The sequence below is a fragment of the Pseudomonas sp. TMW22080 genome (assembly GCF_022496745.1).
GTDB classification, from domain to species: Bacteria; Pseudomonadota; Gammaproteobacteria; order Pseudomonadales; family Pseudomonadaceae; genus Aquipseudomonas; species Aquipseudomonas bubulae.
The window spans coordinates 515,190-630,532 of sequence record NZ_SCFF01000001.1 but is presented as its reverse complement, the minus strand read 5'-3'; the positions used below and the strand labels follow the sequence as shown (position 1 = coordinate 630,532).

The 115,343-nt window shown below is 59.0% G+C and carries 92 protein-coding genes, 1 pseudogene and 1 riboswitch (2 of these 94 cut by a window edge); of the genes and pseudogenes, 50 read left to right on the top strand and 43 right to left on the bottom strand.

The window, feature by feature from the left end; translation table 11 throughout:
- The 6 genes and pseudogenes from EQV96_RS02690 to EQV96_RS02665 form a co-directional block, all read left to right on the top strand.
- On the top strand, positions 1–92 hold the final stretch of the coding sequence (locus tag EQV96_RS02690; protein WP_240881227.1) for a siderophore biosynthesis protein PvsA. It extends 1,108 nt beyond the left edge of the window; only the last 92 of its 1,200 coding nucleotides appear in the window; its start codon lies off the left edge, out of view; it ends in the stop codon at positions 90–92.
- Entirely contained in the window at positions 89–1,870 is a 1,782-nt protein-coding gene (locus EQV96_RS02685; protein WP_095023599.1) for an IucA/IucC family protein, read from the top strand. The genes EQV96_RS02690 and EQV96_RS02685 overlap by 4 nt, the downstream gene beginning before the upstream one ends.
- Positions 1,855–2,997, top strand: a complete 1,143-nt coding sequence (locus tag EQV96_RS02680) for an MFS transporter (protein WP_095020058.1) — start codon at positions 1,855–1,857, stop codon at positions 2,995–2,997. The genes EQV96_RS02685 and EQV96_RS02680 overlap by 16 nt, the downstream gene beginning before the upstream one ends.
- Positions 2,994–4,754 carry an IucA/IucC family protein gene (locus EQV96_RS02675; RefSeq protein WP_240881226.1) on the top strand — a complete coding sequence of 587 codons (1,761 nt, stop codon included), beginning with the start codon at positions 2,994–2,996 and terminating at the stop codon, positions 4,752–4,754. The genes EQV96_RS02680 and EQV96_RS02675 overlap by 4 nt, the downstream gene beginning before the upstream one ends.
- A complete protein-coding gene (locus tag EQV96_RS02670; protein WP_240881225.1) occupies positions 4,751–5,935 on the top strand; it encodes a type III PLP-dependent enzyme in 1,185 nt (394 codons plus the stop codon). The genes EQV96_RS02675 and EQV96_RS02670 overlap by 4 nt, the downstream gene beginning before the upstream one ends.
- 76 nt (positions 5,936–6,011) lie before the next feature.
- A pseudogene (locus EQV96_RS02665) lies at positions 6,012–6,119 on the top strand (GNAT family N-acetyltransferase); the annotation flags it as partial.
- Between the two features lie 58 nt (positions 6,120–6,177).
- Here EQV96_RS02665 and EQV96_RS02660 read toward each other — a convergent pair.
- The 3 genes from EQV96_RS02660 to aroE form a co-directional block, all read right to left on the bottom strand.
- The gene (locus EQV96_RS02660) at positions 6,178–6,555 is read right to left on the bottom strand and encodes a DUF1640 domain-containing protein (protein ID WP_095000458.1); all 378 of its coding nucleotides are present in this window, start codon (positions 6,553–6,555) and stop codon (positions 6,178–6,180) included.
- Between the two features lie 257 nt (positions 6,556–6,812).
- Positions 6,813–8,255, bottom strand: a complete 1,443-nt coding sequence (locus EQV96_RS02655) for an MFS transporter (protein ID WP_095000457.1) — start codon at positions 8,253–8,255, stop codon at positions 6,813–6,815.
- 60 nt (positions 8,256–8,315) lie between these two features.
- Entirely contained in the window at positions 8,316–9,131 is an 816-nt protein-coding gene (gene aroE, locus EQV96_RS02650) for a shikimate dehydrogenase (RefSeq protein WP_095031643.1), read from the bottom strand.
- Between the two features lie 204 nt (positions 9,132–9,335).
- Between aroE and EQV96_RS02645 the strand changes: the two genes are divergently transcribed.
- Complete coding sequence (locus EQV96_RS02645; RefSeq protein WP_095000455.1) at positions 9,336–10,025, top strand: HAD-IA family hydrolase; 690 nt, start codon at positions 9,336–9,338, stop codon at positions 10,023–10,025.
- Between the two features lie 26 nt (positions 10,026–10,051).
- On the opposite strand, the gene EQV96_RS02640 is transcribed toward EQV96_RS02645, so the two are convergent.
- Positions 10,052–10,522 carry an FAD/FMN-containing dehydrogenase gene (locus tag EQV96_RS02640; protein ID WP_240881224.1) on the bottom strand — a complete coding sequence of 157 codons (471 nt, stop codon included), beginning with the start codon at positions 10,520–10,522 and terminating at the stop codon, positions 10,052–10,054.
- 150 nt (positions 10,523–10,672) lie between these two features.
- Here EQV96_RS02640 and yghX point away from each other — a divergent pair, with 150 nt between their 5' ends.
- A complete protein-coding gene (gene yghX / locus EQV96_RS02635) occupies positions 10,673–11,557 on the top strand; it encodes a YghX family hydrolase (RefSeq protein WP_218722919.1) in 885 nt (294 codons plus the stop codon).
- A gap of 5 nt (positions 11,558–11,562) precedes the next feature.
- Here yghX and EQV96_RS02630 read toward each other — a convergent pair whose 3' ends face one another.
- Complete coding sequence (locus EQV96_RS02630; protein WP_095018063.1) at positions 11,563–11,745, bottom strand: DUF1289 domain-containing protein; 183 nt, start codon at positions 11,743–11,745, stop codon at positions 11,563–11,565.
- Between the two features lie 3 nt (positions 11,746–11,748).
- Positions 11,749–12,120 carry a hypothetical protein gene (locus EQV96_RS02625; RefSeq protein ID WP_095000451.1) on the bottom strand — a complete coding sequence of 124 codons (372 nt, stop codon included), beginning with the start codon at positions 12,118–12,120 and terminating at the stop codon, positions 11,749–11,751.
- Positions 12,121–12,531: 411 nt separating this feature from the next.
- Between EQV96_RS02625 and mqo the strand changes: the two genes are divergently transcribed.
- On the top strand, positions 12,532–14,178 hold the full coding sequence (gene mqo, locus EQV96_RS02620) for a malate dehydrogenase (quinone) (protein ID WP_095000450.1): 1,647 nt from the start codon (positions 12,532–12,534) through the stop codon (positions 14,176–14,178).
- An 80-nt stretch (positions 14,179–14,258) separates the two neighbouring features.
- On the opposite strand, the gene EQV96_RS02615 is transcribed toward mqo, so the two are convergent.
- The 7 genes from EQV96_RS02615 to EQV96_RS02585 form a co-directional block, all read right to left on the bottom strand.
- Entirely contained in the window at positions 14,259–15,110 is an 852-nt protein-coding gene (locus tag EQV96_RS02615) for a CAP domain-containing protein (protein WP_095000449.1), read from the bottom strand.
- A 49-nt stretch (positions 15,111–15,159) separates the two neighbouring features.
- Positions 15,160–15,840: a GNAT family N-acetyltransferase gene (locus EQV96_RS02610; RefSeq protein WP_095023557.1), complete on the bottom strand. Its 681-nt coding sequence runs from the start codon at positions 15,838–15,840 to the stop codon at positions 15,160–15,162.
- A 191-nt stretch (positions 15,841–16,031) separates the two neighbouring features.
- Positions 16,032–16,586 carry a UPF0149 family protein gene (locus EQV96_RS02605; protein WP_095023558.1) on the bottom strand — a complete coding sequence of 185 codons (555 nt, stop codon included), beginning with the start codon at positions 16,584–16,586 and terminating at the stop codon, positions 16,032–16,034.
- 47 nt (positions 16,587–16,633) lie between these two features.
- Positions 16,634–16,978: a hypothetical protein gene (locus tag EQV96_RS02600; protein ID WP_095000446.1), complete on the bottom strand. Its 345-nt coding sequence runs from the start codon at positions 16,976–16,978 to the stop codon at positions 16,634–16,636.
- A gap of 126 nt (positions 16,979–17,104) precedes the next feature.
- On the bottom strand, positions 17,105–17,506 hold the full coding sequence (locus EQV96_RS02595) for a hypothetical protein (RefSeq protein WP_240881223.1): 402 nt from the start codon (positions 17,504–17,506) through the stop codon (positions 17,105–17,107).
- Between the two features lie 26 nt (positions 17,507–17,532).
- A complete protein-coding gene (locus EQV96_RS02590) occupies positions 17,533–17,988 on the bottom strand; it encodes a GNAT family N-acetyltransferase (RefSeq protein ID WP_095023559.1) in 456 nt (151 codons plus the stop codon).
- A gap of 15 nt (positions 17,989–18,003) precedes the next feature.
- Entirely contained in the window at positions 18,004–18,969 is a 966-nt protein-coding gene (locus EQV96_RS02585) for a threonine dehydratase (RefSeq protein ID WP_095000444.1), read from the bottom strand.
- Between the two features lie 85 nt (positions 18,970–19,054).
- Here EQV96_RS02585 and EQV96_RS02580 point away from each other — a divergent pair, with 85 nt between their 5' ends.
- Together EQV96_RS02580 and EQV96_RS02575 are read left to right on the top strand one after the other, a co-directional pair.
- A complete protein-coding gene (locus EQV96_RS02580) occupies positions 19,055–20,428 on the top strand; it encodes a PLP-dependent aminotransferase family protein (RefSeq protein WP_095023560.1) in 1,374 nt (457 codons plus the stop codon).
- 80 nt (positions 20,429–20,508) lie between these two features.
- Positions 20,509–20,733, top strand: coding sequence for a hypothetical protein (locus tag EQV96_RS02575; protein WP_095000442.1), 225 nt, complete (start codon positions 20,509–20,511; stop codon positions 20,731–20,733).
- A gap of 154 nt (positions 20,734–20,887) precedes the next feature.
- On the opposite strand, the gene EQV96_RS02570 is transcribed toward EQV96_RS02575, so the two are convergent.
- Together EQV96_RS02570 and EQV96_RS02565 are read right to left on the bottom strand one after the other, a co-directional pair.
- Complete coding sequence (locus EQV96_RS02570) at positions 20,888–21,565, bottom strand: RES family NAD+ phosphorylase (RefSeq protein WP_240881222.1); 678 nt, start codon at positions 21,563–21,565, stop codon at positions 20,888–20,890.
- On the bottom strand, positions 21,565–21,966 hold the full coding sequence (locus tag EQV96_RS02565; protein WP_095000440.1) for an MbcA/ParS/Xre antitoxin family protein: 402 nt from the start codon (positions 21,964–21,966) through the stop codon (positions 21,565–21,567). Before EQV96_RS02565 ends, EQV96_RS02570 begins: the two co-directional genes overlap by 1 nt.
- A 245-nt stretch (positions 21,967–22,211) precedes the next feature.
- On the opposite strand from EQV96_RS02565, the gene EQV96_RS02560 reads away from it, so the two are divergent.
- The 4 genes from EQV96_RS02560 (at position 22,212) to EQV96_RS02545 (ending at position 27,716) form a co-directional block, all read left to right on the top strand.
- Positions 22,212–23,990, top strand: a complete 1,779-nt coding sequence (locus tag EQV96_RS02560) for a type I secretion system permease/ATPase (protein WP_095024756.1) — start codon at positions 22,212–22,214, stop codon at positions 23,988–23,990.
- The gene (locus tag EQV96_RS02555; RefSeq protein ID WP_240881220.1) at positions 23,959–25,284 is read left to right on the top strand and encodes an HlyD family type I secretion periplasmic adaptor subunit; all 1,326 of its coding nucleotides are present in this window, start codon (positions 23,959–23,961) and stop codon (positions 25,282–25,284) included. Before EQV96_RS02560 ends, EQV96_RS02555 begins: the two co-directional genes overlap by 32 nt.
- A 2-nt stretch (positions 25,285–25,286) precedes the next feature.
- The gene (locus EQV96_RS02550) at positions 25,287–26,669 is read left to right on the top strand and encodes a TolC family outer membrane protein (RefSeq protein ID WP_095026496.1); all 1,383 of its coding nucleotides are present in this window, start codon (positions 25,287–25,289) and stop codon (positions 26,667–26,669) included.
- Between the two features lie 363 nt (positions 26,670–27,032).
- Positions 27,033–27,716, top strand: a complete 684-nt coding sequence (locus EQV96_RS02545; RefSeq protein ID WP_095000436.1) for a response regulator transcription factor — start codon at positions 27,033–27,035, stop codon at positions 27,714–27,716.
- A gap of 61 nt (positions 27,717–27,777) precedes the next feature.
- Here EQV96_RS02545 and EQV96_RS02540 read toward each other — a convergent pair whose 3' ends face one another.
- Positions 27,778–33,420 (bottom strand): DUF5801 repeats-in-toxin domain-containing protein, encoded by a 5,643-nt coding sequence (locus EQV96_RS02540; RefSeq protein WP_240881218.1) that lies wholly within the window; start codon positions 33,418–33,420, stop codon positions 27,778–27,780.
- Positions 33,421–33,646: 226 nt separating this feature from the next.
- Here EQV96_RS02540 and EQV96_RS02535 point away from each other — a divergent pair, with 226 nt between their 5' ends.
- Positions 33,647–34,660 carry a GlxA family transcriptional regulator gene (locus EQV96_RS02535; RefSeq protein WP_176464263.1) on the top strand — a complete coding sequence of 338 codons (1,014 nt, stop codon included), beginning with the start codon at positions 33,647–33,649 and terminating at the stop codon, positions 34,658–34,660.
- A gap of 81 nt (positions 34,661–34,741) precedes the next feature.
- A complete protein-coding gene (locus tag EQV96_RS02530; RefSeq protein ID WP_095000434.1) occupies positions 34,742–35,416 on the top strand; it encodes an MgtC/SapB family protein in 675 nt (224 codons plus the stop codon).
- Position 35,417: 1 nt separating this feature from the next.
- On the opposite strand, the gene EQV96_RS02525 is transcribed toward EQV96_RS02530, so the two are convergent.
- The 4 genes from EQV96_RS02525 to EQV96_RS02510 all read right to left on the bottom strand — a co-directional run bounded on the left by EQV96_RS02525 (position 35,418) and on the right by EQV96_RS02510 (position 37,991).
- Complete coding sequence (locus EQV96_RS02525; protein WP_095000433.1) at positions 35,418–35,714, bottom strand: addiction module antidote protein; 297 nt, start codon at positions 35,712–35,714, stop codon at positions 35,418–35,420.
- A 1-nt stretch (position 35,715) separates the two neighbouring features.
- Complete coding sequence (locus EQV96_RS02520; RefSeq protein ID WP_095000432.1) at positions 35,716–36,009, bottom strand: type II toxin-antitoxin system RelE/ParE family toxin; 294 nt, start codon at positions 36,007–36,009, stop codon at positions 35,716–35,718.
- 576 nt (positions 36,010–36,585) lie between these two features.
- Positions 36,586–37,242 carry a CoA transferase subunit B gene (locus EQV96_RS02515; protein ID WP_095000431.1) on the bottom strand — a complete coding sequence of 219 codons (657 nt, stop codon included), beginning with the start codon at positions 37,240–37,242 and terminating at the stop codon, positions 36,586–36,588.
- 50 nt (positions 37,243–37,292) lie between these two features.
- The gene (locus EQV96_RS02510; RefSeq protein WP_240881216.1) at positions 37,293–37,991 is read right to left on the bottom strand and encodes a CoA transferase subunit A; all 699 of its coding nucleotides are present in this window, start codon (positions 37,989–37,991) and stop codon (positions 37,293–37,295) included.
- A 133-nt stretch (positions 37,992–38,124) separates the two neighbouring features.
- Here EQV96_RS02510 and EQV96_RS02505 point away from each other — a divergent pair, with 133 nt between their 5' ends.
- Complete coding sequence (locus EQV96_RS02505) at positions 38,125–39,006, top strand: LysR family transcriptional regulator (protein ID WP_095000429.1); 882 nt, start codon at positions 38,125–38,127, stop codon at positions 39,004–39,006.
- A 103-nt stretch (positions 39,007–39,109) separates the two neighbouring features.
- Here the strand turns inward: EQV96_RS02505 and EQV96_RS02500 are convergent, their stop codons facing one another.
- The 3 genes from EQV96_RS02500 to EQV96_RS02490 form a co-directional block, all read right to left on the bottom strand.
- A complete protein-coding gene (locus tag EQV96_RS02500) occupies positions 39,110–41,239 on the bottom strand; it encodes an FAD-dependent oxidoreductase (protein WP_095031638.1) in 2,130 nt (709 codons plus the stop codon).
- A gap of 76 nt (positions 41,240–41,315) precedes the next feature.
- A complete protein-coding gene (locus EQV96_RS02495; RefSeq protein WP_095000427.1) occupies positions 41,316–42,143 on the bottom strand; it encodes an alpha/beta hydrolase in 828 nt (275 codons plus the stop codon).
- Positions 42,144–42,160: 17 nt separating this feature from the next.
- Complete coding sequence (locus tag EQV96_RS02490) at positions 42,161–43,492, bottom strand: MFS transporter (protein ID WP_095020041.1); 1,332 nt, start codon at positions 43,490–43,492, stop codon at positions 42,161–42,163.
- A gap of 379 nt (positions 43,493–43,871) precedes the next feature.
- Here EQV96_RS02490 and EQV96_RS02485 point away from each other — a divergent pair, with 379 nt between their 5' ends.
- The 15 genes from EQV96_RS02485 (at position 43,872) to EQV96_RS02415 (ending at position 62,003) form a co-directional block, all read left to right on the top strand.
- A complete protein-coding gene (locus EQV96_RS02485; protein WP_095000425.1) occupies positions 43,872–44,606 on the top strand; it encodes a 3-oxoacyl-ACP reductase family protein in 735 nt (244 codons plus the stop codon).
- A gap of 30 nt (positions 44,607–44,636) precedes the next feature.
- Positions 44,637–45,410: an SDR family NAD(P)-dependent oxidoreductase gene (locus EQV96_RS02480; RefSeq protein ID WP_095000424.1), complete on the top strand. Its 774-nt coding sequence runs from the start codon at positions 44,637–44,639 to the stop codon at positions 45,408–45,410.
- A gap of 10 nt (positions 45,411–45,420) precedes the next feature.
- Positions 45,421–46,050: a nuclear transport factor 2 family protein gene (locus EQV96_RS02475; protein ID WP_095000423.1), complete on the top strand. Its 630-nt coding sequence runs from the start codon at positions 45,421–45,423 to the stop codon at positions 46,048–46,050.
- A 9-nt stretch (positions 46,051–46,059) separates the two neighbouring features.
- On the top strand, positions 46,060–47,133 hold the full coding sequence (locus EQV96_RS02470) for an alkene reductase (RefSeq protein WP_095000422.1): 1,074 nt from the start codon (positions 46,060–46,062) through the stop codon (positions 47,131–47,133).
- Positions 47,130–48,992 carry a long-chain-acyl-CoA synthetase gene (locus EQV96_RS02465; protein ID WP_095018043.1) on the top strand — a complete coding sequence of 621 codons (1,863 nt, stop codon included), beginning with the start codon at positions 47,130–47,132 and terminating at the stop codon, positions 48,990–48,992. Before EQV96_RS02470 ends, EQV96_RS02465 begins: the two co-directional genes overlap by 4 nt.
- Entirely contained in the window at positions 48,985–50,070 is a 1,086-nt protein-coding gene (locus tag EQV96_RS02460) for an MBL fold metallo-hydrolase (RefSeq protein ID WP_240881214.1), read from the top strand. Before EQV96_RS02465 ends, EQV96_RS02460 begins: the two co-directional genes overlap by 8 nt.
- A gap of 64 nt (positions 50,071–50,134) precedes the next feature.
- Entirely contained in the window at positions 50,135–51,802 is a 1,668-nt protein-coding gene (locus EQV96_RS02455; protein ID WP_095000419.1) for a DUF1302 family protein, read from the top strand.
- 140 nt (positions 51,803–51,942) lie between these two features.
- Positions 51,943–53,154, top strand: a complete 1,212-nt coding sequence (locus EQV96_RS02450) for a thiolase family protein (RefSeq protein ID WP_240881213.1) — start codon at positions 51,943–51,945, stop codon at positions 53,152–53,154.
- Between the two features lie 5 nt (positions 53,155–53,159).
- Positions 53,160–54,098, top strand: coding sequence for an OB-fold domain-containing protein (locus EQV96_RS02445; protein WP_095024749.1), 939 nt, complete (start codon positions 53,160–53,162; stop codon positions 54,096–54,098).
- 202 nt (positions 54,099–54,300) lie between these two features.
- A complete protein-coding gene (locus tag EQV96_RS02440) occupies positions 54,301–55,191 on the top strand; it encodes a VOC family protein (protein WP_095000416.1) in 891 nt (296 codons plus the stop codon).
- A gap of 10 nt (positions 55,192–55,201) precedes the next feature.
- A complete protein-coding gene (locus EQV96_RS02435) occupies positions 55,202–56,077 on the top strand; it encodes a CoA-transferase (RefSeq protein WP_095000415.1) in 876 nt (291 codons plus the stop codon).
- Positions 56,078–56,088: 11 nt separating this feature from the next.
- Complete coding sequence (locus EQV96_RS02430) at positions 56,089–56,886, top strand: ketoacid CoA transferase (protein ID WP_138738049.1); 798 nt, start codon at positions 56,089–56,091, stop codon at positions 56,884–56,886.
- Positions 56,887–56,901: 15 nt separating this feature from the next.
- Positions 56,902–57,807: an enoyl-CoA hydratase gene (locus tag EQV96_RS02425; RefSeq protein WP_095000413.1), complete on the top strand. Its 906-nt coding sequence runs from the start codon at positions 56,902–56,904 to the stop codon at positions 57,805–57,807.
- The gene (locus tag EQV96_RS02420) at positions 57,804–58,910 is read left to right on the top strand and encodes a nitronate monooxygenase (protein WP_095000412.1); all 1,107 of its coding nucleotides are present in this window, start codon (positions 57,804–57,806) and stop codon (positions 58,908–58,910) included. The genes EQV96_RS02425 and EQV96_RS02420 overlap by 4 nt, the downstream gene beginning before the upstream one ends.
- Before the next feature lie 120 nt (positions 58,911–59,030).
- Positions 59,031–62,003 (top strand): RHS repeat-associated core domain-containing protein, encoded by a 2,973-nt coding sequence (locus EQV96_RS02415; protein ID WP_240881211.1) that lies wholly within the window; start codon positions 59,031–59,033, stop codon positions 62,001–62,003.
- A 108-nt stretch (positions 62,004–62,111) separates the two neighbouring features.
- Here the strand turns inward: EQV96_RS02415 and EQV96_RS02410 are convergent, their stop codons facing one another.
- The 4 genes from EQV96_RS02410 to EQV96_RS02395 all read right to left on the bottom strand — a co-directional run bounded on the left by EQV96_RS02410 (position 62,112) and on the right by EQV96_RS02395 (position 65,254).
- Entirely contained in the window at positions 62,112–62,879 is a 768-nt protein-coding gene (locus EQV96_RS02410) for an SDR family oxidoreductase (protein WP_095018034.1), read from the bottom strand.
- Between the two features lie 23 nt (positions 62,880–62,902).
- On the bottom strand, positions 62,903–63,970 hold the full coding sequence (locus EQV96_RS02405) for a phosphotransferase family protein (protein ID WP_240881210.1): 1,068 nt from the start codon (positions 63,968–63,970) through the stop codon (positions 62,903–62,905).
- Positions 63,971–64,171: 201 nt separating this feature from the next.
- Positions 64,172–64,486, bottom strand: a complete 315-nt coding sequence (locus EQV96_RS02400; protein ID WP_095000408.1) for an SCP2 sterol-binding domain-containing protein — start codon at positions 64,484–64,486, stop codon at positions 64,172–64,174.
- A gap of 57 nt (positions 64,487–64,543) precedes the next feature.
- Positions 64,544–65,254: a histidine phosphatase family protein gene (locus EQV96_RS02395; protein ID WP_133144533.1), complete on the bottom strand. Its 711-nt coding sequence runs from the start codon at positions 65,252–65,254 to the stop codon at positions 64,544–64,546.
- Between the two features lie 207 nt (positions 65,255–65,461).
- On the opposite strand from EQV96_RS02395, the gene sohB reads away from it, so the two are divergent.
- Both sohB and EQV96_RS02385 read left to right on the top strand, forming a co-directional pair.
- Positions 65,462–66,481, top strand: coding sequence for a protease SohB (sohB, locus tag EQV96_RS02390; protein ID WP_095000406.1), 1,020 nt, complete (start codon positions 65,462–65,464; stop codon positions 66,479–66,481).
- 179 nt (positions 66,482–66,660) lie between these two features.
- On the top strand, positions 66,661–71,757 hold the full coding sequence (locus EQV96_RS02385) for an NEL-type E3 ubiquitin ligase domain-containing protein (RefSeq protein WP_240881208.1): 5,097 nt from the start codon (positions 66,661–66,663) through the stop codon (positions 71,755–71,757).
- A gap of 55 nt (positions 71,758–71,812) precedes the next feature.
- Here EQV96_RS02385 and EQV96_RS02380 read toward each other — a convergent pair whose 3' ends face one another.
- The 3 genes from EQV96_RS02380 to EQV96_RS02370 all read right to left on the bottom strand — a co-directional run bounded on the left by EQV96_RS02380 (position 71,813) and on the right by EQV96_RS02370 (position 74,693).
- On the bottom strand, positions 71,813–72,307 hold the full coding sequence (locus EQV96_RS02380; protein ID WP_095000404.1) for a DUF934 domain-containing protein: 495 nt from the start codon (positions 72,305–72,307) through the stop codon (positions 71,813–71,815).
- A complete protein-coding gene (locus EQV96_RS02375) occupies positions 72,291–73,949 on the bottom strand; it encodes a nitrite/sulfite reductase (RefSeq protein ID WP_016781107.1) in 1,659 nt (552 codons plus the stop codon). Before EQV96_RS02375 ends, EQV96_RS02380 begins: the two co-directional genes overlap by 17 nt.
- 525 nt (positions 73,950–74,474) lie before the next feature.
- Entirely contained in the window at positions 74,475–74,693 is a 219-nt protein-coding gene (locus tag EQV96_RS02370; RefSeq protein ID WP_095000403.1) for a DUF2970 domain-containing protein, read from the bottom strand.
- Between the two features lie 145 nt (positions 74,694–74,838).
- On the opposite strand from EQV96_RS02370, the gene EQV96_RS02365 reads away from it, so the two are divergent.
- On the top strand, positions 74,839–81,360 hold the full coding sequence (locus EQV96_RS02365; RefSeq protein ID WP_240881206.1) for an NEL-type E3 ubiquitin ligase domain-containing protein: 6,522 nt from the start codon (positions 74,839–74,841) through the stop codon (positions 81,358–81,360).
- Between the two features lie 95 nt (positions 81,361–81,455).
- On the opposite strand, the gene metH is transcribed toward EQV96_RS02365, so the two are convergent.
- A complete protein-coding gene (metH, locus tag EQV96_RS02360; protein ID WP_095020030.1) occupies positions 81,456–85,166 on the bottom strand; it encodes a methionine synthase in 3,711 nt (1,236 codons plus the stop codon).
- A gap of 154 nt (positions 85,167–85,320) precedes the next feature.
- Between metH and EQV96_RS02355 the strand changes: the two genes are divergently transcribed.
- Entirely contained in the window at positions 85,321–87,618 is a 2,298-nt protein-coding gene (locus tag EQV96_RS02355; RefSeq protein WP_095000400.1) for a fatty acid cis/trans isomerase, read from the top strand.
- A 112-nt stretch (positions 87,619–87,730) separates the two neighbouring features.
- Positions 87,731–88,315, top strand: coding sequence for a Fe-S biogenesis protein NfuA (gene nfuA, locus EQV96_RS02350; RefSeq protein ID WP_016781101.1), 585 nt, complete (start codon positions 87,731–87,733; stop codon positions 88,313–88,315).
- Between the two features lie 86 nt (positions 88,316–88,401).
- Here the strand turns inward: nfuA and cobM are convergent, their stop codons facing one another.
- The 5 genes from cobM to EQV96_RS02325 form a co-directional block, all read right to left on the bottom strand.
- On the bottom strand, positions 88,402–89,148 hold the full coding sequence (cobM, locus tag EQV96_RS02345; RefSeq protein WP_240881204.1) for a precorrin-4 C(11)-methyltransferase: 747 nt from the start codon (positions 89,146–89,148) through the stop codon (positions 88,402–88,404).
- A gap of 76 nt (positions 89,149–89,224) precedes the next feature.
- Positions 89,225–89,638, bottom strand: coding sequence for a cobalamin biosynthesis protein (locus EQV96_RS02340; RefSeq protein ID WP_095039093.1), 414 nt, complete (start codon positions 89,636–89,638; stop codon positions 89,225–89,227).
- Positions 89,635–90,336, bottom strand: coding sequence for a CbtA family protein (locus EQV96_RS02335; protein ID WP_095023581.1), 702 nt, complete (start codon positions 90,334–90,336; stop codon positions 89,635–89,637). Before EQV96_RS02335 ends, EQV96_RS02340 begins: the two co-directional genes overlap by 4 nt.
- An 11-nt stretch (positions 90,337–90,347) precedes the next feature.
- On the bottom strand, positions 90,348–90,536 hold the full coding sequence (locus tag EQV96_RS02330) for a CbtB-domain containing protein (protein WP_095000396.1): 189 nt from the start codon (positions 90,534–90,536) through the stop codon (positions 90,348–90,350).
- 95 nt (positions 90,537–90,631) lie between these two features.
- Positions 90,632–90,843: riboswitch (cobalamin riboswitch) on the bottom strand.
- Between the two features lie 147 nt (positions 90,844–90,990).
- Positions 90,991–91,356 (bottom strand): response regulator, encoded by a 366-nt coding sequence (locus tag EQV96_RS02325; protein ID WP_095024740.1) that lies wholly within the window; start codon positions 91,354–91,356, stop codon positions 90,991–90,993.
- A 164-nt stretch (positions 91,357–91,520) separates the two neighbouring features.
- On the opposite strand from EQV96_RS02325, the gene EQV96_RS02320 reads away from it, so the two are divergent.
- From EQV96_RS02320 to EQV96_RS02300, 5 genes are all read left to right on the top strand, one after another.
- Positions 91,521–94,997 (top strand): response regulator, encoded by a 3,477-nt coding sequence (locus EQV96_RS02320; protein ID WP_095000640.1) that lies wholly within the window; start codon positions 91,521–91,523, stop codon positions 94,995–94,997.
- A complete protein-coding gene (locus EQV96_RS02315) occupies positions 94,998–95,813 on the top strand; it encodes a protein-glutamate O-methyltransferase CheR (protein ID WP_095000394.1) in 816 nt (271 codons plus the stop codon).
- A 17-nt stretch (positions 95,814–95,830) separates the two neighbouring features.
- Complete coding sequence (locus EQV96_RS02310) at positions 95,831–96,418, top strand: chemotaxis protein CheB (RefSeq protein WP_095000639.1); 588 nt, start codon at positions 95,831–95,833, stop codon at positions 96,416–96,418.
- Complete coding sequence (locus EQV96_RS02305; protein ID WP_095000638.1) at positions 96,412–97,605, top strand: hybrid sensor histidine kinase/response regulator; 1,194 nt, start codon at positions 96,412–96,414, stop codon at positions 97,603–97,605. The genes EQV96_RS02310 and EQV96_RS02305 overlap by 7 nt, the downstream gene beginning before the upstream one ends.
- A gap of 66 nt (positions 97,606–97,671) precedes the next feature.
- Complete coding sequence (locus tag EQV96_RS02300; protein WP_095000393.1) at positions 97,672–98,049, top strand: response regulator; 378 nt, start codon at positions 97,672–97,674, stop codon at positions 98,047–98,049.
- 120 nt (positions 98,050–98,169) lie between these two features.
- Here EQV96_RS02300 and EQV96_RS02295 read toward each other — a convergent pair whose 3' ends face one another.
- From EQV96_RS02295 to EQV96_RS02285, 3 genes are all read right to left on the bottom strand, one after another.
- Complete coding sequence (locus EQV96_RS02295; RefSeq protein ID WP_095023583.1) at positions 98,170–99,225, bottom strand: tetratricopeptide repeat protein; 1,056 nt, start codon at positions 99,223–99,225, stop codon at positions 98,170–98,172.
- Between the two features lie 106 nt (positions 99,226–99,331).
- Positions 99,332–101,227: a penicillin-binding protein 2 gene (gene mrdA / locus EQV96_RS02290; protein ID WP_095020025.1), complete on the bottom strand. Its 1,896-nt coding sequence runs from the start codon at positions 101,225–101,227 to the stop codon at positions 99,332–99,334.
- A 274-nt stretch (positions 101,228–101,501) separates the two neighbouring features.
- Positions 101,502–103,433, bottom strand: coding sequence for a M60 family metallopeptidase (locus EQV96_RS02285; RefSeq protein ID WP_179291891.1), 1,932 nt, complete (start codon positions 103,431–103,433; stop codon positions 101,502–101,504).
- A gap of 250 nt (positions 103,434–103,683) precedes the next feature.
- Here EQV96_RS02285 and EQV96_RS02280 point away from each other — a divergent pair, with 250 nt between their 5' ends.
- A complete protein-coding gene (locus tag EQV96_RS02280) occupies positions 103,684–104,607 on the top strand; it encodes a pyridoxal-phosphate dependent enzyme (protein WP_240881202.1) in 924 nt (307 codons plus the stop codon).
- Here EQV96_RS02280 and EQV96_RS02275 read toward each other — a convergent pair.
- A complete protein-coding gene (locus EQV96_RS02275; RefSeq protein ID WP_095000388.1) occupies positions 104,604–105,152 on the bottom strand; it encodes a cytochrome b in 549 nt (182 codons plus the stop codon). The genes EQV96_RS02280 and EQV96_RS02275 overlap by 4 nt on opposite strands.
- 94 nt (positions 105,153–105,246) lie before the next feature.
- Positions 105,247–106,203: a DUF1853 family protein gene (locus EQV96_RS02270; RefSeq protein WP_240881201.1), complete on the bottom strand. Its 957-nt coding sequence runs from the start codon at positions 106,201–106,203 to the stop codon at positions 105,247–105,249.
- A 101-nt stretch (positions 106,204–106,304) separates the two neighbouring features.
- Here EQV96_RS02270 and EQV96_RS02265 point away from each other — a divergent pair, with 101 nt between their 5' ends.
- From EQV96_RS02265 to pepN, 6 genes are all read left to right on the top strand, one after another.
- Positions 106,305–107,195 (top strand): NAD(+) kinase, encoded by an 891-nt coding sequence (locus EQV96_RS02265; protein WP_240881199.1) that lies wholly within the window; start codon positions 106,305–106,307, stop codon positions 107,193–107,195.
- Positions 107,195–108,166, top strand: coding sequence for a metallophosphoesterase (locus EQV96_RS02260; protein ID WP_095000385.1), 972 nt, complete (start codon positions 107,195–107,197; stop codon positions 108,164–108,166). The genes EQV96_RS02265 and EQV96_RS02260 overlap by 1 nt, the downstream gene beginning before the upstream one ends.
- Positions 108,163–109,035 carry a rhomboid family intramembrane serine protease gene (locus EQV96_RS02255; protein ID WP_095018023.1) on the top strand — a complete coding sequence of 291 codons (873 nt, stop codon included), beginning with the start codon at positions 108,163–108,165 and terminating at the stop codon, positions 109,033–109,035. The genes EQV96_RS02260 and EQV96_RS02255 overlap by 4 nt, the downstream gene beginning before the upstream one ends.
- A gap of 144 nt (positions 109,036–109,179) precedes the next feature.
- A complete protein-coding gene (locus EQV96_RS02250) occupies positions 109,180–109,440 on the top strand; it encodes a DUF1315 family protein (RefSeq protein ID WP_016780738.1) in 261 nt (86 codons plus the stop codon).
- Positions 109,437–110,267: a DUF2797 domain-containing protein gene (locus EQV96_RS02245; protein ID WP_095000383.1), complete on the top strand. Its 831-nt coding sequence runs from the start codon at positions 109,437–109,439 to the stop codon at positions 110,265–110,267. Before EQV96_RS02250 ends, EQV96_RS02245 begins: the two co-directional genes overlap by 4 nt.
- A 12-nt stretch (positions 110,268–110,279) precedes the next feature.
- Positions 110,280–112,937, top strand: coding sequence for an aminopeptidase N (gene pepN / locus EQV96_RS02240; RefSeq protein ID WP_095018021.1), 2,658 nt, complete (start codon positions 110,280–110,282; stop codon positions 112,935–112,937).
- Between the two features lie 50 nt (positions 112,938–112,987).
- Here the strand turns inward: pepN and EQV96_RS02235 are convergent, their stop codons facing one another.
- Complete coding sequence (locus EQV96_RS02235) at positions 112,988–114,223, bottom strand: alkaline phosphatase family protein (protein ID WP_095018020.1); 1,236 nt, start codon at positions 114,221–114,223, stop codon at positions 112,988–112,990.
- Positions 114,224–114,380: 157 nt separating this feature from the next.
- Positions 114,381–115,343: the 3' end of a TonB-dependent siderophore receptor gene (locus EQV96_RS02230; RefSeq protein ID WP_240881198.1), read on the bottom strand. The gene runs 1,152 nt beyond the window's last position; 963 of the gene's 2,115 nt are visible here — the last part of the coding sequence; its start codon lies beyond the right edge, outside the window; its stop codon occupies positions 114,381–114,383.

The window sequence follows — 115,343 nt, the reverse complement described above, 5'->3', positions numbered from 1 at the left end:
TCGGCGTATTGCGCCTGATTGCCCCGGATGACGTGAGCCTGGATGCGCAATTGCATTCGACCCTCAACGACCTGAAATGGGTGGTGGCATGAACCTGCAACCAGAAGCTGCCGATCAGGCCTACATCACCCGCCGCATCATCGATTGCTGCCTGCGTGAAGATATCCGCGGAGTTGTCAGTCAGGGCCGGATCTGTCCGCTGCCCGAGGCGTTGCATCAGCTGCTTGCGCATCAACCCAGTGGCATCTGGCTGCGGATCACCGATCTGGCGGCTGACGAGTTGTGGCTGCCAGTGGTCAAGGCGTATCCGTTGCAGGATTGGAGTGTTACCGGCGATGCCTGGATCCGGGTATCGCGACAGCACCCGCCTGAGGTCCAGCGTGGCTACTCGCTCTGGCTTGGCCACCTGAGCCAGGGGCTCGACACTGAAAGCCTGGGGTTGTTCGAGGCGTATCTGAAAGAGGCCGATTGCGCCACGCAACACCGGACCCTGTGCAAGCAGGCCGGTCAACGCAATGCCGCCGCGCTCGGCGATGTGATCGGGCTCCAGCACTGGTCGCAGCGCCTGTTGAAGATTGACCAGCTGGCCAGCTATCTGGACCACCCGTACTACCCGACTGCACGGGCCAAAAGCGGCTTCGATGGCGCAGCCCTTGAACGCTATGCGCCGGAGTTTGCACCGCGTTTCGAACTCAACTGGCTGGCGATCCCCAAGCAGGCCATGACCCTCACCAGTGTGCAGCCGCCGCACTGGCCGGGTTTCGAGGAGGTAGGCTTGCCAGGCACTTTGCACAACAGCCACTCACTGCTGCCGGTGCATCCGTTGACCTGGGCTGTGCTTGAACAGTATGGCTTGCCTGAGGGCGCACTCAAGGCGCCACACACGGCCATGCAGGTTGAGCCGACGCTGTCCGTGCGTACGGTGGTGTGCATTGATCAGCCCCATTGGCATATCAAATTACCGTTGCTGGTCACTACCCTGGGCGCGCGCAATCTGCGTCTGATCAAACCGACCACCCTGTACGACGGCCACTGGTTTGAAACCACCTTGCAGGCGCTCGCCAGGCGAGATCCGGAGTTGGGATCACGCTATTTGCACGTAGATGAACAACACGGCGGTCATGTCGCCCAAAGCCGTCATCTGGCCTATATCGTGCGCCGCTATCCGGCGGGGCTGGAGCACACCACACTGGTGCCGGTGGCTGCACTGGCCAGCCCTCTTGCGGGTGGGCGCCTGTTCCTCGAACAGCTGGTCGAGGGTTTTTATGCCGGCTCCCTGCAACACTGGCTCGACGACTACCTTGACCTGTTACTGCAGGTTCATCTACGGCTGTGGCTGCGATACGGCATCGCGCTTGAGGCCAACCAGCAGAACGCCGTGCTGATATTCGAACACGGCCGGCCAATGCGCCTGTTGATGAAGGACAACGACGCCGCGCGCCTTTGGCCGCAACGTTTCGCTGCAGCTTGTGCGGATCTGGCCGGGCTGCCAGCCGCCTTGCAGGATGAGCGCATTCGTGTCAACAGCAGTCAGCCTTTGGCCGAGATGTTCTGCACCATCACCCTGCAACTGAATATCGTCGCTATTTTGCAGGCCATTGCGGCAGCGGGGCTGGCGCCTCAAGCCAGCCTGTACGACACACTGCGCCGGGGCTTGAGCGGTTGTCTGCAGCAACTCGAAGCCGAAGGCATCAACTGTGACGACGCACGCCGCTGGTTGCTCGACAGCCCAAGGTTGCCGGTCAAGTACCTGCTCAGCGCCGGCAGCCTGTTCAGCAAGGCGCATTCCGGTGCCAGTGATATCAACAAGTTCTATGGCTACAGCGCGGCGAATTTCCTGCTGGAGGAGGTGCCATGCAGCGCCGTTTAATCGCCAGCGTCTTGTTGGGGCATTACCTGTCGGCCTTTACGGCGCTGGGGATTCCGCTCTATCTACCGCGCATCCTGGGCGACCTCGCGCCCGGCACGCCGGGATGGGCCATCGGCGTGCTGTTTGTCCTGCCAACCCTGTGCACCGCCCTGGCCGCGCCAGTATGGGGGCGCTGGGCCGATCGCAACGGTTGTCGTCTGTCGTTGCTGCGCGCCCATGCCGGGTTGTTCGCGGGTTTTCTGCTGGCAGGCTTGAGCCCCAATCTGACCGTGTTCGTGCTGGCATTGGTTATCCAGGGCACCTTCGGCGGAGCAATGGCGGCCTCCAACGCCTACCTGTCGACCCAGCTCAAGGGCTCCGGGCTGTCCCGCGCCCTGAACTGGACTCAGTATTCGGCACGGCTGGCAATGATCAGCGGCCCGATCCTGCTGGGGCTGCTGACCTCCCGGGGCTTGGGCATCAACCTTTACAGCTGGCTGGCGTGGTTGCCGCTGCTGGCTTTTGTTCTGGTGTTGGCACTGCCCAACGACAAGCCCGGGCATGCCCTGGACAGCAAACAAAAACCGCCGCCAGGCCAACTGCCAGCCGACATGGCGCGCCTGCTGGCGGTGCAGTTTCTGTTCAGCTTCGCCATGGTGGTCACCTTTCCCTACTTCATGCCATACGGTGAACAATTGGGGATAGGTAACGACACCTTGATCGGTGTGCTCTACAGCCTGCCGCATTTGGTTTATCTGCTGGCCTTGCCCTGGGTCCACAAGTATCAGGGCAACGTCCTGTTGCCGGGGCTGGCGCTGCTGGCGATCAGCAATGCGCTGCAATTCTGGAGCGTGCAGGCAGAGCCGTTGTTCGCCCTGCGTCTGCTCAGTGGCGCGGGCATGCTGCTCAGCTTTGTCGGGCTGCACCGCTGCCTTAGTCAGCGCAGCCGGCAAGGCAGTGCAGGGCGCCTGTTCGGCTGGTTTGACTCCAGCGGCAAATGGGCCGGTACCGCTGCCGGTGTTACGGCTGCTCTGGTCACTCAGACCTGCGGCATTGCATCCCCCTTTCTGGTTGCCTGCCTGGCTGCCATGGCCGCCATGGTCATGGCGCGCCCTCTAATGATCACTTCCCGGGAGATTCCGGCATGACGTTCGTTCCCAATACCTTGTCCCTGAATGACCATGCCCTTGATGGTGAAGCCCAGCGCCATGCCATCGAGTGCCTGCTCAATTGCTATTTGCGCGAATATGCATTGCCGCGCAACGAAGCCGATCTGAACTACCAGGCACAGGATGTGCCGATGAGTCTGCGTCAGGCCGGCGCTCGTTGCATCAGCATCAACCTGCCGGGCGGCCGTTTGGTGGTGCGCATCGACAGCGCCAGCCTGTTGGGCCGCTGTCATTACATCGGCGCGCCTTATTTCAAGGGCAACCAGCAGGGCTGGCGGCCACTGGAGGCCCGGGAACTGGCCAGCCTTCTGTGTACGCCACTGAGCGGTGCCGGGCGTGTCGGCGAGATGCTGCAACAGTTCGCCAACAGCCTGCAGATCACCCGGGCCTTCCTGCGTCATTCCCGTCCGGCCAACGAAGCTGCCGACAGCCTGCTGGCATCCGAGCAGCATCAGCTCTGGGGGCATGCCCTGCACCCGACACCGAAAAGCCGCGAGGGTATATCCCATAACGATTTGCTGGCCTGTTCGCCTGAGGTCGGGGCGTGTTTTCAGTTGCACTGGTTCAAGATCGACCCGGCGCTGCTTCGCCATCAGGGTGAGGACCCGCGCAGTACCCTGCAGCAACTGTCGGGGCGCGACGACGCCTATCCGTGTCACCCCTGGGAAGTCGCCCGCATACTGGCCGATCCGCTGGTGCAGCGGGCGCAACAGCAGGGTCTGATCGAATACCTTGGCCCTCTGGGTCAGGCCATGTTCCCGACCTCGTCGGTGCGTACGCTCTACCACCCGCAACTGGCTTATTTCATGAAGTTCTCGATGCATGTGCGGCTGACCAATTGCGTACGCAAGAATGCCTGGTATGAGCTGGACAGTGCCGTGGCCCTGACTCATCTGCTCCGGCCGGTCATGAGCGAGCTGGCAATCCGGCAACCGGACTTTTTGCTGATGCCCGAGCCCGCAGCCTCCAGCCTTGATCTCGGTGCTTTGGGTACGCTGGAGCAGGCCCGCGAAGTCACCGAATGCTTCGGTATCGTTTACCGGGAAAACCTGTCCATGGCCGATCGCGGGGCGTATCAGCCGCAGGTGGCAATGGCGCTGTTTACCTGGGACTTGCAAGGTCGCAGTGTCTGTCGTCACCAGGTTCGACGTTATGCCGACATCACCGGCCTGGGCATTGAGCAGGCCACGCTCAACTGGCTGGATGCCTATGCCGCGAAAATGCTCGGCGGCGTGCTGCACTGCCTGTTCCGTCAGGGGGTGGCGCTGGAGCCGCATTTACAAAACACGGTTGTCGGCTTTGCTCAGGACGGCTTGCCGAACCGGGTGTGGATCCGCGATCTGGAGGGCACCAAGCTGGTTCCTGAAATCTGGCCGGCAGAACGCTTGAGCGCGCTCGACGAGCGTACCCGCAACTCGGTGTACTACAGCGCGCAAAAGGCCTGGCAGCGGGTGGCTTACTGTGCGCTGGTGAATAATCTGGGCGAGGCGATTTTTCATCTGGCCAATGGTAGCGATGCTCTGGAACAACAGTTGTGGGCGCGCACCGGCGAGCTGTTGCACGAACAGTGCGCGCTTCTCGGCCATCCGCAGCAGCTGCGCGAGTTGTGCGCCGGTGCGCCATTCCCCGGCAAGGAAAACTTTATGACCCGTCTGATGATGCGCGCCGATCGCGAAGCAGGTTACACCCAGCTGCCCAGCCCATTGGCGTTTATTGCAAAGAGTAAGTGCGCATGACTCTTCCTGTCGCTGTCACCCGCTGTATCGAACAGCTCAAGGCTGAGCACGAAGGGCCATTGTGTGCCTATGTCTACGACTTGCCTGCCCTTGAACAGCATATAAAGGCAATGCGCGCCGTGCTGCCCGTTAACTGCGAATTGTTCTATGCCGCCAAGGCCAACCCGGAGGCGCGGGTGTTGAAAACCCTTGCACCGTGGGTAGACGGTTTCGAAGCGGCCTCGGGCGGGGAGCTGGCCTGGCTGCATGAGCAGTGCCCCGACGAGCCACTGATCTTTGGCGGCCCGGGCAAGCTTGATCGTGAACTGGATATCGCCATGCAGTACAGCATCTCGGCGTTTCATGTAGAGAGCGTGACCGAGCTTCGCAGTCTGGCGCGCATCGCTCGCCAGCGTGGCGTGAGGGCTGCGCTGATGTTGCGCTTGAACCTCAAGCTGACGCAGGCACCGCAGAGCAGGCTGGTCATGGGCGGCAAGCCCACGCCGTTCGGGCTGGACGAGCAGGGGCTGGCAAGTGCACTGCAATTGTTGCGCGAAGAGCCGTCTCTGGAGCTCAAGGGGCTGCACTTTCATATGCTGTCACACCAGCTGGATGTCGATGCGCACCTTGAGTTGATACGCAGCTACTTCCTGACTTTCCGCCAGTTGTGTGTCGACCACGACCTGCAACTGCCCGTGCTGAATGTCGGAGGCGGCATGGGCATCAACTACCAGAACCCGGCGCAGTCGTTCGACTGGCCAAGGTTTTGTCAGGGGCTCAAGGGGCTGGTTGATGAGTTCGGCATGGGCGCGACCCGAATCCGCTTCGAAATTGGTCGCTTTATCAGCGCAGCCTGCGGCTATTACGTCATGCAGGTGCTGGATATCAAAAGCAGCCACGGCGAGTTTTTTGCCATTGGTCGAGGCGGCACTCATCATTTCCGCACGCCTGCAGCGCAAGACCATAACCATCCGTTCACGGTTATGCGGGGCACAAATCCCCCGCAGATAAGCGGTCAGGACGTCACCCTGGTAGGCCAGTTGTGCACGCCCAAGGATGTGCTGGCCAGGCAGCAACCTGTTGCGCAACTGGCGATTGGTGACCTGCTGGTGTTTAGCCTGGCGGGTGCCTATGCCTGGAATATCTCGCACCAGAACTTCCTGATGCACGAACCGCCTCTGAAGGTGTTTATCGACGGGTGATGCCATGGAGTTGCCAGCCAGGGTGCCGGCAACTCCATCCTTGGCAATCAGCCATCCACGCTGATTCCTGGTATGCATCGAACTCTATAAAGAGCTCGGTTATCAGGAAACCCACAGGGCCACGCAATACGGCTTTGCCCGGGTTTTCATGCGCAAGCTGCTTCAAGCCCAAGCCGGATACTGAACAGCCCATAATGATGCAGGCTGTTCAGTTGAAGTCATCACCCAGGTCGGCCAGGGCTTTACTCCCCCAGTAAAGCCCTGTTGAGAAAGTCATATCCCAATTTGATCGATGGCACGCTGATGCAAATGAAGATGATGCCGAACTGCCAGTGAACAATCTTGCCCTGGGCCTCCAGCGCAGTAATTGACGAGCGCAGTTCGAGGCCTTGTTCCTTGACGGATGACCTGAGCTCTACACCTTGCTCCCTTATCAGAACGCGCAGTTCAGCGCCCAATTCTGAAATGGAGGCTTTCAGGTGCCGTTCGGTTTGCCCCAGGTCTGATTTGGAGGCGAGATCTTTCACTTCATTCTCCCAGGCTTCGACAACGGCTTTAGTTTTACCTGAAGGCATACTGATGGATGTCAGCGCGTCGTAAAGGGTAATGGATGATTTCATATTGTCTCCTGCGATTGGCAAGTGACGTCGGGCCGCCATCTGACGCCTGACTCCTGTCACTGTGAGGGCGATTCACTCCTTGCCTGAGATTCTACTTTTATCCCGAATCAATACAGTCAGACCTTTCTTAGCGTTGCGTCAGTCGCGGTGGTATTTCTGGTGACCGATTATGATTACGAGTAGAGCAGCATCGTGCTGGCGCAAAAAAGCCTGCAGTCAGCAGGCTCTTTGCATGAGTCAGGTTGCAGCACGCAGCATCAGCGTGGCGTCGGTTGCACCACCGGCTGTGGCGTCATCTGCGGAGCGTTGTGAGCAGGCAGCATTTCCCAGGCATCACGGGGCTCGTCCAGATCTCGGTTGAGGGTTTCCGGGGTCTTGAAGGTGGTGTACAGGGTGATCAGCGTCAGCAGCGACAGGTAGCAGGCAATCGGCAACCAGGCGCCGATACCGGCGCTGGCATCGCCATCGTGACTGGCCACGACCAGAGCGATCAGCCCGGCGCCAATCAAGGGCGCAATACCGCCAGCAATCACCGCCGAGGCTTCCCGGGCAATGGATACGCCCATATAGCGGTGGCGCGAGCCGAACAGTTCAGGCATCAGCGCCGCCTGGGTGCCGAACATGCCCCAGGTGCCGATGCCCAGCGCGATAGAGATAGCAATAATGCTCGCGATCACATTGCCCTGGCTCAGTATCCACCATACCGGGAACGCCAGTGCCAGTTGCAGCAGCGCAAAGGCCCGGTACACCACTACACGGCCAAAACGGTCGCTGAGTTTACCGGCAATCGGCACGGTCAGAGCACCCAGGCTGGCGGCGCAGATCAAGGTGAGCACGCCCACCGGCCCTTGCAGGCCGACCACACCAACGATGTAACTCACCGCCAGGGCCTGATAAATCGAAGACCCGCCGTTTTCTCCCAGGCGTAGGCCAATGCCCAGCAGCAGCGTCGGTTTTGAGTGTTTCATCGCACTTTTTAGCGGATTGTCGCAGACGCGCTTGAGGGCCTTGAGGCGGATAAAGGTCGGCGACTCCTTGAGCGACAGGCGCATGTAAAGGCCCAGGGCGACGATCACCACGCTGCTGAAGAACGGTATGCGCCACAACCCGCTTTCGAGCACGTTGTCACTGCTGCTGATAACCATGAAGTACACCAGAGCGGCAAGGATGGTGCCCAGTTGAATGCCAAGGAAGGGCAGGGCAGCGTAAAAACCGCGTCGACCCGGGGGTGCATACTCGGTCATCATCACTGCCGCGCCGGCCTGTTCGGCACCTGCACCGAGGCCCTGGAGCAAACGCAGCACCACCAGCAGCACCGGGGCCAGGTAGCCGACTTGATCAAACGTGGGCAGGGCACCGATCAGGGTGCTGGAAATACCCATCAGCAACACCGTGGAGGTGAGCACGAACTTGCGTCCCACGCGGTCACCGATCATGCCGAACAGCACACCACCCAATGGCCTTATCGCGAAGCCCAGGAAGTAGGTGCCGAAGCTGGCAATCAGGCTCATGGTGCGGGTTTGTTCAGGAAAGAACAGCGGCCCGAAAATCAGCGCCGCTGCCAGGGTGTAGAGGGCAAAGTCGTAGTATTCCAGCGCACTGCCCAGGGAGCAGGCCCAGGCAGCGCGGTGGAGGTCTTTTTTGTGTTCCGGGCTTTCGGGGACCAATTCAATATCAGATGAAGCATGATCGTGAGTCATGTTGGTACCTTCTGGTAGGCGCCTTTACGGCATCTTGTTATCGATAGGCAGCAGGATTTCTTACAATTTCAACCTCTGGATTTCGTCGAGCATGGCCTGCTCCATGATGTCGATGGGGGCCTCCATGCCGGTGTACAACTCGATTTGCCGGCAGGCCTGCTGCACCAGCATGCGTGTGCCGGACACGGTGCGGCAGCCCAGCGCGGCGGCTTGCAGAAGCAAGGCGGTACGCACGGGCATAAAGGCTACATCCATGACGATCAGATGGCTGGCCAGCAGCCCGTCCAGCGGGTTGCTGTCGGGCTGCCTGAAGCCCACGCTGGTGGCATTGATCACGATGTCGAAATCCCGGGCTGCGAAGGCCTCGACACTGCCGCCCCAGCGTGCACCCAGATCTGCGGCCAGCGCCTGGCCACGCTCACTGCTGCGGTTGAACACCGTGACCCGGGCTGCCGCTTGCAGGCAGCCAAAGACCACGGCCCGCGCTGCGCCACCGGCGCCGATCACGGCAACACGCTGGTTATTGAGCTCGCAGACTTCCTGCAGGGCGCGTACTGCACCCAGGTAGTCGGTGTTGTAGCCGGTGAGAACGCCGTCGATGTTATTGATGGTGTTGACCGCGCCAATTACCAGTGCGGACTCATCGATCGCGTCCAGATGCTCCATCACGACGGTTTTGTAGGGCATGGACACGTTCATGCCGCGCACACCCAATGCGCGGATGGCCGCGACGCCCGCCACCGGGTCCTCGATGCCGAAGCAGACGAAGGTGTAGTCCAGGCCCAGGGCCGCGTAGGCCGCATTGTGGATTTTCGCAGAGAGAGAAAAGGGCGAGCCCATGATCGAACCGCACAGGGTTGGCAGGGACTGGGGCATGCGTGCCTCCTAGTATTGGATTTATGAGTGGGGCAATAAGCCCACTTTCAACCCCTGCAGCGCAGTGTGCCAATCGTATATGGTGATGCCGTGATCACGGATGCTGATCACCAGCTGAGAGTTGATGATTGACGATGTCTGCAGCACATTGTGCTTCTCCCGGTGTTATGGTGCTGAATCCTTCCTGCCAACGGATTTGTTGTGATGACTACACCGCGTGCTGCTGTCGGCCCGATCAAGGCCGTGATTTTCGATATGGACGGGTTATTGCTGGATACTGAGGGTATTTACACCGAAGTCACGCAGATCATCGCCGAACGCTACGGTCGCACCTATGACTGGAGCATCAAGCAGCACATCATCGGCCGTGGCGCCCTGGACCTGGCAGAATTTCTGGTCAAGGCGCTGGAATTGCCGATCACCGCGCAGGAATTTCTGGTTGTCCGCGAGCCGTTGCTAAAAGAACGCTTCCCCAAAGCCACGGGCATGCCGGGTGCCGAGGCGCTGGTGCGCCATCTCAAGGCCCACAAGGTGCCAATTGCCGTGGGCACCAGTTCATCGCAACATTCCTTTGCCCACAAAACCACCTTGCATGGTGAGTGGTTTGAGCTGTTCGACACCATTGTCACCGCTGACGACCCTGAAGTGGGGGCAGCCAAGCCTGCACCGGATATCTTCCTGACGGCGGCACGGCGCCTGGGTGTTGCGCCCGAGCACTGCCTGGTATTCGAAGATTCGCCTTTCGGGGTAACGGCTGCCAAAGCCGCCAACATGACTGCGATTGCCGTACCTGATGTAGCCATGGCCGACAGCAAGTACACGCATGCCGACCTGATCATCCGCCAGCTGGCCGACTTTGATCTGGCGGCTTATGGTTTGCCGCCGATGCGATAAGTGCTAGCCAGATCCCTTACACGCGATTATTGCACCGGCAGTTTTTCCAGTGCCGCACGCAATTCGTCGGCGCTGGAAAACTCTTGCTGCGACATTAGTTTGCCACTCTCCAGTTGCAGCCACAGTACCTTGTCTTCGGCACCGGGGTACTGGGCGGCAACAGTCCCGTCGCGGTCAAGCACAACACGGTAGCTGTAGTCACGCATGGCCGGGATGGCGATAAATTTGCCGATCAGCGAGGGCATGCGCTGCACATCGGCGAGAAACACCACATTGCGTGCTTCCAGGTAGCCCTTGGCCTGGTTTTCCAGCGCAGCCTTGACCAGCTTGGAACCGTCCATATTGCGCGCTACCAGCAGCACCTGGGTTTTTTCGTCCAGGGTGTAGGGTTGGTCATGCTGGTCGTTCAGGGTCCATGACGTCAGGCGCTCACCGATATTCGCGGCCTGGGCCAGCATGGAAAACGCGCTCAACAACAGCACAAGTGCAATTCTCACCGTTTGATACCCCTTCAGTTAATGGTTCTGGCCTGACAGGTTTCAGGCATGGCCGGTATGGTATCCCACAGCACAAGGTAAAAGGTCTGAGACGCATTTAGCTACAAATTGCTCTATGGTTAAGCGCTACCGGCCCAAGGAAACGCCAAGATGACGCGTCTGACAGCGAAAGACTTTGCCCCTGAATTACTTGAGCTTTATGACTACTACGCCCACGGCAAGATCAACCGTCGCGAGTTTCTTGACCGTGCTGCTGTATTCGCCCTGGGCACCACTGCGTTATCGGTGCTGACGGCGTTGAGCCCAGACTACGCACTCGCCGAGCAGGTCTCCTTTACCGACCCGGATATCATTGCCGAGTACATCATGTACCCATCGCCCAGGGGCAACGGCCAGGTGCGCGGTTATCTGGTGCGGCCAGCCAAGGCAGCGGGCAAGCTGCCGGCCGTGGTGGTGGTGCATGAGAACCGCGGGCTGAATCCTTACATAGAAGATGTTGCCCGGCGCCTGGGCAAGGCGGGATATATCGCTCTGGCACCCGATGGCCTGACGTCAGTGGGCGGATATCCCGGCAATGATGAGCAAGGCCTGGCGTTGCAGCAAAAAGTCGACCCTGCCAGGCTGATGAATGACTTCTTCGCGGCGGTGGAGTGGTTGATGCAGCATGATGCCAGTACCGGCAAAGTTGGGATTACCGGGTTCTGCTATGGCGGCGGGGTGGCCAATGCGGCGGCAGTGGCCTACCCGGAGCTGGGAGCTGCAGTGTCGTTTTACGGGCGCCAGCCCGGTGCAGACGAGGTCGCCCGTATCCAGGCACCGTTGATGCTGCACTACGCCGGGCTGGATACACGGATCAATGACGGCTGGCCAGCTTTTGAGCAGGCGTTGAACCGCAACGGTAAAGTCCATGAAGCGCATATCTACCCGGGAGTGAATCACGGCTTTCATAACGACTCGACGCCTCGCTACGATGAAACCGCGGCTACTCTGGCCTGGAACAGGACCCTGGGCTGGTTCGGCAAGTATCTGGCGTAGCGGGCTTAGCCGTTCTTCTTGCGCAGGCTCTTGAGCCGAGCGCTGGCGCGCTGCACGGCGGCCATTTTTTCCGGGCGCTTCATGCCCCGCCACTTGCGGATATCTTCCCGGGTTCGACCGCAGCTCACGCATAGCTCACCACTTAACTGGCAAACTGCAATGCACGGGTTTTCAATGTCTTTTGCCACGGTTCAACTGCGTCCGGTCTGTTTTTGCGCCAGGCGCTTGGGCCAGTTGCCGCCACAACTGCGCTGGCACTCTTCTTCTGAATCGAAGAATACATGGGCCGAGCCGTTACGCACCTTTACGCCGGCATCCGCCAGCGCCTGGGCCGTCAGTTCACCCATATAGCGCGCCTCGCCATCGGCCAGGGCGAAGTCTTTGCTGGCTTGCGTATCGAACACCCAGACCACCTTCAGGCTGGCCGGGAAGGCCTCGTAGTCAACAACATGGGTCAACCAGGCAAACCCCGGGATCTGTGATTTGGCCGTTTCACAGGCCTCGGTCAGGGAGGTGATCAGGCGACGTTCGATCTGTGCCTGGGTGCGTTTGCTTAAAGACATGGGTGAATCCTGTTGATAGGCGGGGCAAAGACACGATTATACCTGAGCGCGGGGCTTGGCTACTGCTGCTTCGCCCAGAGTGCCACCTGAGGTAGAATGTCGCGGTAAGTCGGCTGGCCGCCCTGGAGCGTCATGCCCACGCAGGTTCCCCGGAAGGAGCCGCGAGCAGGCCGGACATCAAGGGAGTCACATCCGCTGTACCCAAAATGTTACCCAAGTAGCTGAAGCCAAGACCAACAAGAGATCAGCGCCCAAGGTACATGAAGTGAGGTCTGTAACGTGCACAGGCCTTATATGTCTGCCCGTTCGGGGCTTGAAGCTGGCTCGATTGCAGGTGACCGTCTGTAGTGGGTCAGGCAAATTCAGGCACCGAGTGCCGGGCAGATGGCGTTTTATCTTAGGTACTACAACATGTTAAAAAAAATGAACAAGGGGCTACTGGGCCTGGCGCTGACCATGGGGATTACCTCCGTGCATGCGGCAGAACCTAAACACGTGGATGTACTGCTGATCGGCGGCGGCATCATGAGCGCTACTCTGGGTGTATGGCTCAACGAGCTAGAACCCGGCATGTCCATGGAGATGATTGAACGTCTCGATGGCGTTGCCCTGGAAAGCTCCAACGGCTGGAACAACGCAGGTACCGGTCACTCCGCCCTGGCTGAGCTGAACTACACGCCGGAAGACAAGAACGGCAACGTTGAAATCCCGAAGGCCATTGAAATCAATGAGGCTTTCCAGGTATCGCGTCAGTTCTGGTCGTGGCAGGTCAAGAACGGCGTACTGAAAGATCCGCGCTCGTTTATCAACTCCACGCCGCACATGAGTTTTGTGTGGGGCGATGACAACATCAAGTTCTTGAAAAAGCGCTATGAAGCCCTGCAGGCCAGCCCTCTGTTCGCGGGCATGCAGTACTCCGAAGATCCAGTGCAGATCAAGAAGTGGGTTCCGCTGATGATGGAAGGGCGCGATCCCAACCAGAAAGTCGCGGCCACCTGGTCTCCGATCGGTACTGACGTGAATTTCGGCGAAATCACACGCCAGTTCGCGGCTTACCTGCAAACCAAGCCTAACTTCTCGCTGAAACTGTCGAGCGAAGTTGAAGACATCAAGCGCAATGAAGATGGTTCGTGGCGCGTGGTGTACAAAAACCTGAAAGATGGCAGCAAAACCGAAACTGACGCCAAGTTCGTCTTTATCGGCGCTGGCGGCGGTGCCCTGCACCTGCTGCAGAAGTCCGGCATTCCTGAAGCCAAGGAATACGCAGGCTTCCCGGTTGGCGGCTCGTTCCTGGTAACCGATAACCCGACTGTTGCCGAGCAGCATCTGGCCAAGGCCTACGGCAAGGCTTCGGTTGGTGCGCCACCGATGTCGGTTCCGCACCTGGACACCCGCGTGCTGGATGGCAAGCGCGTTATCCTGTTTGGCCCGTTCGCGACTTTCTCGACCAAGTTCCTGAAAGAAGGTTCGTACTTCGACCTGCTGACCAGCACCACCCCGCACAACATCTGGCCAATGACCAAAGTGGGTATCGAACAGTACCCACTGGTTGAATACCTGGCCGGTCAGCTGATGCTGTCGGACGAAGACCGCTTCAATGCGTTGAAAGAGTACTTCCCGAACGCCAAGTCCGAAGACTGGCGCCTGTGGCAGGCCGGTCAGCGCGTGCAGATCATCAAGCGTGACGAAGAGAAGGGCGGCGTGCTGAAACTCGGTACCGAGATTGTCAGCGCCAAAGATGGCAGCATCGCCGGTCTGCTGGGCGCATCCCCGGGTGCCTCCACGGCTGCACCGATCATGCTGACCGTGCTTGAAACCGTGTTCAAGGACAAGGTTGCAACACCGGAGTGGCAAGCGAAGCTGCACCAGATCGTGCCGAGCTATGGCACCAAGCTGAACGGCGATCCTGATCGCGTTGCCCAAGAGTGGGCCTACACGGCTGAAGTCCTGCAATTGACTCCACCACCGGCGATCCCGGCGGCAACTCACACTGCAACGCCTGCTACGGAGCCGGCAAAGCCTGCTCCAAGCAACCCAGCGGCTGACATGGCGCTGTAAAAAAACGGCCCCACCCGACGCTGCTCGGGTGGGGCTGCTTTATCTCGCGTTACCGCCTCGCTCAACCCCTTCGCAATACCTCACTGCGTCCCGAACAGGGCCGTCCAGTAAATCCCTGCATCACTTTTTGGGTCTACCGCGTAGGCTGCGCCCAGCTCGCGAAACCCCGGATTCATCACGTTGGCGCAATGACCAGGGCTGGCCAGCCAGCCGTCGACCAGCTTGCGCGTGGTGTCCTGCCCGGCGGCGATATTTTCACCGATCTGCTGCGCGATATAGCCCGCCAGTTCAGCGCGATCCCCCGGGGTGCTGCCATCGCGGCCCTTGTGATCGAAGTAGTTATTGTTGGCCATGTCCCGTGAATGACTCTCGGCAGCGCTAGCCAGGGTGGTGTTCCAGGTCAGGGGCGCGGCAGGGCCGAAGGCCTGGGTGCCGCATTGGCGGGGTTGGTTACGGGCGCTGTTGAGCATCTCGAGGACTTTCTGGCCTTCGGCCTGCCAGTCTCCCAGGCGTGCCGCCAGCAGCGGACGGGCCAGAACGATGCGCCAGTCACGCTGGTCGTGGCTGACGCCGATATCGACAAATTGCGGGTCCAGCACCACGCGGCAAAAGCTTTCCTGCACGGCTTTCATGGCGGCCTGGGCGTCACGGGGGCCTGACAGGTTGATCGCCTGTACGTTGACCATCGGGTATGCCGCCTGTGCCAGGGCTTGCTGCAAATCGCCAAAACTGCTGGCCGGCAGCACCAGGCGGGTGTCGGCCGACAGTGGCGGCAACTCTTGCGAGGCCTGCCCTGCGCACAATTGAATCTGGCTGCGGTAAGCATTGATCGAGTCGATCAGTTGCGATTCTTCGCTGGCCACGGCGCCAGCGCTGAACACCAGACTCAATGTCAAGGCGCCGAGACGGGGCAGGGTGAAGTGAGCGCGCATACGGGTTCCCTCTTAACGGAGTGCAACCATGATGCGTTATTTCGCCCCTTTAGTCTTTTGCCAGGGCCACAAAGGCTTTGGCCCGGGCGGTCAGTTGATCGATCTGGCGATCACGTTTCTTCTCGGCGTCGAGCATGGCCTTTTTGCCGTTGCGTTGCAGCAGGTAGGTATGGATCTGGCGCACTTCGGTGGACTGGTAGATCGCGGCGACGTCGAGCACGGCCATCAGGCCGTCGCTGCTATGGTCACGGGTGTTCATCAGCACTTGCGGGCCGCGGGTACCGATGACTTGCAGCCCCATTGCCTCGAATTCCGCAACCTTGGTCACACTGCAAGTCAGCTCGGTGTGAGGGTAGCGGCGCACGACTTCCTCGAGCATCGAACGGGTCACCCCCAGATGGCGGTGGCTGGCCAGCTCGGCCATATAGGCAATGCCGCAGGCCTGGGGGTCGTCCTTGAAAGGCAGGTACAAGGCGAAGCCCGTTACTTTTTCCGGGTCCTGGGCATCGGTGGCGACAATCAGCTCGACCGCAATGCCTTTGGTGCCGTCGAGTGCCTGCAGGTACAGATGCACTTCAAAGCCGATGGCGTACTGATAAATGCTGTACAGCAGATTGCTCGGGGCGATTTCCATCGCACTGATATCGCTCAGGTGATCGACCACGAGCTGCAGGATCTGGCTGTTGATCGGTTCGCTGACCGGGGAATCGTAATGGCTGAGGGTGGTCATGGGGATGGTTTCTATAGTGTGCCGCAGCACAATTCGTAGCAGCTGCCGAAGGCTGCGTCCGATTGCGAAGCGATCGTAAATGCGCAGTGCAAGGTTTATCTGGATAATCGCGGTGGCTGATTTTACGGCGGCTTCGCCGCCGGACGCAGCCTTCGGCAGCTGCTACAAAATCAAAATCAGCTTCGCCGAGCTCAGCGCTGGCTCAACCAGAAGTCATGCAGCGCCCGGGCCGCAGGGGCAATGGCGGCAACGCTTTGCTGGTGGGCGGCAACGTCGAGGTCGTCGGGCAGTTCGAAGTTGTCCTGCTCGGCGCAGTCGGCGATGGCCTGGAGCAAGCGTGCTTGCGGCGCCGGAAGTGCTGGCCAGTTGCTGATGGCCACCGCACGGGTGTAACCAAAACACCATTCTTCCGCCAGGGTTACATCCTGGCCCAGATGTTCGGTCTGCTCGAAACGCGGAATAAATGCGCTGCTGTCCTCAGCCAGTTGCCGGGCCAGGGTATTGATATGGCGAACGCTCAGTTCGATGAACTGTTTGGCTTCCTCAGGGTTTTCCCAGGCCGGGTTCTGACCGCCCCAGATTGCCGGGAACCAGTCGGCGATATCCACCTGAGTCGGGCTTGAAACCAGTGCGGTGAAATAACCGTCGAGCTCCGAAGGGTTGAGCACGGAGTGATCGTCGCCGTATTTGAGCAGCGTGTTTTCGATCACGTCAAAGTCGCTGGCGTTCAGGGGTTGCGATTGCATGTTCGGGCTCCTTGGTGTGGCGGCAAAACGGGCGGTCTGCGGCAGACTCAGTCCACCGAAACAATAGACTCGAGTTCAAAGTATTTAAAGCCAGCCTTGGCCAGGGCTTTTTTCGCCTCTTGCTCGGCGTTGAATCGGCTCAAATCCTTGGAGTCATGGACAAACAGGCTTTCATCGCCGTCAAACACCTTGGTCACCCGCATGGTGACGCGCAGGACAGGCCCGCTGCGCTTTTTCGGCACAGGTGATGGCGCTTTGGCAGGTGCCGCAGCTTTTTTCGGAGCAGGGATGGTTTTGGCAGGAGCCGGTTCAACTTCAGGTTGAACCGGGGCAGCAGGCAGATCAAGGCCGAGCGCTCTGCGCATGTCGTCCTCGGTGAATCCGGCACTCATTGGTATGACTCAGTTAATTTAAAAGACGCGCTTATAGGGCAGAGATTCGGGTTATGGCAAGCGAATTTGTTCATATGCCGCAAAATATGACCTTTTCCGGGGTTAAAGCCCTTGTTCAGAGCCGATTCAGGGGTCGCTAAACAAGCCGTGACCATCCAGCAGTTTCCAGGCAATTTCAGGTCGTTTCTCCAGCGCCCGGCGGATGGCGGCCGGGATTGCCTGTCGGGTTTTTCGGCACAGGCCCGGTTGCTCGGCGAGGTGTATCGCAATGCCTCGCATGGTACGCACTTCTGTGACGCCGGGGTCGATCAGTACTTCAATGCCCAGTTGCTCGTGCATGCGGCGCTGCATATGTTCAAGATCGTCGAAGCTTTTCAGGTTTTCCAGCCGCTCGATCAGCACTTTCTCGGCCTGACGCGTGAGGTTGAGGATGCGCAGGTCGGTGCCAGGTGTCGCCAACAGTTGCTCCCGCTCGCAGATGCAGGCGCCGGGTGGGCAGGTTGAGCGCAGCGACGCAGAAGAAGTCATCAGGCTCAGCATAGCTGCCCCGGGATTTAGTCGTCCAGACGCAGGGCCATGATCACGGTGCGCTCGTCCCCATGGAACTCGTCGCGTACTTTCGCAAAGCCCAGTTGCGCGTAGAAGGACTCGGCCGTAAGCGAGGAGGGTACCCGCAGCTCCTGAATCTGCGCAACAATGGCCGCCTCCTTGATGCGTGCCATCAATTGCTGGCCTATGCCTCGGCCCTGATGGCCCGGATTGACGAACACACTGCGCACCACCGCGTGATCCAGGCTGGCAGTTCCCACTACATGGTGTTCGTGTACGGCCACGTACATCTGGCGCTGCTGCATCAACTTCAGAATCTCGGCCGGGCAGAAGTTCTGCCCGATCCGGGCGATCACCTCGGGGGAATAGTCCCGGGCATTGGATTCGCGCAAGGCGGCAATCACCACCTTGCTGATGGCCTGGGCATCGCCCGGTGTGGCGCGGCGAATCAGGTACTGCATACACACTCCTTTAGGTTATGCGTCAGCGCTGTTGGCCAGAATGGCGGCATACAGCAGGCGGTCAATGTTGGCGCCGCTCAGGATCAGTGCAACCCGGCGCCCTTTTTGCCTTGAGCGCTCGCTGATCAGGCCGGCCAGCGCGGCGGCGCCTGCGCCTTCAGCGGTGTTATGGGTGGTTTCATGGTAGACCCGAATCGCATGGGCGATCTGCTGGTCGGACACCCGAATCACCCGCGCCGCGCCCTTGGCAATAATTTCCAGCGCCTCGGGCAGCGGTTGGCGACAAGCCAGCCCGTCAGCAAACGTGTGGGCCGACTCGGTGCAGACCACACGGCCCTGCTCGACACTTTGCGCATAAGCATCGGCGTGCGCAGACACCACACCGACAATCTCGGTCTTCAGGCCCAGCAAGTCGCGCGCCTGGATCAGCCCGCAAATGCCCGAGCCCATGCCGATGGGGACATACACTGTGTCCAGTTCTTCCACTGCTTCTAGCAACTCCAGCGCATAAGTGGCCACGCCGCGAATCAGGTCGGGATGGAAGGCGGGGACCAGGTGCAATTTATAAGTGTGCGCCAGCACCGCCGCATGGGTGCGGGCCTCGTCAAAATCCTTGCCGCATTCAATCACGGTAGCGCCGAGGGCACGCATGGCGGCATTCTTTTCCACCGAGTTGCCTTCCGGCACCACGATCCGGATTGGAAGGCCTACGCTGCGCGCTGCCAGTGCGAGGCTCTGGCCGTGATTGCCGCGTGTGGCTGTGACCAGGCCTTTGGTGCCCGGTTCGCGGGCCAGCAACCCCTGCACATATAACAGGCCGCCGCGCACTTTGAAGGCACCGGTGGGCGTGTGGTTTTCATGCTTGACCCATACCGTGCAACCCATGCGTTCGGTCAGCAAAGGCCAGGCCAGTTGCGGTGTGGGCGCCAGGGTCTGGTGCACGGTATGGGCTGCAAGGCGAAGGGCATTCAAATCAAACATGGCACACCGTCATCGAGGGATTTGACTCGATTCTAGGCACGACGCATTGTATGGGCCGACCCTTATATTGCATGGCCAACAATAAATGTGGATGCCAACCCTCAATGACACAGACCAGCCGCGCTATCTTGCACTGGTCGATGCAATCACCCGGGCCATCGCCTGCGGCGAACTGCAAGCCGGTGCACGTTTGCCACCCCAGCGGCGTCTGGCCTGGGCGCTGGGCTGGAACCCCAGTACCACGATGCAGGCTTATCGCGAGGCGGCCAGGCGGCATCTGGTTTCGGGTGAGGTAGGGCGTGGTACCTATGTACTGGCCAGCAGCCAGGAGGCGACGCTGTTCAGGCTGCAACACGCCGATGAGCAGACACCCCGTATCGACCTGCGAACCAACCTGCCCGCCATTGACCATCTTGGTGAAGAGGATGGGTTGGCCTTGTCCTGGTTGCTCGACAGTAACCAGGCGATCCGCTTGCAGGGTTATTTGAGCGCTGCGGATCTGTTGCAGGCACGGGCACAGGGCGCGACCTGGCTCAAGGGCCGCGGGCTGGACTTGAGCGTGGACAACATCATGCTCTGCACCGGCGCCCAGCAAGGGCTGTTTACGGTGCTGCTGTCGTTATGCCAGGCGGGCGATGCGGTACTGGTTGAAGCCTTTACTGCACCGGGAATCAAGGCTGCTTGCGCACAGTTGCGTTTGCCCATGCATGGCGTCGCGATGGATCGGGAAGGGATCCTGGCGCAGGACTTTGACCGGATGATCCGCGCCACGGGTGCGCGGGTTGCCATACTGACCCCGACCCTGCAAAACCCGACTTCGGCGGTGATGAGCGTTGAGCGCAGGCTGGCGATTGCCGATATTGCCCGACGCCATGGTGTGCAGGTGATTGAAGACGATGTCTATGGTGCGCTGACCGACAGCCCGCCGTTGTACCGCTTTTTGCCCGAGCTCGCAGTGCTGGTCACCAGTTTGTCCAAGACCGTTGCGGCGGGAGTGCGCCTGGGCTGGATTGTGGCTAACCCACAGCTGCTGGCGCGTATTGATCCCTATGCGCAGTCGGCGCACTGGGGGGTATCGCCGCTGTGCCAGGCCATCGCCTGCCAATGGATCAGTGATGGCACAGCACAAGCGCGGCTGGAGTGGCAAACCCTGGAAGTGAGCCGGCGCTGGCGCCTGGCAAAAAAGTTTTTGGGGGCTGCGATGTATCAGACAGACACGCCATCACCGCATATCTGGGTGACTGTGGAAGACGGCGCCGAGGCGTGTCGCGCCGTTGGCGTTGAGGTGGTGCCGGCGGATGTATTTGCGGTGAAGTCCAGCGCTGGCCATGCGGTGCGCATCAGCCTGACGGCGGCTGCCAGTGTCCAGGCTTTAAAAGTGGCGCTGGAAAGGATTGCGGGTTTGCAGCCCTCTCCAGGAGGGAGAGGGCACAGGCCGCAACCAGCAAACAAACTTTAGCGTCCCCCAATCAAGTCCCTTTTCCCTGCCGCAGCGCGTTAGGGTGAGGGGCTTTTCATCTGGCTAACCAAGGAACCCCTATGCGCAGAGAAATCGGCTACTGGCACCGCGAAGGTCGCGAGTTGTTCTACTACCTGGAATTCAAACCTGAAACCGCCGAGTTCTACCTGACCTGCGAACACACGCCTGCCGAAGGCGAGGGCAGTGTGCGCTCGGTATTGCTCAGTGAGGCTCGCGGCGAGCGCTACTACGAAGATGCGCTGTTGATCATCAAAGAGGAACTGTTCAAGCAATACACCCTCTGAAGGTTGCTGGCAAAACCTGCCACGCGCTGGTCACGCCGAGCATGGGCTTGTGCAAAGCACGGTTTTCCCTGCGGTTCACAGCCTGAAGTCCAGGGACTTCAAAGGCTGGCCTGAAGAAATCGATCAGGTGACCCGTTCGCCGGAATCCCTGGCCTTATCTTGGCACTTCGCTGAGCTGCAGGACCCAGGTAATCGCCTGCGCCTTGTCATCCCATACATATCTCAAATGCTGGCCCTGAACCGGTAGTGAAAGTGCTGGAGGGCGAAACGCAGCCACGCATTCGTGGCCGGTCAGGCGCACGCTGTTGTACAGCAGGCCCCAGGCGCCATCTGCCCGCAATGGCTGGGCGAAGGCCTGGGGCAGGCCATATCGGGCAGGTGAAGGATCGTGCAGTCGGGCAACGCCACGTATATCGATCATCGGCTTTACCACGCGATTGATATAGGTGCGCAGGGTGATTTCAATACTGGCTTCCCGGGTGGCCCGCCAGAATTGTTCCTGATGAAAGCAGGTCTCAGCAATGGCGGCCTCGAGGCTGTTGGCACAGTAGTACACACCATAAGTGCCATCGGTAAAACGACTGGCCCGGCCAATATGGGTAAAGGCGGCCATTATCGGCGTCGAGCCTTCGCCGCACAGACGGTCTTCTGGCGTTACCCGTTGCAGCACGCCTGCCTGGTCACGCAGGCGGTCATTGGTCAGGCTTTCGAGGGCGAAGGCGATTTCAAGATCTGCTGGATCCAGGGTGTCTTCAAATACCGAGATGGGCGGGAAGGCGCTATTGATGATGCGGTAAGCCTTGATCCATTCAGGCAGCACTGCATCTGGCATCAGCCGCGTACTCCATCCAGATAACGACGCACGTCTGCCAGATCGACCACCTGACCGGCGAGCATGTAGCCCAGGGCGCTCTGGCCATTAAAGGGCGCTGCGGTGTTGGGTTTGTGTACCCATTCGTAGGCCCGCTCAGGCTTGTTGCTGAACAGGATGCGCAGAGCTTTGTGTACGCCCATCAAGTACGAAATGCGTTCCAGAGTGTCGTGGGGCAAGCGCACGTTCGGCAGTTTTTTGTATTTGAAGTAGGTGGTATTACCAATGGCGCCGAGCAGGGTGCACTGTTGATCCTTGGTGCAACCCCAGTGCTCCATCAGGCTGAAGAAAAAGGTCAGGGCAACACGACCTGCATCGCCGCTGGTGATGTCGGGCTCAGGATTTTGGGCGACTAGATGCATGACTGCCTCCGATACAGGTATAAATCCAGCCTACTCCGGATATGAATAAATTCAAGACGACCGTTCGTAACTGAATGTTTTCCCCAGTGGCCCGGCAGTGAGTTTTTGCCCCGTGGGGGATTGCCTGTGTGTTGGTCTGTCAGACTTTGTCTGCCAGTGAAGTTTTCGTGCCGCGCCACGCTAAGCACACCGCGCGGGCATGATCTACGCTTTACTAATGAAGGCTTTCAAAGCTGGAATTTTCAATGCGTAGCCCATCTGAAAACAGCCTGCACACTGCGTTGAAAGCCTGCCGGGAAAGCTTTCTCTCCGTTGGTTTTTTCAGCTTCTTTATCAATGCGTTAATGCTGGTTCCCACGTTCTATATGTTGCAGGTCTATGGGCGCGTGATCACCAGCGGCAGCCTGACCACCCTCAGCATGTTGACGCTGATCATGACCGGTCTGGTGATCACCCTCGGCTGCCTTGAGTGGACCCGATCACGGATCATGGTCCGGGTCAGCAACCGCCTGGACATGCTGCTCAGCCGCCAGGTCTACAAGGCCAGTTTCAAGCGGGCCCTGGAAAGCGGCGGGATGGACGCCTCGGCCCAACCGCTGAATGACTTGACCGGCTTGCGTCAGTTTCTCTCCGGTAACGGCTTGTTTGCCTTTTTTGATGCCCCCTGGCTACCCATCTATATCGCCGTGATGTTTATGTTTCACCCCTGGTTTGGCTGGGTGGCGACGGGCAGTGCGCTGTTGTTGCTGTTGCTTGCGTTTGTTAATGAAAGATTGACCGGGCCGACGCTGGCCCAGGCCAACAAGGAGCATATTGGCGCTTCGCTCTACACCACGAAAAACCTGCGCAATGCCGAAGTCATCGAATCCATGGGCATGCTTGAAACCTTGATGGACCGTTGGTGGACCCGGCAAAAAAATGTGCTGTTGCTGCAATCCCGGGCCAGCGATAAAGGGGCCATGATCAGCACCCTGTCCAGGTCGTTCCGGATTCTGGTGCAATCGCTGATTCTCGGACTGGGGGCCTATCTGGCCGTGGATCATCAGGTGGGGGCAGGGCTGGTGTTTGCCGGGTCGGTCCTGCTGGGCCGGGCACTGGCACCCATTGATCTGATTATCGGCAGCTGGAAAGGCTTTATTGCGGCGCGCTCGCAGTACGCCCGGCTTAACGCGATCCTGGCCAGCCAACAGGCTCAGCCCGAGCGCATGTCATTACCGGCGCCCAAGGGCGACGTGCAGGTTGAGAACCTGACCGTTGCGGCTCCCGGCTCGAATATTGCCATCATCAAGAACATCAGTTTCAGTGTGCCGGCCGGTTGCGTGGTCGGCATTATCGGCCCCAGTGCGGCGGGCAAGTCTACCCTCGCCAGGGCGCTGCTGGGCATCTGGGCACCGCTGCAAGGTGTGGTGCGCCTGGATGGCGCGGATATCAGCGCCTGGGATAAACATGAACTGGGGCCCCATATCGGCTACTTGCCCCAGGACATCGAGCTGTTCGAAGGCAGCGTCAGCGACAACATTGCCCGTTTTACCCGGGTCGATTCCGAGAAAGTCATTCTTGCGGCCACCACGGCCGGTGTTCACGACATGATCCTGTTGTTGCCCGATGGTTACGACACCGTGATTGGTGGTGACGGCGTGGTACTTTCCGGCGGGCAGCGCCAGCGCATAGGGCTGGCTCGCGCCCTGTACGGCAGCCCGCGGCTGATCATCCTCGATGAGCCCAATTCCAATCTCGACGAAGTCGGTGACCGAGCCCTGATAGCTGCCCTTCACAGGATCAGGCTGTCAGGTGCCACCCTGTTTGTGATTACCCATCGCACCAATATTGTGTCCCAGCTTGACCGGCTCATGGTGATGAGCAACGGCGGCCTCAGTCTGTTCGGGCCGCGTGAGCTCGTGCTGACGGAGCTCAACGCACAGCAGGCGCCAAAACAGACCATGCAGGCTGAAACCGCCATGGCTGCGGTGGCTAACGGCAAGGACGGTTCCGATGAACCCCATGATCCCAATTCCATCAACTGACAACTTTGCCGAACTGACCACTAGCGATCGAAAAATCCGACGCCTGGGTTTTGTCATTGTGGTGCTGACTTTCGGCGTGTTCGGCACCTGGGCTGCGTTCGCGCCGCTTGATGGCGCGGCCTATGCACCGGGTGTGGTGACCGTGCAGGCGTATCGCAAAACGGTACAGCACCTTGAAGGCGGCATCGTCAAAGAGGTGCTGGTACATGACGGTGATACCGTCAAACAGGATGACCCGCTGATCATTCTCGACGATACGCCGCTGCGCTTCGAATACCAGATGACCCGTGGGCAACTGATTGCCGCCAAAGCCATGGAAGCCCGGCTTGTGGCAGAGCGCGACAATCTGCCCGAGATTGCTTTTGCTGCGCTGGCCACAGCCGACATCCAGCGGGGCGGCGAAGCGCGCCAGGGCGAAATCCGGGTATTCAACGCCCAGCGAGGCTCGCGCCTGGGGCAGATTGCCGTGCTGCAAGAGCGCATTGACCAGTTGAATGAACAGATCAATGGCACCCAGGCGATTATCGGCGCCAAGGGGCATCTGGACAGGTCCTACAGTGGTGAAATTGTCGAATTGACTGACCTGCTGGCCCAGGGCTTTGTCGACAAACAGCGTCTGCTCGAGCAGGAACGCAAGCGCCAACTGCTCAGGTCGGAAGTGGTCGAGCACCGTTCCGCAATCACCACCAGCCGCTTGCAGATCAATGAAACCCGGCTGCAGATCCTGCAGATCGACAAGGACTTCAATGCCGAAGTGGTCAAGCAACTGGCAGAGGTCCAGAGCAAAATTTACGACCTGCAGGAGCGCGCCAGCGCCCTGGAAGACCGCCTGGGCCATATCGTGATTCGTGCCCCTGAAGCGGGCATGGTGATCGGCATGACCGTGCATACGATTGGCGGCGTGGTGCGCCCGGCGACCCCGTTGCTGGACATCGTACCGTCAGTGTCGGGGCTGGTTATTGAGGCCCAGGTGGCGCCGGTGGACATTGATCGTGTTGCCATCGGCAGGCGTGCCGATATTCGTTTTGGCGCGTTCAACAGCGCCACCACACCGGTGATCGAAGGCGAGGTCAGCAGTGTTTCGGCAGACCGGCTGATCAATGAAAAAACCGGGGCCGGTTATTACCTCGCCCGGGTCAAGGTGACCAAAGCCGGTGAGCACACCTTGGGGGAACGCAAGTTGCTGCCGGGCATGCCGGCGGACGTGTTGATCATCACCGGGCAGCGCACTCTGCTGCACTACCTGATGCAACCGGCGCGCAATGCCCTCTCACAATCGATGATTGAGGAGTGATCATGCAAGTGACTGCACGCGTGCTGGGTGGTTTGTTCGGGCTTGCCGCGGGGGTTGCCCTTGCGCAAGGCGCAGTGCCAGCGGCGCAAGGGGTCAGCGCATCGACATTCACCACTGACCTGATGCAGTTGTATCGCGAGGCCCGTTTGCAGGACCCGCGAATATTGGCCTCCCGTGCGCGGGCGCAAGCAGGGCAGGAGTACCAGCGTGAAGCCATGGGCACCCTGTTGCCGCAGGTATCGCTCAACGCCGGGGTCAACCGGATTCACCAGGAAAACGAGCTGGTGCAGCAGAGTTTCGACAGTGAAGTCTACAGTCTGGTATTGCGTCAGTATCTGTACAACAAGTCCACCTGGGAGAATTACCAGAAGTTCAAAAGCATGGCCAAACAGTCCGATTCCGAAGCTCTGGAGGCTCAGTCCGAGGCCACGGTGGAGCTGGCCCGGCGGTACTTCACGGTATTGGCCGCCGAAGATGAACTCGAACTGATTCAGGCCGAGCTGCGTACCACGCAAAAAAGCCTGGACCGGGTCAACGCGCTGTACGCCAAACAGCTGGCCTTGATTACCGATCAGCTGGACCTCAAGGCCCGTGTCGACGGCCTGGCGGCGCAGGTCCTGGATGCCCGTAACCAGGTCAGCGTCAGTCGCGCAGCGCTGGCCGAAATCGTCGGACGGCCGGTCAAGGAGAAGCTCAGTCGCGTGCGCGACGATGTGCAGTTACGGGTTTCGACGCAGAGCCTGGAAAGCTGGGTGCGCGAAGGGGTTGCGCAAAACCCGGCACTCAAGGCCAATGAAAGCGGGGTAGAGGTGGCTGGCGCGGCCTTGCGTAGCGGCAAGGGCGGGCACTATCCGACTCTGAGCCTGACCCTCAGCGCGCAGCAGTCCAACGAAGGCTATAACAATGCCCTGGTGCCGCGCACCGACAGTTATGTGGCCGGGATCGGCCTGCAGGTACCGATATACAGCGGCGGCTCGACCTCGGCACGGGTGCGCGGGCTGTATCAGGATCAGATCGCGGCCGAGCAACAGCTGGAGTCGGTACAGCGGCGGGTGGTCAAGGAAATCACCAGCGCCTACCTGACGGCCGATACCAGCGCAGAGAAGATCAGTGCCAGTCGCCATGCCCTGGCTTCGGCACAGCTGTCCAGAGCCGCTGCAGAAAAAGCGTTCGGTTACGGGATGGTGAATGCCGTCGATGTGCTGACCAGTGTGCGTAACGAATACCGGGCTCATCGGGATTTGCTTAAGACCCAGTACGACTTCGTCACCAATGTCATTACGCTCAATCGCTGGGCGGGCAAGCCACCTGGTGAAAGTGTTGCAAGCGTGAATCTGTGGCTGAATCCGGGCAGTCCGGCGGCGGACATTGCGGATCCGCGATAACGCCATTTAATTGACCTTGTGCTTATCTGTTAACCTGGTGTTACACCATCTGTCTGTTTTTTTGACACGCATGATGCCTGTCATACATGTCGCGTCCCCCCTGCAGCACGCCTAAGGCCTTGATTTGCGTGGTCTGCTGGCCGCATGCAGGAATAAACACGAGGTGCCTGATTAAAAAACGGATTGCCCGATTGCCGTTCTGGCAGGCGGGGCAGCACGCAGGTCTGTCCTAGACTTACCAGACAGCCCGAGGAAGAACATCAACAGGCGCAAGCTATTGATAAGTACTCCTGATTGTTTTTGCTTCTACTCGAACGGGCAGCGGGTAGAGGTGATTGATGGTTCAAGGGAGTCAGGAAGGTAATGCCCCCCCTCAGAAAACCCATACGTGTGATGCTGATCGACTGTCGCCCGCTTGTTCTCAGAGGTCTTCACGACTTGATCAATGCCAGGAAGCCTCAAATGGAAGTGAGTGGCCAGGCCACCACCTATACCCATGCGCTTGACCTTGCCGATCAGTTACGACCCCATGTCATATTTTTTAGCTTCTTTCCGGACGCGCTGAACCCGCTGGCGGTCATCACCCAACTCACCCGCAGTACCGGGATTAAAGTGCTGGTGCTCAAAGGGCTGTACGAGGTCATACCCGCAACCCAGGCAATGGAAGCGGGTGCTCGTGGCATCGTACTGGCGGAAGACCCGACCGAGTCGATCATCCTTGCCATCATCAAGGTCCACCATCGAGACACCGGGCTCAACAGGGCCTGGACCGGCGGCCTGTGCGACTATGCTGCGAGCGGGCATACGGCCTTGAAACACAATCTGGAACTGGAGAAACAATCGCGTCTGACCTTGCGCGAGAGAGAGCTGATTCGCGCCATCGTGGGTGAGCCCTCGGCCAAGTACATGAGCATCGCCGGAAGCCTGGGCATCAGCGAGCACACCGTGCATAACCATCTGAGCAACATTTACCAGAAGCTTGACCTGATCAACCGTACGGACTTGCTGATGTACGCAATCAAGCACGGGTTGTTTGACAGCAAATAAAGGCCCGACAAAAAAGGCCTGGCTCCTTGTGGGAGCCAGGCCTTTTTACCTGCTGCGACATTTACACAATGTCAGTCGGGGCTATATCCGTCACACCCACCAACTTGATAATGCCGGTGATCCCCGTGCCATCACCGTCGTATGCCAGATAGCCGTCGCCTCCAACGACGCCAAAGTAGTAGTTGGTGGTGCCATTGAGCGCCGTATCGGCGGCGGTAATAAAGGCTGCCACGTTGGCCGCGGGGGCCGCCACTTCCATATAGTTCGCCCCTGTGCCTGCGGTCGGGAAGTTCAGCGTGTCCACCCCGGAAGTGAAGCCGGAGGAGATCACTGTCGTTGCCGCAGTCAGTGAGCTATCGGTATCCAGGCCGCTGAAGTTGAAGGTGTCGGCCCCCACACCACCGGTGAAGGTTTTGTCCCCTTCGATGGTCACATTCAGGGTCTGGGCTGCGGTTGAATCGGCATCCGCATCCGTCACCACGACGTTGAAGGCCAGATGGGCATCCGGGGTGGTCGAGGTGACAAAACCCAGGTCAGTGATCTTGATCACATCGCCATCCCAGGTTCCCGCTTCACCGGCTTCTACAGGGTTGCTTTTACTGCCCTCGCCGGACTCGTTGCTGAAGGTCAATGTGCTGCCGGTACTGACCCCGCTGACGCCCACATTGCCATTGAGGTTGTAGCCGCTACCGCTGACACCCTCGGTGGAATCCAGCACCTGCAGGCCCTGGATCAGGTAGTTCTCGCCGCCGAAGTTGTAGTCGTTGCTCTCGATAATCACCGCACCGTCGTTCTGATCCAGGGTGATCCCGTAGGCTGCGGGGTTGGCAATCGGATGGAAGTTATTGGGTGAAGTCGAGGCGTTTTTTATGATGATGTCTTCGCTGTCGACAATGATCGCCCGGGTGATTTGGCTGTTGTCGTCAGGATCGATAAGCTTGAGCACCATTACCAGGTCCTCGCTGCCGATGCCGTCGAACTTGACGTAGATCCCTTTGCTGGTGGCTGTGGGCGCTGCGGCTGTATCACCGAACGGGCTGGCGGTGAAGAAGTCCAGGTCCATTACCTCGCCTTGCTGGATGGTGTCACCGGCCACGCCGGCGGCGGTCCCGGAAACACTGACCCATGAGGTGGCGGCAGAGAACAGCTCACCGGGGACGAAGGCGCTGTTGCCACCGGCCATGATGTTATTGGCACCGGTGCCTGAACCCTGTTCAGCGAAACCGCTGAACTGCACAAAGAAGTCGTCGGCCAGCTTGGCCACCGACACCGGCGGTTGCTGGTTGATTGGCGTTGTGCCGCCAATGTTGTAGCCGGTGAAGCCTTGTGCTGCGGAGGTTTTCAGGATGCTGAAGCTGTCGATATCGTCCGTCAGGCTCAAGGTGTAGGTATCTGCCACCTTGTCAAAGGTCATGGTACCGGTTGCGTTGGTCAGCGCGCCCAGCGTCGGGTTGTTGGAAACATAGGTGAAGGAGAGGTTAAACACCGCACTGGTGTCTGACTCCGAGGCCCATGTCACCACTTTGTTGCTGATGGCGGTGGTGCCCACCGTGCTGTCTCCCATGCTCACGGACAGGTCGCTGTTTGCAGAGCTGTAGACCGTTCCCAGGCGCTCATCCGCGCCGATGTCATAGGCAAATACGCCAGTGCCGCCTGGAGTCGGGTTGCTGGCGTTGGCATAGACCACATTGGACTTGGCGGTGACCACGGGCGAGTCGTCATCCACGGTAATCAGCAGGCCGTTGGCGGCGGCCGTGATGCTGTCGCCGTCATAGTCCGTGGCATTGATTGCAGTGCCCAGAGCGATGTTCAGATCGTTCTCGTTCAGGCCGGCGGCATGGTCGAGTTGATCGAGCAGCATAAAGGCATAGGCCCCTGTCGCCGCTTGCACGCTGAAGGTGAACACCGAATTGCCGGCCCCGGCAGAAGCGGTCAGCAACCAGGTGTTACTGCCCGCGTCATAGGCAGTGGCATAGGTCACCGTGACCCCGCCGCTTTTCAGGCCCAGTGCCGTCAGGCCATTGGTGGTCAGGGAGTAACTCAGCGGCTCGTCCGCACCGGACTGGAACAGGGCGCTGACATTGCCGCTGGCCAATACGATTTCCCCGGCCACGTCCCCGGTACCGCCCGGGATACCATCACCAGGGCCAGAGTCGGCCGCGCCTTCAAGTACACCGTCTTCGTCCACCGTGCCGGTGAGCAGATTGATCGATGCGAGTGGCGTGTCGTCATCCACCGTGATCACCAGGCCATCGCCCGCTGCCGTCACGCTGTCGCCGTCAAAGTCGGTGGCGTTGAGGGTCGTGCCGAGGGCGATGGTCAGATCATTCTCGTTCAGGCCGGCGGCATGATCGAGTTGATCTACCAGGGTAAAGGCATAAGCGCCGGTTGCAGCGTGCAGGCTGAAGGTGAACACCGTATTGCCTGCTCCGGCTGAGGCCGTGAGCAGCCAGGTGTTGCTGCCTGGGTCAAAGGCGACCGCGTAAGTGACGGCCACGCCGCCGCTCATCAGGCCCAGTGCTGCCATGCCGGTGGTGGTCAGCGAATAGCTCAGGGCTTCGTCTGCACCCGACTGGAACAGGGTACTGACATTGCCGCTGGCCAATACGATTTCCCCGGCCACATCCCCGCTACCACCGGCGATGCCATCGCCGGGGCCGGCGTTAGCCGTGCCTTCCACCACACCGTCTTCGTCCACCGTACCGGTGAGCTGATTGATGGAAGCGATCGGTGAATCGTCGTTCACCGTAATCACCAGGCCATTGGCCGCTGCGGTCACACTGTCGCCATCAAAGTCGGTGGCATTGACGGCAGTGCCGAGGGCAATGCTCAGATCGTTTTCGTTCAGGCCGGCGGCATGATCGAGTTGATCCACCAGGGTAAAGGCATAGGCGCCGGTTGCGGCGTGCAGGTTGAAGGTGAACACCGTATTGCCTGCTCCGGCCGAGGCCGTGAGCTGCCAGGTGTTGCTGCCTGCGTCAAAGGCGACCGCATAGCTGACGGCCACGCCGCCGCTTTGCAGGCCCAGGGCCACCATGCCATTGGTGGTCAGCGAGTAGCTCAGCGCTTCGTCCGCGCCGGACTGGAACAGGGTGCTGACGTTGCCGCTGGCCAATACGGTTTCCCCGGCCACATCCCCGGTACCACCGGCGATACCGTCGCCGGGGCCGGCGTTAGCCGTGCCTTCCACCACACCGTCCTCGTCCACGCTGCCCGTGAGCTGATTGACCGTGGCGACAGGGGTATCATCGTTCACCGTGATCACCAGGCCGTTGGCGGCTGCCGTTACCGTGTCGCCATCAAAGTCGGTAGCGTTGATGGCGGTGCCAAGGGCGATGGTCAGATCGTTCTCGTTCAGGCCGGCGGCATGATCGAGTTGATCCACCAGGGTAAAGGCATAGGCGCCAGTGCTTGTGTGCAGACTGAAAGTGAACACCGTATTGCCTGCTCCGGCTGATGCAGTGAGCAGCCAGGTGCTGCTGATGGCATCAAAGGCGACCGCATAGGTCACGGTAACCCCGGCGCTTTTCAGCCCCAGGGCTGACAGGCCATTGGTGGTCAGCGAATAGCTCAGTGGCTCGTCCGCACCGGAGGCAAACAGGGTACTGACATTGCCGGTGGCAAGCACGATTTCCCCGGCCACATCACCTGTGCCGCCTGCGATACCATCACCTGGGCCAGCGTTAGCCGCACCTTCGAGCACACCGTCTTCGTCCACCGTCCCCGTGAGCGGGTTCAGTGTGGCGATCGGGGTGTCGTCATCCACGGTGATTACCAGTTTCTGCGCCGTAGCGGTGACCGAGTCACCATCCTTGTCGGTGACCTTGAACACCGAACCCAACTGCAGCATCAGTTCGTTTTCGCTGTTGTCGCCACCCACCGTATCCGGGTGGTCGAGTTGATCGAGAAGGGTGAAGGTATAGCTGCCGTCAGAGGTATTGGTCAGCTCCAGCTTGAACACCGCGCGGTCAGTGGCGGCGACGTATTCAGCAGCGGCACCGACATAGCCCCACAGGGTGTTGCCGATCACGTCATATTTAACCGCCTCGCCCTTGGAGGCCAGCGCCACCGCAGTCGCGGCGCTGTCAACTACTTGCACGGCGGAAGTGTCGTTGGACAAGGAGTAGCTTGCCGGCGCATCAGTACCGGATGTGAATACAGTGGCCACAGTGCCTGAGGCCGATGCCGGAACCAGCAGGCCCGCGTCGCCGACACCGCCATCGATGCCGCCAATCAGACTGTCTTCATCCACCAGTGCCGTTACCGGCAGCCCCGCGGCGGCAGGGCCGTCGTCTTCAAAGTTAAACAGGCTGCCGACTTCCTGAGGCACGGCCACCACATTGGGCAGATGGAAACCGCCGATATCGAACGTGGAGTTGCCGGTGCCGCTGTTTTCAATTACCACGCGATTGTGGGTGCCATCAACGGTGTATTGCAGGGAGAAGTTGGCTTCGAAGCCGACAATCGTTGCGGTGCGGTCAAGGCCGCCATTGCTGGTGTTGAAGGTCACACTGATGCTGCCGAGCGTGGTGTTGGTCGTGACCCCGGTCAGACCGGCGATGGCAACACCATTGGCACCGATCACCGTGATACTGGCGATATAGCCAAGATTGTCTGCCCCGTTTACCGCATGCCCATTACCGTCAAGCAGGCCGTCATAGTAAGCCGATCCGACCTCCAGGCCGGTGGTAAAGGCGCTGATAGTGGCCGCACAGGTTTTCGGGGGGGTGGCCTGGGCGATGACAATGGTTGCGCCGCTTGCCGCGAAGAGCCCGCCAAACAGGATGTTGCTTTCGTTGGTCGCCTCACCATGGGTCAGGTCTGGCACGGTGTAACGCGCGTCCGGGTTGCTCACAAAACTGAAGATCATGCCTTCGCCAGCCTTGATCCCCTGGCTGTTGGTGCCGATGGTGGTAGGGCCGGCACCCTGGCTGGTATTGACGGTGTCAGCCTGATTGGCAGGTACCTGATCCGGGTCCATGCCGGTAACGATCAGGCCGGTGGTACTGCCACCTGCCTTGAACATCAGAAAGCCGTTCTGCCCGGAGGGCAAACCGGCGAAATCAAAAGCCAGATCCTGGCTGGCGGTTACCCAGAGGTGGTTGCTCATGTCGACCACATCATCGGGGTTGGCGGTGTCCGGGTGCAGCAGCGGTTCTTGCTGCACCATCCAGACCTTGGCCCCGGTTGCTGTCTGTTCAAGATAGGCGGCGAAAATAAGAGTACCGCCCGGATCTGCCAGGTCGTCCTCGGGTGCGGGTGTCGCCCCTTCAGTGCCAGCACGGCCCAGCACGATATTGTTGGTCGTGTCCGTATAAAGAAAGATTCTGGTGCCATCGAGGGTATACAGGCCGCTCCAGTCCGAGCCGCTGTTGGCGTTGGTCGGGTCGCCCAGCGCCTTGCCCTGGGCATCGGTAAAGGCCAGGTCCGCGTAGGTACCGGTGATGGTGATCAGGTCGGCACCGCTGTTGCCGGCGGCGCCGGTATAGCCACTCAGCGCCGCATTCTTGACCGGTGTGGCGCCCAGCAGAGTGAACAGACGGGACTCGAATGCGAAGGGCAGGTCGCCGGTATCATCGGTACCATTGATGGCCGCGACGGTGATGTCGTTATCGTTGATATCTTCGATATCGGTGGAGGTGGCGGCGTTCTGCAAACCGCTCGTTTCATCGACCGTGATACTGCTGTTCAAGATGATAGCCATGACGCTCTCCTGGCTGATTCCGGTCACAGAGCTGACCGCTGGGGATTTATTGCGACAGATCTCAACTATGGGTTTGTGCGTCAGGTTGCGCATCGGCCGATACTCCCAGGCGGTCTGGGAGTATCGGCCTATCAGGGTGGGGAAGCAGGAGAGCTGAGGCAGGAGCTTTTTCACCTGCCTACGGTTAGCATTGCGCCTTATAAATACACAAGAAACGGATCGAATCTTGACCGAACGACGTCAATTCAGCACCGGCATGAAGGGCAAGAACCTTCGTTACCTCAAAGACAGTGCCGTAGAGCCAGGGCCCATGGTGCGTACCGGTTTTGTGTTGCTTGAGCATTTTTCGCTGCCGGCCTTCACCCAGGCGCTGGACACCATCATTACCGCCAACCTGCTGCGTGCCGGTTTGTTTTCTTCGCGCACCTATGGCTTGAGCGACGGTGAGGTGGTCAGCGATCTGGGTTTGGTGATCCGTCCCGATGCCTGTATTGATCCGGCGATGATCCATGAACTGGACCTGCTGGTGATCTGTGGGGGGTACCGGACCGAGTTGAAGCTCAATGATGAGTTGAGCAGCCTGCTCAGGGCGGCTGCGCGTGCGGGTATCACGCTGGGCGGGTTATGGAACGGCGCCTGGTTTCTCGCCAGTGCCGGGGTGCTGGACGGTTATCGTTGCGCAATCCACCCAGAGCATCGCCCGGCACTGACCGAAGTGGCCAAGGCAGCGCAGGTCACCAGCGAACCCTATGTTATCGATCGTGACCGGATGACCGCCTCCAGTCCTGCCGGAGCCTTCCAGATGGCTCTGGGCTGGATCAAGAGCCTGCATGACAAGGCACTGGTGGAAGGCATCGAGGATATTCTGGCATTTGAGGAATCACGCTACCGACGGATCAAGCCGGCGGAAAATATCTGCGTCAGTGCGCCTTTGCGCGAAGTGGTCAAGCTGATGGACGCCAACCTCGAGGACCCTCTGGAGCTTGAACAGCTTGCGGTTTATGTCGGCCGGTCCCGACGTCAGCTCGAGCGCCTGTTCAAGGAGCAACTGGGTACCACGCCGCAGCGCTATTACCTAGAACTGCGCATCACTGAAGCGCGACGGTTGCTGCAGCACACCGAGCTGTCTCAAGTCGATGTTTTGGTGGCATGCGGGTTTGTCTCGCCCAGTCATTTCAGCAAGTGCTACAGCGCCTATTTCGGCTATCGGCCGTCCAAGGAAGTGCGCCTGGTCAAATAACTCAGCCCGGCACAGTGCCGATCCTTGACTATGCTGTGGGCACTTACTGCGCAGGCAGATGCTCTGGTTAGAGGGGTTGGGATGATTTCAGAATGGGAAATGATTGGCCGTTTGCTGCTGGCAGCGGTGCTCGGCAGCTTGATTGGCTTGCAGCGCGAGCATCAATTCTGGACAGCAGGTTTGCGGACGCACATGTTGGTGGCGACCGGGGCATGCTTGTTTATGACCGTGTCGGCCTTTGGTTTCCAACAGGCGCTGACCCAGCCGGGCACGCAACTGGATCCTTCGCGGATTGCTGCGCAAATTGTCACCGGCATCGGCTTTCTCGGGGCCGGGTCGATCATGATGCGCGGCGAAGTAATCAAGGGGTTGAACACGGCGGCTAGCCTGTGGGCAGTGGCGGCTATCGGTATGTCCATTGGCGGCGGCATGTATGTGCTGGGCGTAGCTGCGACCGTGTTGATTCTGGCCATTTTGATTGCCATCGGGCCTATCGAGCACCGCTATCGCGATTATATAAAGGTCCATGTGATCAAGCTGGTGGCCCCTCTTGGGGTGGTGAATCGCCAGAGCCTTGAGGAGTTTCTCGGTGAGGATGCTGCGCGACTCAAGCAGGTGGTGGTTGAGCAGGGGCCGGACATGGGGACCGAGAGCATCACGGTGGAGTTCAAAAGAACCAGCCGGGTTGAGACGGCAGAGCTGTTGAAGCGGATTTTGACCATTCCGGATGTCAGGGAAGAGCAGGCGCCGCATTAATTCAAGGCCTGTTGCCCTGGGTTGTAGCCTGCAAATCAATACCCAGGGAGTGCATCACTTTGATCACGGTTTCAAAGCGGGGCTTGGCACCCGCAGCGAAAGCCTTGTACAAACTGGCACGACCAAGCCCGGTGGCATTGGCTATTTGCCCCATGCCACGAGCTTTTGCAACGTAGCCAACGGCACGGATCAGTTCGTCAGTGTCACCGTCGGCAAGCACTTGAGTCAGGTATTCACTGATGGCCTCATCGCTGTTCAGCAGCTGTGCCATGTCGAAGGGCAGTAGCGTAGTGGTCATGTTAAATCTCCTTTGCCATTTTATGCGCCTGGCGGATATCGCCAGGCTGTGTGGACTTGTCACCCCCAGCCAGCAAAATCACGATCGAGACCTCGCGCAAGGTGAAATACACCCGATAGCCTGCGCCGATATCAATGCGCAGCTCAGATACGCCATTGCCCACGGATTTGAAATCACCCAAGTTGCCGGTTGATACCCGGTCAATTCTTCGGGCGATGGCGATCCGTGCACGCATGTCTCTTAAATTCAGCAGCCAATCAGCAAAAATTATGGTTTGCCGTATCTCGTGATTCATCAATGATTGTCTCCATTTGGAGACGATTTGCAAGCCTTGTTGTATGCCAGCATGATTTGCTCCGATGAGTGGTTGCGGCTTGGGTGGTGGTCTCGAAAAAGACTAGCCACCGGCCTTCATCGCAGCAGGACAAATATGTGAGCGGCCATGACAAACCATGCCCTTGATGCAGGCGACTACGCGGGCTGGGCCATGGCTGGTGTTTGACGCACTGTCACAGCCCTCGCAGTTGGTGGACACCGCCACCGAACAGCCGCTGGCCTTGATGCAACCGGTGGCTGCGGATGGTCGGGTGATTGGGCCCGGGCAAATCCGGGTAAAAAAATCGAGGTGTGAAGTCTTGAGTCCTGCAGCCGCTGCGGCTTCAGAGTTCACACTCGGATCACGCTTGCACCTGTAGATACTCTGTTGCAGGTCAAGCCCTATTGTCGGAGCGAGCCTGCTCGCGAACGACCTTCGCGAGCAGGCTCGCTCCCACAGTTGCAGTGTTTCTGTAGTCGCTGCTGAGGAACGAAGGCCGCGAGTCAGCTGTTACAGAGCCCTTGACCGGTAACAGAGTAGCTACAGGAATTTCGGTTAAAACTGCATCTCGGGCACATGCTCGGGGACGATCAGTTTGCCGGCGGTTTTGCTGACGATTTCTTCAACACTGACACCCGGGGCACGTTCTTTGAGGATGAAGGCGCCGTTGTCGATTTCCAGATAGGCCAGGTCGGTCAGCACGCGCTTGATGCATCCGGCGCCGGTCAGTGGCAGGCTGCAACGCGCCAGCAGTTTGGACTCGCCGTCCTTGGACGCATGGGTCATGGTGACGATGATGTTCTCGGCACCGGCCACCAGGTCCATCGCTCCACCCATGCCCTTGACCAGTTTTCCGGGGATCATCCAGGAGGCGATATTGCCCTGTACATCGACTTCAAATGCGCCGAGCACGGTCAGATCAATATGGCCACCCCGGATCATTGCGAAGGATTCGGCCGAGGAAAAAATCGACGCCCCGGTGCGCGCAGTCACAGTCTGCTTGCCGGCGTTGATCATGTCGGCGTCGGCTTCACCGACGCGGGGGAAGGCACCCATGCCGAGCAGGCCGTTTTCCGATTGCAGCATGACTTCCATGCCTTCGGGGATGTAGTTGGCAACCAGGGTCGGAATACCGATACCCAGGTTGACGTAGAAACCGTCCTGCATTTCACGGGCGACGCGCTGTGCCATTTGTTCTCGGGTAAGAGCCATTTTTGTTCTCCGTGCTCAGGTTCAAAAGCTTGGGGCAGGGGGGCTGAGGATCAGTCGCGCTCAGTGAGCTGTTCGATGCGTTTTTCAAACGTGCCGCAAATGATCCGGTCGACGTAGATGCCGGGAGTGTGGATCTGCGTCGGGTCCAGTTCGTCGGGCTCGACGATTTCTTCGACTTCGACCACGGTGATCCTGCCGGCCGTGGCGGCCAGGGGGTTGAAGTTCTGCGCGGTGTGGCGATAAATCACGTTGCCGAAGTGATCGGCTTTCCAGCCTTTGACAATGGCAAAATCGCCGGTGATGGACTCTTCCATCAAATAGGCGCGCCCTTTGAATTCACGGGTTTCCTTGCCGTCGGCGACCGGGGTGCCGACCCCGGTAGCGGTGAAAAACGCCGGGATACCGGCACCGCCGGCGCGCATTTTTTCCGCGAGAGTGCCCTGGGGGGTCAGCTCCACTTCAATTTCGCCGCTGAGCAACTGTTTTTCGAACAGGGCGTTTTCACCGACGTACGAGGCAATGACCTTGCGGATCTGACGGTCTTGCAGCAGTACGCCAAGGCCGAAACCGTCGACTCCGCAGTTGTTGGATACCACGGTCAGGTCACGGATGCCCTGGCGCTTGATCTCGTTGATCAGGTTCTCCGGGATGCCGCACAGGCCAAAGCCGCCAGAGATCACGGTCATGCCATCCTTGAGCCCGGCCAGGGCTTCTTCATAGGACGCCACACGCTTGTCGAAACCTGCCATATGCACCTCTTTTATTGTTCGCCGGCTGTGCTCAGCCATTGGTCATGAGTGTTACTGCGTATCATTGATTTGATAAGTTGATTTTTGCGTCGGATTAATAGATAAAACAAATCAATAAGCCTGAGGCCTGGCCATGACCGTAAAACAAATCCGTGCCTTTCTTGCGGTGGCCCAAAGCCTGAGTTTTGCCGTGGCCTGCGAACGTCTGCATTTGTCGCAGTCGGCCCTGAGCCTGACCATCAAGGCGCTGGAACAGGGCCTGGGCGGGCGATTGTTCAGTCGCACCACGCGCAATGTCGCCCTGACCCCGGAGGGCGAGTCGCTGTTGCCGCTGGCCCGGCGTTTGATTGCTGACTGGGACAATGTCGAAGACCAAATGCGCCAGCGCTTCACCCTGCAGCGCGGGCGCGTCACCCTGGCCGCCATCCCGTCGTTTTCGGGCAACTTGCTGCCGGCCATTGTGAAAAATTTTCGCGCGCGGCATCCCAAGGTCAACGTCACGGTCAACGATGTGATCAACGAGCAGGTACTGGAGATGGTGCGTGACCGGGAGGTGGAGCTGGGTGTGGCCTTCGAGCCGGCAGGCGCTTCGTCGCTGACGTTCACCCCGCTGTATCTGGACCGTTTTGTCGCCGTGGTGCCCCGTGACTCGGCACTGGCCGGGCTTGACTTGATCGACTGGCAGACCCTGCTGGAACAGCCCTTTATCACTCTGCAACGACCGTCTGCGGTGAGGGTGCTGCTGGAAGAACACTTGCAGGCGCGGCAGATGAAATTGCCGGTTGAATTTGAAAGCCATCAGTTGGCCACGGTGGGCCGCATGGTCGCCAGCGGGCTGGGCGTGAGCGTGGTGCCGGCCCTGTGTGCCGAACAGATGCGTGAGCTGGGAGCCTGCTGCATCACCTTGCATGAGCCGGTGGTGGAGCGGGCCATTGGCGTTTTGACCAAGCCAGGCCATGAGCTTTCGTCGGCAGCCCAGGCGATGTTCGACAGCTTGTTGGAAAGAACCTGGTAATCGCGGTTGTGGGAGCGGGCTTGCTCGCGATGGCATCGACGCGGTTCAACCGCTATACCGCGCCGCCTGCATCGCGAGCAAGCCCGCTCCCACAGATGAACCGCTAGGCCTCGCGTCCGGCTTTGTGCCCGGCGCTGATTGCGCCTTCGATATAGCCGATACTGTGGCAGTCGCCGATGCTGCTGGCGCTCAACCCCGCTCGGGTCAGTTCGTCGAGCAGTCCGGTATCGGGCTGGGCGCCGATGGCAAGTACCACGGAGTCGGCGTCACTCTGCGCCGAAGTGCCATCGGCCAGTTGATAGCGCACGCTGTGGCCGTCGATCGCCGTAACGCTGGCCCCGGTGATCAACTCGCCGCCATGCACACGAATTTCATGCAGCACCCGCCAGCGCCGCACAATGGCCAGCTCCCGGCCCAGGTGAGTACCGCTTTCCAGTACGGTGACCTGACGTCCGCGGGCAATCAAAAATTCCGCCAGCTCCAGGCCTACCAGGCCGCCACCGATAATGGTCACGCGCTTGCCCAGCGGCATCCACACCCGCGACAGTTTTTCCATGGCTTCACGGCTATCAGTCACGCCAGTCAGGCTGCCGGCCTTCATCAGTGCACGCTGGGTGAAGGACAGTTTGCGTTTGGCTATTTCTTCAGCACGGTCACCCGTCATCAAACGGCGCAGTTCGTCGCCACTCCAGACATGGTCCTGATCGGCGCCGGGGATGGCCGGTGCAGCACGTTCGGCACCTACGGCCACCAGCACCTGATCGGCACCCAGGTCGCGCAGCAGGGCAGGGCTGGCCAGGGTGTTGAGGCGGATATCAATCGCCGACTGCTGCACCTGCACCTTGAGATTTTCCAGCAGGCGGGCGTTTTCGGCATAGGCGAGGCCGGCGAAAAACAACGTGCCACCGAGGCGGTCGCTGCGCTCGAGCAGGGTCACGCGATGGCCGCGTAACGCGGCGATGCGTGCGGCTTCCATCCCGGCAGGCCCGGCTCCCACCACCACCAGATGCTTGGGTGTGGCAGTGGGGCCGATGACGTATTCGAACTCATGGCCGGTCATGGGGTTGACCGCGCATTTGACCCGCTCGTTGATAAAAATCTGGCTCACGCACACGTAGCAGTAAATGCACGGGCGGATACTCGCTTCCTGGTCGTTGAGCAATTTGTTGGGCAGGTCCGGATCGGCGAGGAACTTGCGGGCCATGGCAATGAAGTCGCAGTCGCCGCGCTTGAGGGCGGCTTCACCGACCTCCGGCTCGATCCGCCCCACGGCAATCACCGGGACTTGCACGCTACGCTTGAGCGCAGCGGTCCATTCCAGATACCCCCCGGGCTTGTGCACCAGTGGCGCCTCGGTAAACACCACGCCGCTGGTGATGCGCGCAGTGGCCGAAACGCTGACCGCATCTACACCTGCCGCCTCGGCCATGCGTGCCACGGCGATGGCATCTTCAAGATTGATGCCGCCGGGGGTGTGCAGTTCTTCGGCATCCAGGCGCAGCCATACGGCAAATTCATGGCCGACTTTGGCCCGTATTGCAGCGATGATTTGCAGCAGCAGCCGGGCACGGTTCTCCAGCGAGCCGCCGTACTCGTCTTCACGCTGGTTGTAATAGCCGGAGAGGAAACCGGCGATGATGTAGCCGTGGGCCGCATGGATTTCCACACCGTCGAAACCCGCTCGCCTGGCGCGGTCGGCGGCACTGGCAAACCACTCGATCATCTGCGCGATATCGGCGCTGTCCATTACACGGATCGGTGAGCCTTCGGCGCGACGCTTCATGGAGCTGACAAAGTTGGCCAGTTCTTCGGGCGTCAGCGCGGCCATCATGTCGCTTTGCAGCACCGGCGGCACCGAGGGCACCCATAGTTGCCGGCCTTCGGCCATGTCGCGCACTGCCGTCTTGCCGGCGTGCTGCAACTGCATGGCAATTTTTGCGCCGTGCTGGTGGACGCGCTCGGCGAGTCGGCTCAAACCGGGGATAAACTCATCGCTGGAAACGCCGACCTGGAATGGCTCGGCGGTCCCGGCCGGAAACGCCACCGAGCACACCCCCATGATCAATAGCCCGGCGCCGCCACGGGCGCGGGCTTCGTAATAGGCCTGAATGCGCTCGCCACACTGGCCATTGGCCTCGGCGAAGTTGGAGCCCATGGGCGCCATGATGATGCGGTTGCGCAGTTCAAGAGAACCTATGCGACCGGGTGCCAGTAACTGAGGGTATTTTGTCATTGTTATTTCAGCCCGAGCGGGTGTCTGGAAGGGCTACGGCCGCCCGCAGGCAGCCGCAGGTCATGCAGGTATACGGTTAGCCGCGCAGGAACTCCAGGCACGCCTTGTTGAACATGTCGCGGTGTTCGACCTGTACCCAGTGGCCGCACTGATTGAGCATGATAAAACGCGCATTGGGAGCGTGGGTCAGCACTTTAAGCGCGCCGGATGCGGGGTTGAAATTGTCGTCGGTGCCCCAGAACCCGAGGATCGGTGCCTGCAGCTCTTCAAGGCGCTCGGTCATGTTGGGCACCATCATGGTGCTGAACAGATTGCGCGGCTGATGCACGGCCACGGCCACGCGCTCGGCCAACAGGTTGTCGTCCAGTAGCGCGGTGTCGAACAGTTGCAGGCTCATGATCCGGCGCATTTGCTCGATGCCCAGCGGGCCTGCGTTATACAGCTCGACCATGCGCTGGATGCCGATCATCTTGAAGTAGGTTTCGCGCTCTTCAACACCGCCTGGCGCCATGAGAATAAGTTTTTCGACGCGCTCCGGCTCAGCCAGCGCCAGGCCCAGAGCAATCGCACCGCCCAGGGAATTGCCGAGCAAGGTGGCGCGCTTGACCCCCACTGCCTTGAGAAAGCCCGACATGGCGTTGACGAAGAACGCCAGGTCGTAGTTCACATCTTCCGGTTTGTCGGAGCGGCCGAAGCCCGGCAAATCCACCACCAGATTGCGAAAGCCGTTAGCCACAAACTGCGGATAGTTGCCCTTGAAGTTGCTGTAGCCACTGGCGCCCGGGCCACTGCCGTGCAACCACAATACGACCGGGCCGCTGCCCTCGTCGAGAAAGTGCAGGCGCAGGCCGCTGTCCAGTGTCACAAAGTGGCCGATGGGCAGGGGAAGGTCTTGTTCGGTCATCACTCAATCTCCAGTTGTCAGGCAGTGGCCGCGTCAGCCAGCGGTGCTGGGGTCGGGGTCTTGTTCATCAGGTGGTTGCGGTAGCGCGGCAAGGCCATGGCCAGAAACACCGAGGCCAGAACCAGCAGCGAGATACAGGAAGCCAGGGCATAGCGCAGGCCTTCGTTGCCCAGGGTATGGGCAAAGCCGTCACTGAGCATGCCGATCAGCAGCGGCCCGACACCGACCCCGAGCAGGGTCATGGCCATTACAAAAATTGCAGTGGCCTGGGCCAGGCGGGTGGCTGGAAACAGATGGGAGATGGCGCCCAGGCAGGGCGTTGCCCACCAGGTGCCAAAAAAGCTGAATACGCAATAAAACAGAAACGCGGTCGGCATGGGTGTGCTGCCCATATAAAATGCAGTGCCCACTGGCCAGAGGAAATACGCCAGACCGAACGGGATGCTGATCAGCGTGCCCAGCAGCGGCACCCCGATTTGCCAGCCCTTGTCGCGACGCACCAGGCGATCACACAAAATGCCGCAGGTCAGGGTGCCGATGGTTGCCCCGGCACCGCCTGCGACCCCGGCCAGCAGGCCCGCGTCCTGCAGGCTCAGGCCGTGGGAGCGGATCAGGAAGCTCGGGCTCCAGGTACCGATGGCATAACCGGCAATGGCAGCCGAGCCGCCGGTGCACACCAGCCAGAGAAAGGACGGTGTCTGGAACAATTCGCGAACCGTGACCAGCCAGTGGTCTTGCGCGACCAGATTGGGGCTGACCAGCATCGCCGGCTTGGGTGCCCGCACGGTAAACAGCAGGATCAACCCGAGCAAAATCCCCGGTGCGCCGATCACCACAAAAGCGAAACGCCAGCCGTAATGCTGGGCAATCCAGCCGCCCAGACCGAGGCCGAAAATCGCCCCCAGACTTGAGCCCAGCATCAATACCGACAGGGCGGTCGAGCGGCGGTCGGGCGGGTAGAGGTCCGAGACCATGGCCATTGACGGCGCGGTGCCCCCGGCTTCGCCGATAGCGACCCCGATCCGGGCGATCACCAGCATGGTGAAGCTGGCGGCAAAGCCGCAGAAAATGGTCATGACGCTCCAGGCAATACAGCTGAAGGCGATGACTTTTTTGCGCCCGATCCGATCGGACAGGCGCCCCAGCGGAAAGCCGAAAAGGGTGTAGAACACGGCAAAGGTCACACCTGAAAGCAGACCTATACCGGTATCGGAAATGCCGAACTCGGCCTTTACCGGTTCGATCAAAATGGCCATCAGCAGCCGGTCTATGTAGTTGAAGATATAGATGGCTGCCAATACGCCCAGTGCGTAATGGGTTCGCCAGGTGGGGCGCAAGGGTATGGACACGACGGGTCTCCCGGTTTTTGTTCTAGTGAGTGAGTTATTCCACGAACCGGCTGGAGGAACATCGTCCATTTAGACCAGCCGGTCATGCACAGAATCTCTCTGGGGATGAAAGCTGTAGATACTCTGTTGCAGGTCAAGCCCTATTGTGGGAGCGAGCCTGCTCGCGAACGACCTTCGCGAGCAGGCTCGCTCCCACAGTTGCAGTGTTTCTGCAGCTGCCGTAGGAACTAGGCTGCTCGTCAGCTGCTACGGTCGTCATCCGCTCTTGAGCTGCTTAGTCCCATCGGACGATGTTCAGCTTTTAGCCGCAGTCAATGATTGCTCCCATACACCGTCCGGGCTTACCGGCGGGCCGACTTCGGGCAGGTGGGAGAACAGGATGAAATTGCTTAACAAAGTGGCGTTTGTAACCGGTGCAGGCCAGGGCATGGGACGAGCGATTGTTCGTCACTTTGCCGAGCAGGGTGCCAAGGTGGTCGCCGCCGACATCAACCTCGATGCCGCGCGTCAAAGCATTGAAGGGCTGGGCGAAAAGGCCCTGGCAGTGTCCTGCAACGTCGCTGACAGCGACTCGGTCGCCACCGCGATGGCTGCCGTGCATGCACATTTCGGCAGCCTTGATGTGCTGGTCAATAATGCCGGTATCGGCTCCATCGATGCCTTCGCACAAACCCCGGACGAACACTGGCAACGAGTGATCGGGGTCAACCTGACCGGGCCGTTTTTCTGCAGTCGTGAAGCGGTGAAGCTGATGCTCGCCGCTGCCACGCCCGGCGTGATTATCAATATCTCCAGCACCGCCGCCCTGACGGGCGAAGGTCCGAGCCATTACTGTGCAGCCAAGGCCGGGGTAATGGGCCTGACCCGCAGTATGGCGCGCGAACTTGCAGGCAACGGCATACGGGTCAACACCATCGTTCCCGGCCCGACCAACACGCCGATGATGGCTGACATCCCGGACGACTGGATGCAAAGCATGCTCAAGGCCATCCCCCTGGGTCGCATGGGTGAAACCGATGAAATCGCTCGCGTCGCGGCCTTTCTGGCCAGTGATGACGCAGCGTTCATCACCGGTCAGAACCTCGCGGTCAACGGCGGCATGGCGTTTATCTGAGTGCCGCGCACAGCAATGGGAGAGCAGATCATGGGTACTCGTTTACAAGACAAAATTGCCTTTATCAGCGGCGCCGGTTCAGGCATCGGCGCGGCGACGGCGTTGCGCTTTGCCGAAGAAGGCGCGCTGGTGGTGCTGTGCGGGCGGCGCATCGAGCCGCTGCAAGCCGTAGCGGCACAGATCCGTGACAGCGGCGGCCGTGCCGAATGCGCGGTGGCCGATGTCAGCAATGAAGCCGCTTATGTCGGCGCCATCAGCGAGACGGCACAGCGCCACGGCCGTCTGGATATTCTGGTCAACAACGCCATGGCCTACAGCTGGGGCGCGATTGACAGCACCTCGACCGCTGACTGGCATTCGAACTTCGCCACCACGGTGGACGGCACCTTTTGGGGAACACGCACGGCCATGGGCCTGATGCGCGCCCAGGGCAGCGGTTCGATCATCAACCTGGCTTCGATCTGCGGGCAGTTCGGTACGCCGTGGATGGCCGGTTACTCGGCGGCCAAGGCCGCGGTGATCAACTTCAGCCGCGCTGCGGCCAGTGAAGGTGCCAGCCACAACATCCGTTGCAACGTGGTCAGCCCGGGTGTGGTCGAGACACCGGCCACGGCAGGCATGCTCACCGATGACAAGACGCGCACCAATACCGAAAAACTGATCCCGCTCAAGCGCGTCGGCCAGCCGGTGGAAGTGGCCAACGCCATTCTGTTCCTGGCCAGCGACGAAGCTTCATACATCACCGGTGCTTGCCTGCCGGTGGATGGCGGACGCAGCAGTGAGCTGTACACGGTATTGGAATAAGGACCCTTTTATGGAACAGAGCGCTTTGTTAGCCCGTCTCGATCGGCTGGAATCGATTGATGAGATCCGCCAGCTGGCTGGTAAATATTCGTTGTCGCTGGACATGCGTGACCTCGATGCCCACGTCAATCTGTTTGCCGAAGACATTCGCGTAGGCCGCGAGAAAACCGGGCGTGCGCACCTCAAGGCCTGGGTCGACGACACGTTACGCGACCAGTTTCACGGCACTTCCCATCACCTGGGCCAGCACCTGATCGAGTTCACCGACCCGGACCATGCCGTGGGCGTGGTGTATTCCAAGAACGAGCACGAGACCGGCCCCGAGTGGGTGACCATGCAAATGCTCTATTGGGATGACTATGAGCGCATGCAGGGGCGCTGGTATTTCCGCCGTCGCCTGCCGTGCTACTGGTACGCCAGTGACCTCAACAAACCGCCGATCGGCACGCAAAAAATGCGCTGGCCGGGGCGCGAACCCTACGCCGGTACGTTCCACGATCTGTTCCCGTCGTGGACCGAGTTCTGGGCCAGCCGCCCGGACAAGGAGCAACTGCCGCAAGTGGCGACAGCGGCTCCGCTCGAGCACTTTCTTGCCACCCTGCGCCGTGGGGCTGGCGCACCGAAAATCCGCGTGCGCTGAGGAAATACCATGAGCATTCTGTTTGAACCCGTGCGCCTGGGTGAGCTTGAACTGGCCAACCGTATCGTCATGGCGCCCATGACCCGCAGCCGCGCCGATCAACACGGGGTGCCGACGGCCGAGATGGTCGAGTATTACCGTCAGCGCGCTTCTGCCGGATTGATTGTCGCCGAAGGCACGGCGCCCTCGGCCAGTGGCCTGGGCTACTGTCGCACCCCGGCGATTTACTCCCCGGCACAAATTGCCGCCTGGAAAGCCGTGACCGATGCAGTGCATGCCGAAGGTGGCCTGATTGTGCTGCAACTGATGCATGTGGGGCGTGCAGCCAGCGCCCACAACAAACCGGCAGGCGCCGCCACGGTAGCGCCGTCGGCCTTGCGCGCCCGCACCCAGCTGTTTACCGACACTGCCGGGATGGTCGATACCGACGAGCCGCAGGCCTTGTCGCCGCACGACATCGAACAGGTCATCGAAGATTACCGCCAGGCCGCACTCAATGCACGCCAGGCCGGTTTTGATGGCGTCGAGCTGCACTGCACCAGCGGTTATCTGCCGATGCAATTCATGGCCTCGGGCAGCAACCGGCGTGAAGACCAGTACGGTGGCAGTGTTGAAAATCGCGTGCGCTTCCCGCAGCAGGTGCTGGCAGCGATGGCTTCGGCTATTGGCCCCGGGCGTGTCGCCTTGCGCCTGTGCCCGGGCAATCCGTTCAACGATATCGATGACGAAGACCCGCTGGCCACCGCAGTTGCCCTGTGCAAGGCCGCCGAGCCGATGGGCCTGGCTTATGTGCATATCATGCGCTCACCGCTGGCGGAACTGGATGCCTTTGCCCTGGCCCAGCGTCATTGCAGCAACGGCCTGATCCTCAATGACGGTTTTGACGGCGAATCGGCACAAGCCGCGCTGCAGGCCGGGCAGGGCGATGCGGTGTCGTTTGCCCGGCACTTTATTGCCAACCCGGACCTGGTCGAGCGCTTGCGCAAGGGCTTGCCCCTTGCCCGCTTCGACCGCAAGACCCTGTACTCACCTGGCCCGGAAGGCTACAGCGATTACCCGCTGGCCGAGGCGGTGGCGCCATGAACGACATGTCCCGCATCAGCACTCTGACGGCAGTCAGACAACAGCCCGTGCCCCGTGATCAGACCCAGGCACTGCTGGATTTGCGTTCTGCGGCCAGCGGCCAGATCAAACCGGCGGACCTGTATACCCTGGCCGACCGTCTTGAAGGGCAGGCCCGGGCATTCCCCGATCGGCCTTTTTTGATCGACGGCGAGCAGCGTATCACCTACGCCGCCGTGGAAGCCCAGGCCAATCGCATGGCCCATGTGTTTTATGCCAAGGGTCTGCGCCCCGGGGATGTGTGCGCGATTGCCATGGAGAACCGTCCGCAGTTCTTCTACAGCTGGTTCGGACTGGTCAAGCTCGGTGTGGTGGTGGCGTTTATCAACACCCAGGTCAGTGGCAAGCCACTGGTGCATGCCTTGCAATCCACGGCGGCCAGGGCGGTGGTGGTGGGCGAAGAATGCCTGGCCAATCTGCTGGGCACTCAAGGTTTGCCCGATGTCCCGCTGTGGCTGGTCAACGATGCACTGAACCCCTTTGACGGCGAGCTGCCGGCCATTGTCGATATTGACTTTGAACAGCACGTCGCCGCTGCCCCGGCCACGGTCTTCGCCCGTGACGTGCGTGCGGCGATTACGGCCGAAACCACCACACTGCTGATATTTACCTCGGGCACCACCGGCCTGCCCAAGGCGGCACGCTATAGCCATATGCGCTGGTTGTCCTCGGGTGACGTGATGGAAGTCACCCTGGGGGCCACCTGTGACGACGTATTTTACTGCTGCCTGCCGCTGTACCACGGCGCGGCGGCCACTTCGGTGACGTCCACGGCACTGCGCGCAGGTGCGAGCATTGTGTTGCGGCGCAAGTTCAGCGTGCGTGAGTTCTGGCCGGATGTGCGCCGCAACCGCATCACCGTGTTTCAGTACATTGGAGAAATCTGTCGCTACCTGCTCAACCAGCCAGTGGTGACCGGTGAGCGCGAGCACAGTTTGCGCCATATGCTCGGTGCCGGGCTCACGCCTGAATCCTGGCAGCGCTGGCTGGAGCGTTTTGGCCCGATCCAGGTGTTCGAGGGCTGGGGTGCCACCGAAGCCAACGCCAACCTGATCAATGTCGATAACTATGTGGGCTCCTGTGGTCGCGTGCCGGACTGGAGCCGCACCAATCTGCGCCTGGTGCGTTACGACGTGGAAAGCGACAGCCATCCGCGGGATGCAAACGGTTTTTACCAGTTGTGCCAACCGGGAGAAATCGGCGAGGCAATGGGCTTTATCGTTGATCACCCGCAGATAGGCGGTGGGCGTTTCGAGGGGTACACCAGTACTGCGGCCAGCGAGAGCAAGATCCGCCGCGATGTGTTTCAACGTGGTGATGCCTATTGGAGTTCGGGTGATCTGCTGCGTTATGACGACGACGGCTATTTCTATTTTGTCGACCGCATCGGCGACACCTTCCGCTGGAAAAGCGAGAACGTCTCGACCCTGGAAGTGGCCGACACCCTGAGTGATATGCCGGGGCTTGAACTGATCAACGTGTACGGCGTGCAGGTACCTGAACACGAAGGCCGTGCGGGGATGGCGGCGATCTTGATGCAGCCCGGGCATAGCTTTGACCCGCAGGCTTTTTATGAGCTGACGCAAACCCGTTTGCCGCGTTATGCCGCGCCGGTGTTTGTACGGGTAACACTGGCGGCGGACCTGACCAGCACCTTCAAGCTGCGCAAGGTTGATTTGCAGCGTCAGGGTTACGCGCCGCAGTTGTTTGCCGATCCGCTATTTGTGCGCGATGAAAGTAGCCGCACCTATCAGCCGTACTCCCTGCAAGTGCTGGCCCGTAACGGTCTGCTGCCGTTTGCAGGTGCCGGCCATGAATGAACTCGACGCTCAAGGCCATCAATGGCGTGACGGCCTGCGCTACCCCTGGCCACAGGCCCCGGCCAGCGGCCAGGTGCAGGAAGTGGCCGAGGGCGTGCTCTGGCTGCGCATGCCGCTGCCGTTTGGCCTTGATCACATCAACCTGTATCTGCTGCGTCATGGTGACGGCTGGGTGGCGGTGGATACCGGGCTGAACAGCGATCAATGTCGCGCCGTGTGGGAGCAGGTGTTTCTCGAAGCCATGGCTGGCTTGCCCCTCAAGGCGGTCATTTGCACCCATTTTCACAGTGACCACACCGGTGTGGTGGGCTGGCTGGCCGAGCGATTTCGTTGCCCGGTGCTGATGACCCATGGCGAGTTCGAGGCGCTGCACCATGGCCCGCCGCGAGCGACGGCACCGGACTGGGCGTTTCTGGATTTTTATCAAAAGGCCGGCTTCAGCGCCGAGCGCGCGACGGCGTTGCTGCCGCTGATCCAGGGCGAGCACTTTCGCCCGCAACTGGTGGCGGGGTTTACCCGGCTGAACCAGGGCAGCCAGTTGACCATCGGCGGGCGGCGCTGGGAGGTGGTGATGGGGAACGGTCATTCACCGGAACACGCCTGTCTGTATGCGCCGGACGATGGTTTGCTGATCTCCGGCGACCAGGTGTTGCCGCGCATCACTTCCACCATTGCCGTGTATGTCAGCGAGCCTCAGGCCAACCCTTTGCGGGACTGGCTGGACTCGATCGAACGGTTGCGCACGATCCCCGACCACGTACTGGTGCTGCCGGCCCATGAACGGCCGTTTTACAACCTGCATCTGCGCCTGGACCAGTTGCGCGACCACCATCGCCAGCACTTGCAGCAGTTGCTGGCAGCGTGCGAACAACCGCGCACCGGGCTGGAAATGATGGCGGTGCTGTTCAAGAAACTGTCAGGCCGTTTCGACGAGCTGATGGCGCTAGGCGAGACGTTGGCGCATGCCAATTACCTTATGGCCGAGGGGGCGCTCGTTCGTGAGGAAGAAGGAGGGCTGCATCGTTATCGACAGGCCCCGACAGGAGTCGTGAAGTTCGACCCGCTTGAGTTGCTTTGAACACAACGCAATGACGCTTGAACCCATCGAAGCGGCCACCGAGTCGCTAATCAGGAGAGGCAGAGTGATCAATAAAAATAACAATAATTGTTCAGGGCAGCGCCCGCACAACTTCCAGGCCAGTGGCCTGGCCGTTGCCGTGGCGCTGGTCTGCAGCCCGCTGTGGGCAGGGGACACCATCGAGTTCGATGACGGCACCACGATTGATTGGTCGGTCACCACCAGCTATGGCATCGGTACGCGGCTGGGCAATCCCAGCGGCCGGTTGATGGGGGTCAACGTCGATGATCCGAACCGCAACTTTGATCAGCACAGCCTCACCACCAACCGGGTGGGCGCGCTGGGCGAAATGATCCTGCGCAAAGACAACTACGGTGCGGTGGTGCGCGCCAGTACCTTTTACGACGATGTGTATCACCGCAAGAATGACAACGATTCACCGGCCACCGTCAACAAATACGGCGACAACGACGAGTTCACCAGTGACACCCGCTACTACAGCGGTGGCCGCACGCGCCTGCTCGACGCTTATGTGTTTGGCGGCTGGCGTTTTGAAAACGACACCATGCTCGACGTAAAAGCGGGTCGGCATATCGAGTCATGGGGCGAGAGCCTTTACTACCCTGGCGTCAACGGCGTGCAGAACCCGTCCGATGCGGTCAAGGCTGCGCAGCCGGGGGTTGAGGTCAAAGAGGTGCTGCTGCCGGTGGGGCAGTTCTCGGCGTCTTACCGGATCAATCCGCAAGTCACCCTGGGCGGTTATGTGCAGTACGAGTGGAAGGGCACCGAACTGCCGCCGGTGGGCAGCTTTTTGTCGACTTCCGACGTGATCGGCCCGGGCCGCGAATTTTTGTATATGGGCGCCAACAAGGTGCCTTACCTGGGCACCGACGAGCCGCGCGACAGCGGCCAGTGGGGTGCTCAGGTCCGCTACCGGCCGATTACCGACCTGGAAGTTTCACTGTTCCATGTCGTGTACCACGACAAAAACCCGGCCACTGCGCTGGTGGGCTGGGACCCGATACCGGCAGGCCCCGGTGGCCTGGCTTACAAGGCCAACGGCTACCGGGTCAAATATTTTGAAGACATCAAACTCACCGGTATCAGTGCCACCACCAAGCTTGGCGAGTACCAGCTTGGTGCGGAGTGGTCGTACCGCGACGGTGCTCCGGTGATGGTCAATACCGGTCTGGGCCCGGTGCCGGCCAAGGGTAAGGGCCAACAGTTCCAGTTGTCGGCCATGCGCATCCTGGGGGACCGCCCCTGGGCCAGCCAGACCACCCTGACCGGTGAGTTTGTCACGGTGCGTGCCGACCACGCCGACGAAACCTCTGCCGCGCCGAACCTTGAAGGTGTGGGCCTGTTGCCGTCGCTGGTGCCGTCCGTGCAACCGTCCGATCAGTACACCTACAAAACGGCCACGGCCTGGCGTACCCGCTCCTCAAGCGCGTACACCGTGGGCGCCTCGTTCAGTTACCCGGGCGTATTCCAGGGCTGGGACCTTGAAGTGCCGTTCACCTTCTCCAACGTATTCAGCGGTGCGGCACCGATGTCGGGAACCATTGCCGGGGTGGCGGGGGACAGGCGCCTGAGTGCGGGTACCACCTTCAAATACCTGGGCAACCTGGAAGTATCGCTCAGGTATATCGGGTACCTGGGCTCCCCCGACCCGATCTACCGCCCGCTGGCAGACCGTGACTACGCCACGTTCTCGATGAAATACACGTTCTGACGACTTGCCTGCCCCTGTGTGGGAGCGGGCTTGCTCGCGATACAGGCACTGAGGTTTTGCAGCAGAACCGCGTCGGTGCCAGCGCGAGCAAGCCCGCTCCCACGGAACGGCCTGATTTGCACTTTTAAAGAGAGAAAACCATGGGTCTTAAAGGTCATGCCGCCATTGTTGGCAACGCTCAGTACAAACCGGAGAAATACGCCACGGCCCCGCGCATGTTCCATCTGGAACAAGTGGCTGACCTGGCGGCCCGGGCGTTACAGGATGCCGGCTTGCAGGCATCGGATCTCGACGGGCTGGTGATCAATGGCCCGCATTTTCATGAAGCCTCAGTGTTCGTCCCGGCCATGGCCGCCGAGTACCTGGGCTTGCGCCTGAATTTTGCCGAAGTGGTCGACCTTGGCGGCTGTACCTCGGTGGGCATGGTCTGGCGCGCTGCCGCTGCGATTGAGCTGGGTTTGTGCCAGGCGGTGCTGTGTGTGCTGCCCGCGCGCATGGCACCCATGGGCCCGGATGAGGACGCCAGCTGGATGGCCCGGGCCATGCGCTTTGGCGGCCACAGCACGGCATTCGGTGCACCCGAAGCCGAGTTCGACTTGCCGTACGGGCATATGGGCCAGAACACCGGCTACGCGATGATCGCCCAGCGCTATGCCGCGCAATATGGTTATGACCCGCGGGCACTGGCAAAAATCGCGGTCGATCAGCGCACCAATGCGCAGTACAACCCAGAAGCGATGTTTTACGGCCAGCCGCTGACCATCGAGCAAGTGCTGGCCAGTAAAAAAGTTGCCGACCCGCTGCATGTACTGGAAATCGTCATGCCGGTGGCCGGTGGAGCCGCGATGATTATCGCCTCCAAAGAGGTGGCAGCACGGGCGCGCAAGCGGCCGTCGTGGATCACCGGTTTCGGCGAGCACCTGGCGTTCAAGTCGCCGTCCTATGCCCAGGACATGCTGCACACACCCATCGGGCCTGCCTCGCAGCGCGCATTCGCAATGGCCGGGCTCAAACCGGCCGATGTGGATGCGGCACAAATTTACGACTGCTACACCATCACCGCCTTGCTGACCCTGGAAGACGCCGGTTTTTGCGCCAAGGGCGAAGGCATGAACTTTGTCCGTGAACACGACCTGACCTGGCGCGGCGATTTCCCGATGAACACCCACGGCGGCCAGCTCAGCTTTGGCCAGGCCGGCGCGGCGGGGGGGATGAGTCAGGTGATCGAGGCGGTGACGCAAATTGCCGGTGAAGCGGGCGAGCGCCAGCTCAAACGCTGCGACACGGTATATGTCTCAGGCACCGGTGGGGTGATGAGTGAGCAGGGCGCATTGATACTTCAGGGAGCATAAATCCGATGTCGAACAACAAACCAATGCCGGTTCCGACCGAGATTTCTGCACCGTTCTGGGAAGGCCTGAAGGCCGAGCGCCTGCTGATTCAGCAATGTGAACGATGCAGCCACTGGGTGTTTTACCCGCGCAGGCACTGCCCGGCGTGCTTTACCCATGCCCTGACCTGGCGTGAAGTCAGCGGTGGCGCGACGCTGTACAGCTTTACCGTGACACGCATCGCGACCCTGCCGGACTTTGCCGATGAAATGCCGCAGATACTGGCGGTGATCGAGCTGGATCAGGGTGTGCGCATCAATACCAATCTGGTCGGGCTGGACGAGTCTGAAGTGAAAGTGGGCATGCGCCTGCAACCGGTATTTGCCGAGGTCGATGCCAAGGGCAACCGGCTGCTGCGTTTTACCGGGCTGGACAAGGATGCCGAGGCGTTGAAGACGCTGCGTACGGTTGAGCAACCGGTGCCAGAAACCGCAGTGCCAGTGCGCCAGATTGCCCTGGATGACGAAGAGGGCCTGCAGGCGCTGGTCAGCGACGAGTTCAGCCCGTGGAGCAACCAGGTGGTGGTCGATCAGGGCCTGATTGACAGCTTTGCCCAGTTATCCGGGGATGATTACTGGATCCACACCGACCCGGAACGTGCGCGCAAGCAAAGCCCGTTTGGCGGCACCATCGCCCACGGTGCGCTGGTGCAGATCCTGCAGTCACGGATGAAACTCAACCTGGGTTACGAGATCACCGGGTTCACCAATATGGTCAACTATGGTTCGGATCGCCTGCGCTTCCCGGCACCAGTGCCGGCGGGCTCGACCATCCATGCGCGGGCCCGGGTCAAGCGGGTAGAGCGGGTCAGAAGCGGTACTCAGCTGACCCTGGAACTCAATACCCATGTGCTGGGCAGCGAGCGGCCGTCGGTAATCAATGAACTGGTGATTTTGTATATGTGATGCCCTGTGGGGGCGGGCGTGCCCGCGATGCTATCGATGCGGTTTTAATGACACGCCGCGCCGCCTGCATCGCGGGCAAGCCCGCTCCCACCGGTTTAAGGCGCCCCACCTGAGCGCTTTAGTCTCAACGGACGATGAACCCCACCCCCATCCTTCCCATACTCCTCCAAGCCAATAAATACAGGCATTGAGGAGCAGGCACATGATCGACATTCGTGGTTTGAGCTACTTCGTTGCAGAGTCTGCAGATCCCGTTCAATGGCAGCGTTACGCCGAAGACGTGCTCGGGATGATGGTCAGCGAAGCACCCGCCGGCGGCTTGTACGTGAAGATGGATGAGCGTCCGTATCGCATGCTTATCGTGCCGGGCGGTGAGTCGCGGTATCTGGCTTCCGGTTGGGAGCTGGCCGGCGAAAAGGCTTTCAACGCCGCGATCGAAGTGCTGGATCAGGCCGACGTCAACTGGCGTCTGGGCAGCGCCGAACAGTGCGATCAGCGCGGTGTGCAAGCACTGCTGCACGTCACCGACCCTTCAGGTAACCGCCATGAATTGAGCTGGGGCCATCGCTCCGATTGCCAGCCCTTTGTCTCGCCCCAGGGAGTGCCGGGTTTTGTCACCGGTGATATGGGCCTGGGCCACACCGTACTGCCCGCGCCAAATTTCGATGCCACCCTGGCGTTTGCCAAGGATGTGCTGGGCTTTGAACTGTCGGATATTTTCAACTTCCGTCCCGATCCTTCGGCCCCACCGATCCGCATCCATTTTCTGCATTGCAAAAACAGCCGTCACCACAGCCTGGCCCTGGCCGAGTACCCGGTGCCGTCCGGCTGCGTGCATGTGATGGTCGAGGTCGAGTCGATGACTGAAGTGGGCCGCGCCCATGACCGGCGCATCGCGCATGACGTACAGCTGTCGGCCACCCTCGGCCAGCATCTGAATGACCGCATGACCTCTTTCTATATGAAAACCCCTTCAGGTTTTGACCTGGAGTATGGCTATGGCGGCTTGCTGGTGGATTGGCAGGACCACAGCGCTTTTGAATTCACCCGGGTAAGCCTGTGGGGCCATGACTTCTCCGCAGGACAGTCGTAAGGAGCACTACATGAACAAGCAAATGACAGCGGCAGACGTGGTCGGCCAACTGCGCGACGGCATGACCATCGGCTTCGGCGGCTGGGGCCCGCGGCGCAAGCCCATGGCGATCGTGCGCGAGATCCTGCGTTCTGACGTCAAGGATCTCACCGTGGTCGCCTATGGCGGTCCCGAGGTCGGCATGCTCTGCGCTGCCGGCAAGGTCAAAAAACTGATTTTCGGCTTTGCCACCCTCGATGCCATCCCGCTCGAAGCCTACTTTCGCAAGGCCCGCGAGGCCGGAGAACTGGAGCTGATGGAACTGGACGAGGGCATGCTGCAATGGGGCCTGCGGGCCGCCGGCATGCGTCTGCCGTTCTTGCCGACCCGTTGTGGCCTGGCCACCGATGTCAGCCGCCTGAACCCCGGGATCAAGCAGGTGCAGTCGCCCTATGCGGATGGCGAGGTGTTGCTGGCCATGCCGGCGCTGAATCTGGATATCGCCTTTTTGCACGTCAACGTTGCCGACCGCCTGGGCAATACCCTGGTAACGGGCCCCGATCCTTATTTCGATCATTTGTATGCCCGTGCCGCCAAACAGTGCTTTGTCTCCTGTGAGCGGATCGAGGAGCGCTTGAACCTGGATGCTGCCCAGGCCCGCTTCAACACCTTCGAACGTTATCTGGTCAGCGGCGTGGTGCATGCACCCTTTGGTGCGCATCCGACAGCCTGCCCGTCCGATTACGGCTGGGACCTTAGCCACTTGAAACGCTACAGCGCCAGCGCTGCCGAAGAAGGTGGCTGGGAAGGTTATGTAGCCGAGTTTGTGACCCCGGGCGAAAGCGCCTACCAGGCCAGCAATGGCGGGGTCGATCGATTGAGCGCTTTGCCGCTGCCCGTGTTTTGAGGAGTGTGGACATGACTGCTACTTGCGAATTTACCCTGGCTGAACTGTTGATCGTGGCCGCCTGTGAAGCCTGGCGCGGTAACGGCGAAGTGATTGCTTCGGGCCTGGGGGTAATCCCGCGCCTGGGCGCGAGCCTGGCCAAACTGACCCATAGCCCGGAACTGTTGATGACCGACAGCGAGGCATTTCTGGTGGAAGAGCCTATTCCCCTGGGGCCGCGTGGAGATTTTGTACCGCGTTATTCGGGTTATCTGTCGTTCGAGCGGGTGTTCGAGTGCGTGTGGGGCGGGCGTCGCCACGCCATGATCGGTCCGACCCAGATCGACCGCTGGGGCCAGACCAACCTGTCGTGCATTGGCGACTACCAAAAGCCCAAAGTAGCAATGCTCGGGGTGCGCGGTTTGCCGGGCAACAGCATCAACCATATCAACTCGTTCTTCGTGCCGTCGCACAACACCCGGGCGTTTGTCGCCGGGGAAGTGGACATGGTCTCGGGTGTCGGCTTCAAGCCCGAGCGCTGGGAAGAGGGCATGCGCAGCGACCTGATGGACATCCGCCTGATCGTTACCGACCTGTGTGTGATGGACTTCGGCGGACCGGATCGCGCCGTACAGGTACGCTCCCTGCATCCGGGCGTGAGCTTTGAAGAGGTACAGGAGAAAACCGGATTCCCGCTGCTCAAGGCCGCCGACCTCAAGCAGACCGTGGCGCCGACGCCGGAGCAACTGGCGCTGATCCGCCGCCTCGATCCCCATGACTATCGCGCCTCTGCGCTCAAGGGCAACCCGCCCGGCATTCGTCAGGCCTGATGGCCAGGAGTTCATATGAGCAGCGACAGCGAATTTGTGCAGCGGGCTGACACCGCTGTGTATGAAACCGAGGACCCGGTGCTTTATGGGGTGGCCGATGGTATCGCCACGCTGACCATGAACCGGCCGACCGTCAATAACGCGCAAAACTCACAGATGACCTACGCCCTGGACGACGCCTTGCGCCGTGCCGTCAATGACGATGCGGTGAAGGTCATTGTGCTGCGCGGCAATGGCAAGCATTTTTCCGCAGGGCACGATATCGGCACGCCGGGGCGCGATATCAACAAGGAATTTGAGCGCGCCAGCCTGTGGTGGGACCACACCAACAAGCCGGGCGGCGAGTACCTCTATGCCCGCGAGCAAGAGGTGTACCTGGGCATGTGCCGGCGCTGGCGCGAACTGCCCAAGCCGACCATTGCCATGGTGCAGGGGGCGTGCATTGCCGGCGGGCTGATGCTGGCCTGGGTCTGTGATTTGATCGTGGCCAGTGACGATGCTTTTTTTCAGGACCCGGTGGTACGCATGGGCATTCCGGGGGTTGAGTATTTTGCCCACCCCTATGAACTGAACCCGCGCATTGCCAAGGAGTTTCTGTTTACTGGCGATCGTATGAGCGCCGAACGCGCCTACCAGATGGGCATGGTTAATCGCCTGTTTACCCGCGAAGGGCTGGAGGCCGGTACCTATGCGCTGGCAGCGGCCATCGCCAAACAGCCGCGCATGGGCCTGGCCCTGACCAAGCAGGCGATCAATCACGTCGAGGACTTGCAGGGCAAGCGTACGGCGATGGACGCGGTGTTTGCCTGGCATCACTTCGCCCATAGCCATAACGAGCTGCTGTCCGGGGACAAGCTGGGCGGCTATGACGCCAAGGCCATGATTGAAGCGAACAAGAGTGCTGCGGGAGAGCGTGGATGAGTGACTATCTGCAAACGGCATTGACCGATGCCCTGGGCTGCCGTTACCCCATAGTGCAAACCGCGATGGGCTGGGTAGCGGACGCCAATCTGGTGATCGCCAGTACCCGTGCGGGGGCCTTCGGTTTTCTGGCCGGAGCGACCATTGCGGCGGATCAGCTGGAGGGCCAAATCCTGCGGGTGATCGAGGCCACGGGGGGGAGTAATTTCGGCCTCAATTTCCATATGTTCCAGGAAAACGCCGCGCAGTGCGTGGACCTGGCCATCAAGTACCGCCTGCGAGCCGTCAGCTATGGCCGCGGCCCCGACCGTCAGACCATCGGGCGTTTCAAAAAGGCCGGGGTGTTGTGCATTCCCACCGTGGGTGCGCTTAAACACGCACTCAAGGCCGTGGAACTGGGCGCAGACATGGTCACCGTACAGGGCGGCGAGGGTGGCGGGCATACCGGGGGCGTGCCGAGCACCATTTTACTGCCGCAGGTGCTGGATGCGGTGCGGGTGCCGGTGATTGCCGCGGGGGGCTATTCCACCGGGCGCGGGCTGGCCGGGGCGCTGGCCACAGGTGCGGCCGGGGTGGCCATGGGCACGCGGTTCCTGATGACCCAGGAATCGCCCACCCCGATCGCGACGCTGGAGCGTTACGTGAAAGTGACCGACCCACAGCAGATTCGCGTGACGACGGCAGTGGATGGCATGCGCCACCGCATGATCGAAAACGCTTTTATCAATCGTCTGGAAAAAGCCGGTGCCTTTGGCCGCCTGCGCATTGCCCTGGGCAGCGCCTGGCACTGGAAGCAACACACCGGCATGAGCCTTGGGCATATGCTCGGTGTATTTGCCAAATCAATAAAAGAAGACCCTGCTGCGCTGTCGCAGACGGTGATGGCGGCCAATCAGCCGGTGCTGTTGCAGCGCTCGATGGTGGATGGCGTACCGGATGAGGGGATTTTGTCCAGCGGGCAGGTGGCCGCTGCCATTGGCGAACTGAAAAGTTGCCAGAGCCTGATCGACGAGATGGTGCAAGAGGCCGAGCGCTGCCTGATAGCGGTGAATGCACGTCATCAGGCAGCGCGCTGTAAGGCGGGGGAAGCGGCAGCCATCTGAAACGGCTGGCTCTGCTGTAATTTAACTTATCTGGATACAAAGCCTGTCCGCTCTGGCCCGTGGGGCAAGCATTCTGATCACTACACTTTTTAATTATTGTGCAGTTCAGGAAGCTGATTTATGCCCCAAGCCTTGCATCGCCATACTCCCTTGCTAACCGCTTATGACCCTCGCGGGCTGGCCATCTGCACGGTGGCCTGTCATCGGCGCACTGCGGCGCAGGAACCTGAAGCGAGGATCAGCCGCCAGGTGTTTGGCCCCAGCGGTTTTTTGACCGAACAGTGGGATCCGCGTCTGGTGGCATTGCGCCGTAAAAATCCGACTACGGAGCCCAATCAGCGCAATCGATCTTCGCTGTCGGGGCGCCTGCTGCGCAGCGACAGTGTTGACCGCGGCGTGCGTATCAGCTTGGCAGGGGCGGGCGGGCAACTGCGCTTTAGTTGGGATGCCCGGGGTACCCGCAGCATCTGGGAATACGATGAACTGCTGCGCCTGAACGCCGTATTCGAACAGGGCGCCGGAACTGAGGTTGCGCATTGTGTCGAGCGTCTGACCTATGCCGACAACAGCGCTGTGCATGCGCGCCAAAATGGCTGCGCCCGGCTGATCCGTCATGACGACCCTGCCGGCACGCTGTGGTTTGAGGGCTATGACCTGCTGGGGCAGGTGACGAGTCAGTCACGGCGATTCGTACGTGACGCATCCCAAGCGCCCAACTGGTCGCCGCAGGCCGGGTTGCGTGAGCAGCACCTTGAATCCCGAAGCTGGCGCACTCAATGGCGCCGTGATGCTGTGGGCCAGTTGGTTGAGCAAATCGATGCCCAGGGCAATCGGCAGCGTATGCGCCATGATGTGGACGGTCTGCTGGCTGCGGTGATGGTCAATCTCGGCAGCGGTCGCCAGCACAGTGTGGTGCAGCAAAGATCCTATAACGCGAGCGGCCAGATAGAAGTTGAACGGTCGGGCAACGGGGTAGTGCGTGCCCTGGCCTACAGCCCGTTGGATGACCGCCTACAGCAACTGAAAACATGGCGCACCAGTAATCCGGGTGAAGCCTTGCAGGACTTGAACTATGTCTATGACCGGGTTGGCAATGTGCTGAGTATCCGTGATGCGGCGCAACCTGTGCTGTGGTCTGATAATACCCGGCTGCAAGCATTGAGCACTTATACCTACGACTCGCTCTACCAGCTGATAGAAGCCACGGGCCGTGAAAACGCCAGCAATCTCAATGGCCCGCAGCTGCCCGTTGCTGCGGGCCTGGGTGCGACCAACGTTCAGCGTATGCGTAACTACCGTCAGTCGTATACCTACGATGCAGGCGGCAATCTTGCCCGGCTGCAACACATGCCCAGCCACGGTTCTGGCTATACGCGACAGATGAACGTGGCTGACCACAGCAATCACGGCCTTGAACAAAAGTCGGGGCTGCCCGCCCGCCCCGGGCTGGCAAGCGGCTTTGACGCGAATGGCAACCAGCAGGTACTCGAACCGGGGCAGTGGCTAAGCTGGACCCTGCGCAATCAATTGCAGCGAGTTACCCGTGTCACACGTCAGGACGGTGCCAACGATGATGAGGCCTATGTCTACGACAGCAGCGGGGCAAGGGCGCTTAAAATCAGACAGTCCCATGGCCATCGTCAGCCCCGTCGTGAAGAGGTGTATTACTTGCCCGGTCTCGAAGTCCGGCGCAACAGCGCCACGGGCGAATGGGTGAATGTGCTGATGGTGGTCGGTGATCTCAATAGCGCGAGCATATTGCAGTGGGAGAAGGGGCGCCCCGAAAGCATCGATAACGAACACATGCGTTTGAGCCTCTCGGACCATCTGGGCTGCAGCATGCTGGAGCTGGATGGCTCTGGGCGGTTACTCAGTCAGGAAAGCTACTACCCCTATGGAGCCACTGCCTGGTGGGCGACGAAAAATACCCTTGAAGCCCGTTATAAATTTATTCGCTATTCGGGCAAGGAGCGCGATGCCAGCGGGCTTTACTATTACGGCTTGCGGTATTACGCACCGTGGCTGGCGCGCTGGATCAGCGCCGATCCGGGCGATGATATTGATGGCATGAACCTGTACGCGATGGCGCTGGGCAATCCCGTCGGCAGGGTCGACGAGCAGGGCCTGCTGAGTTCGGAGGCGGCTATTGGCCGGTTTGCCGGATTGCACTCGGCCATCTCCGGGCTGTCCAGGCAGATCAGGTCGCGGTGGCAGGCTTCGAGTGCCGCCGCGATTCGTGATGGGCTGGCAACCTGGATCAGTAATGTTGTCGGGGTGGGGGTCGACCTGGCCCTGTTTGAGGGTCGTCAACCGACTCACGGGCTCAATGTTGCCTTGCGAAGTACGGTAAATGCCATTGATGCACTGGCTGTCATGCACATGGGTACCGGGCTTTTTGCAAACTTGACTCACTGGAGCCCCTTTATCGGTTTTATTGCCGCAAACGTTACGCACAGGGGCTTTGAAATGCGAGGTGCCAGCGAGGGGGCGGGTTCTGATGAGGTTTGGGATCCCGTGGCTCGAGTGAGGCTGGCGGGGCATGTGCGCTCACTTACACGTGAAGTCCTGCAGCAGACCTTGAGAGGTTACGGTGACAGCGTGTCCTGGGGCCAGACCCCGGTAAGCTCCAGAGTCATGCGAACGATGATGAGCGCAGGTGCCTATGGCCTGGCTACTGTTCCCAACGCGGTCTATGGTCAGTTTGTGCCAGGGCCACTGCAGCCGAATATAGCCCCTGTGATCGAGGCTTATGACGGGGCGGCGGGTACTTACATTCGCGCAGGCCATCAATCTGCTCAGCTGGATCGTCACGTGAATACGCTGCAGATCCCGCCAGGGATGGCCACGTTTCATGGAGGCATGAGCAGGATGTTCAATCAGACGTGGGTTTACTGGGCCGGGGTCGGGATCGAGGCCATCGCCGCGTATGTCACAGGTTCGCCGATAGCGCAGCAAAGTTCACGGGCCAGGGCCTGGGTGGGGGCTGCCAAAGGGGCGGTATCGGCACTGACCGAGGTGCGTGGGCTTTTGCTGCAAACGGCCAGAAGTGGTTACAACAGCCTGTTCAAGCGTTGGAGACCGGTCAAGCACTGATGATGGATAACCTGCGGCGGCGGGCCTGTTCGCGATGATAGTGCTCCGGTTTGGTGTGATACGCCACGCTGTCTGAGGCTTGCCAGATCATCGTGGCAGCGCTTGGTATCAGGACAGAAATCCGCCATCTACATTCAGCGAGATACCCGTGGTGTAGCTCGATGCATCGCTTGCCAGATACAGCACAGCCCCGGCCATTTCGCCGGGGGCGGCGACGCGTTTGAGCGGGATGTGTTGCAGGGCGGTCTTGAGAATGGCGTCGTTGCTGACCAGCGCCGAGGCAAACTTGGTGTCGGTCAGCCCCGGTAGTAACGCATTGCAACGAATGCCGAACCCTGCACATTCCTTGGCAAACACCTTGGTCATATTGATCACCGCTGCCTTGGTCATCGAATACACACCCTGGAACACTCCCGGCGATACGCCGTTGATCGAGGCTACGTTAATGATGCTGCCGCCGCCGTGCTCACGCATCAGCTTCCCTGCCTCCACGGACATAAAGAAATAGCCGCGAATATTTACATCGACGGTTTTCTGGAAAGCGCCAAGGTCGGTGTCCAGTACGTTGCAGAACTGCGGATTGGTCGCGGCGTTGTTGACCAGAATATCGATGCGGCCAAAGTCTGCGCGTATGCGCGCAAAGGTCTGAGTGATCTGTTCCATTTCGCCAATATGGCAGGCGATGGCAGTGGCCTTGCCGCCCTCGGCGATGATTGCATCGGCCACTGGCTGGCAGCCTTCGAGTTTGCGGCTGGAGACAATGACGTGGGCACCTTGTTGGGCCAGCAGCCTGGCAATGGCTTCACCGATGCCGCGGCTGGCACCGGAAACAAAAGCGATTTTGCCATCAAGGTCGAACAGTTGAGTCCTGGACATGTTGATTCCCTGTTATCTGGGGCTTAGAGGCTGGAGCGGCGAATGACGTTGAGGCTCATCTGCTCCAGCAGCGCGTTCATTTGTATGAACTGGGCAAAACGTTTGTCTGCGGTCTGGCCGTGGTAGTAGCGGTAGTAGATCTGTTGAACGATACCCGCCAGACGAAACAGGCCGTAGGTGTAGTAGAAATCGTAGTTGTCTATCTGAATCCCGGAACGCTCGGCGTAGTAATCCACAAATTCGCGGCGGGTCAACATACCCGGAGCGTTGCTCGGCTGGCGCCGCATCAGTTGCACCGGTGCTGGGTCATCCGCCTCGATCCAGTAGGCGAGGGTGTTGCCCAGGTCCATCAGCGGATCACCTAGCGTAGTCAGCTCCCAGTCCAGCACGCCGATGATCTGCATCGGGTTGGCGGGATCGAGGATCACATTATCAAAGCGGTAGTCGTTGTGAACGATAGCCGGGGTCGGGTAGTCGGCTGGCATTTTGGCGTGCAGCCAGTCTTTTACTGCGTGCCAATGGGGTGCATCCGGGGTCAGGGCCTTTTCGTAGCGCTCGCTCCAGCCGCTGATCTGGCGCTGCACGTAGCCTTGCGGCTTACCCAGATCGGCCAGGCCGCAGGCGTTGTAGTCAACGCGATGCAACTCGACCAGTTTGTCGATAAAGCTCTTGCACAGGGTTCGGGTGGCGTCGGCGCCCAATGCCAGTTCCTGCGGCAGATCCGAGCGCAGGATGATGCCCCTGACCCGTTCCATGACATAGAACCCGGAGCCGATCAGACTTTCGTCGGAGCAGTGGGCGTAGGCCCTGGGGCAGTAGGGGAAGGCGTCCTTGAGCTGATTGAGGATGCGAAACTCGCGGCCCATGTCGTGCGCCGATTTGGCCTTTTGGCCAAAGGGCGGGCGGCGCAGTACCAGCTCTCGAACCGGGTATTCAATCAGGTAAGTCAGGTTCGAGGCGCCGCCGGGGAACTGGCTGATCGCAGGTTCCCCCACAAGGCCAGGAATATTTGCCTTGAGGTAAGGGTCAATGCGGCTGGCGTCGAGTTCTTCGCCGGTGCGGATGCGGGTGGACGAGTCGGTAAGCGCCATGTTTATCTCTTCTGTTTATAGTTGAGGCCTGACAACATTCGCTAATCTAATGGGCGGCCCGGGTCTCGACAAGTCGGCTGCTGCCTTAATAGGCAGGGCTGTTAGCAGGGGATCAGCGTCTTTGATGGCCACTGCCTCAATAAACCGCAGGGCAAAAAAAACCGAAGCGCGTGGGCTTCGGTTTTCGGTGCTGCGTGTGGCTTAGGCCGGGAACAGCTCGCTCAGTTTCATGGCCAGCATCATGTCGCCTTCAGCGCGCAGTTTGCCGCCCATAAATGCCTGCATGCCATCGGTTTCGCCGCTAACGATGCCTTCCAGGGTCTCGCCGTCCATCACCAGGGTGACCTGGGCGTCAGGGTTTTCACCTTCTTTGAGTTCACAAGTGCTGTCTTTAACGATCAGCGAGAAGTGTTTATCTTCATCGATGCGGAAACCAAAAACCAGGTCCAGGCCTGCAGCAGCGGCTGGGTTGAATTTGGCTTTCATTGCTTGAACGGCATCAGCTACAGAAGTCATGGTTCGATCCTTATATAGGGTGGAGTACGGCGGCCCGAAGGCCACGGTTGCCGACGCTCAACGATAGGTGATGAGTGACGGCGTCTTCAACAGTTGCAAATGCACATGACTGTTGAAGGAAGCCAGGGTGACCTCGCGGCCATGAAACTTGAGCTGGCTGAGCGAGGTATTGACGATTTGCCAGCCGAGCTTGAAGGCATCGGTGGCCGGAATTCGGGTCAATAGGTGGACCAGGGCCGTAATGGTGCCTGCAGAAGTGAACACGACAATGTTCTGCTGGCCCTTGGCAAGGTCGAGCAGGCGGTTCAGTCCGCCCTGCACCCGTTCGACAAAGCCCAGCCAGGTTTCCAGTCCAGGGGTATCGTAAGTGCCACTGAGCCAGCGCTCGATGATCAGTTCGAAAATGCGCTGGAACTCTGCCGGATTGTGGGCGGCATTGTTCATCGCCGTCAGGGCCTCTGGCTCGTCCGGCAGCAAGCCGGGAAGCAGGGCATCAAGGATGGCGTAAGCATCGAATTCGTTGAAGGCAGCGTCTGTTTCCAGTGTAGGGGCGGGCAGCCCGGCGGCGTGCAGTTGTGCCAGGGCATGGCGTGCGGTGTCTTGCTGACGTGTCAGATCACCGGCCAGGCAACGGTCAAAGCGCAAATCCAGTTCGGCCAGATGCTGACCGGCAATTTGCGCCTGGTGCACGCCCAGTGGTGACAACTTGTCATAGTCATCTGCACCAAAGGAGGCCTGGCCATGTCTGATCAAATAGATGCTGCCCACGTGCGCGTCATTCCTGAGCACTGAAAGTCAGGCGAGGTTAGGAGGATGGCAAGTGGCTGTCAATGAAAAAACATACGCTTGTTTGAATTGCTGCCAATGCCCCTGATCAAGGTGTTTCACGGCTGGCAGGCCCCGGTTGGCGTCGGTATGCTGGTTGCCATTGCGCGGCCCTGACCCTCGGGCTGCAATCGTTTTCAAGGAGAGGCTGTGGAATTTCTTGCCGAGTACGCCAGTTTTCTGGCTAAAACCGTGACTCTGGTGGTCGCCATTGTGGTGGTGCTGGTGACTGTTGCTGCATTGCGTGGCAAAGGGCGCCGTTCTACCGGGCAATTGCAGGTCACCAAGCTCAATGATTTCTACAAGGGCCTGCGTGAACGCCTGGAGCAATCGCTGCTGTCCAAAGACCAGTTCAAGGCACTGCGCAAGCAGACTGCCAAGGCCGACAAAAAACTGAAAAAACAGCCAGAAACCAAGGCAAATGTCTTCGTGCTGGATTTTCACGGTGATATCAAGGCTTCGGCGACAGAAAGCCTGCGCCATGAAATTACTGCCTTGCTGACCCTGGCCAGGCCGACTGACGAAGTGGTGCTGCGTCTGGAAAGTGGTGGTGGCATGGTGCACAGCTATGGCCTTGCGTCGTCGCAATTGGCACGTATCCGTCAGGCAGGCATTCCGCTGACGATCTGCATCGATAAAGTTGCTGCCAGCGGTGGCTACATGATGGCTTGTATCGGCCAGAAGATTATCAGTGCACCGTTTGCAATTCTGGGTTCCATCGGTGTGGTGGCGCAGTTGCCCAACGTCAATCGCCTGCTCAAAAAGCACGACATTGATTATGAAGTGCTGACGGCGGGCGAGTACAAGCGAACGCTTACGGTATTTGGCGAAAACACTGAAAAAGGTCGTGAAAAGTTCCAGCAGGACCTGGATATCACCCATCAGCTGTTCAAGAACTTCGTGTCCAAGTACCGCCCGCAGCTGGCGATTGATGAAGTGGCGACCGGCGAAGTGTGGCTGGGCGTTGCTGCGGTCGATAAACAGCTGGTCGACGAATTGAAAACCAGCGATGAGTATTTGTCCGAGCGGGCCGCGAATGCACAGCTGTATCACCTGCACTATGCCCAGCGCAAAAGTTTGCAGGAGCGTGTGGGGCTGGCTGCCAGCAGTTCGGCGGAACATGTTGTTGACTCATTGTGGAGTCGTTTGACCCAATCACGTTTCTGGTGATTAGTCAGGCGCTGTTGTAAGTTTTACAACAGCGCCTGCGTCTGTGTCTGGTGCGGTAGTTAATTATCGTTTAAAACATGTTTTTTAATAAATAACCTGATTCTTTATCAAGTATTCAGCCGACTATTTTTTAGTGTTGTCTATAAGCTGAAGGCACGAATCCCTATCGAGCCTTTACCATGACCGATGCTATTAGTTATCCGTTATCAGAGTCTGAACGATCCGTTGTCGACTATGCCCGTCGATTGGCGAATGTGCCGGTTGAAAACCAGCACGAAACCTATATTGCGGGGTTGCTTGCACCTTGGTTTAAATATGCGTCGCCGATGTTGCGCGAAAGATTACTTAACAGTTTCAAATTAGGGCAAATGGCTCAGCGCGAGGTCGCGCGCGTGCTGGCCCAAATCAAGCCGATAGAGTCGTTCGCCGAGCCGTTGCTCAAGGAGGCGCTGAAGGCACGTGGCTGGACAGATGCTGACCCCAAGAGGTATGGCATAAAACAGGTTCGCTTGTTGAGTAATCTGTTGCTGTTTTTTGCTCGGCAACAATTCAGGCTAGTTGATTCTCTGATCCAGCTTGCCTTGCCCGAGAAGTTCACACCTGAGTCATTGGAGCTGAACCTGGTATCGAGCGTCAGTCATCACAGCCTGCTGCAGGCAGCGTTGCAGAACTATGAGGCTTTTGAGGCTGTTGAAGGCGGCTTCGACCAGGGGTCGTGCATTTATGCACTCAGAGGTACGCAGCAGATTGAACAGGCCGAATTAAAGCCCGAAGGTTTTGCGCAGATCTGCCGTGACCTGAACCTGGGCATGCAATATCAATGGCATTTGACGCGTGTGTTTGAACCGGCGGATGATAATTGGCCTGCCGACAATGCCAATTCAAAGGCGTATAAGTTGCAAGCTGTATTTGTGCAGAATCTGCGCCAGGAATTTGCCTGCGCCTTGCATGTGGCCTATATGAAGGCGGAGGTCACGACACAATCATATAACTATATATTGAATTTTTTGATTCCGCCGGGTGCTCTCTTTTCGTATATTCACTCAGGTCATAGCACGCTTCAAATCATGGGCTTTGAGGTTCCCGGAGTTATTGTTTTTTGGCCGCAGAGAAAACCGGCCGAAGAGGCGCAGCCCTGCATACTTTATTTGCCGAACAGTTCCGGCACGGCGTTTCACGAATTCGAGTCGTTTGATTTATTAAAGGCGACGCTGCGCGAGTGGTTAAAAAATAGCGTCTTTGCCACGTATTTCTTTCACTTGGTTCCCTTGCGTTACCGCGCCGAGTTTATGCGGCGCACGGACTTGAAAAATATAACCTGGGATTCGTTGTTGTTACGCCGCCCACCGATCATCAATGAACCTGCATTGATGTCCGAAACCCGGCATCTGCCCAAGTTTGACGATCCATTTTTGATTGCCTGGGGGCTGCAGCTGGCCAAGATTAAAGATGATGCCAGGTTGCTGATCGTCCCCACGGAAGATGAAGACTCTAAAAGTCGTTTGGCACGTCAGGCCTCTTTCTTGAATCTGGGGGTGAGCTTGTTGATGGTTGCGTTGGGTTTTGTCCCGGTTCTGGGTGAGATCTTGCTGGTAACCAGTGTCATGCAACTGGGGGTTGAGGTGTATGACGGTATCAAGGCGTGGCAGCGGGGAGACCGGGCCGCCGCGCTGGAGTACTTGTTCGATGTTGCCGAGAATTTTGCGCTGGCTGCCAGCAGCACTGCAGCGGCAAAAGCACTCAGGCCATCGCCGGTCGTGGATGCACTGGTTGCAGTCACGTCAGTTAAAGGTCAAAAACGATTGTGGCGGCCGGATCTCAGGCCCTACCAATACCCAAACCTTGCGCTGGGTGATGCCGAGCCCGATGCGCGAGGGCTCTATAGCATGGGTAACAAGCAGTTTATTAAGCTGGAAGACAAGGTGTATCAGGTCAAAATCGATACTGCGACACAAAGGTGTCATATCCAGCACCCAACCGAGCCGTACACCTACACACCACGCGTCAGGCATAACGGCAGCGGTGCGTGGGTGCATGAACTCGATGATCCGATACAAATGTCGCGTATGCAGTTGTTCCGTCGGTTGGGCCCTGCGGCCCAAGGGTTATCGGACGCTATGGTCGAGCGTGTGCTGGCTGCATCCAATACCAGTGATGATGCGTTGCGCAGGCTGCACATGGATAACCTGCCGCCACCTCCTGCGTTGGCAGACAGCATGAGGCGCGTGCAGTTGAGTCAAATGATCGAACGCTTCATCGTACAAATGCAGCAGGGGGGCAAAGTGTCTACCGATACTGCGCAATTGCAACTGGAGCTGTTGACTCGTCTTGAGGGCTGGCCTGCGGACAGAGTTTTACGCGTGGTGAACATGCGCGGGTCCATGGTCATGGAGTACGGGCCTGAAGTGGAGTCTACGCATCCCCGCCTGCAAGTTACCGAAGCCCAGATCAAGAACGCAGAATTGCTCAAGACCACGCTGGAGTCCTTCTCCTCGGCGCAAATCGAGGTTTTGTTGGGGCAATCTGTCGATGGCCTTGAGCAACAGGAACAGGCATTGGCGCGCCAGTTGGGTCGCTTTGCCCAAGCTACAAAGTCTGACCTGTTCTCGCATCTGTATAAACGGGGCGAGGTGGTGACAGCCCGGATGGAGCTGTTGCAAAAACAGTTTCCGAGTTTGCCGGCAAGTGTGATGGGCGAGTTGATGGATCAACTTGCCCCGGCCGAAATGGCAACAGTGCAGAGCACCGGGCGCCTGCCGCTGCATATCCTGGAAGAGGCGCGCAGCTACACGCAGGTATTGCGTTTGAACCGGGCACTGGAGGGACTCTATTTCGAGGCTCTAAGTAACGTTGATAGCAATACATTGGCATGGCAAACCCTTACCCACTTGCCTGATTGGCCACCCAGTCAGCGCTTGCTATTGCGCGACAGAGCCACAGGTCAAGTACTGAGCTCCGTAGGTAATCCGTTGTCCAGATACAGCCAGGAGATTTTTAAAAGCGCGGGCGAGTACCATTTTTTGGGCCTCGCGACAGATGATATATACAGCAGCCCTTATCTTTGCAGATGTGTGGCCAAAGCCTTGCCGTCTTCCGCGCGTATGTCGCTTGGGCTTCCCGACACTGACCCGGGGGTGTTTTTAAGCTGGAAAATTGCATCCCATGCGGCCGGTCATCGCGCGCAAAGTGCCAATGCGCTGGGGATGCAGCAGGTTAAACCCTGGTTCAAATCGCCCATGCGCCTGGCCGATGGGCGGGCAGGCTACAGGCTCAGCGGTCGCTCAGGCCATGCCGCGCAAGCGAGCAGGCCATTGGTGATAAAGGATCTTGTGATGGATCTTTTTCCGTTGATGAGTGAGGAAACGGTCAGCCAGTTTTTATACCATCTTGAACTTTCACCTGCGTTGACCACCCGGGTACTGGCCAGGTTCAAGGCCGAACTTCAAACCTTGCGTAGCGATCTTGAGCGCTGGGTGGACTCGCCGGTCTGGAGTCAGCGGCGCAATGGCCCGCGGGTACTGGTGACGACCCAGGACAAGCGTGCAATCAGCCAGGCTTTGCTCCATGTCTGGCGCCGACAGACCGCAACCGTGAGCGTGGGTGAGCACACCGGATATGTGCTGAACCTCAATAGTTGGCCAGTTGATTGCTTGCCTGAGATATCGGCAGATTTTTCCCATGTCAGTGCACTGCACTTGAGCAACTCACCCAATGGAAAGTTTCCCGGTTCATTTTTGGAAAAGTTTCCCAACTTACGCATCCTGTCCCTGAAAAGTAACCAGCTCAGTGAGTTGCCCGTGGAAATTGCCGGTATGTCCGAATTGGTCAACTTGAACTTGCAGGACAATCATATTGTATTGAGCGGGCGAACCGCTTCGGCTCTGGCGGGACTGACCCGGTTGAAATCTTTGAATTTAACGGGAAATCCCTTGGGCAGGCGTATTTCGGTGACTCGCATGGTTGACCTTGAGCGTTTGTATCTACGCTACAGTGGTCTGCTGACTTGGCCTGAAGGGGTTGAGTCGCTCAGCCACCTGCAGACCCTGGATATGCGTGACAACAATATTAGTCGCATTCCACTGGAGGTTTTGTCACCTGGCAGAACAGCGATCAATAGTGTTACTCACCTGCATGACAATCCTTTGAGTGCCGACTCGTTACGCCGCCTTGAGAATTATCGGCGAGAGTACGGCATCAGTTTTGGTATTGCTCCGCGACGTCGGCATGTTGACCAGGTACGCGGCATCTTTCACTGGGCGTCCCGGCCAACGTTCACAGAGACGCGTGTATGGAACAGCTTGAGGGATATCGCCGGGTCGAGTGATTTTTTTCGCGTGCTGGAAGACCTCAGTGCGTCCTCCCAGTATTTGCATGGACGTGAAAGTTTAAGCCAACGGGTCTGGCAAGTTCTCAATGCCATGCACGATTTCAGCGAATTACGTAACCAGCTGTTTGAGGTTTCAGCCAATCCCAATACCTGCGCCGATGGGATTCCGATGATTTTTTCGGATCTTGAACTTCGTTACCGGATCTTCATTGCGCAAAGCTCGGTCAATGCCGAAGCAGAGCTGCTGCAACTGGCACAAGGACTTCTGCGGATCGAACTGCTGGATAAACATGTACAGGGGGTTGTTGAGGCGCGAATTGCTGCAGTCCATGCCGAGCAATCAGAGTACGTGCGCCAATTGCAGGGCTTGATTGATGAGGTCAGCCCGGATTTTGCATCTGAGCCCTTGGCGAACATGACGGCGGAGGAACAGCAGGGAGTGGCTTATCGTTTGGGTTCGGCACAAGCGCTGCGTCTGGCGCAGAGGCTCAGCCCGGCTGATTTGCAGGCGCGAATTGCAAAGGTTGATCCGCTGGAGATACAGATGTTTTATCAGGTCAAACTGGCTGCTGACCTTGGCTTGCCGGCGCGGCCCAAGAGCATGATTTTTGAAAGAGTCGCCAATGTCACGCTCGAGCAGCTTGAAGCCGCCAAGCTGTATGTTTTGACTGAGGATACAGCGCAAGCGAGGATTGCTTACATTGAAAAGCAGGGGTTCTGGGAGCGCTTTCTGGAGAAGAAATACCCCGAGCATTTTCAGTCGGTTGACTCACCGCTGCATGAACGCATGCAGGGGCTTTACCTGGCTAGGGAGAGGCTGTCCAGTCAGGAGTATGTGTCGAAAACCCAAGCTGTAGGGGAAAGTCGTTTGCTGGCCAGGCAAGAACTGATCAGCCAGTTGACCCGTGAAGAAGTTGAAAAACACCCTTTCGACCAGGAGCAATCTTGACCCTGCGCAGGGTTATGCAGGCGCTGGCCCTGGGTAACCAGGGCCAGCCACAGCATCAGCGACGACGGAACAGCGGCATCGGCTCGTCGGTTGAAGACTGGTAGGTCACCGAGAAGTCCTTGAGGCCTTCCAGCGCTTCGTAAGGGTCTTTATCGGCACGGATGGCGAATGCGTCAAAGCCACAGCGATGCAGATAGAACAACTGGTCGCGCAGAACATCGCCAATGGCGCGAAGTTCGCCTTTATAACCATAGCGGTCACGCAGCAAACGGGCGTTGGAATAACTGCGGCCATCAGTGAAAGCCGGGAAGTTCAGGGCAATAACCTGAAAGTTCGCCACGTCCTCGCCCAGCTCTTCAGCTTCTTCGTCGCTGTCCAGCCACACGCCCAGGCCGCCGTCGCGGGCCTTGAGTGCGTGGCCGTGTTCGCGCCACATCACCAAAGGCACGATCAGGTCGTCGCAGTTGGAGATTTCGTCAAAGCTGGTTTCCTTGGGCAGCAAGTGCCAGGTTTCATCGATGACCTGGTTGTTCTTAATTATTCGCTGCATAGACGCGCTCCTTGAAAGGGTCAATGCCGATACGCTGGTAGGTATCGATAAAACGTTCGTCTTCGGTACGTTTTTCAACATAGACGTCGATCAGCTTTTCAATCACATCCGGCATGGCGTCCTGGGCAAAGGACGGGCCCAGAATCTTGCCGAGACTGGCATCACGGCTGGCACTGCCACCCAGGGATACCTGATAGAACTCGGCGCCTTTTTTATCTACGCCGAGAATACCGATATGCCCGACGTGGTGGTGACCACAGGCGTTCATGCAACCGGAAATGTTCAGATCCAGTTCGCCAATGTCGAACAGGTAGTCCAGGTTTTCAAAACGGCGCTGGATCGATTCGGCAATCGGGATCGACTTGGCGTTGGCCAGGGAGCAGAAGTCACCACCAGGGCAGCAGATCATGTCGGTCAGCAAACCGATGTTGGGCGTGGCGAACCCATTTTCGCGCAACTCGCCCCACATGGTGAACAGCTGGCTCTCTTCAACATCGGCCAGGATAATGTTCTGCTCATGGGATGTACGCAGTTGGCCAAAGCTGTAACGGTCGGCCATGTCGGCGATGGCATCCCACTGCTTGTCGGTCACATCGCCCGGGGCTACACCTGTAGGTTTGAGCGACAAAGTAACGGCGACATAGCCCGGTTTTTTGTGGGCCAACGTGTTGCGTACGCGCCAACGGGCAAAACCCGGATGCTGCTTGTCGAGTTCGGCCAGTTCGGCGCCGAAGTCGGGCAGGGCTTTGTAGTCAGGATCGACGAAGTGCTTGGCGATACGCTGCACTTCGGCTTCGGTCAGGGTGTTCGAACCGCCGCGCAAGTGAACCATTTCGGCCTCAACACGCTCGGCGAACACTTCAGGCGTCAGCGCCTTGACCAGAATCTTGATCCGCGCCTTGTACTTGTTGTCACGACGGCCATAGCGGTTGTAAACCCGCAGGATGGCTTCGAGATAACTAAGAAGGTCTTGCCAAGGCAGGAACTCGTTGATGAAGGCACCGATTACCGGGGTACGGCCCAGGCCGCCACCTACCAGTACACGGAAGCCCACTTCGCCGGCGTCGTTGAGCACCGGCTCCAGGCCGATGTCATGCACTTCAATGGCTGCACGGTCAGATGTCGAACCGTTGATTGCAATTTTGAATTTGCGTGGCAGGTAGGCGAATTCCGGATGGAAAGTCGTCCACTGACGCACGATTTCGCACCAAGGGCGCGAATCGATCAGTTCATCCGCAGCAACACCGGCGAACTGGTCGGTGGTGACGTTGCGCAGGCAGTTGCCGCTGGTCTGAATGGCGTGCATCTGCACGGTGGCCAGTTCTTCCAGGATGTCCGGGATGTCTTCCAGCGCAGGCCAGTTGAATTGCACGTTCTGGCGGGTACTGATGTGGGCATAGCCCTTGTCATAGTCACGAGCGATTTTGGCCATCATTCGCGCCTGACGCGAAGTCAACTGGCCATAAGGCACAGCGACCCGCAGCATTGGGGCAAAGCGTTGAACATAAAGGCCATTTTGCAGGCGCAGGGGGCGGAACTCTTCTTCGCTCAGCTCACCTGCCAGATAGCGTCGGGTCTGATCCCGGAACTGCTTGACGCGGTCCTCGATGATCTGCTGATCGTACTCGTCATATACGTACATATAGGTCCTGTTCTCAGGCTGCTAACAGCTTATCTGCGCGCACGGCCGCGCACTCCCCAAGGAGCGGGGCACGATACCAGTTTGTAGTTATGCGCAAAAGTGATGTTTAAGCATATGCAAAGAACCAAAACGACTATAAGCGTTTGATTCTCAATCCCTTACTTGTGGAAAGGGCATTGCTGGACTTAACTGTTTTAAGGACTTCAAGCAATCACCCATAAAACCGAAAAAAGGCGATGCGATGAGTACTCCAGTCAAAGCGCGTAAAAGCGACAGCAAGGTCGATGCATGGGCCATTTTCTTTCTGATCATTCTGGTGGTTTCTACTGCCGTGTACTGGGTCAGCCACCAGTAGCAAGCGTGCAAGGTCGAGGCTGATCAGGCGGATGTAGCCGCTAAAGAGCTTGTCGACATTACCTGGCGCCGCCCTCGCTGCCGTTGGCATGCTCAACAATGCCAACGTTGTGCATGGCCCCCAGGCCTTCGCGTGCCCGGCACTCAGGTACGCGCCGCCAATTTGCCTCCCTAAACCCCCGCCAGATGAACCACCAGCGTGACGATCCCGTACAGGGTCAAGGCAAACACCAAGGTAAATAGCAGCCCCATGATAAGGAAATGGGAGGCTTTTCCGTGGGAAAAATCCCGAGTCCTGTTTTTTCCGCTTTGCACGCCAAAGGCAGCGGCCATGACGCTGTGCAGCATTTGCCAGAAGCTCGGCGGCTTGTTGTCGGCAGGATCGTTCATAGATGCCTCGGCTGTCTGAGGTTGGAACGGCTACATCCCATAGCGTAGTCAACTTCAAGGCCCATTAACTATCTACCACCCATGCCCGGGCACTGTCGGTTGTACTGAGGCGCTCATTCACATGCGTTTCAGGAAGAAGCCGGTCATGGAAAGTTCGTACATTGTCTCGGGGCCGGGGCCCCACGCAGCCTTCATAAAATCCAGAATACCCGCCTGGGTCAAACACAGCGCTGTGGCAGATATCAAACGCCTCAAGCCGGGATTGTTTCCGGCGCATGCTTCAGAGGCTGGAGCAGCCGATGGGCTCGGCCGCGCACCACGGTGGCTGCGTCAGGCCCTGCTCGACAGCCAGGCTCGCAGCCGGGCTGCCAATCAGGCCTTGGCCAGGGCACTGAAAGGCCTGCAGGGGATCACCCAGTTTGCCGAGCCCCGCTTGCAGGAGGCATTGCACAGTCACCTTGGCCAAGGCCGGGCAATGGACGTCAACACAGACCGGCTGTTTTATCTGCGCCGCAATCAGCCCGTGCGCCAACACAGCCTGTTACAGGCTGCCTTGCTCAACTTTGACGGCAGTGAAGATTTTTCCCAAAGGGTCGCAGGACAACTTAGCGCGTTGGCGCCGCAGGGCGCTTTGCCTGTCGAACGGTTCCAGCCAGACAAGGGCCCTGATCAACTGGCCATTGTGTCGGACACCCTGGTGCATGGTTCTGGGGTTGTGGCACACAGATTCCGACAGGAGTGGGAAAGTCTTCGGCCGGTTCCCGGTTTTGCTTACCGCGAAACATTACCCATGTCACCCGAAGTGTTCTCACAGCTGTGCAGATCCCTGGATTTGGGGCAGCAGTACCAGGCCCATCTGCAGGGGGTTTTTGCCCCACCAGCGGTGCGCGCCCTGATGATCCGGGCGCAAAAAGCACTGCTGGCCGTACGCTTGCATCGGGCACTGCTGCAACGGCATATCACTGACTCTGGTTTTGCCATGATCAGTGCGTTGCTGGAGGAGCAACCGCGTGTGTCGTTATATGCAAAACCTGTAGTGTTCAGCCAGCTCCAGCTCTATGGCCAGGTCTTGGACGAGGTGTTGATTATCGGCCCGGATCGTTCCAGGTGGCCGGTTCTGGAATGGGAGCGCACCGGATTGAGCGGTGTGCCGCTGATGAAAAAACCTGAGGTTGAACCCGTGGTGGTCTATATCCCGGGGGCACCGTTCTCGGCACTCAAAGAATACCCCTCGCTGGAAGCATTTCAGTATGAGCTGGGTCTGAATTTGCGTCTGCCCGCGTATCAGCAGCTGTTTGCCAGTCTGGTCCCCCAAGGGAACGGCGCACTTTTTTTGCAGCGATTGAATCATCAGTTGTACAAGACCACGCCTGATCCGAGAGGTATCGAGCCAGCAGATTATGTTGATGAGGTGGACCTGAAGCTGGAGCTGGTAAGCATCGAAACGTCATCAGCAGGGCTGTTCACGGCCCTCAATACCCTTCATCTGGACAGGCTCAAAGCCAATGCCCGGGCACTTGCAGTGCCCACAGCCGATGCCGACAGCAAGCGCTTGCAGCAGCGTCTTGATGACTACCTTGGCCTTGGTCTTGATGTGTTGAATGTGGCAGCGTTTTTAATCCCCGGTGCAGGGGAGGTCATGATGGCAGTGATGGCTCTACAGATGAGTATGGACATCTACCAGGGCATCGAGTCGTGGCAGGCAGGCGATGTCGAGGATGCCTGGTCGCATGTGGAGTCCGTTGCGCTGAATATCGTGCTGAGTGGTGCAACAGGGGTTGCAGGCCACGTAGCCAGTGGCAGGTTGGCGACTGACCCCGCCGGGATCGACAGGTTCAGGCAAATCGTCTTGCCCAACGGTGAAACCCGTCTGTGGCGGCCCGAAATCGAGGCCTATCAATGCCAGTTGCCGCTCAATACCCGGCTTGAGCCCAATGCTCTGGGCCAGTATCGGGCAGACGGCAAAACCTGGGTCCAGGTGGGCCGACAGTTCTACGAGCAGGCCTTCGATCAGCAGCTTAATGCCTGGAGGATAAAGCATCCGAGCGACGAAAATGCTTATCAGCCAATCCTCATGCATAACCATGAAGGAGCCTGGCGTCTCGAGCATGAACAGCCCTTGCAATGGGAGCGCCCGACCTTGCTGCGTCGACTGGGGCACGTGACCCGCATGTTCGATGATGAAGAACTGGGGCAGATCGGCGACATCAGTGCTATCAGTGACGAAACCTTGCGCAGGGTGCATGTGGACTGCCTACCCGTGCCTGCTTTGTTGAGGGACACATTGCAACAATGGCGGGTTGAGCGGGAGCTGGGCATGCTGGTCGATGGCACAAGATCGGGCAAGCACGCACTGCTTGCCCGTCTGACCGGCACAGGCCGGACGGCTCAAGCCAATGTCGAATTAGTACGTCGACGATTTCCCATGCTGTCTGAGTCTGCGGCTCAGGAAGTGCTTGAGCTTGCCGGTGAGAATGATGTGGCACGCCTGCGCCGGACAGGTCGGGGGTCGAGGCGGCTGGACCGGCTGGCGCGTGAGTACGCGCAACAGGGCCGTTTGAACCGGGCGCTGGCCGGCTTGTATGTGCCGGGGCTGGCGAATCTCGACAGTGAGCGTCTGGCCATTGAGGCAATGTTGCACCTGAGCGACAGTCAAAACGTCGTCAGCCCGGCTGCAGTGGCTCGCTACGCCACTTCGCATCGCAGGGAAATGGCCCGCACGCTGAAATTGCATCCTGTGGCAGCAAGACCCGCGTTGCAGAGAATCAATGGTCGGATCGGCTATGCCTTGTCTGGCAAAGGGGCAGCCTTTGACGTGAGTCCGTCGTTGATAAGCCGTGTGCGCGATATTTGCCCGCAAATCAGCGACGAACAGGCCGAGGCCTATGTGCGCAAGCGCATCGACGATGGAGAGTCTGCCCAGCATATCTTCGATTTTCTAGCCAGTCGCCAACGTGAGCTGGACACATTGCGTAGCACACTGGAACTGTGGTCGAGCACAGCCAGCGGGCCCTTTAACCAACGGATGCGGCGCTTGACGGCTGACCGGCTGGTAGGTTGTTGGCGGGAGGGTGTACTGAGTCGTATTGAACCTTTTGCTTATCTGGATCTTGAATTTGACCTTAGCTGGGCGAGTGAATTTCCTGTACTGGACGCTGACTTTTCCCATGTGCGGACATTGCGGCTGAGTGCCGACCTGATGGTGAGCGAGCCCGATGCCGGATTTGTCAAGCGCTTCCCCAGCGTGAAGCGCCTGGAAATAAGCCTTCAGCGATCACAGATGATGCCCGTTGCCGATGCATTGGCGCAGTTGCCCACGGTCAGCGAGCTGTCACTGGAAGCCGACTGGCAGGGCTTGACCCGTGAGTTCATGGACCGGCTGACAACCCTTGGGCAGATCGAATGCCTGTCTGTGCAGGGGGCACTGGAAACGCTGGATGTCAGTGGCTGGCCGCGGCTGCGGCAATTGCAGGTCAAAGGACGACTTGTTCAGTGGCCAGCAGGCCTGTTCGATCTCACTGATCTTGAAACCCTGGACCTGTTTGGAACCTCGATAACAACGTTGCCCGATGAGCTGTTCACCGGACATCAGCAGTTATGGGCGGGCTTGCTTCTGGATTGGTCAGGCATTGAGCCGTCAACGGCCATGAGAGCCTACGAGCGCCTGCGTACCCATCCTGTGCGAACGGTGGATCTGGAGAAATGGACAATCGCTTACTGCACAGGTTGCCTGACCCGTTTCATGCCCCATGACCGACTGTTTGCCAGTACGGTAATTACGCGTTGGTCCCTTGACGAACAAGCCGTGGCTGAGCTGATGCGGCGCGTTAACGGCTTGCATGAAGAGCACTACAGGTTTGCCGAGGCTCTGGAGGCTTGGGTGTCTCAGGATCCTGAGACGACGCAAACGCTGTTGCGCAGGCAAGCGGCTGACAAGATTCAGCGCTGCTGGCGTGCTGGAATTTCACCCCGACTGGGGTTGGAGGATGCTGGCGCCGGGCCTTCCTGGCGGGTCAGTACTGTAAATCAGGAGCTGGATCTGGCAGACGAAATAATCAGTTCTCTGCCACCTGTGCCGGGGGGGCAGGCGTTTGCCCACGTCCATCGTCTTAACTTGAGCGAGCTGGAGGTGGCTGTCGAGGAAATGGATCGGTTTCTGCAGGCGTTCGGCCAGCTCCGGGAGTTGGACCTGAGCCGCAACGGCCTGGATTTGCTGCCGAATGCTCTGGGTAATTTGCGCCAGCTCACAGACCTCAACCTGGCGCACAACGAGTTGGTAATGAGCCCCTCGTTGCAGATGCAGTTGAGTGGCCTGCGTGGGCTCGTGCGCTTGAATCTGCAGGGCAACCGGGTGACAGCGCTGGATATCGGGGCGCTGACCAAGCTGGAGTCGCTTGATCTAAGTCATACGGCCATTCGCAGCTGGCCAGCCGGGGTTTATGATCTGCCCCGGTTGCGGTTTCTGGATATGAGCAACAGCGCAATCAGGACGGTCCCTGCGACGGCTCTCGTGGGTCATGAGGCACTGATGCAGGGGGTGAAGTTGAATGGTTGCCAGCTGGATGCGCAAAGCTGTGCCGATTTGCTGGCTTATGCCCAGCGTTCGGGACGTGACACGGCAGGCAATATAGCGATCGGATTACTGGCAGCACGCAGGACCGGGGGAACGCCCGAGTTTTTCCCTGCCATTGTCGCTGACAAGCCGGACTTGTTGTTGGCGGCCGCTCCAGTATTGAAGACGGATGAAGTCTTGTTGAGCCCCGCACCGATATTTCAGCCCGGTGCCCCGGAATTGAACCGCACCACGCTGCTGCAAAGGGTCCATCCCGATCTGAGCCTGCATGATGCAGTGCAATACCTTGAACAGCTGCAGACCCGTGGCATGGGTGTGCTGGAAATCGACGCCCGGCTTGCCGAGTGGAATCACCAGTACGACGCTCTGGTCGAGCGCCTGAATGGCTGGATCAATATTCCGGGCCACAGGGAAAACGGACGCTGGATCAGTGCCGTCGATCGCAGGCGTGCGGCTGACAGGATCATGCAGGCCTGGCGCGATGGACTAGAGGCCGTCCCAACGGCGCAGCCCGAGTCTGTGCATACCCTGGACTTCTCGGACCTGTGCCTGGGGGATATGCCGCCGTTGAATGTGCCCCAGACGCATATCACCACACTGAACCTCAGCGGTGTACGCATTACTGCCGGGGGCTCGCAAGGGTTTATCCGCGAATTTCCCGGCTTGCGCACCTTGCACCTCAATAATAATGAGCTGACCCGTTTGCCGGAGGGTATCGGCTCGCTTGAAAACCTCACCCGGCTGGAGGCTGCCCACAACCGCTTGCAGGATGAGGAGGGCTTGAGTCGCCAGTTGCAATCACTGGCGCACCTGGAATGGCTGGATCTGAGCTACAACAGGCTCGACACATTTGACCTTACTGGCATGAGCGAATTGCAAACCCTGAACCTGAGGGGGAACAGGCTGGTGCGCTGGCCGACCCGGGTACTCACAACCCCGACCCTCAGAACCCTCAACCTGAGCAACAACCAGATCGATACGATCCCTGTTGAGCTGTTTGAGGGCGATAACGACGCATTGATGGCTCATACTGATTTGTCCCATAACCTGCTCTCCACATCAGGCTATGCAACCTTAAGAGACTACAGGAGCTTTTCGGGCAATGACCTCGGATGCTCCCTTGAGGACATTGAAGACGGCCTGGCCCTCTCCGATAACGCTTCGCTCAGCAGTGATGAGCCTGAGTACGGGGCCGCTGGTGTCGACGAAAACCTCGATCATCTGGAGCACCTGACACCCGAGCAACTGGCCGAGCAAAAGGCCCGCTGGTGTGTGGGGGAGCCGCAAGGCTCGCCGAGGCCAGTGATCTGGGACGACCTGCTGGCGCAAAAGGAGAGCAGGGGGCTGTTCTATTTGCTGGATCAGCTGCAATTCACCCAGGACTATATCCAGGACAGACCGGGCCTGACCCGGCGGGTCTGGAATGTGCTGCAGGCAGCTGCATCCGATAGCCAGTTACGCGACGAGCTATTTATCATCGGTCATTCCGATGTGACCTGTGGCGATGGTCGGATCCTGCTGTTCAGCGATCTGGAAGTGAAGGTGTTTGAGTTCAATGCCCTGCGCTCAGTGGTGGCTGGCCAGGAAGGGCCTGCGTTGCTCGAGCTGGGCCGGCGCCTGTTTCGCTTGGGGCAAGTGGAGGAGGTCGCGCAATTTGCCTATCAATCACGCCGTGGAGCGGACGCTGCGGAGGTTCGACTGGCCTATCGCATTAGCCTGAGCGAGCGCCTCGACCTGCCTGCGCAGCCCAGGGGCATGCAATACAGCCATGCGGCGAAAGTCACTGAGCAAGAGATTGAAAGTGCTTATTTGAAAATAAAGGCAGCCGAAAATTCGCCGGCCTTTATGGAGCAGTTGATCCTGCAGGGCTACTGGATCAATTACCTCAAGCGCCAGTATCCAGAGGAATTCCTGGCCCTGGAGGAGCGTTTTGAAGTGGAGCATAAAGCGCTGGAAGACCGACATGCCGATCTCGGGGAGGTGTATCAACAGGAGCTCGGCGCTCTGGATGAGCGCAAGCGCAGCGAAGAGCAACTTTTGCGTGAGCGTCTCTCGGGAGAGGTTCTCGCAACGCTGTCCACGCAGCCTGATTAACCCATAGTGACTGTCGTCGTTGCCGGACATTGCGATCGATTGGTCATCGATCGCATCCGGCAGCGACTGCAGGGTGTCGGAAGCGTTGCTACCTGTTAGTTGTCATACCCCAGGTTTGGCGCCAGCCAGCGCTCGGTCACGCTCAAATCTTGCCCTTTGCGCGCCGTGTAGCTTTCGATCTGGTCCTTGTCGACCTTGCCCACCGCAAAGTACTGCGCTTGCGGATGTGCGAAGTACCAGCCGCTAACCGCTGCCGCCGGGAACATGGCGTAGTGCTCGGTCAGGAACACGCCGCTTTTGCCCGCACGCATCTCTTCGGCCTCCGGATCCAGCAGCTTGAACAGGGTGGCTTTCTCGGTGTGGTCCGGGCAAGCCGGGTAGCCGGGAGCAGGGCGGATACCGCTGTATTGCTCCTTGATCAGCTCTTCATTGGCCAACTGCTCATCCTTGGCGTAGCCCCAGTAGTGGGTCCGCACCTGCTGGTGCAGCCACTCTGCGCAGGCCTCGGCGAGACGATCGGCCAGGGCCTTGACCATGATCGAGTTGTAGTCGTCCCCCGCGTCCTGATACGCCTTGGCCACTTCTTCGGCACCGATGCCTGCGGTAGTGATAAAACCGCCCACGTAGTCGGTCACGCCGCTGTCCTTGGGCGCGACAAAGTCGGCCAGGGAGAAGTTCGGCTTGCCGTCGGTCTTGATGATCTGCTGGCGCAAGTGATGCAGTTTGGCCAATGGCTGGCCATCGTCACCGTACAGTTCCAGGTCGTCATCGTTAACCTGATTGGCCGGCCAGAAACCGAACACTGCCCGGGCGCTGATCAGCTTCTCGTCGATCAGTTTTTTGAGCATTTCCTGGGCATCGGCATACAGCGCCGTGGCCGCTTCGCCGACGACTTCGTCGGTGAGGATGCGCGGGAATTTTCCAGCCAGGTCCCAGGAAATAAAGAACGGCGTCCAGTCGATGTACTCGGCCAGTACCTTGAGGTCGATATTGTCCAGTACCTTGGCACCGGTGAAGGTCGGTTTGACCGGCTGGTAGCCGGCCCAGTCGAACTGCGGTTTTTTGGCGATCGATGCCGGGTAGCTCAGGCGCTCGGTGCGGGCACTACGATTGGCGGTGCGTTCGCGGACCTCAACGTACTCTTCGCGGGTTTTCTGAACAAAGGCCGGTTTCAGTTCCTTGGACAGCAATTGCGTGGCCACGCCCACGGCGCGAGAAGCGTCGGTGACATAGATCACGGCATCGTTCTGATACTTGGGTTCGATCTTGACTGCGGTGTGCGCCTTGGATGTAGTCGCACCGCCGATCATCAGTGGCAAGTGGAAGTTCTGACGCTGCATCTCGCGGGCAACATGCACCATTTCATCCAGCGACGGCGTGATCAGGCCGGAAAGGCCGATAATGTCGCACTTCTGCTCTTTGGCTACCTGCAGGATTTTCTCTGCCGGCACCATCACGCCCAGGTCAACGATGTCGTAGCCGTTACAGCCAAGCACCACGCCGACAATATTCTTGCCGATGTCATGCACGTCGCCCTTGACCGTGGCCATCAGGATCTTGCCCTTGGCTTCCGGTTTGTCGCCTTTTTCCAGTTCGATAAACGGGATCAAGTGGGCTACGGCCTGTTTCATCACGCGGGCAGACTTGACCACCTGGGGCAGGAACATTTTGCCCGCACCGAACAGGTCGCCGACGATGTTCATGCCCGACATCAGCGGGCCTTCGATCACTTCGATCGGGCGCTTGAACGACAGGCGCGACTCTTCGGTGTCTTCAACGATATGGGTAGTAATGCCCTTGACCAGTGCATGTTCCAGACGCTTGTTGACGTCCCAGCTGCGCCACTCTTCGGTTTCGGCTTCCTTGACGCTGCCATCGCCCTTGTACTTGTCGGCAATTGCCAGCAGGTTGTCGGTGGCATCGGGGGTGCGGTTGAGCACCACGTCTTCCACGGCATCGCGCAACTCGGCCGGGATCTGGTCATAGATTTCCAGCTGGCCGGCGTTGACGATACCCATGGTCAGGCCGTTGCGGATCGCATACAGCAGGAACACCGAGTGGATCGCCTCACGAACCGGGTTGTTGCCACGGAACGAGAACGACACGTTGGATACACCGCCCGAGGTCAGGGCATAGGGCAGTTCGTCGCGGATATAGGCACAGGCATTGATGAAGTCCACAGCGTAGTTGTTGTGTTCTTCAATGCCGGTGGCCACGGCAAAGATGTTCGGGTCGAAAATGATGTCTTCCGGCGGGAAGCCCACTTCGTTGACCAGAATGTCGTAGGAGCGTTTGCAGATTTCTTTTTTGCGCGCCTCGGTGTCGGCCTGGCCGGCTTCGTCGAAAGCCATCACCACCACGGCGGCACCATAGCGCTTGCAAAGTTTGGCGTGATGAATGAACTGCTCGACGCCTTCTTTCATGCTGATCGAGTTGACGATGCCCTTGCCCTGGATGCACTTGAGGCCCGCTTCGATCACTTCCCACTTGGAGGAGTCGATCATGATCGGTACGCGGCTGATATCCGGCTCGCCGGCGATCAGGTTGAGGAAGGTCACCATGGCCTTCTTCGAGTCCAGCATGCCCTCGTCCATGTTGATGTCGATGATCTGCGCACCGGCTTCAACCTGTTGCAGGGCCACTTCCAGGGCTTCGGTGTAGTTGTCTTCGCGAATCAGCCGGGCGAAGCGGGCAGAACCGGTGATGTTGGTTCGCTCGCCGACGTTGACGAACAACGAGCTGCGATCGATGGTGAACGGTTCAAGCCCGGAGAGACGGCATGCCTTTGGAATGTCCGGGATCGGGCGCGGAGCATAACCGGCTACGGCGTTGGCGATGGCCTGGATATGCCCCGGCGTGGTGCCGCAGCAACCGCCGACAATGTTGAGGAAACCGCTCTGGGCGAACTCTTCAATGACCTTGGCGGTTTCCGCCGGCAGTTCGTCGTACTCGCCGAATTCGTTGGGCAGGCCGGCGTTGGGGTGCGCCGAGACGTAGGTGCTGGCCTTGTTCGACAGCTCTTCGAGGTACGGACGCAGTTCGCTGGCACCCAGGGCGCAGTTCAAACCCACGGAAATCGGTTTGGCGTGGGCCACCGAGTTCCAGAACGCTTCGGTGGTCTGGCCCGACAGGGTACGCCCGGAGGCGTCGGTAATGGTGCCGGAAATCATGATCGGCAACTCGACACCCAGCTCTTCGAAAACGCCCTGTACGGCGAAAATCGCGGCCTTGGCATTGAGGGTGTCGAAGATGGTCTCGATCAGGATCAGGTCGGCGCCGCCTTCGATCAGGCCTTTGGTGGCTTCGGTGTAGTTCTCCACCAGCTCATCGAAAGTCACGTTGCGGTAGCCGGGGTTGTTTACGTCCGGGGACAGCGAGCAGGTGCGGCTGGTCGGGCCCAGTACACCGGCAACAAAGCGTGGTTTGTCCGGGGTTTCCAGCGTTTTGGCATCAGCCACCTTGCGCGCCAGGCGGGCGCCTTCTACGTTTAGCTCGTAGGCCAGTGCCTGCATGCCGTAGTCGGCCTGGGAAACCTGGGTGGCATTGAAGGTGTTGGTTTCGAGAATATCGGCACCGGCATCCAGATAGGCCTTTTCAATCGAGCCGATCACGTCGGGGCGGGTGAGCACCAGAAGGTCGTTGTTACCCTTGACGTCGCTCGGCCAGTCGGCGAAGCGTGTGCCACGATAGTCGTGTTCCTCTAGACGGTAGCTTTGGATCATAGTGCCCATGCCGCCATCGAGAATCAGAATGCGCTCTTTGAGGGCTTGCTGAAGTGCTTGGAGACGAGCGCTGCGGTCAGACATAGGACTACCTGTTAGAGCCATGCAAAAGATGCGAAATCATAACAAACCTGCGTGGGATTTGAGCGTCTGCTGTTTTACATGAATTTGATTCATGTTCCGGCGTTTGTTCGACAGGTAGAATCGCGACATATTTTTGATATCAGGACAATGGCACATGTTTTTTCGCCTACTCACCAGCGCCGTGACGCTGGTGGTGTGCAGTACAGCGTTGGCACAGGCCCCGTTGGTCAGCCCGGCTATTTCCTATACGCGGGATATCCAGCCGATCCTCACCGAAAAATGCGTTGCCTGCCACGCTTGCAATGATGCGGCCTGCCAGCTCAACCTCGGCAGTGCAGAGGGCGCGACCCGCGGTGCCAGCAAGGTTCCGGTCTACAAGGGCGACCGGGTGGATGCCGTGGCACCAACGCGGATTTTCTACGATGCCAGCGGCCCCAATGAATGGCGCAACAAAGGTTTTTACTCGGTGCTCGACGCCCAGGGCGCTCAAGCAGCCCTGATGGCCCGCATGCTGGAGTTGGGGCATAGCACGCCGTTGACCCCGAATGCCAAATTGCCCGAAGACATCGTCCTGGGCCTGAACCGCGAAAACGTCTGCCCCGCGCCCGGTGAGTTCAATGCCTATGCCCAGAGCCATCCCAGGGAGGGTATGCCGCTGGCCGTTACCGGCCTGACCGACCAGCAATACAGCACCGTGCAGACCTGGCTGGCGCAGGGCGCTAAAGTTGATCAGCAGGCCATCAAGCCCACAGCGGTCGAGGCTGCGCAAATTGCCGAGTGGGAAGAGTTGTTCAACCGTCCGGGTTCCACCGAAGCACTGGTGGCGCGCTGGTTGTACGAGCATCTGTTTCTTGCCCATACCTATTTTGACAACGGTGTGCCGGGGCATTATTTCCAATGGGTGCGCTCGCGCACGCCCAGCGGGCAACCAGTCGACCTGATCGCCACCCGTCGCCCCAACGATGACCCGGGCACGGCGTTTTACTATCGCTTGCAGCCGGTGCAGGGCGTGATCGTGCACAAGACCCATATCACCTACCCGATGGGGGCGCATAAGCTGGCGCGGGTCAAGCAGCTGTTCTACAGCGGCGACTGGCATGCCACCAAACTGCCGGGTTACGGGCCACGCGGGCGTGCCAATCCGTTTGAAACCTTTGAGGCTATCCCGGCAGTCGCGCGCTATCAATTTATGCTCGATAACGCTGAATACTTTGTGCGCACCTTTATCCGCGGGCCGGTATGCCGTGGTCAAATTGCCACCGATGTAATCCGCGACAACTTCTGGACCGTGTTTCAGGAGCCTGCCCGCGACCGTTATGTCACCGACGCGGTGTATCGCGGCCTGGCAACGCCCTTACTGGCAATGCCCGGGCAGATCGACGACGTTGGCAGCGTTATTTCGCTGTGGCACAACTACCGCGACAAGCGTAACGACTATGAAAAGCTGCGGCAAAAGGCCTATGCCGATATGCCGCCTCCAAGCTGGTCGACCCTGTGGGCGGGCAACGACAACGCTTTGCTGACGGTATTCCGCCACTTTGACAGCGCCAGTGTCAGCAAGGGCCTGATCGGCGAGATCCCGCAAACCATGTGGCTGTTCGACTACCCGTTGCTGGAGCGCACCTACTACCAGTTGGCAGTCAACTTCGACGTATTCGGCAATGTCTCGCACCAGGCTCAGACCCGTCTGTACTTTGACTTGATCCGCAACGGTGCCGAAGTCAACTTCCTGCGCCTGATGCCCGCCGATTCCAGAGCGTCGATCCTCAGCGACTGGTATCAGAACAGCGGCAAGCTGAAGATGTGGATGGACTACCAGAAAATTGACACAGACACCCCGACCGGCATGAAGCTCGACCCGGCCGACCCCAAGCGTGACTTCGCCCTCAAGCTGATTGAGCGCACCGGCACCCTGAATGCGCGCCCCGACCCGATCAACCGCTGCTCGGGTGCATACTGCTCACGGCCCAATATTGCGCAGGAATTCAAATACGCCGAGCAAGCGCTCAGCCGTTTGACCTCGCGGCCTGCTGCCGGGCTGGACGTGATCAATCAATTGCCCGAAGCCACCATGCTGCGTATCGAAGGTGCAGACGGCAAGCGCGAGATGTACAGCATGTTGCGCAACCGTGCTCACACCAACGTGGCCTTTATGCTGGGCGAGGAGTACCGCCTGGAGCCGGGGCTGGACACCTTGACCATCTACCCGGGAGTGCTGAGCAGCTACCCCAACTTCATGTTCAACATCCCTGCGGATCAGGTCGAAGCCTTTGTCGAGGCCATGGAGCAATGCAAGGATCAGGCAACGTTCGACACCATCGTCGAGCGTTGGGGTATCCGCCGCAGCCACCCGCAATTTTGGCAGTACTTCCATGATATAGGCCAGTACATCAATGAAACCGACCCGGTTGAAGCGGGCGTACTGGACATGAACCGCTACGAAAACCTGTAAAGGGGCGGTTGAAATTGAACGAATGGGACGCAGCTTTCCTGACAAAAATACTAGGACTTTGTCAGGCGCGCCGATTGGCGTAAACTGCGTCCCATGTCTGCGAGGAGATTCCATGAGCGCCATAACGATTACCGACGCTGCCCACGATTACCTGGCTGATCTGCTGTCCAAGCAGAACACCCCGGGTATCGGTATCCGCGTTTTTATCACCCAACCCGGTACTCAGTACGCTGAAACCTGCATTGCCTACTGCAAGCCGGCTGAAGTCAAACCTGAAGACACCGCCATTGGCCTGAAAAGCTTCACGGCCTGGATCGATTCTTTCAGTGAACCGTTCCTGGACGATGCCGTGGTGGACTACGCAACGGACCGTATGGGTGGTCAGCTGACCATCAAGGCGCCAAACGCCAAAGTGCCGATGGTCAACGCTGACAGCCCGATCAACGAGCGCATCAACTACTACCTGCAAACCGAGATCAATCCCGGTTTGGCCAGCCACGGTGGTCAGGTCAGCCTGATCGAAGTGGTTGAAGACGGTATCGCGGTGCTCAAGTTCGGTGGCGGTTGCCAGGGCTGCGGCCAGGCGGACGTGACCTTGCGTGAAGGCATCGAGCGCACCTTGCTGGAGCGTGTGCCGGAGCTCAAAGGCGTACGTGACGTGACCGACCACTCGCAGAAAGAAAACGCCTACTACTAACAGGGCGTTCGCTGCGAAGCTGAAGAAAAAACGGTGCCCCGTGAGCACCGTTTTTTTATGGTTTTTTAAAAGCCCTCAGGCCGCACTCAAGGTCGATACAAGTGTGCATGCCCCGCCCGGTACAGCGACGACTCGGCGAAACTGTCATTGGCCAGCACCCGGCCCACCAGAATCAGCGCGGTACGCCGGAAGCCCTTGGCCTGAACCTTGGTTGCAATATCCGCCAGCGTACCTTGCACCCAGTCCTGATCTGGCCAACTGGCACGGTGAATCACGGCAATAGGGCAGTCGCTACCGTAGTGCGGGATCAGCTCGGCAACGATTTTGTCCAGATTCTTGACCCCCAGATGAATCGCCATGGTTGCCTTGTGCTGTGCCAGGCTGGCCAGTTCTTCGCCGGCGGGCATCACGGTTTTCTCCGCATAGCGGGTCAGGATCACGGTCTGGGAAATATCAGGCAGGGTCAGTTCCGCTCCCAAAATGGCTGCGCAGGCCGCCGTGGCCGTCACTCCCGGAATGATTTCAAAAGCGATGCCCAGCTCGCGCAGGCAGCGTATCTGTTCACCAATCGCGCCATACAGGCTCGGGTCGCCGGAGTGTACGCGGGCCACATCCTGGCCTTTGGCGTCGGCCACCTTGATCAGCTCGATGATCTGTTCAAGGTGCAGCTCGGCGCTATTGATCACTTGCTCGGCCTGGTGGCCTGTCAGGACCGCTTGCGGCACCAGTGAACCTGCATAAATGATCAGCGGGCAGCTGCGAATCAGGCGCTGGCCCTTGACAGTAATCAGCTCTGGATCGCCGGGCCCGGCGCCGATGAAATAAACGGTCATGGCAGTCTCTTGAAAAGGTCGAGATAGAGCTGTTCGTGAACAACGCTCATAGTGAGGCGGGCGATTATCGCGGGTTTTACCGGGCGCAGGCTAACGCAAAGGTCGCCATGGAGGTTTTTTTACGTGTGATCAACAAAGCCGCCGGTGCCCCGGCCAGCTGTGTGGCCAGGGCCAGGGCAGCACTTTCGGCAATGCCAAAACAACCGGTTTGTGCGAACGCGGTAGCCGAGCGATGGCTGAGCCGGGGTGAAAACTCGGCCATTTGCGCGGCGCTGAACAGTTCCAGCTCGAGGTTTAGCTCTGTTGCCAGTTGCAGCAGCCCGGGCTCGTGGCGCTTGAGGTCAATACTGGCCAGGGCACGGATCGCACTCAGTGCAATGCCGGCCTGGCTCAGGCTGTCTTCGATCAACGCCAAAAGCGCTTGTGCGCTGCAACCCCGGCGACAACCCAGGCCAATCACCAGGCTTGGCGCTGCGCCGGTCGCTGTCATGCCGAGTACTGACCTGCAGGATTGCGCCGGAACAGCCAGGCGCTGATCACGCCCAGTGCCAGCCAGAAAGCCAGGTTGGTCAGTTGTGCGGCAAGCTTGAACTGCGACTCCAGTGCTTCAGGTGCCAGGCTTGAATGCACCAGCGGCTGCGGCGCGCCAAAGAGATGCGGCACCAGCACAATCGCCACCCCCAGCACTTTGAGTGCCCAATGCTTGCCAAATACCAGCAAGGCAATGGCCACGGCCGTCGAGGCTGCAGTGCTGACCCACCAGAGCTGGCGTTGCAACAGATCCGCCGCGGCAGTGCCCGGCAGTTCAGGCGGCAAGCCCATGGTCGGCGCCAGGCAGAACACGGCATAGCCGGCCAGGCCCCAGAGCAGGCCCTGGGATGTGCGGGCGGGTGCGCGCAGGGTGTACAGGCCCGCCAGCATCAGGGCAAAACCCACCGCGACCACCAGGTTGCCACCGGTGGTGGACAGCACGCGCTGCCAGCCATCTTCCGGCTCCCAGGCCTCAGCGTCATGCTCATGTGCAGGCATGGCCATGTCGGCATGTTCGTGCACTTCGCTAGCAGCGGGTTTTTCGTAGGTTTCGGCCTGCAGAATCAGCGGGGCAACCCAAAAGCTTTGCAGCAGGGTCAGCAGCAGGGCGGCCAGCAGGCCGGTAAAGCCTGCCGTTCGAGCGATACGCTTGATCATGGCAGGCAGTCTCAATGGCACGGAAAGGCGGAGCTGTGACGGGTGTCATGAGCTGCGTTGTGCACGGCATCGATATGCGAAAAACCGGCGAAGTAAACGAGGAAAGCGCCCAGTACGGCAGCGCCGACAGCGGCCACGATACGTTGGCTTTGGGTGGTGCTACTCGCAGCGGAGTGGGTACGGCTGGTGCTGATGGACATGGCGCTTGCCTCGGGTCGGACGACGGGCAGCAAAGCGCAAGAAAACCCCGCGAACGAAGCTCGCAGGGTTTAACAGCGCCCGCCCACCGCGGGTTTGTTATTCGAAATAATCAGGCCGGTCTCCGGGCTTGCGAGGGGCTCATGGGCTGAACCTGCAAACATCTCCTTCCCATGCCAGTGGCACAGTGGACGTGATGTTTCTCTCGCTTACCGTTGCGGGGGCAGCGCCGGACTTGTCAGGGCAAAAGCCTGACGCACCGGTTTCCCGTTTCACCCTGTGAAGGGCACCTGATACAAGATGTGTAGGAAACCACAGCCCTGTTGGGCCGTCAATTGCAGAGGTATGCCTGGCTTTTGATTTTCATGTGTGTGGCTTGCCTGCGATGCGGGTAACGCGGTCTTTCAGGGGCACCGCAGTGACGCGATCGCGAGCAAGCCCGCTCCCACAGACTTCTCATGCATTGATCAGCATGCTTTTGACTTTTGCGCGCAGTTGGTCAATGGAGAAAGGCTTGCCGATCACCGCCATGCCTTCTGCAATCTCCAGGGTCTCGGCGTAGCCGCTGGCAAACAGCACTGGCAATGTCTGGCGCAGTTCGCGGGCCTTGGCAGCCAGTGTGCGGCCGTCCATTCCCGGCAGGCCAACGTCGGTCATCAGCAGGTCAATGTTGCGGGCTGTGTCCTCAAGCAGTTCCAGAGCGCGCTCGCTGCCATCGGCTTCAAGCACGCTGAACTCCAGTTCTTGCAGTACATCAACGATCAGCATGCGAACAATGGCGTCGTCTTCGACCACAAGGATGGTGGAGGGTGTTGCGGACATAATCATGATCTCGATAAAAATTTAAGCGCAGTTGCCACAGCGAGTAAGCATAGCCTTCACCTGCCTCCCTATGTGTGTAAAAACGTATTTAAAGGTAAGAAATTAGAACTATTGCTCGATAATCCGGCAAACTCCAGTTTTTTATGACTGTCACGGGCCTGAAAATGAACGCACCTGCATCAATCGACGAGCGAAGCTTTCGCAAGCTCCTGAGTCGCAACGTCGGTTTGCCTTTGGCCGTCGGTGTGCTCAGTGCTGCATTGTTTGTGGTTATGGTCAGCTATTTGCTGTCGGTGATCAGGTGGGTCGAGCACAGTGATCGGGTCATCAGCAATGCCAATGACGCGGTGCGCCTGACGGTCGACCTCGAAACCGGCATGCGCGGTTTTCTCATCACCGGTGATGAGCATTTCCTCGACCCCTATGCCGTCGCCAAGCCGCAAATCAATGTGCAATTAAAAGGTTTGCAGGAGCTGGTCAGCGATAACCCCCAGCAGATTGACCGCCTCAAGCGTCTTGAAGCGTTGCAGGATGAGTGGAATGTCTACGCACAGTCGATGGTCGACCTGCGCCGCCAGGACGGTGACTACCGTTCGGCAGTGCAGGCCGGACGCGGCAAGCGCCTGAGTGATGAAATCCGTAAGGAATATGACGATTTTATTCAAATGGAGCAGCAGCTGCGCATGGCGCGCAGTGAAGACGTCAGCCGTACCACGATTATCTGTATCGCCCTGTACCTGTGTTTTGTACTGGGCTTGAGCGGCTTTCTGGCCTATGTAGGGCGTCGAGATTTAATAGAGCTTTCAAATAGTTACAACAATGTCTTCGAGTCGCAGATCAAGACTGCGCAGCGCCTGGAGCAGCAGGCGTGGTTACGCAACGGTCAGACTGAACTGGCCGAACAGGTGCTGGGGCGTCTGACCCTGAATATGCTGGGGCGCAATATCCTGCAATTCTGCGCCCAGTATCTGGGGTCGGTGGTGGCGGCGGTTTACGTGCGTGAAGATCATGGCGGCCTGAAGCGTGTGGCCAGCTACGGTTTTTCCCGTGAGCAAGAGGTACAGGACCAGCTGATTCACAACGACGAAGGCATCGTCGGGCAGGCCGCGCAGCAGGACAAGCTGATTCGTCTGGACAATGTGCCTGCCGACTACAGCCTCAAAGTAACCTCCGGGCTGGGCCAGGGCAGCCCGCACAGTGTGCTGGTGGTACCGACCAGTGATGATGACCGGGTCAACGGGGTGATTGAGCTGGGGTTTCTGCGCCCGCTGAGCGCGCGCGATATCGAGCTGTTCGAACTGATTGCCGACAATATCGGCACTTCGATCGAAGCTGCCCGCTATCGTCAGCGCCTGCAGGAAGTGCTGGCCGAAACCCAGCAGCTCAACGAGGAGCTGCAAGTCCAGCAGGAAGAATTGAAAACCGCCAACGAAGAACTCGAAGAGCAGTCGCGCATCCTCAAAGAGTCGCAAACCAGCCTCGAAACCCAGCAGGCCGAACTTGAGCAGACCAACGAAGAGCTGGCTGGCCAGCGTGACGCGATGGATCGCAAGAACACCGAGCTGAACCGGGTACAGATCCAGCTTGAAGACCGCGCAGATGAGTTGCAGCGCTCCAGCAAGTACAAGTCGGAGTTCCTCGCCAACATGTCCCATGAGCTGCGCACGCCGTTGAACAGCTCGCTGATTCTGGCCAAGCTGCTGTCCGAGAACCCGCAGCAAAACCTTAGCGCAGAGCAGGTGAAGTTTGCCGAGTCGATTTACTCGGCGGGCAATGACCTGCTCAACCTGATCAACGACATTCTGGATATTTCCAAGGTCGAAGCCGGCAAGCTTGAAGTGCGCCCCGAGAACACCAGCGTCGGGCGTGTGGTTGAAGGCTTGCGCGGGATGTTTCAGCCACTGGCAGGTGAAAAATCCCTGGGCTTTGACGTGCAAGTTCAACCCGGCACGCCGCCGATGATCTACACCGACAGTCAGCGTCTGGAGCAAATCCTGAAAAACCTGCTGTCCAATGCGGTCAAATTCACCGAGAAAGGCCAGGTCAGCCTGGTCGTGTCCCGTGAGCCGGGAGAAGGAGTGGCCTTTGCTGTGACCGATTCGGGCATAGGCATCGCCGCGGATCAGCAGGAAAGCATTTTCGAAGCCTTCCGCCAGGCTGATGGCACCAGCAACCGCCGCTACGGCGGAACTGGCCTGGGCCTGTCGATCTCCCGCGACCTGGCGACCTTGCTCGGTGGTTCGATCACGGTCAGCAGCGAGCCGGGGCAGGGCAGCACCTTTACCCTGGTGCTGCCGGAGCAATATGTGGAGTCGGCCGAGGAGTTGGCGCAACTGTCCGCCACTGCCGCGCCACGGCCAGCACCCGCGGCCCTCAGGTCTCAGCCGTTACCCGTCGTTGTGCCACCGGTAGAGATTGCGCGCTTTATGGATGATCGCGAGCAGGCGCCGTTCGCCACGCGTTGCATCCTGGTAATTGAAGATGAACCAAACTTTGCGCATATCCTCTTCGATCTTGCACATGAACTCGGCTATCGTTGCCTGGTTGCCCACGGTGCCGACGAAGGTTTCAGCCTGGCCGCACAGTTTATTCCCGATGCCATCCTGCTGGACATGCGCCTGCCGGACCACTCGGGGCTCACCGTGTTGCAGCGCCTCAAGGCCCTTGCGCCGACCCGGCATATACCGGTGCATGTGATTTCCGTCGAGGATCGGGTCGAGGCCGCGATGCATATGGGCGCGGTGGGCTACGCGGTCAAGCCGACCACCCGTGAAGAGCTGAAAAACGTCTTCGCCCGCCTGGAAGCCAAGCTGACCCAGAAGGTCAAGCGCGTGCTGCTGGTAGAGGACGACGATCTGCAGCGTGACAGCATTGCCCGCCTGATCGGCGACGATGACATTGAAATCACCGCCGTAGGTTTTGCCCAGGAGGCACTGGACCTGCTGCGCGACACGATCTACGACTGCATGATCATCGACCTCAAACTGCCGGACATGCTCGGCAACGACTTGCTCAAGCGCATGTCCACCGAGGAAATCTGCTCGTTCCCGCCGGTTATTGTTTATACGGGGCGTAACCTGACCCGCGATGAAGAGGCTGAACTGCGCAAGTATTCGCGCTCGATCATCATCAAGGGCGCCCGCTCACCGGAGCGCTTGCTCGATGAAGTGACATTATTTCTGCACAAAGTTGAATCTCAGTTGTCCCATGAGCGGCAAACGATGCTCAAGACCGCCCGCAGCCGCGACAAGGTGTTCGAAGGGCGCAAGATTCTGTTGGTGGATGACGATGTCCGCAATATCTTTGCCCTGACCAGCGCACTGGAACAAAAAGGCGCCATTGTGGTGATCGGCCGTAATGGCCGCGAAGCCATCGAACGCCTGGATGAAGTTGAAGACATCGACCTGGTGTTGATGGACGTGATGATGCCGGAAATGGATGGCTACGAGGCCACCGTCGAAATTCGCAAGAACCCGCGCTGGCGCAAGCTGCCAATCATTGCGGTGACGGCCAAGGCGATGAAGGACGATCAGGAGCGTTGCCTGCAGGCAGGCGCCAATGATTACCTGGCCAAACCTATCGATCTGGATCGACTGTTTTCGTTGATCCGGGTCTGGCTACCGAAAATGGAACGACTCTAAGTGCAACGAAACACCGATATCGAGTTACGGTTGCTGATTGAAGCGATCTATCTCAAATACAGTTACGACTTTCGCGATTACTCCGGCGCTTCGATCAAGCGCCGGGTCAATCATGCATTGCGTCAGTTCGATTGCCAGACCATTTCGGCCTTGCAGGAGCGCATCCTGCATGACCCTACGGCCTTTATGCAGTTATTGCAGTTCCTGACCATTCCAGTGAGCGAGATGTTTCGCGATCCGGAACACTTCCTGGCCATTCGCCAGGAGGTGGTGCCCATCCTCAAGACCTACCCGTCGCTGAAAATCTGGATTGCGGGGTGCAGCACCGGTGAGGAGGTTTACTCCATGGCCATCCTGTTGCGCGAAGAAGGCTTGCTGGATCGCACTATCATTTACGCCACTGATATCAACCCGCGGTCTCTGGAAAAAGCCAAGCAGGGGATTTTTTCCCTGGAGAATATTCGCGCCTATACCCACAACTACCAGAAGGCCGGTGGTCAGCGCTCGTTTGCCGATTACTACACCGCCGCCTACGACTACGCGATTTTTGACAAGACGTTGCGTGAGAACGTGACCTTTGCCGACCACAGTCTGGCAACGGACAGCGTGTTTTCAGAAACCAATTTAATTTCATGCCGTAACGTATTGATTTACTTCAATAAAGATTTACAAAACAGAGCCTTTGGTCTGTTTCATGAATCGCTCTGCCACCGTGGCTTTCTGATGCTGGGCAGCAAGGAAACCCTGGATTTTTCGAACTACAGCAAACAGTTCACCCCGGTGCTCAAGCAAGAACGGATCTACCGCAAGCTATGACAGCCCGGCACAGCCTGATGGCTGCACACAGACCAGTAGAAGCCGTGGTGATCGGTGCCTCGGCGGGCGGGGTCGAAGCCTTGCTGGCCCTGCTGGGCGATTTGCGACCTGGCTATTGTCTGCCGATCATCGTGGTGTTGCACTTGCCCGACGAGCGCCGCAGCCAGCTGGCAGAAGTGTTTGCCAAGCGCGTGGCCCTGCCGGTGCGGGAGGTTCAGGACAAGCAGCCGATCGAGCCGGGTACCTTGTATTTTGCCGCGCCCGGCTACCATGTCTCGGTGGAGCAGGATCAGAGTTTTTCCCTGAGCCAGGAGGAGAGGGTGCATTTTTCGCGACCTGCGATTGATTACCTTTTTGAGTCTGCGGCCGACGTGTATCAACAACGCCTGGCCGCGATATTGCTCACAGGTGCCAATCGCGATGGTGCGCTGGGGCTGAGCCAGGTCAAGCAGGCGGGCGGCCTGACCATTATCCAGGACCCGGACGAAGCCCATGTATCGACCATGCCCCGCGCAGCCCTGGAGCTTTTTCAACCGGACTGCATCCTTCCCTTGCGCGGCATTGGCCGTCTGCTTGTCGAGCTGGAACATATCCAATGCTGCTAAATGATATTCAAGCCAAACTGCTGATCGTCGATGATCTGCCGGAAAACCTGCTGGCCCTTGAAGCGCTGATCAAGCGTGAGGATCGCCTCGTCTACAAGGCCCTGTCTGCCGACGAGGCGTTGTCGCTGCTGTTGCAGCACGAGTTCGCAATGGCCATTCTGGATGTGCAGATGCCCGGGATGAACGGTTTTGAACTGGCCGAGATGATGCGTGGTACGGCCAAGACCAAAAACATCCCCATCGTGTTTGTCAGTGCCGCCGGCCGTGAGATGAACTATGCCTTCAAGGGCTACGAAAGCGGTGCGGTAGACTTTCTGCACAAGCCGCTGGATATCCATGCGGTCAAAAGCAAGGTCAGCGTGTTCGTTGAGCTGTATCGTCAGAGCAAGGCCATGAAGCAGCAGGTCGAAGCGCTGGAGCAGAGCCGCCGCGAGCAGGAGACCCTGCTGGCGCAGCTCCAGTTGACCCAGGTGGAGCTGGAGCATGCTGTGCGAATGCGTGATGACTTTATGTCGATCGTCTCCCATGAGGTGCGAACGCCGCTCAACGGGCTGATTCTCGAGACACAGCTGCGCAAGATGCACCTGGCCCGCGACAACGCCGCGGCATTTACCCTGGACAAAATGCAGGCCATGGTCGAGCGTGACGAACGCCAGATCCAGAGCCTGATTCGCTTGATTGAAGACATGCTCGATGTGTCGCGTATTCGCACCGGCAAGCTGTCTATCCGCCCTGCGCCGGTTGATCTGGCCCAGGTCGTTGCACAGTTGCTGGAGAGCTTCTCCGCACAGATCAGCGCAGCGCAATCAAGTGTCAACTTCACGGCGGTGCAGCCGGTGGTGGGGCAGTGGGATGAGTTCCGGATCGAGCAGGTAATCAGCAACCTGCTGACTAATGCCCTACGTTATGGTGCGAAAAAGCCCATTGAGGTATCTGTTTACATTGACGACGATCAAGCCGTGGTCGATGTGCGCGATCAGGGCATCGGCATCAGCGAAGCAAACCAGCAGCGGGTTTTTCAGCAATTCGAACGGGTTTCAGCCAGCCATGTCACTGCAGGTCTAGGCCTGGGGCTGTTTATCTCGGAGCAGATTGTGGCTGCGCACAGCGGCACCATCAGCGTGCAGAGTACATTGGGTGAGGGGGCATTATTCAGGGTTTGCCTGCCGTTGGTACAAAAGACATAAATTGGGCGCAACCTATGACCGCGCCTGGGGTCATACTGGCAGCGATGGCATGAATTAAGGTTTCCTATGAGTGAAGATGCGCAAGATGTTGTTTTGATTGTCGAAGACGATCCTTCAATCCTGATGGTCCTGAGCGCCTATCTGTCGGGCGAGGGCTACAGGGTCTTGCAGGCCGAAAACGGCGAACAGGCGTTCGAGATCCTGGCGAGCAAGCCGCATCTGGACCTTATGGTTACCGACTTCCGTTTGCCGGGGGGGATTTCCGGGGTACAGATCGCCGAGCCTGCGCTCAAGCTGCGCCCGGACCTGAAAGTCATTTTTATCAGCGGTTACCCGGCCGAGATCCGCGACACGGGCAGCCCCATTACCCTGACGGCGCCGATCCTGGCCAAGCCGTTCGACCTCGACACCTTGCAGGCGCAGATCCAGAAGCTGCTGGCCTGAGCATCTGATTCATGCCGAAACCTGTGGGAGCGGGCTTGCTCGCGATGGCATCACCCGCGCCCCTCAGACAGGCCGGCTTGCCTGCATTGCGAGCAAGCCCGCCACTGCAGGTTCAGTGCTTCACAAGCCCTGTTGCAACGCCGGGTCATCCGGGTTTTGCTGCTCCAGTTGCGCGAGCAGCACCTGCACATTCTGCAATTGCCCGGCCTCCTTCCAGTAGCGAATCAACAACACGCGAGCCTTGCGATTGGCAGGCTGGCGTTGCAGCAGCTCTTCGAGCTGACGTTGCGCGGCTTCCAGTTGGTCGAGGTCGTGCAGGGCTGTGGCCAGTTTGTAACGGTAATCACTGTTGTCGGGCTCCAGCTCAACGGCCCTGGCCAGGCCAAGCAGGGCGTACTCGGTCTGGCCGTGATTGAGCAGCCAGATGCCCAGGGCATGCTGCAGATAGGCTGAGTCAGGATGGGCTTGAAGTTGTCTGGCCAGCAATTGCCGGGCCTGGTCGGCTTTACCGCGCTTGTCCAGCAGTTCGATTTGCGCAACGACGGCCTTGAGGTTGTCGGGGTCCAGGCGGGTGACTTGTTCCAGTGCAGCCTGGGCGTCGTCCAGCTGGCCTTCATGCAGGTACAGCCGGGCAAGTTGGCCTTGAGCCTGCGGATCATCGGGGCGGGTCTTGAGGTCGCGTTCGAACTCGTCGACCACTTGCTGCAAGGGGCCGAAGTACAGCCCCTGTTCATCTGGCGACAGACCAAGCAGGGCATTGGCAGCCGCAAAACGCACACTCTGTTCACTGTCATCGAGCAATGGTCCCAGCAATAGCGTGCGCTGGGCGTTGGGCACCAGCCCGACTATGCTCTGGATCGCGGCTTTGCGTACCAGGGGTGAAGGATTATGCAAATCGGCGTCGGCCAGCTTGAGCGCTTGCGGGCTCGGGTAGTTGGGCAGTTCTGCATGCAGGCCCGCGCGGCGGGTATCGGTCAAGTCGGTGCGAGCCAGTTGCTGGTAAAGCACGCGGGCGGCACCGGGTTTGCCGTTATGGGCCATATCCAGTGCGATGGAGTAGCGCTGGTTTACCGAAGGAGTAGGGGCGGCAGGATCAGGGCGCATCGAATACCAGAGGCCGCCGGCAACAAGTGCTGACACAAGGCTGATTACGAGGTAACGGCGGGGCTGGGTCATCCAATATCCAGAAACAGGCATGCATATGGGGTGCAAGAGTGGGTGACTCGGGAGCTCGAGTCAAATCGCCATGGCCACCCTCACCCTGAGGGCGAGGGTGCGGCTTTCACACATGCGGCGTGGCATGGCCCTTGACCTGCGGGCTGGCGTACTGCGGCTTGAGCAGGCCCTGGTTGTCCAGCAACCAGGCATCCATCACCTTGCGCACCACCGGGCCGGCCACCCGGCCACCGGCTTCGCCGTTCTCGATCATCACCGAAATCACGATCTGCGGATCTTCCGCCGGGGCAAAGCCAACAAACAGGGCGTTGTCCCGATTGCGCTCGGCGGTCTTGAGGCGGTTGTAACGCTCGCCCTGCTTGATTGCCACCACCTGCGCCGTACCGCTTTTGCCGGCAATCCGGTATTGCACGCCCTGGGCTGCTGCCCGGGCAATACCGCGCGGGTCGTGCATCACCAACTGCATGGCGTGATTGACCTGATCCCAGTCCCGCGGATCACGCAGCACCAGATTGGGGATCGGGTGTTCATCCACCGGCGGCATACCGTCCACGGTCCTGGCCAGGTGCGGACGGTTCCATACGCCCTTGTTGGCAATCAGCGCGGTGGCCTGGGCCAGCTGCAGCGGGGTAACCTGCATATAACCCTGGCCGATGCCCAGGATCACTGTTTCGCCAGGGAACCATGCTTGACGGCGGGTGCTGCGCTTCCACTCGCGGGACGGCATCAGGCCAGATGACTCTTCAAACATGTCCAGCGAGACTTTTTGCCCCAGCCCGAATTCGGCCATGTAATCGTGCATGCGGTCAATGCCCAGCTTGGATGCCAGGTCGTAAAAGTAGGTGTCGTTGGAGCGCATGATCGCCGCGTTCAAATCCACCCAGCCGTCACCACTGTGGTTCCAGTTGCGGTATTTGTGGTCGACATTGGGCAACTGGAAATAGCCGGGGTCAAACACCCGGGTCGAGGCGGAAATTACGCCGCTGTCCAGCCCTGCAATCGCCACTTCGGGCTTGATGGTCGATCCCGGTGCATACAGCCCGCGCAGGGCCCGGTTGAACAGCGGTTTGTCGATGGAATCGCGCAAGCCCGAGTAGTCCCTGGAGCTGATACCGGTCACGAACAGGTTGGGGTCGAAACTCGGTTTGCTGACCATCGCCAGCACCTCGCCGGTTTTCGGGTCCAGGGCAATGATCGAGCCACGGCGGTCGCCCAGGGCATCCTCGGCGGCTTCCTGCAATTTGATATCCAGGCTCAGCACGATGTTCTTGCCCGCCACCGCATCGGTGTGGCGCAGCACGCGCATGACCCGGCCCTGTGCATTGGTTTCGACTTCTTCAAAACCGACCTGGCCGTGCAGTTCGTTCTCATAGAAGCGTTCGATGCCGGTTTTACCGATCGATTGGGTGCCACGGTATTGAGTGGCATTCAGCTGCTTGGCTTCTTTCTCGTTGATGCGCCCGACATAACCGACTGAGTGGGCAAAGTGATCGCCCTGCGGATAGTGGCGTACAAATTGCGCCTCGACATCGATACCCGGCAGGCGGAACTGGTTGACGGCCAGCAGGGCGATCTGATCTTCCGTCAGCTCGTACAGCAGGGTTGAAGGGTCAAACGGGTGGCGCGCCTGTTTCATCGCCTTGGCAAATACGGCGCGATCTTCTTCGGGCAAGTGCAGGATGCTGATCACTGAATCCAGCACCTTGGCGGTATCGCCAGCCCGCTCGCGGGTGATGGTCATATTGAAGCTGGGCTGGTTATCGGCCAGCAGCACGCCGTTGCGGTCATAGATAAAACCGCGCTCCGGGGGGATGGGCAACACGTGCACCCGGTTGTTCTCGGAGACCGTGGAGTTGTAGTCGAACTCGGTGACTTGCAGAAAATACATGCGACCGATCAGGGCGCAGCTGATAGCCAGCACCAGCGCCGCACAGGCGATCAGTCTTTTATTGACCAGCCGTTTTTCGGAATCGTGATCTTTAAGAGGGATCGGCTCAGGCATATCCGGGGTGTCTCGCGTCAGAAAACAGATAGCAGCAGCCAGCAGGTCGTTAGCTGGCTACGAAATTCGGCGCACACCTTACCAAGAAGCCTGTGCTTGAGTCAGTTTATTGGCCGAAATGTGGATGAAAGCCGACGGGCAGTGGGCCTGCTGAGTGGCTTTGGACTCCGACCAAGAAAGCGTGTAGTCCTCTCCTCCCTTCGAGCGAAAAGGACTACAGCCAAGCCACGCTTAAGCTGGCGGGGATACACGTGCCCGCAGACTGTTAATACATTTATTGAAATGTATCAGCCACTGTAAACGGGATATCCAGTTGGGCACCCCAGGCAGGTAACTTCCAATCCCTTGCAGCGAGTTGAATACGGCCTCTTAGGTTGCCTTTAAGCCCAGGATTGTCTTGAGGGTGGTATTCGATGTTCCAATAGCTGTAACCCGGTTGAGCACAGCCAGTCGCGGAGTTTAAAGAGCGTTTTGCACAGCCCCCGTTGCTGCGTGTGCCCCGGAAAGTGAGGTAACTGATTTTATTTGATTGATCCCAGGCAGGCACGATCAGTTTCGTGTAGTTAGAGTCTGCCCATGTCAAGTCCACAGGGCCTTCATTGATGTTGTATGCGACGTATGCAATATTTTTTGCACTACCATCCTGCATCTGGCCATGTGTTGAACTTGCACTGTTTGCCGCGATAGCCCAGTTATTGCGGGTGTCAGCTCCTACAGGTTGTAAAGGTTGTGCCAGTTCCATGTTTGCGATGGTCTTGCTGGCTTCGGCTGAGTAAGCCACCCCCCATTTGTCGAAAAAGCTTCTTAGGTCACGGCCGGAAAAACGACTGGCATTGACAACGAACCAATCTTTTTTCTTGGCGTTGGTATTGAAAGCAGTCGCGTTGTCTGCATAGTTGAACTCTTTACGAAAAGCTTTTCCAAGTTGGGGGTAAAGGTTCTCATAGGAGGCCGCCAATTGGTTGAACATGACCGAGCGATTAAAGTCTCCTCCTTCAATTGCGCCGTCAAAGTTATAAGCCTTGCCTGATTTTAAATAGTTGCCCACGGATTCCCGATCCCAGGTTTTGTCCGAGTAGGCAGCGCCCGGATGACAGTCCTTCAATTGATACGACCCTTGAAGGCGACGGCAAGCGGCGACTGAGTAAAGGTTGACCGTGACTTCCGTGAGGCCCCCCCACGTCCATCCGACCTGATTCATGTGGCCGTATTCATGCCAGTAACCCCATGAGGTGGGAACGGCAGCTCCGCCAAAGTTGATCTTGATGAGTCCCTGGCCACCTGATGCACTGCAACATGCAGCATAAGAAGCATTGATCAAGCCTGGCGTGGGCAAGTCGAGCGGGGCCGCTATCGACTGACTGTCAAATCCATTGAGCCGGTCGTTTACCAGTGTCATGAGCAGGTGCTCGCGCATTAACCGCATAATGTCAATGTTCTTGTTGCGGTTAGCGACTTTAGCTGGCATGTAGAAGCGGGTCCGCCCGTCGAATAACAGCACCTCTCCTGATGGATTGGGCTGTTGGCTGAGGGTTGTTTTCCATTCTTCTTTTGTTGTTATGCCAAAAATAAACATCGGTACATGTTGTGCATTGCCCTTGTTGACGTGTAGGGGAATCATTTTTCCGGCGTTCTGCATGTCGCGTGTCGGGTCTTGGCACGAAAGCAGCAGAGTCCCATTTCTGGAGGCTGTGTAAGTGACCGTGTACTCGGTCGGGGCAGCAGGGAGCCTGAGCTCATCATGTAAACTTGAAGGCACATTGAAGTCTGGGATGGTCCAGGCACTGCAAGTTATATTGCTGTCGGATGGGGTTCTTGTGATTTCTACAGACTGTGAGGTGCTCAAAAATACAGGGGTAGTAAAAAAACCATGCCTGCCATGCATGCTTGTCCTGTTTCGTCCATTAGTATGACCTTCGGTTACAGGTACTTTGTAATTTCCTGAGGTGTCGCCAGTATATTGCTCTAGTGTTTTGCGGATCCAGTAGAGGGGTGTCAGAGGATCATTGCTGTCTGTGAGGGCCTTGTCGGGATCGCTGTTCAATAATTGTGGTGAAAGGTTGAATTCTGCCAGGGCTTCGACGAATCCGGGCTTTGATTCGTGACTTCTCCACCACAGTGTTTGCTCCTGCGCTAGAGCAGGGGTGAATGCACTCAAGGAACATAGGCTGCCAAGTAACATTGCGCTAATACAGTTGATGTTCATATCTTTCGGTCTTTTCATAGTTGTTTGTAGGGAAAGATACCGGCGTAGTCTGCCAGCTCCCTCAGATTGCATGAGCTTGGTCTTGGGAAATAGAGTTTTTTTCTTGTGATTTAGTAGGCATTTTAATGTTGTAGTCGTAAGTTGTAGGTAAAGTTAGCCAGGCTTGATATGTAAGCGGCCTGTATCAAAAAGCATGTTGAATACGGGGCAATGAAGTAAAATCCCTGTTTTTAGAGGAAATCGACCCTTAATGCTGTCTCTGATCGACTGGTACCCTCATGCACCTTTGCAGCCTTTAAACGTAGAGTGGCTGCAGCAGGCCGGGATCGAAGCAGCCGTATTGCGGCTGGACCTTATCGACCCGCTGATCAGCGGCAACAAGTGGTTCAAGCTCACTGACCATTTACGCAGGGCACGGGCAGCAGGGGCTGACGGGCTGATCAGCCTGGGCGGCGCCCATTCCAATCATTTGCATGCCCTGGCAGCTGCCGGCAAGCGTTTTGGCTTTGCCACCGTGGGGCTGTTGCGCGGTCACCCTCAACAAACCCCCACCACGCTCGACCTTGAGCGCTTTGGCATGCAACTGCACTGGCTGGGATTTGCCGGGTATCGGGCGCGGCATGAGCCGAACTTTTGGCAACCGTGGCAGGCCCTGTACCCGAACCTGCATCAGGTGCCCGAGGGTGGCGGCGGGCTGGCGGGGGCCCTGGGTTGCATGCCGTTGGTATGCAGGGTGCGCGAGCAATTGGCGACTATAGGTTGGCAAGATTACGACGCTTGGTGGCTGGCAGCGGGGACCGGCACCACCCTGGCCGGGCTGGTGCTGGGCGAGGAGGGTAGGCGTCGGGTATATGGCGCGCTGGCGGTTCCCGAGGACCACGGCGTGGCCCCGCAGGTCGAGGCCATTTTGCAGGCTGGCGGGCTGCAGGAGCGAAATTTTGAGCTGGTCGATGCCAGTCGTGGCGGTTTTGCCAAGGTGGACGACGCCTTGCTGGCGTTTATGCGAGCCAATGAAGTGGCCAGTGGCATGCCACTGGAGCCGCTTTACACGGCCAAGGCTTTGATGGCACTGGCCCAGGCGGTTGAAAAGGGGGTGATTACACGGGGAATGCGTGTGGTGTTTGTTCACACCGGCGGCCTGCAAGGCCGCCGGGGGTTTGACCTGGGGCTTTAAGAACGCCCGGGCAACATGCGCAGCAAAGTGTTGTCCTTGATCAGATAGTGATGCCCCAGACCGGCCACGGCATGCAGGCCGATCAGCCAGTAACCGATGGTACCGCCCAGTTCATGCCAGCTCTTGATCTGCTTGGCGAAGTCCGGGTCCTTGGCGGTCAGGGGCAGGATATCGAAACCATAAAAGTACACCGGCTTGTCGTTGTAGCTCAGCACCAGGTAACCCAGCACCGGCATGGCGATCATGAACAGGTACAACGCCCAGTGCATCAAAGTGGCCAGAGCGGTTTGCCAGGCGGGTGGTGTCGGGGTGATTTTCGGCGCAACGCCCAGGGTTCGGGCCAGCAGCCTTAGCCAGACCAGTGCAAACACCGTCAACCCGAGCATGAAGTGCGCATCCTTCATCAGGTTGCGCCCGTCGCTGTCCTTGGGGAAGATCCCGCGAAACTCGATCGAGGCGTAGATCAATATAAACAGCAGCACCATCAGCCAGTGCAGGGCGATGGACATCCGGCTGTAGTGATGGGCGGTGCTTTTCCAGGTCATGGTGGTTCCTCACGGTTCAGGTCTAAAGTCCCCGTTCTTGTTGACGGAGTTCCTTTACTCTAAGTGGCTTGAGCAATCTTGCACTTGAGATGTGTCAGTTTTCAGGGCTTCCCGGCACATTAGGCCAAAGATCGGAAACCAGAAACAGGCGTTCAGCCTCTTCCCAGTCGCCCTCATCGTTTTCAGTCAGGCGAACCAGCAGCTGCGCCGGTGCTTGCGGGTGCAGTTCTGCCAGCCAGATATCCAGCTGTTGTGCCGCCCATATCCCCTCAGGAGCATAGCGCGCCGGAGCCAGCCAGGCATGCCGGGGCAGGGGTTGCCAGCAACCGGTGGCGCTCTGGCGGATAAACGCCGGCCAGTCGCGCTGATGCAACCAGCGCCCGCGCAGGTGTTGCGGGTTGGCACCGGTTGGTGGTCGGGCCTGCCCTGGCCACGGATACAGCAGGTAGCCGCCAAGCCACAAATGGGCGCTGAACGCCTGCACATCCAGCCCGGCCAGCACTTCACGGCTTTCCGGGCGGCTGGACATGGGTAGCTGGTGCTGGCAGAAATGCTTGAGCTTGCGGTCCAGGCGGTCATTGCTGCCGGGGCCTAGCCATTGCGCAGGGTCTGCGCCATCACCGTCCTGGGGGCCGAGGTAGAGTTTGATCGCCAGTTCCAGATGATGCACGCCGTCGCGGTCTCGCAGCACTAAATCGAGCTCACCCAGGGTATGCCCGCCCAGGCGGATCGGCAGGTTCGCGGCAATCAGCTCGACGCCCGGGGCATGCTGCACTGCAAACTGCCACAAGCGCTCGTAATAGCGCCCCAGGCGTCGGGTGGTGGCCAGTTCGAGCCAGTGCAGGAGTGGTTGGCAGTTGCGGTCCAGCTCGCGCAGCCAGTGCTCCAGTTGCTCCGGCGCCTGGACCCAGTCGCTGCCTGCCAATGGATGGCGTTGGGGCCAGGGGGTATGGGTCAGCATCGGTGGTGCGAGGATCACCCACGCCAGATCGCGCACCTCGGGGTGGCGCAATTGATGGGGCAGGTTGAGCAAGTCGGGGAAGAGGGTCATTGTGCGAGCATAGCCGTTCACGGGGCTGAAAGGGTTTTGTCTATCGTCGTCTTTCGCCCATAATCGTTATTTTCGCACGCATAGAATCCCGCAGGAGCCCCATGGAGCAATTTCGTAATATCGGCATCATAGGTCGTCTGGGCAGCTCGCAAGTGCTCGATACGGTTCGCCGACTGAAAAAATTCCTGCTCGAGCGGCATATGCACGTGATCCTTGAAGACACGATCGCCGAGGTGTTGCCCGGTCACGGCTTGCAAACTTCGTCACGCAAAATGCTTGGCGAAGTCTGCGACATGGTGATTGTGGTCGGCGGCGATGGCAGTTTGCTGGGCGCCGCCCGCGCGCTGGCCCGGCACAATCTACCGGTGCTGGGTATCAACCGTGGCAGTCTGGGCTTTCTGACCGATATCCGTCCCGATGAACTGGAAGTCAAGGTTGCTGAGGTGCTTGACGGCCACTACCTGGTTGAAAACCGTTTTCTGCTGCAGGCCGAAGTGCGCCGTCACGGCGAAGCCATCGGCCAGGGCGATGCCCTCAATGATGTGGTGCTGCACCCCGGCAAGTCCACGCGCATGATCGAGTTCGAACTGCATATCGATGGCCAGTTCGTCTGCAGCCAGAAGGCCGACGGCCTGATCGTGGCCACGCCCACGGGCTCAACGGCCTATGCCATGTCAGCGGGCGGCCCGATCATGCACCCCAAGCTCGACGCGATCGTGATTGTGCCCATGTACCCGCATACCCTGAGCAGCCGCCCGATCGTGGTCGATGGCAACAGTGAGTTGAAAATAGTGGTGGCCAAGGACATGCAGATCTACCCGCAGGTTTCGTGTGATGGTCAGAACCACTTCACCTGTGCGCCGGGCGACACCATCAACGTCAGCAAAAAAGCGCAAAAACTGCGCCTGATCCATCCTTTGGACCACAACTATTATGAAGTGTGTCGGACCAAGCTTGGCTGGGGTAGCCGACTGGGCGGCAGGGCTGACTGATGCTCGATCCAGCGCGCAGTTACGATCTGATCGGTGACGTGCATGGCTGTGCTCATACCCTTGAGCACCTGCTGGAGCGTCTGGGCTATCGAAAACTCGCCGGTATCTGGCGACACCCGCAACGGATGGCGGTGTTTCTGGGTGACATTATTGATCGCGGCCCGCGCATTCGTGAGTCGCTGCATATAGTCTACGACATGGTGCGCAGCGGTCAGGCCCTGTGCCTGATGGGCAACCATGAATTCAACGCGCTGGGCTGGTGTACACCCGCGCCAGCCGGAAGTGGCAAGCAGTTTGTGCGCGAGCACACGCCGCGCCATGCCCGGTTGATCCACGAAACCCTCGAACAGTTCGACAAGTATCCCGCTGAATGGCGCGAGTTTGTGCAGTGGTTTTACGACATGCCGCTGTTTGTCGATGCCGGGCGCTTCCGGGTGGTCCATGCCTGCTGGGACAGCGAAGTGATCGCCACCCTGCGTGCGCAATACCCCGACGGCTGCATTGACGAGGCCTTCTTGCAGGCCGCGGCGGTATCGGACAGCTTTGCCAGCCTGAGCTTCAACCGCCTGTTGCGTGGCACTGACATGCGCCTGCCGGGGGGCATGACCCTGACCGGTGGCGACGGCCTGACGCGGGCATTCTTTCGCACCAAGTTCTGGGAAGACGACCCCAAGACCTACGGCGATATCGTTTTCCAGCCGGACGCGCTGCCTGAACGGGTGGCACAGCAGCCGCTGTCTTCCACTGAAAAAAGTGCCCTGTTACGTTACGGCATTGATGAACCGCTGTTGTTTGTCGGGCACTACTGGCGCAGCGGCCGGCCCGCGCCGATCCGTCCGAACCTGGCGTGCCTGGATTACAGCGCGGTGTTGTACGGCAAACTGGTGGCTTATCGCCTGGACCAGGAAACCCGGCTCGATCCGGACAAATTTGTATGGGTGAATGTAGATCGCCCTGAGGCCATTCAATGAGTGTTGTAGCGGTATTGCGTTTGCCGTTGTCTGTGGACCTGAGCGGTTTTGTTGCTTTGCTGCGGCGCATGCAGGTGCCCCATCGGGTCAGTGAAGAGGCAGGCGAGCAGGTGCTGTGGGCACCTGAGTCCATTGCCGACGACGTGCGCAGCCTGTACCAGCGTTTTCCGCTGGGTGACCCCGATCACGCCTTACCCGTTGTCGAACGGCCGCAGGCCATGGCCCGCCCGGGTTTTGCGCAGCAGCTGCGCGATAGCCCGGCCACAGCCATCGTGTTGCTGCTGTGCGTAATCGTGGCTGCGGTGACGCAACTGGGTGACAATTTGTCGGCCCTGAGGTTTTTCACGTTTCTGGACTTCAGCATTTATGGCCAGTACATCGACTTTGTCCCCTTGTCTGACAGCCTGGCGTCCGGGCAGTGGTGGCGACTGTTTACGCCGATGTTGATTCACTTCGGTTTCCTGCATATCGCCATGAACGGCATGTGGTACTGGGAGCTGGGGCGGCGCATTGAAATGCGCCAGGGCAGCGTCAACCTGATCGGCCTGAGCCTGTTGTTCAGCCTGGTGTCCAACTTCGCCCAGTACCTGGTGGGCGGCCCGAGCCTGTTTGGCGGGTTGTCGGGGGTGTTGTACGGGCTGTTGGGGCATGTCTGGATCTATCAGTTGATGGCGCCAAACCCCCTGTATAACCTGCCGCGCGGTGTGCTGGTGATGATGCTGGTGTGGCTGGCATTGTGCATGTCGGGGCTGGTGTCGATGATCGGCTTTGGCCAGATCGCCAATGCCGCCCATGTGGGCGGACTGGTCATCGGTTGCCTGACCGGCTTGCTGGGCGGGCTTTGGGCGCGGCGCAGGCAGGCTGTATAAAGTTTCGAATTGTCGCGTGGGAGCGGGCTTGCTCGCGATGGGTTCAACCCGTTGATTCAGATGCACCGAGTTGCCTGAATCGCGAGCAAGCCCGCTCCCACAGATAGAAATGCCATCTGATTTTTAAAGAGCGGAAACAGAACCATGTCCTCTTTCAACGAAATGATTCAAAACATCACCCCCGAGATCTACCAGAGCCTGAAACTGGCCGTGGAAATCGGTAAATGGGCGGACGGCAACAAACTCACTGCCGAACAGCGCGAGCTGTCGTTGCAGGCGATGATTGCCTGGGAAGTGCAGAACCTGCCTGAAGACCAGCGCACCGGTTATATGGGCCCGCAGGAATGCAGCTCGAAATCGGCGCCGGTGCCCAACATCCTGTTCAAGTCGGATGCCATCCATTGATTGAGATTGGTCGCGGTGCAATCAGCAAGATGTCGGCAAGCCTGGAAACGCCGACCGTTCAATATGCGTTCCGTTTGGGCGATACCGAGGTGCCGGTCAATCCCTTGATTGGCACTAAACTGCGTCTGGAATACCTGGGGGAGATCAACTGCTCTCACTGCGGGCGTAAAACCAAGAAGAGCTTCAGCCAGGGCTACTGCTACCCGTGCATGACCAAGCTGGCACAATGTGATGTGTGCATCATGAGCCCGGAGCGTTGCCATTATGACGCGGGCACTTGCCGTGATCCGTTGTGGGGCGAGCAGTTCTGCATGACCGATCATGTGGTGTATCTGGCCAACTCCTCCGGGGTCAAGGTGGGCATTACCCGTGCCACCCAGTTGCCGACCCGCTGGCTCGACCAGGGTGCCAGCCAGGCATTGCCGATCGTGCGCGTGGCGACCCGTCAGCAATCGGGGTTTGTCGAAGACCTGTTCCGCTCGCAAGTGGCTGACCGGACCAACTGGCGTGCACTGCTCAAGGGCGACGCAGCGCCGGTAGACCTCGCCGCAGTGCGTGCGCAACTGTTCGAGAGTTGCGCCGAAGGCCTGCACACCCTGCAGGAACGTTTCGGCCTGCAAGCGGTACAGCCTTTGCATAGCGTCGAGCCCATCGAGATTTGCTACCCGGTCGAGCAGTATCCGACCAAGATTGTCAGCTTCAATCTGGATAAAGATCCGATCGTCGAAGGCACGCTGATGGGGATCAAGGGCCAATACCTGATCTTTGACACCGGCGTTATCAATATCCGCAAATACACGGCCTACCAGCTGGCCGTGCATCAGTAAAAGGACTCCAGCATGCGCACCGAACAACCGCAAATGATCTACCTGAAGGACTACCAGGCGCCCGATTACCTGATCGACGAGACGCACCTGACCTTCGAGTTGTTCGAGGATCACACCCTGGTTCATGCGCAACTGCTGATGCGCCGCAACCCGGCCCGTGGCGCCGGCCTGCCGGCTCTGGCGCTGGATGGCCAGCAGCTGGAGCTGCTGTCGGTCAGCCTCGACGATATCGAATTGACCGCCGAGGATTATCAGCTCAGCGACAGCCACCTGATCCTGCACCCGACCAGCGAACAGTTCGTGGTCGATACCAGCGTGCGCATCCACCCCGAATCCAACACCGCGCTGGAAGGCCTGTACAAGTCCGGCGGGATGTTCTGCACCCAGTGCGAGGCCGAAGGCTTTCGCAAGATTACCTATTACCTCGACCGCCCGGACGTGATGAGCAAGTTCACCACCACCGTGGTGGCCGAGCAGCACAGTTACCCGATTCTGCTGTCCAACGGCAACCCGATCGCCAGCGGCCCCGACGAAGACGGCCGGCACTGGGCAACCTGGGAAGACCCGTTCATGAAACCGGCGTACCTGTTTGCACTGGTGGCCGGTGACCTGTGGTGCGTCGAAGACACGTTCACCACCATGAGCGAGCGCAGCGTGGCGCTGCGCATTTATGTCGAACCGGAAAACATCGACAAGTGCCAGCACGCCATGACCAGCCTGAAAAAATCCATGCGCTGGGACGAAGAGACCTACGGTCGTGAATACGACCTGGACATCTTTATGATCGTGGCCGTCAACGACTTCAATATGGGCGCCATGGAGAACAAGGGTCTCAATATCTTCAACTCCAGCGCCGTACTGGCCCGCGCCGAAACCGCCACCGATGCCGCGCACCAGCGGGTCGAAGCCATCGTCGCCCACGAGTACTTCCACAACTGGTCGGGTAACCGCGTGACCTGTCGCGACTGGTTCCAGCTGTCGCTCAAGGAAGGCTTCACGGTGTTCCGTGATTCCGAGTTCTCGGCCGACATGAATTCGCGCACCGTCAAGCGCATCCAGGACGTGGCCTACCTGCGCACTCACCAGTTCGCCGAAGACGCCGGCCCCATGGCCCATGCCGTGCGCCCGGAGAGCTTTATCGAGATCTCCAACTTCTACACCCTGACCGTTTACGAGAAGGGTTCTGAGGTGGTGCGCATGATCCACACCCTGCTGGGCGCCGAGGGTTTTCGCAAAGGCAGTGACCTGTACTTCGAGCGTCATGATGGCCAGGCGGTGACCTGCGACGACTTTATCAAGGCCATGGAAGATGCCAATGGCGCCGACCTGAGCCAGTTCAAGCGCTGGTACAGCCAGGCAGGTACACCGCGGCTGGCCGTCAGCGAGCACTACGATGCGCAACAACACACCTATAGCCTGACTTTTGCGCAAAGCTGCCCGGCAACTCCGGACAAGATCGAAAAACTGCCGTTCGTCATTCCGGTCGAACTCGGCCTGCTGGACGCCGGGGGGAGTGAAATTGCCCTGCAACTGGCGGGCGAAGCTGCGGCCTCGGGCACCAGCCGCGTGCTGTCAGTGACTGAAGCCGAACAGACCTTCACCTTTGTCGGCATCAACGAAAAACCGCTGCCGTCCCTGTTGCGCGGGTTCTCGGCACCGGTGAAGCTGAGCTTCGATTACAGCCGTGACCAGTTGATGTTCCTGATGCAGCACGACAGCGACGGGTTCAACCGTTGGGATGCTGGTCAGCAACTGGCGGTACAGGTGCTGCAAGAGTTGATTGCGCAGCATCAGCGCGGTGAAGCACTGGTCATGGATCAGCGTCTGGTCGAGGCGTTGCGCACGGTGCTGGGCAATGAGCAACTGGATCAGGCAATGGTGGCAGAGATGCTCTCGCTGCCGGGCGAAGCCTATCTGACCGAAATCAGTGATGTGGCCGATGTCGAAGCCATCCACGTTGCCCGCGAGTTCGCTCGCAAGCAACTGGCAGACAGCCTGTTCGACGCCCTGTGGACGCGTTACCAGGCCAACCGCGAAGTGTCCAAAGCCACGCCTTATGTGGCTGAAGCCGAGCACTTTGCCCGTCGCGCACTGCAAAATATCGCGCTGTCCTACCTGATGCTCAGCGGCAAGCCGCAAGTGTTGGCGGCGGCGCTGGAGCAGTTCGAGCACAGCGACAACATGACCGAACGCCTGACGGCGCTGGCCGTGCTGGTCAACTCGCCCTACGAGGCGGAAAAAGCTGCGGCCCTGGCCAGTTTTGCCGAGCAATTCAAGGACAACCCGCTGGTCATGGATCAATGGTTCAGCGTGCAGGCGGGCAGCACCTTGCCCGGCGGTTTGCAGCGCGTGCGCGAGCTGATGCAACATCCGGCGTTCACCATCAAGAACCCGAACAAAGTGCGGGCCCTGGTGGGTGCCTTTGCCGGGCAAAACCTGATCAACTTCCATGCTGCGGACGGTTCGGGCTATCGTTTCCTGGCGGACCTGGTGATCGAACTGAATGGTTTCAACCCGCAGATTGCCTCTCGGCAACTGGCGCCGCTGACCCGCTGGCGCAAGTACGACGCTGCGCGACAGGCGCTGATGAAGGCAGAGCTTGAGCGCATCCGCAGCTCGGGCGAACTGTCCAGCGATGTGTTTGAAGTGGTCAGCAAAAGTCTGGCGTAACGCCTGGACGTAAAAAAGGCGCTGTCCGAGTGATCGGGCAGCGCTTTTTTTTATGGTTTTTTGTCGCCCAGAGTGATCAAGCGTGACACAGGCACTTTATCAATCACTGCCGTGTAATTGACTGGCCCTTTGAGTTCCTTGATGTCGTTGTCGATATAACCACGCCGGGAGTAGTCGACAGAGGCGATTTGCTTGCCATTGCGATAAATGTGCACGGGCTTGTCTGCGCTGCCATCGCCATTCCAGGTCAGATTCACCTGTGCTGCGTCAGGCGCTAACCGGGCAGAGAATAGCCTTGCACCCAGAGGCCCGGTCAGGGGCAGACCGTCCATGGCATGCCGGGCAGGTACGGGCTCGATGCCAAAATGGGCCAGCAGGGTCGGAGTAATATCCGCCTGGCTGGCAAAACCGTAGAGGTTGTCGTGGCCCGGATTGTCCGGATTGGTGATGGGGCGGGTAAGTTGCTCGTTGGCGGGTTTGTTGAGTGCGATAAACGTGGTTTTCTCGCTCAGGGTTTGGGCGCCATGATTACGCCCATCGGGCAGGCGCCGGCCATGATCAGTTGTCACCAGTACTAGCCAGTCTTCATCGGGGTTGCTTTGTTTACGGCGCTTGAGTGCCGACAGTAACTGGCCGACCTTGTCGTCGACGCCCTGGATTGCGGTCTGATAGCGGGTTGAAAAACCGTATCGATGGCCGACATTGTCAGGCTCGTCGAAGTGCGCGAAAACCAGGTCCGAGCGACCATATTCAAGCTCATAGCTGGCCTTGTCGGCGACGCATTGATCGACGTCGGAGCATTTGATGGCAAGGTCGATAAAGCCTTGGGCAATATCATCGGCGAAGTTGTTGTTGATGGTATTCCAGCTGACAATGCTGCTCGTCTTGCGTTCAGGATCCGCCTGCTTGAGTTGCTTGAACAGGCTGGGCGCTTTGTTGCGCCATGCGTTGTTGTTGGAGGGGACTTTATGTCGGTCTACCCAGGTGCCGGTCAGTATTGTCGTCCAGCCCGGGCCGCTACCGGTAGTTTGCTCTGTCGCAGTTCCGTCAATCCCTCCGATGTAACTTTTGGCGGGGTTCAGGCCGGCAATATGGGGGGCCATATTATTTTGAATGGCTTGCTGAAGTTTTTCGTATTGCATGCCGTCGACACCAATCAACAAGGCCTTGTGGCTTTTGTAGTTTTGGGCGTCGGAGGTATCAGGGGGCGCGGCATGGGACAACATGACGGTGAATGTCAAACCCAGACCGGTAGCGATAGATAAAGCAAAATGGGTATGGCTCATGGCAGATCTCACTCAGTGAGTTGAACACGAGACGAATATGTAAGGGCTGTATGTCACTGACATTACGTTATTGCCAGCTTTAAATGCAGGATATTTCAGTACGCGGCACGTTCATACGCAGTTCATGTCGGGCCAGGGGAACTGGCCCGGCACTTCATCAGAACTTCCAGCTCACCGATGCCGTGACGTTGCGCGGGGAGCCGTAGTTGCTTTGCCCGTAACGTACGCTTTGCAGGTATTTCTCGTTGGTCAGGTTGTCGAGGTTGAGCTGGGTGCTCCAGTGCGGGTCGATATCATAGCTGGCCATCAGGCCCACCAGCATATAGGCAGCCTGGTTTGCTGCCGGGGTGTCGTCGTTCTCGACCTTGCTTTGCCACTTGAGGCTGCCGCCCACTTTCACCTGCGGTGCCATCGGCAGCTTGTAGGCCATGGAGGTGGTCAGGGCATTGCGCGGTATAAACTTGCGTCCGCGGTTGTTGTCGGCATCGGTGATATAGACGTAGGTATAGCCCCCGCTGATTTGCAGGCCCGGCGTCAGTTCGCCCGAAGCTTCCAGTTCTACACCGCTGCTCTTGTATGACATGCCGTCATACAGGTAACCACCCAGGGAAGGGTTGAAACCTGAGTAGGTGGCAACGTTATCCTGCTTGGTATGAAATACCGCTGCCGAAACGTCCAGTTTCTTGTCCAGCAGATGCCCCTTGATCCCGGCCTCGTAGCTCTTGCCTTCCAGCGGGTCGAGCACCTGGCCCTGGGTATTGAGGTAGTACTGCGGGTTGAAAATCTTGGTGTAGCTGGCATACAGCGAGTACTGCGGCGTCAGGTCATAGACTACGCCAGCGTACGGGGTGACCTTGCCATGAATGCTCACGTCCCGCCCCGAACCGTAGTTTTCGCCGTCGCTGTCGGCACTGAGCATGCGCGCACCGACGATCAGGTGCAGGTCGTCGCTGAGGCTCAACCGCGTACCGGCGTAGAGGCTCTTCTGGCGGTCGGTGTAATTGGAGGTCGCGTCGGCATTGGCCATGTTGTAAGCAGGCTTGGGGATGACGCCGTTGAGGGCATCTTCCAGCGACACCGGGGTGTAGTACGAGGAGGTGCCGTACAGCGAGGTTTCCTG

Coding starts and splice junctions, on each gene's coding strand:
- EQV96_RS02615 (WP_095000449.1), bottom strand. CDS start 15,110: ATGCGCGCTCACTTCACCCTGCCCCGTCTCGGCGCCTTGACATTGAGT.
- EQV96_RS02340 (WP_095039093.1), bottom strand. CDS start 89,638: ATGACAGCGACCGGCGCAGCGCCAAGCCTGGTGATTGGCCTGGGTTGT.
- EQV96_RS02385 (WP_240881208.1), top strand. CDS start 66,661: ATGACCGATGCTATTAGTTATCCGTTATCAGAGTCTGAACGATCCGTT.
- EQV96_RS02655 (WP_095000457.1), bottom strand. CDS start 8,255: ATGACTCACGATCATGCTTCATCTGATATTGAATTGGTCCCCGAAAGC.
- EQV96_RS02285 (WP_179291891.1), bottom strand. CDS start 103,433: ATGAACATCAACTGTATTAGCGCAATGTTACTTGGCAGCCTATGTTCC.
- EQV96_RS02380 (WP_095000404.1), bottom strand. CDS start 72,307: ATGCAGCGAATAATTAAGAACAACCAGGTCATCGATGAAACCTGGCAC.
- EQV96_RS02275 (WP_095000388.1), bottom strand. CDS start 105,152: ATGACCTGGAAAAGCACCGCCCATCACTACAGCCGGATGTCCATCGCC.
- EQV96_RS02465 (WP_095018043.1), top strand. CDS start 47,130: ATGAACGACATGTCCCGCATCAGCACTCTGACGGCAGTCAGACAACAG.
- metH (WP_095020030.1), bottom strand. CDS start 85,166: ATGTCTGACCGCAGCGCTCGTCTCCAAGCACTTCAGCAAGCCCTCAAA.
- EQV96_RS02410 (WP_095018034.1), bottom strand. CDS start 62,879: ATGTCCAGGACTCAACTGTTCGACCTTGATGGCAAAATCGCTTTTGTT.
- EQV96_RS02605 (WP_095023558.1), bottom strand. CDS start 16,586: ATGCAATCGCAACCCCTGAACGCCAGCGACTTTGACGTGATCGAAAAC.
- pepN (WP_095018021.1), top strand. CDS start 110,280: ATGCGCACCGAACAACCGCAAATGATCTACCTGAAGGACTACCAGGCG.
- EQV96_RS02515 (WP_095000431.1), bottom strand. CDS start 37,242: ATGGCTCTTACCCGAGAACAAATGGCACAGCGCGTCGCCCGTGAAATG.
- EQV96_RS02320 (WP_095000640.1), top strand. CDS start 91,521: ATGAACGCACCTGCATCAATCGACGAGCGAAGCTTTCGCAAGCTCCTG.
- EQV96_RS02495 (WP_095000427.1), bottom strand. CDS start 42,143: ATGACCGAACAAGACCTTCCCCTGCCCATCGGCCACTTTGTGACACTG.
- EQV96_RS02480 (WP_095000424.1), top strand. CDS start 44,637: ATGGGTACTCGTTTACAAGACAAAATTGCCTTTATCAGCGGCGCCGGT.
- EQV96_RS02670 (WP_240881225.1), top strand. CDS start 4,751: ATGACTCTTCCTGTCGCTGTCACCCGCTGTATCGAACAGCTCAAGGCT.
- EQV96_RS02235 (WP_095018020.1), bottom strand. CDS start 114,223: ATGAGCCATACCCATTTTGCTTTATCTATCGCTACCGGTCTGGGTTTG.
- EQV96_RS02330 (WP_095000396.1), bottom strand. CDS start 90,536: ATGTCCATCAGCACCAGCCGTACCCACTCCGCTGCGAGTAGCACCACC.
- EQV96_RS02370 (WP_095000403.1), bottom strand. CDS start 74,693: ATGAACGATCCTGCCGACAACAAGCCGCCGAGCTTCTGGCAAATGCTG.
- mqo (WP_095000450.1), top strand. CDS start 12,532: ATGTTAAAAAAAATGAACAAGGGGCTACTGGGCCTGGCGCTGACCATG.
- EQV96_RS02295 (WP_095023583.1), bottom strand. CDS start 99,225: ATGACCCAGCCCCGCCGTTACCTCGTAATCAGCCTTGTGTCAGCACTT.
- EQV96_RS02585 (WP_095000444.1), bottom strand. CDS start 18,969: ATGTTTGATTTGAATGCCCTTCGCCTTGCAGCCCATACCGTGCACCAG.
- EQV96_RS02570 (WP_240881222.1), bottom strand. CDS start 21,565: ATGCCAGATGCAGTGCTGCCTGAATGGATCAAGGCTTACCGCATCATC.
- EQV96_RS02590 (WP_095023559.1), bottom strand. CDS start 17,988: ATGCAGTACCTGATTCGCCGCGCCACACCGGGCGATGCCCAGGCCATC.
- EQV96_RS02560 (WP_095024756.1), top strand. CDS start 22,212: ATGCGTAGCCCATCTGAAAACAGCCTGCACACTGCGTTGAAAGCCTGC.
- EQV96_RS02265 (WP_240881199.1), top strand. CDS start 106,305: ATGGAGCAATTTCGTAATATCGGCATCATAGGTCGTCTGGGCAGCTCG.
- EQV96_RS02600 (WP_095000446.1), bottom strand. CDS start 16,978: ATGAGTGCCGGATTCACCGAGGACGACATGCGCAGAGCGCTCGGCCTT.
- EQV96_RS02595 (WP_240881223.1), bottom strand. CDS start 17,506: ATGACTTCTTCTGCGTCGCTGCGCTCAACCTGCCCACCCGGCGCCTGC.
- EQV96_RS02525 (WP_095000433.1), bottom strand. CDS start 35,714: ATGACCACTACGCTACTGCCCTTCGACATGGCACAGCTGCTGAACAGC.
- EQV96_RS02610 (WP_095023557.1), bottom strand. CDS start 15,840: ATGACCACCCTCAGCCATTACGATTCCCCGGTCAGCGAACCGATCAAC.
- EQV96_RS02685 (WP_095023599.1), top strand. CDS start 89: ATGAACCTGCAACCAGAAGCTGCCGATCAGGCCTACATCACCCGCCGC.
- EQV96_RS02575 (WP_095000442.1), top strand. CDS start 20,509: ATGCGCAGAGAAATCGGCTACTGGCACCGCGAAGGTCGCGAGTTGTTC.
- mrdA (WP_095020025.1), bottom strand. CDS start 101,227: ATGCCTGAGCCGATCCCTCTTAAAGATCACGATTCCGAAAAACGGCTG.
- EQV96_RS02680 (WP_095020058.1), top strand. CDS start 1,855: ATGCAGCGCCGTTTAATCGCCAGCGTCTTGTTGGGGCATTACCTGTCG.
- EQV96_RS02555 (WP_240881220.1), top strand. CDS start 23,959: ATGAACCCCATGATCCCAATTCCATCAACTGACAACTTTGCCGAACTG.
- EQV96_RS02250 (WP_016780738.1), top strand. CDS start 109,180: ATGTCCTCTTTCAACGAAATGATTCAAAACATCACCCCCGAGATCTAC.
- EQV96_RS02660 (WP_095000458.1), bottom strand. CDS start 6,555: ATGAAATCATCCATTACCCTTTACGACGCGCTGACATCCATCAGTATG.
- EQV96_RS02520 (WP_095000432.1), bottom strand. CDS start 36,009: ATGAATCACGAGATACGGCAAACCATAATTTTTGCTGATTGGCTGCTG.
- EQV96_RS02400 (WP_095000408.1), bottom strand. CDS start 64,486: ATGACTTCTGTAGCTGATGCCGTTCAAGCAATGAAAGCCAAATTCAAC.
- EQV96_RS02460 (WP_240881214.1), top strand. CDS start 48,985: ATGAATGAACTCGACGCTCAAGGCCATCAATGGCGTGACGGCCTGCGC.
- EQV96_RS02500 (WP_095031638.1), bottom strand. CDS start 41,239: ATGACAAAATACCCTCAGTTACTGGCACCCGGTCGCATAGGTTCTCTT.
- cobM (WP_240881204.1), bottom strand. CDS start 89,148: ATGACCGTTTATTTCATCGGCGCCGGGCCCGGCGATCCAGAGCTGATT.
- EQV96_RS02645 (WP_095000455.1), top strand. CDS start 9,336: ATGACTACACCGCGTGCTGCTGTCGGCCCGATCAAGGCCGTGATTTTC.
- EQV96_RS02375 (WP_016781107.1), bottom strand. CDS start 73,949: ATGTACGTATATGACGAGTACGATCAGCAGATCATCGAGGACCGCGTC.
- EQV96_RS02505 (WP_095000429.1), top strand. CDS start 38,125: ATGACCGTAAAACAAATCCGTGCCTTTCTTGCGGTGGCCCAAAGCCTG.
- EQV96_RS02530 (WP_095000434.1), top strand. CDS start 34,742: ATGATTTCAGAATGGGAAATGATTGGCCGTTTGCTGCTGGCAGCGGTG.
- nfuA (WP_016781101.1), top strand. CDS start 87,731: ATGAGCGCCATAACGATTACCGACGCTGCCCACGATTACCTGGCTGAT.
- EQV96_RS02430 (WP_138738049.1), top strand. CDS start 56,089: ATGACTGCTACTTGCGAATTTACCCTGGCTGAACTGTTGATCGTGGCC.
- EQV96_RS02475 (WP_095000423.1), top strand. CDS start 45,421: ATGGAACAGAGCGCTTTGTTAGCCCGTCTCGATCGGCTGGAATCGATT.
- EQV96_RS02405 (WP_240881210.1), bottom strand. CDS start 63,970: ATGGCGCTTACCGACTCGTCCACCCGCATCCGCACCGGCGAAGAACTC.
- EQV96_RS02335 (WP_095023581.1), bottom strand. CDS start 90,336: ATGATCAAGCGTATCGCTCGAACGGCAGGCTTTACCGGCCTGCTGGCC.
- EQV96_RS02545 (WP_095000436.1), top strand. CDS start 27,033: ATGCCCCCCCTCAGAAAACCCATACGTGTGATGCTGATCGACTGTCGC.
- EQV96_RS02675 (WP_240881226.1), top strand. CDS start 2,994: ATGACGTTCGTTCCCAATACCTTGTCCCTGAATGACCATGCCCTTGAT.
- EQV96_RS02450 (WP_240881213.1), top strand. CDS start 51,943: ATGGGTCTTAAAGGTCATGCCGCCATTGTTGGCAACGCTCAGTACAAA.
- EQV96_RS02470 (WP_095000422.1), top strand. CDS start 46,060: ATGAGCATTCTGTTTGAACCCGTGCGCCTGGGTGAGCTTGAACTGGCC.
- EQV96_RS02365 (WP_240881206.1), top strand. CDS start 74,839: ATGGAAAGTTCGTACATTGTCTCGGGGCCGGGGCCCCACGCAGCCTTC.
- EQV96_RS02355 (WP_095000400.1), top strand. CDS start 85,321: ATGTTTTTTCGCCTACTCACCAGCGCCGTGACGCTGGTGGTGTGCAGT.
- EQV96_RS02580 (WP_095023560.1), top strand. CDS start 19,055: ATGTGGATGCCAACCCTCAATGACACAGACCAGCCGCGCTATCTTGCA.
- EQV96_RS02300 (WP_095000393.1), top strand. CDS start 97,672: ATGAGTGAAGATGCGCAAGATGTTGTTTTGATTGTCGAAGACGATCCT.
- EQV96_RS02440 (WP_095000416.1), top strand. CDS start 54,301: ATGATCGACATTCGTGGTTTGAGCTACTTCGTTGCAGAGTCTGCAGAT.
- EQV96_RS02445 (WP_095024749.1), top strand. CDS start 53,160: ATGTCGAACAACAAACCAATGCCGGTTCCGACCGAGATTTCTGCACCG.
- EQV96_RS02435 (WP_095000415.1), top strand. CDS start 55,202: ATGAACAAGCAAATGACAGCGGCAGACGTGGTCGGCCAACTGCGCGAC.
- EQV96_RS02325 (WP_095024740.1), bottom strand. CDS start 91,356: ATGTCCGCAACACCCTCCACCATCCTTGTGGTCGAAGACGACGCCATT.
- EQV96_RS02255 (WP_095018023.1), top strand. CDS start 108,163: ATGAGTGTTGTAGCGGTATTGCGTTTGCCGTTGTCTGTGGACCTGAGC.
- EQV96_RS02550 (WP_095026496.1), top strand. CDS start 25,287: ATGCAAGTGACTGCACGCGTGCTGGGTGGTTTGTTCGGGCTTGCCGCG.
- EQV96_RS02510 (WP_240881216.1), bottom strand. CDS start 37,991: ATGGCAGGTTTCGACAAGCGTGTGGCGTCCTATGAAGAAGCCCTGGCC.
- EQV96_RS02260 (WP_095000385.1), top strand. CDS start 107,195: ATGCTCGATCCAGCGCGCAGTTACGATCTGATCGGTGACGTGCATGGC.
- aroE (WP_095031643.1), bottom strand. CDS start 9,131: ATGCCCCAGTCCCTGCCAACCCTGTGCGGTTCGATCATGGGCTCGCCC.
- EQV96_RS02415 (WP_240881211.1), top strand. CDS start 59,031: ATGCCCCAAGCCTTGCATCGCCATACTCCCTTGCTAACCGCTTATGAC.
- yghX (WP_218722919.1), top strand. CDS start 10,673: ATGACGCGTCTGACAGCGAAAGACTTTGCCCCTGAATTACTTGAGCTT.
- EQV96_RS02565 (WP_095000440.1), bottom strand. CDS start 21,966: ATGCATCTAGTCGCCCAAAATCCTGAGCCCGACATCACCAGCGGCGAT.
- EQV96_RS02270 (WP_240881201.1), bottom strand. CDS start 106,203: ATGACCCTCTTCCCCGACTTGCTCAACCTGCCCCATCAATTGCGCCAC.
- EQV96_RS02625 (WP_095000451.1), bottom strand. CDS start 12,120: ATGTCTTTAAGCAAACGCACCCAGGCACAGATCGAACGTCGCCTGATC.
- EQV96_RS02485 (WP_095000425.1), top strand. CDS start 43,872: ATGAAATTGCTTAACAAAGTGGCGTTTGTAACCGGTGCAGGCCAGGGC.
- EQV96_RS02280 (WP_240881202.1), top strand. CDS start 103,684: ATGCTGTCTCTGATCGACTGGTACCCTCATGCACCTTTGCAGCCTTTA.
- EQV96_RS02310 (WP_095000639.1), top strand. CDS start 95,831: ATGGCTGCACACAGACCAGTAGAAGCCGTGGTGATCGGTGCCTCGGCG.
- EQV96_RS02420 (WP_095000412.1), top strand. CDS start 57,804: ATGAGTGACTATCTGCAAACGGCATTGACCGATGCCCTGGGCTGCCGT.
- EQV96_RS02540 (WP_240881218.1), bottom strand. CDS start 33,420: ATGGCTATCATCTTGAACAGCAGTATCACGGTCGATGAAACGAGCGGT.
- EQV96_RS02425 (WP_095000413.1), top strand. CDS start 56,902: ATGAGCAGCGACAGCGAATTTGTGCAGCGGGCTGACACCGCTGTGTAT.